The organism is Rhodococcus sp. NPDC056743 (assembly GCF_042790355.1).
Classification (GTDB): Bacteria; Actinomycetota; Actinomycetes; order Mycobacteriales; family Mycobacteriaceae; genus Rhodococcus_F.
Map to the genome: position 1 here is coordinate 227,574 of NZ_JBHTZI010000004.1, position 115,343 is coordinate 342,916.

The 115,343-nt window shown below is 61.4% G+C and carries 102 protein-coding genes and 1 pseudogene (2 of these 103 cut by a window edge); 46 read left to right on the top strand and 57 right to left on the bottom strand.

Going from position 1 to position 115,343, the window contains the following annotated elements; genetic code table 11:
- Positions 1-446, top strand: partial view of a VOC family protein gene (locus tag ACFRFQ_RS11085; RefSeq protein ID WP_378656826.1) — the 3' portion only. 43 nt of this gene lie to the left of the window's left edge; the window shows 446 of its 489 coding nt (coding positions 44-489); its start codon lies off the left edge, out of view; its stop codon occupies positions 444-446.
- Here the strand turns inward: ACFRFQ_RS11085 and ACFRFQ_RS11090 are convergent.
- The 4 genes from ACFRFQ_RS11090 to ACFRFQ_RS11105 all read right to left on the bottom strand — a co-directional run bounded on the left by ACFRFQ_RS11090 (position 436) and on the right by ACFRFQ_RS11105 (position 4,264).
- Complete coding sequence (locus ACFRFQ_RS11090) at positions 436-2,037, bottom strand: FAD-dependent monooxygenase (protein WP_378656829.1); 1,602 nt, start codon at positions 2,035-2,037, stop codon at positions 436-438. The two genes, ACFRFQ_RS11085 and ACFRFQ_RS11090, sit on opposite strands and share 11 nt — an antisense overlap.
- A 118-nt stretch (positions 2,038-2,155) precedes the next feature.
- A complete protein-coding gene (locus ACFRFQ_RS11095; protein ID WP_378656831.1) occupies positions 2,156-2,950 on the bottom strand; it encodes an SDR family NAD(P)-dependent oxidoreductase in 795 nt (264 codons plus the stop codon).
- Positions 2,951-2,976: 26 nt separating this feature from the next.
- Complete coding sequence (locus ACFRFQ_RS11100) at positions 2,977-3,819, bottom strand: mycofactocin-coupled SDR family oxidoreductase (protein WP_378656834.1); 843 nt, start codon at positions 3,817-3,819, stop codon at positions 2,977-2,979.
- 4 nt (positions 3,820-3,823) lie between these two features.
- Complete coding sequence (locus ACFRFQ_RS11105; RefSeq protein ID WP_378657422.1) at positions 3,824-4,264, bottom strand: nuclear transport factor 2 family protein; 441 nt, start codon at positions 4,262-4,264, stop codon at positions 3,824-3,826.
- A gap of 350 nt (positions 4,265-4,614) precedes the next feature.
- Between ACFRFQ_RS11105 and ACFRFQ_RS11110 the strand changes: the two genes are divergently transcribed.
- Positions 4,615-5,382 (top strand): SDR family NAD(P)-dependent oxidoreductase, encoded by a 768-nt coding sequence (locus ACFRFQ_RS11110; RefSeq protein WP_378656836.1) that lies wholly within the window; start codon positions 4,615-4,617, stop codon positions 5,380-5,382.
- Between the two features lie 61 nt (positions 5,383-5,443).
- Here the strand turns inward: ACFRFQ_RS11110 and ACFRFQ_RS11115 are convergent, their stop codons facing one another.
- From ACFRFQ_RS11115 to ACFRFQ_RS11165, 11 genes and pseudogenes are all read right to left on the bottom strand, one after another.
- The gene (locus ACFRFQ_RS11115; protein ID WP_378656839.1) at positions 5,444-6,226 is read right to left on the bottom strand and encodes an enoyl-CoA hydratase/isomerase family protein; all 783 of its coding nucleotides are present in this window, start codon (positions 6,224-6,226) and stop codon (positions 5,444-5,446) included.
- 103 nt (positions 6,227-6,329) lie between these two features.
- Positions 6,330-7,304, bottom strand: a complete 975-nt coding sequence (locus ACFRFQ_RS11120) for an NADPH:quinone oxidoreductase family protein (protein ID WP_378656842.1) — start codon at positions 7,302-7,304, stop codon at positions 6,330-6,332.
- 6 nt (positions 7,305-7,310) lie between these two features.
- On the bottom strand, positions 7,311-8,081 hold the full coding sequence (locus ACFRFQ_RS11125; protein WP_378656845.1) for an enoyl-CoA hydratase-related protein: 771 nt from the start codon (positions 8,079-8,081) through the stop codon (positions 7,311-7,313).
- Complete coding sequence (locus tag ACFRFQ_RS11130; protein ID WP_378656848.1) at positions 8,078-9,094, bottom strand: phosphotransferase family protein; 1,017 nt, start codon at positions 9,092-9,094, stop codon at positions 8,078-8,080. Before ACFRFQ_RS11130 ends, ACFRFQ_RS11125 begins: the two co-directional genes overlap by 4 nt.
- Positions 9,091-10,392 carry an acyl-CoA dehydrogenase family protein gene (locus tag ACFRFQ_RS11135; protein WP_378656850.1) on the bottom strand — a complete coding sequence of 434 codons (1,302 nt, stop codon included), beginning with the start codon at positions 10,390-10,392 and terminating at the stop codon, positions 9,091-9,093. Before ACFRFQ_RS11135 ends, ACFRFQ_RS11130 begins: the two co-directional genes overlap by 4 nt.
- Before the next feature lie 181 nt (positions 10,393-10,573).
- Positions 10,574-11,845 (bottom strand): amidohydrolase family protein, encoded by a 1,272-nt coding sequence (locus ACFRFQ_RS11140; protein ID WP_378656853.1) that lies wholly within the window; start codon positions 11,843-11,845, stop codon positions 10,574-10,576.
- 124 nt (positions 11,846-11,969) lie between these two features.
- Complete coding sequence (locus ACFRFQ_RS11145; protein WP_378656855.1) at positions 11,970-12,731, bottom strand: SDR family NAD(P)-dependent oxidoreductase; 762 nt, start codon at positions 12,729-12,731, stop codon at positions 11,970-11,972.
- Positions 12,732-12,751: 20 nt separating this feature from the next.
- Entirely contained in the window at positions 12,752-14,308 is a 1,557-nt protein-coding gene (locus ACFRFQ_RS11150; protein ID WP_378656858.1) for an acyl-CoA synthetase, read from the bottom strand.
- A 13-nt stretch (positions 14,309-14,321) separates the two neighbouring features.
- Positions 14,322-16,025 (bottom strand): zinc ribbon domain-containing protein, encoded by a 1,704-nt coding sequence (locus ACFRFQ_RS11155; protein WP_378656861.1) that lies wholly within the window; start codon positions 16,023-16,025, stop codon positions 14,322-14,324.
- Between the two features lie 14 nt (positions 16,026-16,039).
- Positions 16,040-17,386: a cytochrome P450 gene (locus tag ACFRFQ_RS11160; RefSeq protein ID WP_378656864.1), complete on the bottom strand. Its 1,347-nt coding sequence runs from the start codon at positions 17,384-17,386 to the stop codon at positions 16,040-16,042.
- A gap of 59 nt (positions 17,387-17,445) precedes the next feature.
- A pseudogene (locus ACFRFQ_RS11165) lies at positions 17,446-17,631 on the bottom strand (ferredoxin); the annotation flags it as partial.
- 451 nt (positions 17,632-18,082) lie between these two features.
- Between ACFRFQ_RS11165 and ACFRFQ_RS11170 the strand changes: the two are divergent.
- Together ACFRFQ_RS11170 and ACFRFQ_RS11175 are read left to right on the top strand one after the other, a co-directional pair.
- Positions 18,083-19,573: an aldehyde dehydrogenase family protein gene (locus ACFRFQ_RS11170; RefSeq protein ID WP_378656867.1), complete on the top strand. Its 1,491-nt coding sequence runs from the start codon at positions 18,083-18,085 to the stop codon at positions 19,571-19,573.
- Positions 19,570-20,775, top strand: coding sequence for a CaiB/BaiF CoA transferase family protein (locus ACFRFQ_RS11175; RefSeq protein ID WP_378656870.1), 1,206 nt, complete (start codon positions 19,570-19,572; stop codon positions 20,773-20,775). Before ACFRFQ_RS11170 ends, ACFRFQ_RS11175 begins: the two co-directional genes overlap by 4 nt.
- A gap of 76 nt (positions 20,776-20,851) precedes the next feature.
- Here ACFRFQ_RS11175 and ACFRFQ_RS11180 read toward each other — a convergent pair whose 3' ends face one another.
- Both ACFRFQ_RS11180 and ACFRFQ_RS11185 read right to left on the bottom strand, forming a co-directional pair.
- A complete protein-coding gene (locus ACFRFQ_RS11180; RefSeq protein ID WP_378656872.1) occupies positions 20,852-21,211 on the bottom strand; it encodes a hypothetical protein in 360 nt (119 codons plus the stop codon).
- A gap of 2 nt (positions 21,212-21,213) precedes the next feature.
- Positions 21,214-22,365 (bottom strand): Rieske 2Fe-2S domain-containing protein, encoded by a 1,152-nt coding sequence (locus ACFRFQ_RS11185; protein WP_378656875.1) that lies wholly within the window; start codon positions 22,363-22,365, stop codon positions 21,214-21,216.
- A 194-nt stretch (positions 22,366-22,559) separates the two neighbouring features.
- Between ACFRFQ_RS11185 and hsaA the strand changes: the two genes are divergently transcribed.
- From hsaA to hsaB, 4 genes are read left to right on the top strand one after another with little or no spacing between them, the layout of a single operon-like run.
- Positions 22,560-23,735, top strand: coding sequence for a 3-hydroxy-9,10-secoandrosta-1,3,5(10)-triene-9,17-dione monooxygenase oxygenase subunit (hsaA, locus tag ACFRFQ_RS11190; protein ID WP_033232672.1), 1,176 nt, complete (start codon positions 22,560-22,562; stop codon positions 23,733-23,735).
- An 11-nt stretch (positions 23,736-23,746) separates the two neighbouring features.
- Positions 23,747-24,625, top strand: coding sequence for a 4,5:9,10-diseco-3-hydroxy-5,9,17-trioxoandrosta-1(10),2-diene-4-oate hydrolase (gene hsaD / locus ACFRFQ_RS11195; RefSeq protein ID WP_219110738.1), 879 nt, complete (start codon positions 23,747-23,749; stop codon positions 24,623-24,625).
- Entirely contained in the window at positions 24,625-25,527 is a 903-nt protein-coding gene (gene hsaC, locus ACFRFQ_RS11200) for an iron-dependent extradiol dioxygenase HsaC (protein ID WP_378656879.1), read from the top strand. The genes hsaD and hsaC overlap by 1 nt, the downstream gene beginning before the upstream one ends.
- A complete protein-coding gene (gene hsaB / locus ACFRFQ_RS11205; protein ID WP_033232457.1) occupies positions 25,524-26,084 on the top strand; it encodes a 3-hydroxy-9,10-secoandrosta-1,3,5(10)-triene-9,17-dione monooxygenase reductase subunit in 561 nt (186 codons plus the stop codon). The genes hsaC and hsaB overlap by 4 nt, the downstream gene beginning before the upstream one ends.
- A gap of 4 nt (positions 26,085-26,088) precedes the next feature.
- On the opposite strand, the gene ACFRFQ_RS11210 is transcribed toward hsaB, so the two are convergent.
- Both ACFRFQ_RS11210 and ACFRFQ_RS11215 read right to left on the bottom strand, forming a co-directional pair.
- Positions 26,089-26,895: an Abi-alpha family protein gene (locus ACFRFQ_RS11210; RefSeq protein WP_378656883.1), complete on the bottom strand. Its 807-nt coding sequence runs from the start codon at positions 26,893-26,895 to the stop codon at positions 26,089-26,091.
- Between the two features lie 2 nt (positions 26,896-26,897).
- The gene (locus ACFRFQ_RS11215; RefSeq protein ID WP_378656886.1) at positions 26,898-28,172 is read right to left on the bottom strand and encodes a DUF445 domain-containing protein; all 1,275 of its coding nucleotides are present in this window, start codon (positions 28,170-28,172) and stop codon (positions 26,898-26,900) included.
- Between the two features lie 329 nt (positions 28,173-28,501).
- Here ACFRFQ_RS11215 and thrS point away from each other — a divergent pair, with 329 nt between their 5' ends.
- Positions 28,502-29,722, top strand: a complete 1,221-nt coding sequence (thrS, locus tag ACFRFQ_RS11220; protein ID WP_378656888.1) for a threonine--tRNA ligase — start codon at positions 28,502-28,504, stop codon at positions 29,720-29,722.
- Between the two features lie 20 nt (positions 29,723-29,742).
- On the opposite strand, the gene ACFRFQ_RS11225 is transcribed toward thrS, so the two are convergent.
- Positions 29,743-30,189: a MarR family winged helix-turn-helix transcriptional regulator gene (locus ACFRFQ_RS11225; protein ID WP_378656891.1), complete on the bottom strand. Its 447-nt coding sequence runs from the start codon at positions 30,187-30,189 to the stop codon at positions 29,743-29,745.
- Between the two features lie 143 nt (positions 30,190-30,332).
- Between ACFRFQ_RS11225 and ACFRFQ_RS11230 the strand changes: the two genes are divergently transcribed.
- Positions 30,333-31,529, top strand: coding sequence for an MFS transporter (locus ACFRFQ_RS11230; RefSeq protein ID WP_378656894.1), 1,197 nt, complete (start codon positions 30,333-30,335; stop codon positions 31,527-31,529).
- A gap of 117 nt (positions 31,530-31,646) precedes the next feature.
- Here the strand turns inward: ACFRFQ_RS11230 and ACFRFQ_RS11235 are convergent, their stop codons facing one another.
- The 4 genes from ACFRFQ_RS11235 to ACFRFQ_RS11250 form a co-directional block, all read right to left on the bottom strand.
- A complete protein-coding gene (locus ACFRFQ_RS11235; RefSeq protein ID WP_378656897.1) occupies positions 31,647-33,704 on the bottom strand; it encodes a neutral/alkaline ceramidase in 2,058 nt (685 codons plus the stop codon).
- 232 nt (positions 33,705-33,936) lie between these two features.
- Positions 33,937-34,983, bottom strand: a complete 1,047-nt coding sequence (locus ACFRFQ_RS11240; RefSeq protein ID WP_378656900.1) for a transglycosylase family protein — start codon at positions 34,981-34,983, stop codon at positions 33,937-33,939.
- Between the two features lie 1,010 nt (positions 34,984-35,993).
- Positions 35,994-36,722, bottom strand: coding sequence for an acetoacetate decarboxylase family protein (locus tag ACFRFQ_RS11245; protein ID WP_378656903.1), 729 nt, complete (start codon positions 36,720-36,722; stop codon positions 35,994-35,996).
- Positions 36,719-37,564 (bottom strand): SDR family oxidoreductase, encoded by an 846-nt coding sequence (locus ACFRFQ_RS11250; protein ID WP_378657426.1) that lies wholly within the window; start codon positions 37,562-37,564, stop codon positions 36,719-36,721. Before ACFRFQ_RS11250 ends, ACFRFQ_RS11245 begins: the two co-directional genes overlap by 4 nt.
- A 130-nt stretch (positions 37,565-37,694) precedes the next feature.
- Between ACFRFQ_RS11250 and ACFRFQ_RS11255 the strand changes: the two genes are divergently transcribed.
- Positions 37,695-38,900, top strand: a complete 1,206-nt coding sequence (locus ACFRFQ_RS11255; RefSeq protein ID WP_378656905.1) for a cytochrome P450 — start codon at positions 37,695-37,697, stop codon at positions 38,898-38,900.
- On the opposite strand, the gene ACFRFQ_RS11260 is transcribed toward ACFRFQ_RS11255, so the two are convergent.
- Positions 38,889-39,323 carry a cupin domain-containing protein gene (locus tag ACFRFQ_RS11260; RefSeq protein WP_378656908.1) on the bottom strand — a complete coding sequence of 145 codons (435 nt, stop codon included), beginning with the start codon at positions 39,321-39,323 and terminating at the stop codon, positions 38,889-38,891. The two genes, ACFRFQ_RS11255 and ACFRFQ_RS11260, sit on opposite strands and share 12 nt — an antisense overlap.
- A gap of 144 nt (positions 39,324-39,467) precedes the next feature.
- Between ACFRFQ_RS11260 and ACFRFQ_RS11265 the strand changes: the two genes are divergently transcribed.
- Positions 39,468-41,867 carry a sulfatase-like hydrolase/transferase gene (locus ACFRFQ_RS11265; protein ID WP_378656911.1) on the top strand — a complete coding sequence of 800 codons (2,400 nt, stop codon included), beginning with the start codon at positions 39,468-39,470 and terminating at the stop codon, positions 41,865-41,867.
- 9 nt (positions 41,868-41,876) lie between these two features.
- Here the strand turns inward: ACFRFQ_RS11265 and ACFRFQ_RS11270 are convergent, their stop codons facing one another.
- Positions 41,877-42,818, bottom strand: coding sequence for an ABC transporter substrate-binding protein (locus tag ACFRFQ_RS11270; protein ID WP_378656914.1), 942 nt, complete (start codon positions 42,816-42,818; stop codon positions 41,877-41,879).
- A 220-nt stretch (positions 42,819-43,038) separates the two neighbouring features.
- On the opposite strand from ACFRFQ_RS11270, the gene ACFRFQ_RS11275 reads away from it, so the two are divergent.
- Both ACFRFQ_RS11275 and ACFRFQ_RS11280 read left to right on the top strand, forming a co-directional pair.
- Entirely contained in the window at positions 43,039-43,746 is a 708-nt protein-coding gene (locus ACFRFQ_RS11275) for a siderophore-interacting protein (protein WP_378656917.1), read from the top strand.
- A 52-nt stretch (positions 43,747-43,798) separates the two neighbouring features.
- Positions 43,799-44,155 carry a hypothetical protein gene (locus ACFRFQ_RS11280; RefSeq protein WP_378656919.1) on the top strand — a complete coding sequence of 119 codons (357 nt, stop codon included), beginning with the start codon at positions 43,799-43,801 and terminating at the stop codon, positions 44,153-44,155.
- 2 nt (positions 44,156-44,157) lie between these two features.
- Here the strand turns inward: ACFRFQ_RS11280 and ACFRFQ_RS11285 are convergent, their stop codons facing one another.
- The 4 genes from ACFRFQ_RS11285 to ACFRFQ_RS11300 all read right to left on the bottom strand — a co-directional run bounded on the left by ACFRFQ_RS11285 (position 44,158) and on the right by ACFRFQ_RS11300 (position 47,773).
- A complete protein-coding gene (locus ACFRFQ_RS11285) occupies positions 44,158-45,240 on the bottom strand; it encodes an ABC transporter substrate-binding protein (RefSeq protein WP_378656922.1) in 1,083 nt (360 codons plus the stop codon).
- Between the two features lie 78 nt (positions 45,241-45,318).
- Positions 45,319-46,116: an ABC transporter permease gene (locus ACFRFQ_RS11290; protein WP_378656924.1), complete on the bottom strand. Its 798-nt coding sequence runs from the start codon at positions 46,114-46,116 to the stop codon at positions 45,319-45,321.
- On the bottom strand, positions 46,113-46,943 hold the full coding sequence (locus ACFRFQ_RS11295) for an ABC transporter permease (RefSeq protein ID WP_378656926.1): 831 nt from the start codon (positions 46,941-46,943) through the stop codon (positions 46,113-46,115). Before ACFRFQ_RS11295 ends, ACFRFQ_RS11290 begins: the two co-directional genes overlap by 4 nt.
- Complete coding sequence (locus ACFRFQ_RS11300; protein WP_378656929.1) at positions 46,940-47,773, bottom strand: ABC transporter ATP-binding protein; 834 nt, start codon at positions 47,771-47,773, stop codon at positions 46,940-46,942. Before ACFRFQ_RS11300 ends, ACFRFQ_RS11295 begins: the two co-directional genes overlap by 4 nt.
- A 122-nt stretch (positions 47,774-47,895) precedes the next feature.
- Here ACFRFQ_RS11300 and recC point away from each other — a divergent pair, with 122 nt between their 5' ends.
- From recC to ACFRFQ_RS11320, 4 genes are all read left to right on the top strand, one after another.
- A complete protein-coding gene (gene recC, locus ACFRFQ_RS11305; RefSeq protein WP_378657429.1) occupies positions 47,896-51,174 on the top strand; it encodes an exodeoxyribonuclease V subunit gamma in 3,279 nt (1,092 codons plus the stop codon).
- Positions 51,175-51,176: 2 nt separating this feature from the next.
- A complete protein-coding gene (locus ACFRFQ_RS11310) occupies positions 51,177-54,485 on the top strand; it encodes a UvrD-helicase domain-containing protein (RefSeq protein WP_378656932.1) in 3,309 nt (1,102 codons plus the stop codon).
- Entirely contained in the window at positions 54,482-56,347 is a 1,866-nt protein-coding gene (recD, locus tag ACFRFQ_RS11315; RefSeq protein WP_378656934.1) for an exodeoxyribonuclease V subunit alpha, read from the top strand. The genes ACFRFQ_RS11310 and recD overlap by 4 nt, the downstream gene beginning before the upstream one ends.
- Before the next feature lie 125 nt (positions 56,348-56,472).
- Positions 56,473-57,777 carry a hypothetical protein gene (locus ACFRFQ_RS11320; protein WP_378656937.1) on the top strand — a complete coding sequence of 435 codons (1,305 nt, stop codon included), beginning with the start codon at positions 56,473-56,475 and terminating at the stop codon, positions 57,775-57,777.
- Positions 57,778-57,839: 62 nt separating this feature from the next.
- On the opposite strand, the gene ACFRFQ_RS11325 is transcribed toward ACFRFQ_RS11320, so the two are convergent.
- On the bottom strand, positions 57,840-59,141 hold the full coding sequence (locus ACFRFQ_RS11325; RefSeq protein WP_378656940.1) for a TrpB-like pyridoxal phosphate-dependent enzyme: 1,302 nt from the start codon (positions 59,139-59,141) through the stop codon (positions 57,840-57,842).
- Between the two features lie 357 nt (positions 59,142-59,498).
- Between ACFRFQ_RS11325 and ACFRFQ_RS11330 the strand changes: the two genes are divergently transcribed.
- Entirely contained in the window at positions 59,499-60,077 is a 579-nt protein-coding gene (locus ACFRFQ_RS11330; RefSeq protein WP_378656942.1) for a TetR/AcrR family transcriptional regulator, read from the top strand.
- On the opposite strand, the gene ACFRFQ_RS11335 is transcribed toward ACFRFQ_RS11330, so the two are convergent.
- The 4 genes from ACFRFQ_RS11335 to ACFRFQ_RS11350 all read right to left on the bottom strand — a co-directional run bounded on the left by ACFRFQ_RS11335 (position 60,055) and on the right by ACFRFQ_RS11350 (position 63,401).
- Positions 60,055-60,930 carry an aldo/keto reductase gene (locus ACFRFQ_RS11335; RefSeq protein ID WP_378656945.1) on the bottom strand — a complete coding sequence of 292 codons (876 nt, stop codon included), beginning with the start codon at positions 60,928-60,930 and terminating at the stop codon, positions 60,055-60,057. The two genes, ACFRFQ_RS11330 and ACFRFQ_RS11335, sit on opposite strands and share 23 nt — an antisense overlap.
- 62 nt (positions 60,931-60,992) lie before the next feature.
- Positions 60,993-62,057 (bottom strand): maleylacetate reductase, encoded by a 1,065-nt coding sequence (locus ACFRFQ_RS11340; protein ID WP_378657432.1) that lies wholly within the window; start codon positions 62,055-62,057, stop codon positions 60,993-60,995.
- A 2-nt stretch (positions 62,058-62,059) separates the two neighbouring features.
- Complete coding sequence (locus ACFRFQ_RS11345) at positions 62,060-62,848, bottom strand: pirin family protein (protein WP_378656948.1); 789 nt, start codon at positions 62,846-62,848, stop codon at positions 62,060-62,062.
- 37 nt (positions 62,849-62,885) lie between these two features.
- The gene (locus tag ACFRFQ_RS11350) at positions 62,886-63,401 is read right to left on the bottom strand and encodes a VOC family protein (protein ID WP_378656951.1); all 516 of its coding nucleotides are present in this window, start codon (positions 63,399-63,401) and stop codon (positions 62,886-62,888) included.
- Between the two features lie 111 nt (positions 63,402-63,512).
- On the opposite strand from ACFRFQ_RS11350, the gene ACFRFQ_RS11355 reads away from it, so the two are divergent.
- Together ACFRFQ_RS11355 and ACFRFQ_RS11360 are read left to right on the top strand one after the other, a co-directional pair.
- Positions 63,513-63,983 carry a MarR family winged helix-turn-helix transcriptional regulator gene (locus ACFRFQ_RS11355; protein WP_378656954.1) on the top strand — a complete coding sequence of 157 codons (471 nt, stop codon included), beginning with the start codon at positions 63,513-63,515 and terminating at the stop codon, positions 63,981-63,983.
- Positions 63,984-64,045: 62 nt separating this feature from the next.
- Positions 64,046-64,864, top strand: a complete 819-nt coding sequence (locus ACFRFQ_RS11360; RefSeq protein ID WP_378656957.1) for an HAD family hydrolase — start codon at positions 64,046-64,048, stop codon at positions 64,862-64,864.
- A 1-nt stretch (position 64,865) separates the two neighbouring features.
- Here the strand turns inward: ACFRFQ_RS11360 and ACFRFQ_RS11365 are convergent, their stop codons facing one another.
- The 8 genes from ACFRFQ_RS11365 to ACFRFQ_RS11400 all read right to left on the bottom strand — a co-directional run bounded on the left by ACFRFQ_RS11365 (position 64,866) and on the right by ACFRFQ_RS11400 (position 73,491).
- Positions 64,866-65,753, bottom strand: a complete 888-nt coding sequence (locus ACFRFQ_RS11365) for an alpha/beta fold hydrolase (RefSeq protein ID WP_378656959.1) — start codon at positions 65,751-65,753, stop codon at positions 64,866-64,868.
- A gap of 216 nt (positions 65,754-65,969) precedes the next feature.
- Complete coding sequence (locus ACFRFQ_RS11370) at positions 65,970-66,635, bottom strand: hypothetical protein (protein WP_378656961.1); 666 nt, start codon at positions 66,633-66,635, stop codon at positions 65,970-65,972.
- A 122-nt stretch (positions 66,636-66,757) separates the two neighbouring features.
- The gene (locus ACFRFQ_RS11375; RefSeq protein ID WP_378656963.1) at positions 66,758-67,522 is read right to left on the bottom strand and encodes an SDR family NAD(P)-dependent oxidoreductase; all 765 of its coding nucleotides are present in this window, start codon (positions 67,520-67,522) and stop codon (positions 66,758-66,760) included.
- 384 nt (positions 67,523-67,906) lie between these two features.
- Positions 67,907-68,959, bottom strand: a complete 1,053-nt coding sequence (locus tag ACFRFQ_RS11380) for an acyl-CoA dehydrogenase family protein (protein WP_378656965.1) — start codon at positions 68,957-68,959, stop codon at positions 67,907-67,909.
- Entirely contained in the window at positions 68,956-69,924 is a 969-nt protein-coding gene (locus ACFRFQ_RS11385; protein ID WP_378656968.1) for an acyl-CoA dehydrogenase family protein, read from the bottom strand. Before ACFRFQ_RS11385 ends, ACFRFQ_RS11380 begins: the two co-directional genes overlap by 4 nt.
- A complete protein-coding gene (locus ACFRFQ_RS11390) occupies positions 69,921-71,081 on the bottom strand; it encodes an acyl-CoA dehydrogenase family protein (RefSeq protein WP_378656971.1) in 1,161 nt (386 codons plus the stop codon). The genes ACFRFQ_RS11385 and ACFRFQ_RS11390 overlap by 4 nt, the downstream gene beginning before the upstream one ends.
- Positions 71,081-71,953, bottom strand: a complete 873-nt coding sequence (locus tag ACFRFQ_RS11395; RefSeq protein WP_033232406.1) for an enoyl-CoA hydratase — start codon at positions 71,951-71,953, stop codon at positions 71,081-71,083. Before ACFRFQ_RS11395 ends, ACFRFQ_RS11390 begins: the two co-directional genes overlap by 1 nt.
- A complete protein-coding gene (locus tag ACFRFQ_RS11400; RefSeq protein WP_378656974.1) occupies positions 71,950-73,491 on the bottom strand; it encodes a FadD3 family acyl-CoA ligase in 1,542 nt (513 codons plus the stop codon). Before ACFRFQ_RS11400 ends, ACFRFQ_RS11395 begins: the two co-directional genes overlap by 4 nt.
- Positions 73,492-73,546: 55 nt before the next feature.
- On the opposite strand from ACFRFQ_RS11400, the gene ACFRFQ_RS11405 reads away from it, so the two are divergent.
- The 4 genes from ACFRFQ_RS11405 (at position 73,547) to ACFRFQ_RS11420 (ending at position 77,480) form a co-directional block, all read left to right on the top strand.
- A complete protein-coding gene (locus tag ACFRFQ_RS11405; RefSeq protein WP_138871871.1) occupies positions 73,547-74,776 on the top strand; it encodes an acyl-CoA dehydrogenase family protein in 1,230 nt (409 codons plus the stop codon).
- Entirely contained in the window at positions 74,777-75,589 is an 813-nt protein-coding gene (locus tag ACFRFQ_RS11410) for an SDR family oxidoreductase (protein ID WP_138871872.1), read from the top strand.
- Positions 75,590-75,663: 74 nt separating this feature from the next.
- Positions 75,664-76,320, top strand: coding sequence for a TetR/AcrR family transcriptional regulator (locus ACFRFQ_RS11415; protein WP_378656978.1), 657 nt, complete (start codon positions 75,664-75,666; stop codon positions 76,318-76,320).
- Between the two features lie 11 nt (positions 76,321-76,331).
- Positions 76,332-77,480: an acetyl-CoA C-acetyltransferase gene (locus tag ACFRFQ_RS11420; protein ID WP_138871874.1), complete on the top strand. Its 1,149-nt coding sequence runs from the start codon at positions 76,332-76,334 to the stop codon at positions 77,478-77,480.
- A 62-nt stretch (positions 77,481-77,542) separates the two neighbouring features.
- Here the strand turns inward: ACFRFQ_RS11420 and ACFRFQ_RS11425 are convergent, their stop codons facing one another.
- Positions 77,543-78,940 (bottom strand): cytochrome P450, encoded by a 1,398-nt coding sequence (locus ACFRFQ_RS11425; RefSeq protein WP_378656981.1) that lies wholly within the window; start codon positions 78,938-78,940, stop codon positions 77,543-77,545.
- A gap of 95 nt (positions 78,941-79,035) precedes the next feature.
- Here ACFRFQ_RS11425 and ACFRFQ_RS11430 point away from each other — a divergent pair, with 95 nt between their 5' ends.
- On the top strand, positions 79,036-79,635 hold the full coding sequence (locus tag ACFRFQ_RS11430; RefSeq protein WP_138871877.1) for a TetR/AcrR family transcriptional regulator: 600 nt from the start codon (positions 79,036-79,038) through the stop codon (positions 79,633-79,635).
- A 16-nt stretch (positions 79,636-79,651) separates the two neighbouring features.
- Here the strand turns inward: ACFRFQ_RS11430 and ACFRFQ_RS11435 are convergent, their stop codons facing one another.
- On the bottom strand, positions 79,652-80,530 hold the full coding sequence (locus ACFRFQ_RS11435) for a bile acid:sodium symporter family protein (RefSeq protein ID WP_378656984.1): 879 nt from the start codon (positions 80,528-80,530) through the stop codon (positions 79,652-79,654).
- Between the two features lie 128 nt (positions 80,531-80,658).
- Here ACFRFQ_RS11435 and ACFRFQ_RS11440 point away from each other — a divergent pair, with 128 nt between their 5' ends.
- From ACFRFQ_RS11440 to ACFRFQ_RS11465, 6 genes are all read left to right on the top strand, one after another.
- The gene (locus ACFRFQ_RS11440; RefSeq protein WP_033232393.1) at positions 80,659-80,931 is read left to right on the top strand and encodes a DUF2277 domain-containing protein; all 273 of its coding nucleotides are present in this window, start codon (positions 80,659-80,661) and stop codon (positions 80,929-80,931) included.
- A 5-nt stretch (positions 80,932-80,936) separates the two neighbouring features.
- Positions 80,937-82,358, top strand: a complete 1,422-nt coding sequence (locus tag ACFRFQ_RS11445; RefSeq protein ID WP_378656986.1) for an alpha/beta hydrolase — start codon at positions 80,937-80,939, stop codon at positions 82,356-82,358.
- Positions 82,359-82,425: 67 nt separating this feature from the next.
- The gene (locus ACFRFQ_RS11450) at positions 82,426-83,421 is read left to right on the top strand and encodes an aldo/keto reductase (protein WP_378656988.1); all 996 of its coding nucleotides are present in this window, start codon (positions 82,426-82,428) and stop codon (positions 83,419-83,421) included.
- A gap of 46 nt (positions 83,422-83,467) precedes the next feature.
- Positions 83,468-84,742, top strand: a complete 1,275-nt coding sequence (locus tag ACFRFQ_RS11455; protein WP_378656990.1) for a nitrate/nitrite transporter — start codon at positions 83,468-83,470, stop codon at positions 84,740-84,742.
- A gap of 53 nt (positions 84,743-84,795) precedes the next feature.
- Complete coding sequence (locus ACFRFQ_RS11460) at positions 84,796-85,221, top strand: DUF6325 family protein (protein WP_378656993.1); 426 nt, start codon at positions 84,796-84,798, stop codon at positions 85,219-85,221.
- A 19-nt stretch (positions 85,222-85,240) separates the two neighbouring features.
- Entirely contained in the window at positions 85,241-85,558 is a 318-nt protein-coding gene (locus ACFRFQ_RS11465; protein ID WP_378656995.1) for an SHOCT domain-containing protein, read from the top strand.
- 2 nt (positions 85,559-85,560) lie between these two features.
- Here ACFRFQ_RS11465 and ACFRFQ_RS11470 read toward each other — a convergent pair whose 3' ends face one another.
- The 3 genes from ACFRFQ_RS11470 to ACFRFQ_RS11480 are packed head-to-tail and all read right to left on the bottom strand — an operon-like array spanning position 85,561 to position 88,215.
- Positions 85,561-86,529 carry an endonuclease/exonuclease/phosphatase family protein gene (locus tag ACFRFQ_RS11470; RefSeq protein WP_378656998.1) on the bottom strand — a complete coding sequence of 323 codons (969 nt, stop codon included), beginning with the start codon at positions 86,527-86,529 and terminating at the stop codon, positions 85,561-85,563.
- Positions 86,530-86,581: 52 nt separating this feature from the next.
- Positions 86,582-86,737, bottom strand: a complete 156-nt coding sequence (locus ACFRFQ_RS11475) for a hypothetical protein (protein ID WP_378657001.1) — start codon at positions 86,735-86,737, stop codon at positions 86,582-86,584.
- Positions 86,738-86,790: 53 nt separating this feature from the next.
- Positions 86,791-88,215 (bottom strand): wax ester/triacylglycerol synthase family O-acyltransferase, encoded by a 1,425-nt coding sequence (locus tag ACFRFQ_RS11480; RefSeq protein ID WP_378657004.1) that lies wholly within the window; start codon positions 88,213-88,215, stop codon positions 86,791-86,793.
- A gap of 429 nt (positions 88,216-88,644) precedes the next feature.
- Between ACFRFQ_RS11480 and ACFRFQ_RS11485 the strand changes: the two genes are divergently transcribed.
- From ACFRFQ_RS11485 to ACFRFQ_RS11505, 5 genes are all read left to right on the top strand, one after another.
- Entirely contained in the window at positions 88,645-91,914 is a 3,270-nt protein-coding gene (locus ACFRFQ_RS11485) for a protein kinase (protein ID WP_378657007.1), read from the top strand.
- 123 nt (positions 91,915-92,037) lie between these two features.
- Positions 92,038-93,966 carry a molecular chaperone HtpG gene (gene htpG, locus ACFRFQ_RS11490; protein ID WP_378657010.1) on the top strand — a complete coding sequence of 643 codons (1,929 nt, stop codon included), beginning with the start codon at positions 92,038-92,040 and terminating at the stop codon, positions 93,964-93,966.
- A gap of 155 nt (positions 93,967-94,121) precedes the next feature.
- Entirely contained in the window at positions 94,122-94,661 is a 540-nt protein-coding gene (locus ACFRFQ_RS11495; RefSeq protein WP_378657013.1) for a DinB family protein, read from the top strand.
- Between the two features lie 49 nt (positions 94,662-94,710).
- Positions 94,711-96,324, top strand: a complete 1,614-nt coding sequence (locus ACFRFQ_RS11500) for an FAD-binding oxidoreductase (RefSeq protein WP_378657015.1) — start codon at positions 94,711-94,713, stop codon at positions 96,322-96,324.
- Positions 96,321-97,238: a diacylglycerol kinase gene (locus ACFRFQ_RS11505; RefSeq protein WP_378657018.1), complete on the top strand. Its 918-nt coding sequence runs from the start codon at positions 96,321-96,323 to the stop codon at positions 97,236-97,238. Before ACFRFQ_RS11500 ends, ACFRFQ_RS11505 begins: the two co-directional genes overlap by 4 nt.
- Before the next feature lie 18 nt (positions 97,239-97,256).
- Here the strand turns inward: ACFRFQ_RS11505 and ACFRFQ_RS11510 are convergent, their stop codons facing one another.
- The 5 genes from ACFRFQ_RS11510 to ACFRFQ_RS11530 all read right to left on the bottom strand — a co-directional run bounded on the left by ACFRFQ_RS11510 (position 97,257) and on the right by ACFRFQ_RS11530 (position 102,257).
- Positions 97,257-97,997, bottom strand: coding sequence for a hypothetical protein (locus tag ACFRFQ_RS11510; protein ID WP_378657021.1), 741 nt, complete (start codon positions 97,995-97,997; stop codon positions 97,257-97,259).
- Positions 97,994-98,812: an alpha/beta fold hydrolase gene (locus ACFRFQ_RS11515; protein WP_378657024.1), complete on the bottom strand. Its 819-nt coding sequence runs from the start codon at positions 98,810-98,812 to the stop codon at positions 97,994-97,996. The genes ACFRFQ_RS11510 and ACFRFQ_RS11515 overlap by 4 nt, the downstream gene beginning before the upstream one ends.
- Positions 98,813-98,865: 53 nt before the next feature.
- Positions 98,866-99,669 (bottom strand): alpha/beta fold hydrolase, encoded by an 804-nt coding sequence (locus tag ACFRFQ_RS11520; RefSeq protein ID WP_378657027.1) that lies wholly within the window; start codon positions 99,667-99,669, stop codon positions 98,866-98,868.
- Positions 99,670-99,671: 2 nt separating this feature from the next.
- Positions 99,672-101,003: an MFS transporter gene (locus tag ACFRFQ_RS11525; protein WP_378657030.1), complete on the bottom strand. Its 1,332-nt coding sequence runs from the start codon at positions 101,001-101,003 to the stop codon at positions 99,672-99,674.
- A 561-nt stretch (positions 101,004-101,564) separates the two neighbouring features.
- Positions 101,565-102,257: a TetR/AcrR family transcriptional regulator gene (locus ACFRFQ_RS11530; RefSeq protein ID WP_378657032.1), complete on the bottom strand. Its 693-nt coding sequence runs from the start codon at positions 102,255-102,257 to the stop codon at positions 101,565-101,567.
- Positions 102,258-102,410: 153 nt separating this feature from the next.
- Between ACFRFQ_RS11530 and ACFRFQ_RS11535 the strand changes: the two genes are divergently transcribed.
- The 8 genes from ACFRFQ_RS11535 (at position 102,411) to ACFRFQ_RS11570 (ending at position 110,491) form a co-directional block, all read left to right on the top strand.
- Entirely contained in the window at positions 102,411-103,355 is a 945-nt protein-coding gene (locus ACFRFQ_RS11535) for a PDR/VanB family oxidoreductase (RefSeq protein ID WP_378657035.1), read from the top strand.
- A gap of 67 nt (positions 103,356-103,422) precedes the next feature.
- Complete coding sequence (locus ACFRFQ_RS11540) at positions 103,423-104,673, top strand: Rieske 2Fe-2S domain-containing protein (RefSeq protein ID WP_378657037.1); 1,251 nt, start codon at positions 103,423-103,425, stop codon at positions 104,671-104,673.
- 67 nt (positions 104,674-104,740) lie between these two features.
- Positions 104,741-105,484: an alpha/beta fold hydrolase gene (locus ACFRFQ_RS11545; protein ID WP_378657435.1), complete on the top strand. Its 744-nt coding sequence runs from the start codon at positions 104,741-104,743 to the stop codon at positions 105,482-105,484.
- Between the two features lie 147 nt (positions 105,485-105,631).
- Positions 105,632-106,948, top strand: a complete 1,317-nt coding sequence (locus tag ACFRFQ_RS11550; RefSeq protein WP_378657040.1) for a M20 family metallopeptidase — start codon at positions 105,632-105,634, stop codon at positions 106,946-106,948.
- Positions 106,945-107,904, top strand: a complete 960-nt coding sequence (locus tag ACFRFQ_RS11555; protein ID WP_378657043.1) for a catechol 1,2-dioxygenase — start codon at positions 106,945-106,947, stop codon at positions 107,902-107,904. The genes ACFRFQ_RS11550 and ACFRFQ_RS11555 overlap by 4 nt, the downstream gene beginning before the upstream one ends.
- Positions 107,901-108,743 (top strand): alpha/beta fold hydrolase, encoded by an 843-nt coding sequence (locus ACFRFQ_RS11560; protein ID WP_378657046.1) that lies wholly within the window; start codon positions 107,901-107,903, stop codon positions 108,741-108,743. Before ACFRFQ_RS11555 ends, ACFRFQ_RS11560 begins: the two co-directional genes overlap by 4 nt.
- Positions 108,740-109,762 carry an LLM class flavin-dependent oxidoreductase gene (locus tag ACFRFQ_RS11565; RefSeq protein WP_378657049.1) on the top strand — a complete coding sequence of 341 codons (1,023 nt, stop codon included), beginning with the start codon at positions 108,740-108,742 and terminating at the stop codon, positions 109,760-109,762. Before ACFRFQ_RS11560 ends, ACFRFQ_RS11565 begins: the two co-directional genes overlap by 4 nt.
- A gap of 42 nt (positions 109,763-109,804) precedes the next feature.
- The gene (locus ACFRFQ_RS11570) at positions 109,805-110,491 is read left to right on the top strand and encodes a TetR family transcriptional regulator (protein ID WP_378657052.1); all 687 of its coding nucleotides are present in this window, start codon (positions 109,805-109,807) and stop codon (positions 110,489-110,491) included.
- An 8-nt stretch (positions 110,492-110,499) separates the two neighbouring features.
- Here the strand turns inward: ACFRFQ_RS11570 and ACFRFQ_RS11575 are convergent, their stop codons facing one another.
- A complete protein-coding gene (locus ACFRFQ_RS11575) occupies positions 110,500-111,684 on the bottom strand; it encodes a metallophosphoesterase (protein ID WP_378657054.1) in 1,185 nt (394 codons plus the stop codon).
- A 122-nt stretch (positions 111,685-111,806) separates the two neighbouring features.
- On the opposite strand from ACFRFQ_RS11575, the gene ACFRFQ_RS11580 reads away from it, so the two are divergent.
- Positions 111,807-112,424, top strand: a complete 618-nt coding sequence (locus ACFRFQ_RS11580; protein WP_378657057.1) for a GyrI-like domain-containing protein — start codon at positions 111,807-111,809, stop codon at positions 112,422-112,424.
- On the opposite strand, the gene ACFRFQ_RS11585 is transcribed toward ACFRFQ_RS11580, so the two are convergent.
- The 3 genes from ACFRFQ_RS11585 to ACFRFQ_RS11595 form a co-directional block, all read right to left on the bottom strand.
- The gene (locus tag ACFRFQ_RS11585; protein WP_378657059.1) at positions 112,403-113,347 is read right to left on the bottom strand and encodes an oxygenase MpaB family protein; all 945 of its coding nucleotides are present in this window, start codon (positions 113,345-113,347) and stop codon (positions 112,403-112,405) included. The genes ACFRFQ_RS11580 and ACFRFQ_RS11585 overlap by 22 nt on opposite strands.
- Before the next feature lie 65 nt (positions 113,348-113,412).
- Complete coding sequence (locus ACFRFQ_RS11590) at positions 113,413-113,802, bottom strand: RNA-binding S4 domain-containing protein (protein WP_378657062.1); 390 nt, start codon at positions 113,800-113,802, stop codon at positions 113,413-113,415.
- 59 nt (positions 113,803-113,861) lie between these two features.
- A protein-coding gene (locus ACFRFQ_RS11595; RefSeq protein WP_378657064.1) for an MFS transporter crosses the window boundary here: on the bottom strand, positions 113,862-115,343 show its 3' portion. Its footprint extends 114 nt past the window's final position; only the last 1,482 of its 1,596 coding nucleotides appear in the window; its start codon lies beyond the right edge, outside the window; it ends in the stop codon at positions 113,862-113,864.

Here is a 115,343-nt window from a genome sequence, read left to right on the forward strand (position 1 = left end):
TGGTAGCCGATATCACTGCAGCGGAACAGGAGTTCTCCGAGAAGTGGGGCGTACCGCGATGGCTGCGGATGCCCGATCTTCACTTCGGGCCGGAGACCACCAGCTATCGGGGCCAACCTGCCGATTACACAGCCCACATTTCCCTGGGCTATGCGGGAACTCAGCAAATCGAGCTGATCCAGCCGGTTTCGGGACTCAGTCTCTATTCGGAGTTCCTCGACACACACGGCGTTGGCGTTCATCATGTGGCTTTTGTTCCGGACGATTACGACGAAACCCTGTCGGAAGTAGGGCGTCGGGGAATGTCGGTGTTGCAACAAGGGCGCATCGCAGACGTGGGAATGGAATTTGCCTACGTTGACGGAGGCCCGATGGGTGGCTACGTGGAATTCATGAAACTCTCACCCGAGATCCGTCTGATGTTCGATTCGCTGATTACGCATTGAACGCAAAGACTTTCGAGAAGTAGTTGGAGATGCCGGTGTGGTCACCCCGGTATCCTAGGTATCCGTCCGGCCGGATTATCAACGCGCAGTTCCCTTCCACGCCGTAGGCCGTACACAGCTGCGAATCGGAGTCTCGAATGATAGGCAACGTCGAGTAGACGAAATCAGACGACGGTGGCGCGATTACGTACACATCCAGCTGTCCGTGTGACGCATGAATCGCAGCGGCTGAATGCTTTTCGCAATCGCTGATGCTGTCTTCGGATCCGTCCGAGCAGAGAAGGAGTGTGTGATTGGCACCGGACAGCAATTCGAACAATCGGATGGGGAACTGCACGCAGTCTCGAGTGAGTCCGCGTGCGTCGGGCGCCCGTTCGCCGGGTTGAACGGGCGAAGTACTGCTCTTCTCTCCAATATTGAGCGGGCTGTCAGGGTAGGCAACCAACAGTTGCGCCTGGCGTCGCATCGCCGTATCCATCGAGGTTTCCCCCGAGCCGATCCCTTCTCGCGCGTTGCGGACTGTCATGCCGACGACTTCTTCACCAATAGGACGTCTTTCGGTGTCGTAGGTATCGAGAAGACCCGGTGCTGCGACGTTGTCGACTGCTAGTGCCAGTTTCCAGGCGAGGTTGTGCGCGTCCTGGATTCCGGTGTTCATCCCTTGAGCACCGGTTGGTGGGTGAATATGGGCCGCATCACCGGCGATGAAGACTCTTCCGCGACTGTAGGCGTCGACGATGCGGTGGCTGATCCGAAAAACCGACGACCATCGCAGCGACGACGCCGTTGTGGGTTCGGGTGACAATCGATCAAGCACAGCCTGTATGTGGTGGAGTTCGGGAGTCTTGCCCGACGAAAAGCCGTGTGCAACACCGTCAGGCCCAGGGGGATCCGGGAGAAGATCGTCGGGAACCAGCATCGACATCCGATATCGCTTGTGTCCGGGGAGCGGGATACAGACCAGGAGATCGTCGGTAGTTCCCGCGCCGTCGACATGACTTGCGCGAATCGAGTATCCGCTGGGCATCGACCAGTCCACTTCGACGTCGCCGAGCATGTAACTTTCGGCAAAGGCTCCACCTTCGAAAGCCAACCCCAAGCCTTTACGGACAATGCTGTGCGCGCCGTCGCACCCCACCAAGTACTTGGCCCGCACAGTATTTCCATCGCTGAGGACACAGGTGACCCCGTCGTCGATGTCTTCGAAACCTGTAAGTGCGAGCCCGCGCTCGATCGAGGTTCCGAGTTCTGCCAGCCTGGCAGTCAGGATTCTTTCGGTCGCGTACTGGGGGAGTCCGCCAAAGGTGTACGGCACGTCGTCGGGCAGCGTGAGATCGATCCGCCCCACTTCGGAACCGTTGGTGTAAGTGATCTGCCCACGCATGACGGTGGCCGCATCGAGAATCTGTCGAAGTACGCCCATGTTCTCGAAGACTTCAAGAGTTCGTGGTTGGATGCCGACAGCTTTGGCGTACTGCGGAGGTTCGCTGAGCGGGTCGATGATCCGAACGTTCATCCCGCGGCGGCGTAGTTCGATGGCGGCGGTCAGTCCGATCGGGCCGGCGCCTGCGACGAGTACATCGATATCCATATGCACCTACAGGGGTAGGGGGAGCGTCCGTTCCAGTATGGCGAGCCGCTTTATGACGCGCAGGAAATTTCGCATATCCGGCATCTCACGCCGTTTGACCGCCCCGGACGCAAGAAACTCAGGAGATCGGCGTCGCCGCGTCCATACAGGCCCGAATGTTCTCCATTTTCTTCTCGACGTAGCCGAGATAATGCGGGTGCGTCACTATGTACGGGAGATTCTGCGCTATCCCTCTGACAACGTAGGCGCCTGCGGTTGCAGGTTCCATTCCGATGTTCCCGGTTCCTTTGATGTGGCTGACATCCTCGACCTGACCACCCAATTCGACGGTGTTGCGATCGAGATTCGACATGACCAATCCCGGGCAGAGCACGGAAACACCGACACCGTGCGGTGCCATTTCGGTGCGCAGTGCCTCGGACAGAGCGATGACTGCACTCTTTGCGGCACTGTATGCGCCCCGCCCGGGAGCGCCGGCTGTCAATCCCATGACGGAAGCGGTGTTGACTATATGTCCGTGCCCACGTGCTCGCATATCCTGGCCGAAGGTGGACACACCGTTGAACACGCCGGTCAGGTCGATTGCGACAAGATTGTCGAAGGTCTCCGGATCCATGTCGACCACGTCGCGTCCATTGAAACCGATCCCCGCGTTGTTGACGAGGATGTCTACCGGGCCGAAAGTACTTTCGGCCGTTTCTTTGGCCGCTACCCAGGCACTGCGATCACGGACGTCGAGTGGGACGGTACAAAACCCGGCCCCTCTGGAAGCGAACACCGTCTCCAGAGATTGCCTATTGATATCGGCGACCGTGACGGATAAACCGCGCTCGGCGAGCGCATCAGCGATGCCGAGGCCGATACCGCTCGCGCCGCCGGTAATGAATGCGTGCCGCGCCGAGGACAACTCCATGCTTTCCTCCAATGGATACTGCTCGATCAGAACTCGGTCACACCCGCGTCGGGTGCCAACTCGTGCGCGGTGATGTACTTCGATTCGTCGGACGCGAGGAACAGCACCGTGTCCGAGACATCTTCGGGTGCGATGATGTCGACCGGCAGCATGTTGATCATCATTGCCCCGATACGACGGTTGCCTTCAATCGCTTTGTCAAGCTGTCCACCGAGGCCACCGTCGTTGACCATGGGTGTGTTCACACCGGTGGGATGCACACTGTTCACCCGGATATTGTGCTGAGCGAGTTCCGCCGCAAACGCTTTTGCCATCCCGCGCACCGCCCACTTGCTCGTGGTGTACGGCATCGTGAACGGCTGAGCCTTCAATCCCGCTGCGGAACTGATCACGATGATCGATCCGCTACCGCGCTCGACGAGATGCGGCGCCGAGACCATGACCGTGTTCCAGACGCCGGTCACGTTGGTACCCATTGTGTCCTCGAAGGATTCGGGGGTTACCTCATGCCAGGGAGCGGCAGAGCAGATCGCCGCGTTCGCGATCACGACATCCAGGCGGCCGAGGCGGACGACGGCTTCGTCGACGACCTCGCGAAGCTTCTCGAGGTCTCGGACGTCGACAATCGCTGAAATTGCCTGCTGTCCACTCTTTTCCACCAGCCTGACGGTTTCCTGTAGATCCTCGGGAGTAGCCGACGCGTACGGGACGTTGCGGATGGGTGCGCACAGATCGACGACAATGACGTCTGCGCCCTCGTTGGCCAGTCGGACGGCGTGCGCTCGTCCTTGCCCGCGGGCTGCGCCGGTGATGAGGGCAACCTTGCCGGATACACGCCCGTTCGCGCGTCGATTTACGTTCTCGGTCATAGGTTTACCTTTCTGCTGCGAGCGTCTTGGTGGGGTGGTTCGAGAACCACAGGTTCTCCTCGGTTACCCGAGCGCTCTTCCAGCCTTCGGCAGTGCGAACGACCTCATGGTGGTAGTTGCCGCCGCAGTAGGTCATTTCCGCAGCACCCGGGAGCTGCATCGGGTTGTAGAACATTGCCCGAACGGTGGCGGTGTCACCGTCGAGTTCGATCTCGACGTTGGTGACAAAATGCTGAGTCATCGGCACCTGACCGAGGGCATGTGTGAGCAGGGTCAGCACCTGGTCCCGCAATCCGGCCGGGTAGCCGACGGCGCTGTAGTCGAGATGCGCATCCTCGGTGAACACCGTGGTCAGCAATTCCCAATTCTTGGTGTCCACGGCGCGGGCGTACCGATAGATCAGTTCGGTGATGGCAATCTTGTCCTGAACGGTCTGCAGATCCACGAGGTTCCTTTTGCTCACAGTGGGTTCCCGGCCCTGGTTGCTCGACGAACTCCCGGACGAGTCGACGAACTGAGAGAATATAATTCTCACAAATTAGAACACGAAGCAAGAAAAATCCATCCAGGGCGGCGGATGCGGTGGGATTGCGGAATTCGGCGGTTGTTGCCTCTCGCGCTTGTTGTGGGCAAGTATGCCGATTCGAGTGCTGAATTATGTTGATTTTCAGTACTCTACGCAGTCAAAATTTGAAAAAACTGTTCAGCGGGGGTGTTCTCACCTGCGCCCAGAAGGATATTCTTGACTTCAAGAACAGGGTTTCCAAGTACGGTCGAATCAGGCATGATTCACGTATGAGCACCTTGGAACATCTCCACGACCTGACCGGCAAAGTTGCGATAGTCACGGGTGGGTCCCGCGGCATCGGCCGAGCGATTGTCCAGATCCTTGCCGAAGCCGGGGCCGACATCGTGATCGCGTCTCGCAAACTCGACTCGTGTGAACGCGCGGCCGACGAGGTCATGGCGTCGACCGGGCGTAAGGTCCTTCCGGTTGCCTGCCACGTCGGACGTTGGGACGACTGTGAGCAGTTGGTCGATCGGACTCTCGAACACTTCGGTCGACTCGACGTACTGGTGAACAACGCGGGTATGTCACCTCCGTACAAGAACCTCGACGACATCACTGAGGACCTGTACGACAAAACTCTCGGCGTTAATCTCAAGGGACCCTTCCGGCTTGCGGTCCGTGCCGGAACCTACATGGCCGAGAACGACGGCGGCTCGATTATCAACGTCGGTACGGCGGGCTCGCTTGTCGCCAGCGTTCGAGAGTTGCCTTACGCGTGTGCCAAGGCAGGACTCAACGCCCTCACTGTCGGGCTGGCCGACGCATTTGCGCCGACAGTGCGCGTCAACGCGATTCTTCCCGGCCCCTTCCTGACGGACATCTCCAAGTCTTGGGCTCCGGCCGAAGGCGAAGATGCACCATTCGTACCGCTCCGTCGGATGGGCCGTCCCGAGGAGATCGGCCCGCTCGCACTCCATCTCGCAAGTGCGGCATCGAGTTACACCACCGGGGCGATCATCCGCGTGGATGGCGGCGTCACCCGTAAGGTGTGATTCTCGGAATGCGAGTCCGTCGTCGCAGTGCGACGACGGACTCGGGCGGTGCGGCGGGTCCTCAGTGAGGCAGATTTGCCGGGATCCAGTTGGGCTCACGCTTTTCCATGAAAGCGCGCATTCCCTCACGGGGCTCCGGTGACGTTTCGAGCGCGCCGAACATGGTCTCGTAATCGAAGAGTCCGTAACGTTCGTTGAGCATTCGTTTGACCTGGGCCCGGGCCAGAGGCGCGCTCTGCAGTACCTCTCGAGCGGCTTGGAGTGCAGCGGCTCGGAGATTCTCGTGTGGGACGACGCGGGATATCACTCCGAGCCGAAGTGCTTCTGCAGCATCGAATTTACGTGCGGAGAGCATCAGATCGCGCGCTGCAGCAACCCCGACGTGTGCGGGCAATACAGCAGCGTAGGTCGCGTCCGGGATTCCGCGGAGAAGTTCGGGCACACGGAACGTAGCCCGATCGCTCGCGACGGCGATGTCGGACATCATCGCAACAAGGAGGCCGCCGGCCTGGCAGATTCCGTTGACCGCGGAAATCACGGGTGCGCGACTGTCGCGAATGGTCATGAACGGGACGACATCGTTTCCCGAAAGTCCCTCCGGCATAGTGTCTCCCGGATCCGAGCGTCCGCCCAGATCGCCGCCGGGCGCAAATACGTCGTCGACTCCGGTGATGATCAGTGCTCCCAGATCAGGATCGGAGTTCACCAGGCGAACTGCGCGTTTCAGTCCGTAGTACATCGCCGGCGTGAATGCGTTTCTGGCCGCGGGGCGATCGATGGTGCACCACCCGATCGCACCTTCGCGCTCGAACCGTAAACCGTCTGCTCCCAAGTCGTCTCCCATGCGAAGAGCATACGTCATTCTCTGATGTAAGAATTGCAATCTCGTCAAATAGTAGGGCCCAGGAACACTGCTGTTCCCGGACCCCACTGATGACTTCTGCCTGTCAGGACGTCAGGTCGACGAGTACCTTTCCGACAGCCTGGCCGTCGGCGACCATCCGAAGAGCATCCGCTGCCTTGTCGAGTGGGAATTCGGCACCGATGTGGGGAACTGTGCGGCCGGCTACCAGTAGATCGGTGAGTTCGGCTTCATTTCGACGGTATTCTTCCGGCGGTATGTCCTTGAACTGGAATCCGTTGACCTGCAAACCCTTGACCAAGATCAGATTGAGCGGAATCTTGGGGATGGCACCGGACGCGTACCCGATGGTGATAAAGCGGCCACCCGGACGCAGAGCACGAAGTGCGGGTTCGGAGAGGTCGCCACCCACTGGATCGGCAACAACGTCTGCGCCTTGGGGGAGTGCCTTCTTCAGCGCCGTGCGCAGATCCTCGGTGCGATGGTTGACGAGGTGACCGGCGCCGTACGACGCCGCGACGTCAAGCTTGTTCATGCTCGACGCGACCGCAGTGACCGACGCCCCGAGCGCAACGCCGAGCTGAACGGCGGCAAGGCCGACGCCGCCACCGGCGCCGAGAACGATCAACTCGTCTCCGGGTTTGATGTGAGCCACGGATCGGAGCGTGTGGTACGCCGTGCGGTGAGCCACACCGAAAGCGGCGGCAATGCGTGTCTCGACACCGTCCGGGATGCGGCCCAGCGTGAGTTTGTCGGAAGCTATGACAATTTCTTCCGCAAACGCACCGACAAAACCGGTGCCGGTGACCCGGTCGCCAACGGAGACAGTTGTGACACCGTCGGCAATCTCGGACACAACGCCGGCGAACTCACTGCCGGGCGTAAATGGCGGCGGGACACTGACTTGGTACTTGTTCGCAATCAACAACACATCGGAGAAGTTGACGGCCGCGGATTCGATACGGATCCGAATCTGCCCGGCCTCGAGCGGAACCGAGGGGAGTGTTTCGACGGTGACGACCTCAGGAGGTCCGTAGGCCCCGCATACTGCAGCGCGCATCGCAGGCTACCTACCTTGCCAGATCGGGGTGCGCTTCTCGATGAACGCCGCAGCGCCCTCCTTGGCATCACCGCTGCTGAAAACGGTTGACTGCCACTGCCCGAGCTTCTGTGCAGCGCTGGGTGAATCGGTTACTGCGAGGCGTACGAGTTCCTTGCACGCGGCCAAGCCGAGCGGAGCGTTGGCGGCGATGCGATCGGCGTATCCCACCGCGGCCTCCAGGACTCGGTCCGGTTCCACGACGGCGTTGATCAGTCCGAGTTGGTAGCCCCGTTCAGCCGTGATGAGATCGCCGGTGAGCGTCAACTCCAGGGCGACGTGCATCGGGATTCGGGTTCCGATGTTGGTGCCACCGCCGCCGGGGAACAATCCTCGTTTCACCTCGGGGAAACCGAATTTCGCAGCCGACGATGCGATGATGATGTCGGAACCGAGGAGGAGTTCGAGTCCGCCGCCGATGGCGGTGCCGTTAGCGGCACCGATCACCGGGGTCGAGAGTTTGCCGGCAGCGAGTCGAGCGAAACCTTCGGAGGTGAAGGCTCCTTCGCCCTCCGTGGCAAATGCCTTCAGGTCCATGCCCGAGCAGAATGCGCGATCACCGGTAGCGGTGATGACAATTGCGCGGATGTCCGGATCGGTGTCGGCGGCTAGAACGGTATCGCCGAGATCGCGGTACAGACTGCCGGTGAGTGCGTTTCGTGCGTCCGGTCGATTGAGTCGCAGAATGAGGATCTGTCCGCGGCGTTCCCGGACAAGTTCGGGGGTGGTGTCGGTCATGACTTGTACTCCGTGGTCTCGGCGAGTTCGGCAGCAGCGATCATCGATTGGGCGACAATGGGTCCGAAGGCGAGCAGTTTCTCGTTGTCGCCGGCCCGTTGGAAACCCTGCTCGAGGATGATCGCGAGTTTCCACTTGGCGAGGATGCGGTAGTAGTCGAGATCGTCGACCTGGCGCCCCGAGATCTCGGAGTAGTGCCCGGCCAACTGTTCCATCGACGGCATGCCTTGCAGGTTGACGTAACTGCTCGTCGCTGCCTCTGGAGCGCTGGTGTCATCGGGCCACCCCTCGAGCATCCAGGCGAGGTCGAGTTTGGGGTCACCGACCGTACCCATCTCCCAATCGACGATGGCGGAAAGCCGGGCCGGTGCGCCGTTTTCGAACATCACGTTCGCGAACTGGTAGTCGCCGTGCATGATTCCGGGAATGAAGTCGAGCGGCTTGTGGTTCCGCAGCCACTCGGTAGCGACTTCGATACCTTCGAGTTCGCGGCCCTTGATCTTGTCGAACAGGCTTGTCCAGCGGTCGACCTGGCGCTCGTGGAAACCGTCGGGGCGACCAAGATCCTGGAGGCCCTTGGCTTTCCAATCGACCTTCGACAGAAGAGCGATGCCTTCGGCCAGTTGGTAGCCGAGTCCGGCCCGTGCCTCGAGGTCGTTCCTGAAGGGCTCCGGCCAATTCCGGTCGTCCATGGGGGACCAGCCGTCGACAAAGCCCATGAGGTAGAACGGCCGGCCGAGTACGGATGCGTCCTCGCACACGGCGATTGCCTCGGTGTGTGGCACGTCGGTGCCGTCGAGTGCCGAGATGATCTGCCACTCGCGGAGGATTCCCTTGTCGCGGTTTGCCGGAGCCTCTGGCGGTGGTATCCGGATAACGCAACGAAAGTCGTCACGGGTGAGTTCGTAGATTTCGTTCTGGGTACCGCCGGAGAGGTATCGGTGCTCGAGCGGCACGCCCTTGCCGAGACCCTCGCCGTCCATCCAGTCCGAAAGCCGTTGAAAGTCGATCACAGGTTCCCCACTTCCAGTTCGAGGTATTCGGAGTACTTGGCCTTCGCGGCTTCTTGCTTGCGCGGGATCCATTCCGTGGGCCAGAGATCGTCACTGGGGCTGTAATCCCGCAGTACCTGCTTGGCGACGGTTGTCTTGTGCACTTCGGTCGGGCCGTCGGCGAGACCCATCACCGCGGCACCGTGAATCATCTGGAAGAGCGGAAGCTCGTTCGTCACGCCGAGTGCGCCGTGTATTTGCATTGCCCGCCAGGCGATGTCGTGCAGCACGGTCGGCATGATGACCTTGGCGGCGGCGATGTCCTTGCGGACCTTCTTGTAGTCGTTGTACTTGTCGATCTTCCACGCCGTGTGCAACACGAAGAGCCGGAACTGAGCCAGTTGGGCGTAGGAGTCGGCGATGTAGCCCTGCACGAACTGCTTGTCGGCGAGCCTACTGCCGGCCGTTTCGCGGCTCAGTGCGCGTTCGCACATCATGTCGATTGCCTTCTGTGCGAGTCCGATCGTCCTCATGGCGTGGTGAATTCGTCCGCCGCCGAGTCGCGTCTGGGCTACGGCAAATGCCTGGCCTTCACCGCCGAGAAGTGCGTCCTCGTGTACCCGGACACCCTCGTAGTGGATGAGGGCGTGGGTACCGTCGTCGATAGGCTCACCGTACAGACCGACGTTGCGGACGATGTTGATTCCCGGTGTGTCCGACGGCACGAGGAACATCGACATGCCTTTGTACACACTGACATCGGAGTTCGTGACGGCCATGACGATCAGGAACGACGCGGTTCTCGCGTTGGAGGAGAAGTACTTCATTCCGTCGATGACCCAGTGGTCGCCGTCCTTGACTGCGCGGGTCGTGAACTGCGCGGGATCTGCACCCGCCTGCGGTTCGGTCATGGAGTAGGTCGAGAACATCTCGCCGTCGAGTAGCGGCTGCAGGTAGCGCCGCTTCTGCTCTTCGGTGCCGTAGTGGGCGATGATCTCGGCGTTGCCGGTATCCGGTGCCTGGCAGCCGAATACGATCGGCGCCCAGGATGATCGGCCGAGAATCTCGTTCAGCAGAGCCAGCTTGAGTGCGCCGTATCCCTGGCCGCCCATATCGGGGCCGAGATGTGTAGCCCAGAGACCTTGGGCCCGCACCTGCTCCTTGAGTGGGTCGATTGCCTTGCGCCTGGCTCCGTCCAACGGCACGAACTGCTCGTGCGGCCATACCAGGTCGAGTGGCTCGACCTCCTCGCGTACAAACTTGTCCGCCCAGTCCAGTTTTGCTTGGTACTCGGGGTCGGTCTCGAAATCCCATGCCATGTGTGCCTCCTCGGTTTATTGGAGAATAGCGTTCTTGGCAAAGAAAATGCAATTCTTTTTGGTGAAACCTGTTGAACTGGTACGGATTTGCAAGAACTGTCGTCAGTTCGCGGGTACGACAAATGCCGCCGACGCAGGCGTCGGCGGCATTCGTTCAGGCGTTGATGTTGCGAGGTTGAGGCTACGAGTTGGCGAGCTCGTAACGTCGACGGTATTCAGCTTTGGATGTCTCGCTGATGTCGACATCGGTTGCCCGCGCGCGCAGTGCGCCAACGGTGGCGTCCTCGCGCTTGATGTGCTTGAAGGGATCCCAGTCGAAGAACCGGGCAACGTTTCCGAAGGTGATCTTGTCGATCTCCTCGTCGGTGAGCTTCGCTTCGACGAGTTCTTCCATCAACATCTCCGGCGAGATCGGCCAGGTGGAATCGGAATGGGGATAGTCGCATTCCCAGGCGATGGTGTCGATGCCGAGGCGCTCACGGTTGTTCAGGCCGCTCGGCTCGGTGATGTAGCAGGCCAGGAAGTTCTTGCGCCACACGTCGGTTGCCGTCATTCCCTTGGGTAGGAAGCTGGATCCGGTCCAGGATTGGTTGACGATGTGGCGTTCCACGCGATCGAGCCACGGCGCCACCCAGCCGACGCCACCTTCGCTCATTGCGACCTTGAGGTCCGGGAACTTCTGGAAGGCCCCGCTGAGCATCATGTCGTTTGCCGCAATGGTCGAAATGAGTGGTGTCAGAACCATCATGTCGTCGATGTTGAAGCCCTCGGGACGCTTGACCAAGCTGAAGCCGCCGCCGATGTGCAGGCTCAGGACGATGTTGTGTTCGACGCAGGCCTTGAAGATCGGATCCCAGTAGCCGGACTTGAAGTCGGGGTAACCCTCGCCCACGCCGTACGGCGTCTCGGGGATGCTGATGGATCGGCAGCCCATCGCAGCGAGGCGATGGATTTCCTTGACGGATTCGTCCACGTCGAAGAACGGGATGATCCCGAGGGGGATGAAGCGCCCGGGGTGAGCATTCGGCACCTCGCCGACGACCCAGTCGTTGAAAGCTCGAGATGCCGCCAGGGACAACTTCTTGTCCGGCAGGCTGGCGAGGTGGGTTCCGGCGAATCCGGGGAAGGTGGCAAAAAGTGTTGCGGCCAAGGTGCCGTTGGCATCCATGTCGCGTACACGCAGGTCCATGTCGTAGACGCCGGGACGCATTTCGGCGTAGCCGGTGGGATCCATGCCCCACTCTTCCTTCGGCCAGGAGACAACGGCGTTCAACCCGGAGCTGCCGACCACTTTGTCCTGGAAGAGCCAGGCCTGCACGTTGGGGTTGCGGGGGTGGGCCGTCAGTTTGGGGGCCTGGTCCATGAGGCTTTTCGGGAAGTGCTTTTCGAAGATGTCAGCTGGTTCGACCACGTGGTCGTCGATGCTGACCATCACCATGTCGTCAATGTTCATTGAGAATCCTCTCCTGCGCTGCGCAGAGATGCCTGGCAGCGGCGCCTACTGCAATGAGAATATTGTTTTCGCTATTGAGAATCAATAGCTGAGCAAGTTGAGAATCGCATATTCGCATGTGTCGTCACCGCAACACCGTGCCGCCGTCGACATTGACGACCTGCCCGTTGATCCACTCGCCGTCTTCCGACATCAGGTAGGCGACCATGCTCGAGATATCGCTGGGACGGCCGGCGCGAGGGCTACGGGACCGAGCGATCAACGATTGCAGTACTTCGGCGGACGCGCCCTCCTCGATCTCTTTCGTGAGGATCAGGCCGGGTGTAACGGCGTTGGCGCGTATGCCCTCGCGGCCCCAGCGGGACGCGACGTGGCGGGCCAGGGAGTTGATTGCGGCTTTGGTTGCCGAGTATGCGGGACGCTGCGGATCGCCCGTGAACGACGCGATCGACGATGTGTAGACGATCGCGCCGCCGCCGCGCGCGAGGAGTTCGGGAATGGCGTGCCGAGTGACGAGCATGTGACCGCGCAGGTTGACAGCGATGGTGCGGTCCCAGACGGCGAGGTCGATATCGACGATGTCCGTGTCCTTGGGTACCGAACCCATGTCGCCGGCGTTGATGTGGACGGCGTCCAGACCTCCGAAGGTTCGGACGCTGAATGCGACCAGTTCTTTGACTGACGTGTCGTCGGAAATGTCGAATTGTGCTGCAGCGGATCGTCCTCCGGCTTCGTTTATTGCTGCCGCGGTCTTTTCGGCGCCTTCGAGGTTGAGATCACCGACAACGATCTGTGCGCCCTCGTTTGCCAGTCGCTGCGCGGAGGCAGCGCCGAGGCCGGTGGCGCCGCCCGCAATCAGAATGACCTTGTCTGTCAAACCCTGCACGAGGGTCTCCTGTTCTCTCGTCAAGCCATATCAGTGTTGTGGCCGGTCCGATAGCGGTCACGTAGCAGGCGTTTGTACAACTTGCCGTTGGGATCTCGGGGAAGTGCGTCGACAAAATCGACACTCCGGGGGCATTTGTACGAGGCCAGTGCCTTGTGGCAGTACTCGATGAGTTCTGCTTCGAGGTTGGGGTGGGCGGCGGCTGGATCGACCAGTTGCACAACAGCCTTCACCGATTCGCCCATCTCGTCGTCGGGTACTCCGACGACTGCGACATCGGCGACGGCAGGATGGCCGGCGAGTTCGTTTTCCGCCTCCTGTGGATAGATGTTCACTCCACCCGAGATGATCGTGTGCGCCTGGCGGTCGGTGAGATAGAGGTATCCGTCCTCGTCCAGTCGCCCGATATCCCCGAGTGTGCGCCACCCTCGGTCATTGGTGACGGACGCGGTCTTGTCCGGATCGTTGTGGTACTCGAACGGCCGGCCGCCGGAGAAGTACACCGAGCCGACTTGCCCGACAGGAAGTTCTGCGCCGTCTTCGCCCACGATGTGGCATTGCTGCAGCGGTCGCCCGACGGAACCGGGGTGAGTCAGCCACTCTTCGGGTGTGATGGTGGAAGCGCCGACATCTTCGGTGCCCGAATAGTATTCGTGGATAATTGGTCCCCACCAGTCGAGCATGTGCTGCTTCACCGAGATCGGGCACGGCGCCGCTCCATGTACTGCGTTGCGCAGGCTCGACAGGTCATATCGCGCTCGCTCCTGCGGCGACAGTCGGAGCATCCGTACGAACATGGTGGGGACGAACTGCGCGGTTGTCACTCGGTGTCGCTCGATCAGTTCCAGGCACTCGAGGGGGTCGAAGTTCTCCATCACCACAACCGTGGCGCCGAGGCGGTGCCACGACATCGAAAAGACCAGCGGCGACGCGTGATACAGCGGAGCCGGCGACAGGTACACCGCATCGGTGACGGTGTTGGACGCCAGGAGACCTCGGGCGATCAGGACTGGCGCGGCACTCGGATCCCCGAATGCTGTACCTGGCAACGGCTTACGGACACCTTTGGGGCGCCCAGTCGTCCCGGAGGAATACAGCATTTCGCGGCCCTCGCACTCGTCGTCGAGTGGTGTAGACACCTCGCCGGCCAGTACATCCTCGTACCGATCGAATCCGGGGAGGTCGCCGACTGCCGATACAAGGATGTGAATTTTCGAGACGTCGAGGCCGGCCACGACGTCGGCGAGCGCTTCGCTCGAGATCAAGGCACTGGCACCACAATCGTCGAGAACGTACTGCACCTCGTGTGGGCGGAGATGGCGGTTGATCGCGGTGTAGTGCAGGCCGGATCGCTGCGCTGCCCAGGCAATTTCGAGAAACGGGCGGTTGTTCTCCATGAGTATCGCGATGTGGTCGCCGACGCCCAGTCCGCGAGCTCGCAATGCCCGCGCACATCGCGTCGAGCGATCGTCGAGTTGAGCGTATGTCGTGACCTCACCGCTCGACGCCATCACGATGGCGGGGGCGCTTGGGCTCTGGCGGGCGTGGTAGCTCGGAGTCATCGTCGCGGTCGTCATGGACACACCTTCACTATCGATCCGTTCGGAGAAGCATTGCGCCGCCGGGGGACAGGCCACCCGTCGCCGCGACGGCAACCTTGGCTCCGACGACCTGACGGTCACCGGCTTCGCCGCGCAACTGCGTGACCGCTTCGTGAATCAGCCCCATGCCGTGGGTGCGACCGTGTGAGAGTTGTCCACCGTGTGTGTTGAGTGGGATCACTCCGTCGCGGGCGATGTTGTGGCCGCCGTCGAGGAAATCCTTTGCTTCGCCGATGCCGCAGAAGCCCAGCGCTTCGATCCAGGACAGGCAGTTGAACGAGAATCCGTCATAGAGCTGTGCGACGTCGACATCGCTGGGGCGCAGAGTCGTTCGTGTCCACAGGTGGGCAGCTGGGCCGAGAACCTGAGGCTCGTGCGTCAGTGTGCTCTGGTCCCATTCGATACGTTCGACGATCTGCGTGCCGACAGCTTCGACGAGTACCGGTGGTTTGGCAAGATCGTGTGCCGCGTCGATGGCGGACACGATCACCGCGACCGAAGCGTCGCACGGTACGTCGCAGTCGTAGAGGCCGAACGGTGTAGTGATGGTGCGGGCCGAGAGGTAGTCGTCCATCGTCATCGGGTCGCGATAGATCGCGCTCGGATTGAGTGCGGCATTTGCTCGCTGATTCAGCGCAATCCAACCCAGGGTTTCACGGGTTGTGCCGTACCTGTGGAAGTGCCGCTGCGCGTTCTGAGCGAGAGTGTGCGCCGCGGAGGTCGCTCCGAACGGGAACATCCAGCTCGGTGTGCGACTCGGTGCGGGTGGGCTGATCTCCCCCAGCCGCATCAGTTCGTTGTGAGTGGCTTCCCAGACAGTTCGGTAGCACAGCACATGGCGGGCAAGGCCGCTGGCGACGGCCATCATCGCCGCGATCACCGAGCCGCTGGGCCCGAAGGTTTCGATACCACCGTTATGCCAGGTAGGCCGGATCCCGAGAGCTGCCTCGACACCCGTCACGCCGCCACCCTCGCCGAACCCGCCCACCGGTCCGGCACCGGGATAGCTTGCGAGGCCGTCGATGTCGTCCATTGTGAGACCGGCGTCGGCAACAGCACGCTCGCACGCCTGCACCGTCAGCTCCATGGGGGAGAGCATCAAGCGTCGGCCGATCTCGGACATGCCGATGCCGGTGAGTGCCGCCTTGTCCTCGAACTTCACAGTGGTGGACATCGGCCGTACACGTCGCCGGATCTCCTCCGGATCGCTCTCGGCCTGCGGCAGCGGTGCGGGTTCAGGTTGCTCGGCCGTCGGCCGGAACAACGGGAGCCATACATCCCCGTCCTGATGGAAGACGACCTCCATCCGCATGCCCAGTACGAGTTCTGCCGGATCGAACTCGATCACATTGGTAGTCAATCGAACTCGCGGATCGTCTTCGAGTGCTACCTGGGCCACCACGTAGGGTGCCGGAAGCCCCGGCATGCTGAAGCGCTCGTTGACCGTGAATCCGATGAGTGTGGCGTAACCCGAGACCACGCGCACGCCCATCTGATGTGAACGGCAGTACCTGCAGACCGGCTGCGGCGGATGGATCAGAGCCGAACAGGACTCACACTCCTGTACCCGCAGCCGGCCATCCGCGCCGGACGTCCAGTAGAACCGGTTTTGGCGGGTCACAAGGGGAAGAGGACGCCCCGACTCGGCTACCGTGTTCTCGTTTACCGGATCGACTACCGCGGAATCAGTCACTTACTTCAGTTTCCTTACTTCTGGGCCGTGATCGGTGCGGCGAGTCCTTGCTCGTCGACGATCAGTTGGATTTTCTCCAGGGTCTCGTCGAGGCCGGCGCCGAGACGCGGGCCCGGCGTGAAGGTCGCGGGGAGATGACGCATGCCCTGGATGACACCGATGGAGTCGTAGTGCACAGTGCCTTCGGGATCGCAGGTGAAGTCCGGCATCCGGTCGAAGACTGCGACGAGCATGCGCTTGAACACCGTTCGGGCCAGGTTCGAGCCGATGCAACGGTGTACTCCCAGACCGAAACTGAAGTGACGGTTGGCTGTCCGCTCGAGGTCGACGGTGTTCGGATCGTCGAAGAGTTCGGGATCGCGGTTGGCCATTGCCCAGGAGAGCCACAATCGATCGCCCTCTTTGAACTCGACGCCGCCCAGTTCGCCGTCGGCGGAGAAGGTACGGCCGTCGCCCGGTGTCGGGCAGAAGAATCGGAGAAATTCTTCGGTTGCCGAGTCCAGCATCGTGTCGCGTTCCCGGCTGAGGATCTCACGCTGATCCGGGTTCTGTGACAGCCATTCGAGTGCGTGCGAGGTGAGTGCCGTTGTCGTATCGAACCCGCCGCCGATGAGCAGGCTCAGGACGCCGAGGAGTTCGAGATCGTCCGGCTTCTCGCCGTTGACGGTGGCGCGGGCAATCGCGTCGACCATGCCGGGGCGTGGGTTCTCGCGGATCTGATGGAGATTGGTGAGGAGGTCCAAGCCCATGGCGCGGTGGAGTTCACCGATTCGTGCGATATCGGGTGAGTCCGGTGGTGTGTACATGGCCGCGTGTACCGGCTCGCAGTAGACGGACCATTTGACGACGGGTATTCCCAGCATCGCCAGTGTGATGACGGCCGGGACGATGTTTGCCAGATCGTCGATGAAGTCGATCTTGCCGGACTCGATCTTCTCGTCGAGGCTGGCGCGGATCACCTCGTCGATGAGCGGAACCCACTTCTTGATGGCAGCGGGAGACAGGTAAGGGTTCAGAACCGCGCGAAATTCGCGATGTTCGGGGTCGTCCATTTCCAGGATGCCACCGCGGACGCCGGATGCACGCTCGGCCGTCGGGATCATGATTCCCTTGTAGCCGCGGCGAACTCCCTTCAGGTCGTGGTCATTCGAGATGTCAGCGGACCGAGCGAGAGCGAACACCTCGTCACCGCCTGCGGCAACCCAGTGCCCGCCGTGGGTATCGGACCAGGCCATCGGACACTTCGAGTGCATTTCCTGGGTGATGTCGAGGAAGTTGTCGCGATAGTTTGCTGCGTGCCGGTCGAACTGGAATACGGGCTTTTCGTGATTGTCCTGTGCTGACGCGTTGTCGATGCTCATGGAGCTGTCCTCTCGGGCGTCTTGACGTCGGAGTTCTCGGACGCGGGGTTGCTCGCGAAGATGGTGATGGCCTGCTCCGGGCAGGAATGGGCAGCTTCCCGCACCTTGTCCTCGAGGTCGGTGGGAACGTCACCTTCGATGGCCGTGGCGTGGCCGTCGATGTCGCTCAGTTCGAACACATCCGGTGCTGCCATCGCACACAGTGTGTGCCCTTGGCACAGTTCTGGGTCGACCTTCACCTTCACAATATTCCTCCTGTTTGCACGTGAATCATTTTGTTATTCAGGCTGTTTCGATGAGTTTGAACGGTGAACGGCCGGTAGTGCGATTGTCGATCGGGCGGAGGTCGACGACGATGGAAAATGGTCGCTCGACGTGTCGTGCCCCTTGCCCGGAATAGGTTTGGGAAAGGGAATGGGGTCTGAGTGCGTGCCTCGCCGACAACGGGGCTGCCGTTGTAACAGGCGACGGTTGGAGTGGATCATTCTGGTTCACAAGAATCTCCAATTCAATTTTGGAGAATCCTACTCTCGCTCCGGCGAGCCCGCAAGATCCCATGTCGAGACTGCTCAGGTGCGATGCAACCTTGCGGCGGGGGGGTATGCGTACGACTTCACAGTTGATACATTCACATCACCAGGATGCAATATTCTCGAATATGAGAACTCTATTTTCATACTTTAGTGAGGAGAACGGATGTCATCTCAGGAAACGGTATCGGCCGGCGAGGGCACCACCGTGCTGGATGTCGATCGGCGCCTGCTCATCGACGGAAAGCTCGTGACAACGGAGCAGACGTTTGCGTCGATCAATCCCGCTACCGGTGAGATCCTCGGTTACGCGCCGAACGCAGGCGTCGCGGAGGCAGAAGCCGCTATTGCAGCGGCGCGCAAGGCATTCGACACCACCAGTTGGGCAACCGATGTGGAATTCCGCATCAAGTGCCTCGACCAGCTGCACCAGGCAATGCTCGACAATCTCGAAGAGTTCCGCGCTCTGACGATCGCGGAGGTCGGTGCCACCTACCTCAATACGCAGGGCAACCAGCTCGAAGCACCCATCGGGATCATCCGCTACTACGCCGATCTGCTGCGCACCTACCCGCTGACCGAACAGCTCGGCGAAGTAGACATCAAGGGGCAGAAGCACAATCGTTGGATCGAGAAGGAAGCCGCCGGCGTAGTTTCCGCGATCATCGCGTACAACTACCCGAACCAACTTGCGTTCGCCAAACTGATTCCGTCGCTCGCCGCCGGTTGCACGATCGTCCTCAAGGGCGCTCCGGACACACCGCTCATCACGTTGGCTCTGGGCGAACTGATCGCCAACCACACCGATATTCCGGCCGGCGTGGTCAACGTGCTGTCGTCGGCCGACGTGGAGACCGGCAAGATTATGACGACCCATCCTGACGTGGACGTGGTCACCTTCACCGGTTCGACACCCGTCGGCGCGTCGATCATGGCCGCAGCAAGCGCGAGTCTCAAGAAGGTCTTCCTCGAGCTCGGTGGTAAGTCGGCACTGATCGTGCTCGAGGATGCAGACTTCGGCACAGTCGCACAGTTCGCGGCGTTCTCCATCTGCTCCAACACCGGTCAGGGCTGTGCGCTCACCACCCGGCTTCTTGTGCCGCGGGCACATCATGACGAGATCGTGGCCAAGGTGGCCGGCATGATGGCGCACGTCCCGTTCGGGGATCCGACCAACCCGAAGATCTACATGGGTCCGCTCATCAGCGAAAAGCAGCGCGACAAGGTGGACGGTTTGGTTCAGCGTGCCGTCGCGGCAGGAGCGACACTCGTGACCGGAGGAACGCGGGTCGATCCCGGCTACTTCTACACGCCGACCCTGCTGGCAAATGTGGACCCGGACAGCGAAATTGCGCAGGAGGAGGTCTTCGGACCAGTGCTCGCAGTCATCCCGTTCGATGACGACGATCATGCCGTGGAGATCGCCAACAACTCGAAGTACGGACTCTCCGGTGGCGTGCTGGGTGCCGACGACGAAAGGGCGATTGCCATCGGCCGTCGTATCCGCACCGGAACCTTCAGCGTCAACGGCGGCAACTACTTCACCCCCGATGTTCCGTTCGGTGGGTACAAGCAGTCGGGTATCGGCCGTGAGATGGGTACCGCCGGACTGGAGGAGTTCCTGCAGACCAAGGCTTTTGCGACGGTGGTCAAGTGAAGCCTCTCGAGGGAATCCGCGTTCTCGAGGTCGCGATGTACGGTTTTGTTCCGTCGGCGGGTGCAGTGCTCGCCGATTGGGGCGCCGAGGTCATCAAGGTGGAACACGCCGTCACCGGTGATCCGCAGCGAGGACTTCGCCAGGTCGGTGCGTTGAAGGTCGAGGGTGACCCGAACCCCAACGTCGAGCACGCCAACCGAGGCAAGCGCAGTATCGGCATCGACATGGGAACTGACGAGGGTAAAGAGGTGTTGGATGCGCTGATTCGCACAGCAGACGTATTCCTCACGAGTTTCCTGCCCCAGGCTCGGACCAAGTTCGGGATCGACGTCGACGACGTTCGTGCCGTGAACCCGAAGATCGTCTATGCCCGTGGCAGCGCGCTCGGACCCCGCGGTGTCGAGTCGGACAAGGGTGGGTACGACATGACGGCCTTCTGGGCCAGAGCCGGAATCGCCGCTACCCTCACGCCTCCCGGGGTGGACGGAATGATCACTCCACCAGGACCGGCTTTCGGTGACACGATCTCCGGCACGAACCTTGCCGGAGGTGTTGCGGCAGCACTGCTCAAGCGAGAACGTACTGGCGAGCCCTCAATCGTCGACGTCTCGCTCCTGGGGAGCGGTGTGTGGTCCATGGGACACGGAATCGCGTTGTCGGCGCATCTGAATCAAGCCATGGTGGCGCCGGTGCCGGGTGGTCATGGCGCACTGACCAATCCGCTGTCGGGGCTGTATCGCACGGCTGACGGACGCTTCCTCTCGTTCGTGATGCTTCAGCCTGGCAAGTACTGGGCCGATGTGTGCCGCCACATCGATCGCCTCGACCTCATAGACGACCCTCGTTTTGTCGACTCCAAACAGATTGCCGCCAATACCGAAGCGGCAGTAGATATTCTGCGTGACGTCCTGGGGAGCCGGACGCTCGCAGAATGGTCGGAGAAGTTTGCCACGCTGGCCGGTCCGTGGGCACCTGTACAAGACTCGTTGCAAGTGTCGAGCGACGCGCAGGTTCTGGCCAACGAATATCTACTCAAGGCCGGTGAACTCGAACTGGCCGCCAACCCGGTGCAGTTCGACGTCACCGCACCGGAACTCACTGCAGGACCGGAGTTCGCTGCTCACACGGACGAAATCCTGACCGAGTTGGGCTTCGACTGGGAACGTGTCATCGCATTCAAGATTGCGGGCGCAGTTACCTAGGCAGTGTTACCTCACCTGACAACTGAGGGCCGACCCATTTGGGGTCGGCCCTCAGTGCATTCTCGGTTCTCGGTGCTCAGCTGTTCTCGGCGTCGCGAACCGTAATTGTGCCGTCCATGACGGCGGCGGCGATGCTGTCATGGAGCATCGGGCAGCCGTCCTTGAGTGCCGATTTCTGCCCGGACGCGATGGCGTCCTTGAAGGTGTGGCACCGAAGTGCCGGGTCGGACGTCCACTGAATACTGGTGTGCTTGTACGTGTTCTTGCGAACCAGTACGCACGCGCCACACGCCTTGCAGTCGACTTCCTGCAACCCCGAGTCGAGATACTCGTGCTTGTCCTCGACGGTCTGGGCTTCGATGACGCCCCGCCGCTCCGGTTGGCCGGCAAAGTCCGGAGCCTTGGCCCAACGGAGGTCACGGATCGAGGCGCTCACGATTAAACCTCTGCTTCCTTCTTTGCAGCGGCTTCCTTCTCGGCCTTCTGGCGAGCGAGATTTTCCTCGACCTCGATGTGCCAGGCTTCGTTGGCCTTGGTGGTGTCCACTTCGAATTCGAAGCGCTGCGTCATCTTCTCGGTAACGTCTGCCTTGTCGACGTAGAACTGCTCGTACCAGCGCCGCAATTGGTAGACGGGGCCATCCTCCTCGCAGAGGAGCGGATTTTCGATCTTGGTCTTGTTCTTCCAGATCGCGACGTCCTGAAGGAAGCCCTCGCTGATGCCTTCGGTGAACTTGCCGGCCAACTTGTCGGCCATTTCATCGGAGACGCCCGTCGGCTTCTTGACTGTCACGCCCCACTGCAGCACGAATGAGTCCGGGCTGATCGGGTAGTGGCAGTTGATCAGGACGCTTTCGACCTCGTACCCGCTGTAGCTGTTCCACAGAGGATTGACCATGTACGACGGTCCGTAATACGCAGCCTCGGAGCGAAGCAGTGTGTCGCCGCCGTACTGAGAGGCCATTCCGATGTCGGGGCGTCCCGTGGTGTTGAGATACTGAGTGGCGATCTCACCTTCGAAGACGTTCTTGAAGTACGTCGGGAAGGCGTAGTGGATGTAGTAGAAGTGCGCCATGTCCACGACGTTGTCGATGATCTCGCGGCAGTTGGAACCCTCGATGACCATGGAGTTCCAGGTCCAATCGGTCCACTCGTCGCTGTACGCGCCCTCGATGCGCGGGATCACGATCTCCTCGGGCGGGGGATTGCCCTCGGGGTCGTTCCAGACGAAGAGTTGAGCGTTCTGCTCGAGTGTGTGCCAAGCCCGGGTACGGGCGAGTGGGGGCACGCGGCGTGCGTAGGGAATGCCGGTGCACTTTCCGTTTCCGCCCCAGCGCCAATCATGGAACGGGCATGCGACGGAATCGCCTTTGACCTCGCCTTGGGTGAGGTCACCGCCCATATGCCGGCAGTACCCGTCGAGAACTTTGATATCGCCCTTGCTGTCGGCGAACACCACGAGTTTGGTGCCGAAAGCCTCGATCGCGTGCGGTTTGCCGTCCTTGAAGGTCTTCAGAAGACCTAGGCAATGCCATCCACGCGCGAACCGTGTCTGCACCGTTCCCACGTCGATCTCGCGAATCTGCGCCATAGTGACCTCACATCCCTTCTACCTGTTAGTAGAACACGTTATAGAACGAACTCTGGTTTCGCTAGATTTCCGATGCACTTGTTACAGCATTGCGGCCGTCAACGATGCGATTCCCGACGTCTCGACAGAAAAGAGAACGTGTTCTAGTCTCAAGGTAAGTGAACTATCCGATCGAGACAGACGGGAGCGTCGAAGTGGGTAACCATGACAGCCACGAGGTGATGCAGAAGCTCGACGCATTGTTGCCGGCACTACGTGAGCGGGCGCAGGAGACCGAGGATCTTCGTCGTATCCCTGACGAGTCCGTCAAGGCATTGCAGGAGACCGGTTTCTTCCGTCTACTGCAGCCGAAGCAGTGGGGTGGATACGAAGCCGATCCGGTGCTGTTCTACTCGGCGGTCAAAAAGATCGCCAGCGCCTGCGGATCGACGGGGTGGGTCTCCTCGATCATCGGTGTTCACAACTGGCACTTGGCGCTCTTCTCGCAGCAGGCTCAGGAAGATGTGTGGGGCAAGGACTCTGACGTTCGTATCTCGTCCTCCTATGCGCCCATGGGAATGGGTGAGGTAGTCGAGGGTGGCTACAAGGTAAACGGGGCGTGGGCGTGGTCGTCCGGTTGCGACCATGCAACGTGGGCAGTTCTCGGCGGGCCGGTCTTCAAGGACGGTCGCGCAGTCGATTTCGTCAGCTATCTGATTCCCCGCGAGGACTACCAGATCGACGACGTCTGGAATGTGGTCGGCCTGCGCGGAACCGGCTCGAATACCGTTGTGGTCAAGGATGTCTTTGTTCCTTCGCACCGCGTGCTGAGCTTCCGCGCGATGAGCGAACTGACTGCTCCCGGTCTCGAGAACAACACCGCTCCGGTCTACCGGATGCCGTGGGGCACCATTCATCCCACCACGATTTCGGCCCCGATCGTCGGAATGGCTTACGGCGCTTACGAAGCGCACGTCGAACATCAGGGCAAGCGTGTACGCGCAGCCTTTGCCGGTGAGAAGTCCAAGGACGATCCGTTTGCGAAGGTACGTATCGCTGAGGCGTCCAGCGACATCGACGCAGCCTGGCGTCAGTTGTCCGGCAATGTCGCGGACGAGTACGCGTTGATCCTTGCGGGCGAAGAGGTTCCGATGGAACTGCGTCTGCGCGCTCGACGTGACCAGGTGCGTGCCACGGGTCGCGCAATCGCCTCGATCGACAAACTCTTCGAGAATTCCGGAGCGACCGCACTACAGAACGGCACGCCGATTCAGCGATTCTGGCGCGACGCTCACGCCGGACGCGTCCATGCAGCCAACGATCCCGAGCGCGCATACGTCATGTTCGGAACCGGCGAGTTCGGTCTTCCGATCACCGACACGATGGTCTAGGGGAGGCGTCCGTGACAACCACCGAAGAAGTCTTCACCTACGAATCCACGTCGCGGTTCGCGCAGGTGCGCCCCGACCTGAAATTGCATTTCCACGAAGCCGGCGTCGGCAACGACAAGACCATCGTGCTACTGCACGGCGGTGGTCCGGGTGCCTCGTCGTGGTCGAACTTCGCCCGCAACATTCCGGTGCTGGCAAAGAACTTTCACGTTATCGCGGTAGATCAGCCCGGCTACGGGCAGTCCGACAAGCCGACGGAGCACCCGCAGTATTTCGTGCACAGTGCGTCAGCGCTCAACGATCTCCTGGACACACTCGAGATCACCGGTCGCGTTGATCTGCTGGGTAATTCGCTCGGTGGTGGCGCTGCTGTTCGCTTTGCACTCGACTATCCGGATCGCGCCGGTCGCCTCGTTCTGATGGGCCCCGGCGGTTTGAGTGTCAACCTGTTTGCACCGGACCCCACCGAAGGTGTCAAGAACCTCGGAAAGTTCAGCTACCAGCCGACGCGTGAGAACCTCGAAGCGTTCCTGCGGATCATGGTCTTCGACCAGAAACTGATCACACCCGAACTGGTCGACGAACGCTTTGCCGCAGCCAGCACACCCGAATCGTTGGCGGCAGCCAAGGCAATGGGTAAGTCGTTCTCCAGCGGCGACTTCGAACTCGGCATGCTCTGGCGTGAGGCGTACAAACTGCGCCAGCGAGTGTTGTTGATCTGGGGCCGTGAAGATCGCGTCAACCCGCTCGACGGCGCACTGGTTGCGCTCAAGATGATTCCGCGGGCGCAACTCCATGTGTTCGGCGGTTGCGGACACTGGGCGCAACTCGAGAAGTTCGACGAATTCAACCGGCTCGCAACCGACTTCTTGCTCGACGGAGGTAAGTGATGGGTATTCGATCTCTGGCATACATGCGTATCGGGGCCACCGATATGGGCGCGTGGCGCGAGTACGGACTCAAGGTTCTCGGCATGAGCGAAGGCAAGGGCGTCGATCCCGATTCGTTGTACCTGCGGATGGACGATTTCCCGGCACGCCTGGTCATCGTTCCGAACGAGAAGGATCGTCTGCTCGTCTCCGGTTGGGAGACAGCGAATGCGGCTGAGCTGCAAGATATCCGCGACAGGTTGTCGGCGGCCGGTGTTCCCTTCAAAGAGGGCACGTCGGAGCAGTTGAAGGACCGACGTGTCGTCGAACTGATTGCGTTCGAGGACACGTCGGGGAACTCTCTCGAGGTGTTCCACGGTGTGGCGCTAGAACATCGACGCGTCGTGAGCCCGTACGGACACAAGTTCGTCACGGGAGAGCAGGGCCTCGGCCACGTCGTGCTCACCACTGACGACGACGACGCGTCGTTGCGCTTCTATCGCGACGTCCTCGGATTCAAACTGCGAGATTCGATGCGTCTGCCACCGCAGATGGTCGGCCGGCCAGCAGACGGCGACCCGGCGTGGCTGAGGTTCCTCGGTTGCAACCCGCGTCACCACAGCCTGGCATTCCTGCCGTTCCCCAACCCGACCGGCATCGTGCACCTGATGCTCGAGGTGGAGAACTCCGACGACGTCGGACTGTGCCTCGACCGTGCGCTGCGTAAGAAGGTCAAGATGTCGGCGACGCTCGGGCGCCACGTCAACGACGAAATGCTCTCGTTCTACATGAAGACTCCCGGCGGCTTCGACATCGAATTCGGTTGTGAGGGACGTGAGGTCGAAGACGAGAGTTGGATCGCGCGGGAAAGTACGGCAGTGAGTCTGTGGGGTCACGACTTCACGGTCGGAATGAAGCCGTGAGTGCCCCCGCGCTCGACCCGCGGCAGTTCCGCACGGTCCTGGGTCAGTTCTGTACCGGCGTCACGATCATCACGACGGTCGACGACGGTGTTCCGGTCGGTTTCGCGTGCCAGTCGTTTGCCGCGCTCTCCCTCGACCCACCCCTGGTGTTGTTCTGTCCCACCAAGGGTTCTCGGTCGTGGGCGGCAATCGAGAAGACCGGAAAGTTTGCCGTTAACGTGTTGGCGGAGGAACAGCAATCGGTGTGCGCGCGATTCGGTTCGCGTGAGCCGGACAAGTTTGCCGGTATCGACTGGACACCTTCGCCGTTGGGTTCACCGATCATCGACAAGTCGCTCGCGCACATCGACTGCACGGTGGAAACCGTCCACGACGGCGGCGATCACTTCGTCGTCTTCGGTCGCGTCTCGTCGATGAGTGAGGTCAAGACCGAGCGTCCGCTGCTGTTCTATCGTGGGCAGTACACCGGGATCGAACCGGACAAGACCGTCCCCGCACATTGGCGGGACGATCTCGAGGCGTTCCTGACCACCACGACGGAAGATACCTGGCTGTAGGGGCCTACAAGGAGAAACACGTCTGGCAGAAGTCCTCGCCGAACGGCGTGAGCAGGATGCTCCGACGCACGATCTTGTTGGACCGGCCCGCGCGGCGCACAGCGTCGATCACCGCGGGCTGGACTTCGATGACCTGATATCGCTCCGCTTCGACGGGTTCACGGGAGAACGACACCAGCCCGAGTCGGTGCAGGTTGTTGAGGTAGGCATTGGTGCGATCCAGGTGCCGACACCCGGCGAGATCGCCGATCATCGACAGGCCTTCGTCGATCATTTCCGACCCGACGCCAAAGGGTCGTGCTGTTCGGACGTCGACGCTCGGTTGCGCGCCCGACAACGCGAGTAGACGGAGGATGCGCGCTTCGTCCGGTGCGATCTCGTCGAGGATTCGGTCGTAGGCGGGGTGGAGATCGTCGCGATCGGTGACGTCCGCAGAACGGTCGAGCAGATTGTCGCCGCGCTGGCGCAGGGCTGCAAGCATGGCCTCGGTGCTCTGTTTGCGCGTGGGACGAGCGCGCATGGCCGATCGCAGGTTCTCGGATCGGGAGGGCCCCGCGCTTGCCGGCCGCTTTGTCGAAGGTTGGACGTTGGCTGCTTCGGCGGCTTCTGCTGCCGCGTCGGCTGCGGCCGCGACGATCTGCCGCGTCGCCTCCCGCGCTGTGCCCACTGCCCACCCCGTTATCTTCAGGGACGTGAGTGTGGTGGTGGCAGTCAATCCGACAAGGCTACGAATCAACCGCTTTTCGACGGATTCTTCGGTACCCGTGTCGATATCCCACTCGTACGTGGGTTCTTCGCGCTGCTCACTCATTCTCATACTCCGAAAATCGCGAGGTGCAGGAAACCGGCCAACGAGCCGAGTACCGCTCCGTGGACGAACAACAACCATTCATCTTGTTTGACGGCAGATCTCAGTAGTTCGCTGAAGTCTTCCGGTGACAGTTTGTTCATTTGCGCCGTGACGAATATTCGGATCTTCTCGGACTGGCTTTCGGCGAAAGCCGCGTCCTCGAATACTCGCGGAACGAGGTCGAGCACTTCGGTTGTCGCGAGGCTCGGCAAGCGTCGGTAGCTCTGTGAGCCGACGGTCATCTTCACGACGGATCGAGCCCATCCGACGGCGTCGTCGACGGATTCACGCAGTACTTGATCGAGCATTCGGCGGGTTCGGTCCGAGCGTGGACCTTCGAGAAGTTCGGTGCCGATGTTCTCGAGTGTTATGACGTGATCGGCGAGAGTTTTTGCGTAGCCCTCGATGATCTCAGTGCGTCGTTTGAGGAAAAGGCCTTGCCGCCACGGTACCCATCGGCTGGGCGCGATGGGCTCGAAGATCATCTTGATTCCGAGGTAGTTGACGATGTAGCCGATGATGACGCCGCCGATGGGAAGAATCCACCAGTACGGCAGGAAGTGCAGTACGGCCACGAGGACGAACCCCATCGGAAACCCGAAGTAGAAACCGAAGTTCTGCATGAATCGCAGTTCTTTGTTTCCCATGGTCCGGAAAATGTCGTTGAGCAGTTTCGGGTGCGACGACAGGTATCTGATCACCATAAGTTTGGCGTCGATGAATTCGTCGATGTCCTCTTCGATGCGGTCCGTGATGGTGCGGACGCTGGCCGGCAGATCTTCCTCGACTTTCCGGAAGACAGCTTCTTTCACCGGATTCGGAAGGTTGTGCCAGAGCTGAGGATTCTCGGCGGTCATGACTCTGGTGACCACACCGCGGACTTCGCTTCGCGAGATGGTGACCAGATGTTCGGCGATGCTGTCCGGATCGAGTTCACGGTAGAAGTCGGCGATACTGCCAACTTTCGCCAACGATTTGTCCACTGCGATCGACGCCATTTTCTCGGCGCGAGAGGGCACAATTCCTTGCCAACCGAACCGGCCGTCGCTGGTGATTGCCGGGATGACCTGGACTCGGCGCGGGAGTAGTGGAAAGAGGATCTTGAGGCCGGGAACTTTGATTCCGTGGAATTCGAGGGGGGCGAAGAGCATCAGAACGCCCGACCAATTGGTGATGTACCCGATGATTCCCGTGAACAAAGGAATGGTGATCAACTGTTCGAGCAAGTGGTCCGGCACCGTCGCCCATCCTCCTCATATCCGAGAACCTCACGTTCGGACATGATTGCCGAAACTTCGCTCTTCGTGGGTGTTTCGTTGGCTACTGCTGCGCCTTCCCAGTTGCGTCAGCATAGAGCCCCGACAATCCGGGCTGTCGGCGGGTCGGAAGTTAATGTAACCTGACGTACATGGTCAGTATTGCGCACAACACGACGACGCCGGTTTCCTTCCGGCGCATCGTTTAGCAACTGCTGACCGAACCCTTTCAGCCCCGGGAGTTATCGCCCCGGGGTTTTTCTGTTTCTTCGCTCCGCGTGCGACTCCCTTGAACGATGTGGAGATCACTCATGAGCGTTGACCACCGCGAACTCGGACGCGAACTGGAATTTTTCGCCACTACCCCGATCGTCGGGGCGGGCCTTCCACTCTGGCTGCCGGACGGTGCGATCATCAGATCGGAACTCGAGAAGTTCGCCGCCGAGCAAGCCGCACGATCCGGTTGCCGAGGCGTCTATACCCCGGTGATGGCGAAGAAGGAGTTATACGATAAATCGGGGCACTGGTCCAAGTTCTCGGCAGACATGTTCCCCGAAATGAAGATCGGTGGGGAATCTTTTCTCCTCCGTCCCGCTAACTGTCCTCATCACGCCCAGGTATTCGCCGCGCGTGGCCGTAGTTATCGTGAGCTACCGTTCCGCGTTCGTGAACTCGGCTCGATGTTCCGAAGCGAACTCTCCGGTGTTCTCAGCGGATTGAACCGCGTCAGGCAGATCAATCTCGACGACGCGCATGTCTTCTGCAGTACCGAACAGGTGCGAGCGGAAGTGATCGTCGCACTCGACGCGATCGAGGGTTGCTACTCGACTCTGGGGATTACCGAACGGGAATACCGACTCTCGATCAGAGGAGCAGCGGGGCAATACCTCGGTACCGACGAGCAGTGGGCCGATGCCGAGGACCAACTGCGCGGAGCACTGAATGCACGCTCGATCGAATATGTGGAAGCGAAGGGCGAGGCAGCGTTCTACGGGCCCAAGATCGACGTCCAAGTGCGAGACGCGCACGGCCGGGAGGAAACACTCTCGACCGTTCAGCTCGACTTCAATCAACCGGAGCGGTTCGAACTCGAGTACACCACGGAAGACGGATCCAAGGCTCGTCCCGTCATGATCCACCGCGGCTTGCTCGGGTCGATGGAACGGATGACCGCGCTCTTGATCGAAAGACACGAGGGGCGGATGCCGCCGTGGCTGGCGCCCAACCAGGTGTCGGTTCTGCCAGTCGGCGACCGGCATCAGGAAGCGGCCGAGCGCGTGCGGGCCGATCTCGAGGCTCGCGATGTTCGAGTGGCGATTGCGCCTGACGGATCGTTGGGACGCCGCATCCGCGAGGCTCGCACTCACCGGGATTCGTACATCGCCGTGATCGGGGACAACGAAGTGCAAGCCGGAACGGTCGACGTGCTGGTCCCAGCGCGGGATGAGCGGGTTGTCGTCGACGCGAAAGTGTTTGTCGATCAGGTGGTCGCGAATATCGACGAGCGTGCCCTGCTTCCGGCGGAGTTCTAGGCGGAGTTCTAGCCGGAGTTCTAGCCGACGGGGAGTTCGTGGAGCGCCCGCACGAGCGGTGCGAGTTCGGGTGTCTTGCATGCCTCGTCGAGGGCGGTCTCGAGGGTGGCGTCGTGCGTCGGGCGTGCGCTTTCGAGAAGTTCGCGTCCGGCAGGCGTCAACTCGGTGTAGATGCCGCGACGGTCGTCGGCGCACAGGATTCGGGTAAGTAATCCACGGTCTTCGAGACGGTTGACCAATCGCGTCGTGGCACTGCTGCTCAGTGCGGCAGCGCGGGCAAGTTGTGCCATGCGCATGTGCCAGCCGTCCTGACGGCTCAGTGCATCGAGGACCGTGTATTCGACGACGGACAGTTTGTGCTCACGCTGGAGAGCGCGCTCCAGTTCGGTATCGAGGGCACCGTGCAGTGCCGCGAGCGTGCGCCACCCTTGCGAACGGATTTCGACGGCGTCGTCGGCGATCCCCATGTGATTCTCCTTGTCCGTTTCCTGCTGCTCCAGGTTACCAGCTTGCGCATGTAGCGCGCGCGTGCAACTATTTATAGCGCGCCTGCAACTACTGCACACGCCCGCTAACGGCTTGCGCGTAAATCTGTGAAAGGAACACCGAGATGCCATTGGGTCTCATTGCCCTCGCTATGGGCGGGTTCGGGATCGGCCTCACCGAATTTGTCATCATGGGTCTGCTGCCCGAGGTCTCCGCCGATTTCGAGGTCACCGAAGCCGTCGCCGGTTACCTGATCTCCGGCTACGCACTCTCCGTCGCGATCGGCGCAATTCTGGTGACGGCGGCAGTCATCCGCTTCGAGCGCAAGAAAGTCCTACTCTCGCTGATGGTTCTGTTCATCATCGGCAACCTGATGTCGGCGCTGGCCCCCACGTACGAGGTGATGATGGGTGGACGCATCGTTGCGGCGCTGTGCCACGGCGCGTTCTTCGGCATCGGATCGGTGGTGGCCGCCGGAATGGTTGCGCCGGACAAGCGTGCAGGCGCTATCGCAATGATGTTCTCCGGATTGACCATTGCCAACGTTCTGGGAGTTCCGTTCGGTACGATGCTCGGCCAACAGTTCGGATGGCGCTCGACCTTCTGGGCGATCACCGCAATCGGCATTGTTGCACTGATCGGGATCGCGGCTCTGGTTCCTACGACGTCGGCCCCAACCGACGGCGGCGGCCTGCGCGGAGAACTCGAGGCCTTCCGCAACAAACAGGTGTGGTTCTCGATCGCCATCACGATTCTCGGGTACGGCGGCATGTTCGGTGCGTTCACCTACATCGCATTCACCCTCACCGAGGTGAGTGGCTTTGCGGCGTCAAGTGTTCCGTGGTTGCTGATCCTTTTTGGTTCCGGTCTGTTTGTCGGCAACGTCGTCGGTGGGAAGGCTGCCGACCGCTCGCTGACCAAATCCTTGGTGTGGATCCTGGCAATTCTGACAGTGGTGCTGATCGTGTTTGCCGCGAGCGCCGAGAGCAAGATCATGACAGTGATCTCCCTGTTCTTCATGGGCGCCTTCGGTTTTGCGACGGTACCCGGACTGCAGATGCGGATCATGAACTACGCGTCGGAGGCACCCACCATGGCGTCGGGTGCCAACATTGCCGCGTTCAATGTCGGAAATGCACTGGGCGCGTGGCTCGGTGGCCTCACCATTGCTGCCGGACTCGGCTTCACCTCGCCGATCTGGATGGGAGCGGTTGTTACCGTTATCGGTTTGGTGGTCCTGGTCGTCGCCGCCAAGATGGACCGCCCGGCGCCGTCAGAGCAGCCGGCACCGACCACCTCGCTGCACCCGACCACCGTGTGAACCCTGCCATCGCGTGAACCACCCCCATCGCGTGAACCCTGCCCTCGCGTGAACCCTGCCATGGCGTGAACGTATCGCTCCCCTTGTCTGAAAAGGGGAGCGATACGTTCACGCGGGTCAGGTGAGGCGGAATTCGGCGCTCACCCCGGAAAACGGCGTGATCGCGCCGCTACCCCGAGCCTTCGACGCGCCGAAGTGTTGGACTCGATACGTACCCGCCGGAGAGTCTGCCGGAACATCCCACGTGATGCGCACGACGGAACCGTTGCTCCCGACCCGGCGCCAGTGCAGTTTGGTGGACCAGTCGTTGTCGTCGGCCACGCGCGTCCAGGATCCGCCGGTATCGCGCTGGATCTCGTAGAAGGTCCCGTTTCGGTGAGTGTCGTTCTTGGGGTGGCCGGTGACGAACTCGACGGCAACCTGCCCGCCTGGTGAGCTGTCGCCAGGCTGGACGGTCGCATCGCCGAATTGTGTTCCAGGCAAAGGTTCGTCGAAGTCGACGCCAGGTCCGAAGCTGGGTTGGAACCCGGACAGGTCGGCCGGCGCGGGGCCGCGAGGAGGTTCGGTGCCATCGCGCATCGCGGCTGCGAGGGCGGCATACCCCTGCTGATAGGCCGGCAGTGTGTAACGGCCGAACATCGTCGAACCGCCCTCGTACTGCTGCGAATCGTATTCCTGTGGCGTGGTGCAGTAGCTCGAGTACGAGTTCGCGTATCCCTGGAAGATGACGTTCTCGAGGGGAACCCCAAGCTCCTCGGCGACGGTTCGACGCACTCGTAGGCCGGAGACGATGGTGAATTCCGCAGGGCCGCCGACGATGTAGAACTGTCCGATCCGCAGGATCTGGATCTTCAGCACGTTCGGCACCCATCCGCTCGGTGGCAACAGGCCGACCGGAACGACTACGAGCTTGGGGGCCTGCGCATCCTGAAGCCATTGAGGCACAGGAGCATCCATGCCGCCCAAGGCGTCGATCATGGGGTTTCGGGTGCCCTCGGGGAAGATGGGAATCGCCGGTCCGTCCTCGACGCTTCCGGCGCTCATCGCCGCACCGATCGCGGCCGGAGCGGTGCGGTGCTCGCGCCCGTCCGGGGTGAATCTTCCGCTCACCACCTGATTTGCCATGTCCAGATACATGATCCGGCTGTCCACGCCGCCGGTGATGGTCTCGGCGGCGGAGACAAAGGCGGTTTGAGCTGCCGCCACTTGGCGGAGCCCGATGATGCGCGCATTCTCGAATTCGTCGTCGGTCGGTCCGCGGCCGGGCTCGAGGAAGAGGTTGGGTGACATGTCGCCGCTGTTGGTCTGTGGAAAAGCGGCGATGAAACTGGTGTCGCCGTCGAGGTAACGCACACCCTGGTCGTCGTGCTCCCAGAAGTACGCGGCGGCGCCCTTGTTGTCCCCGGAGATGAGATGGTTCTCGTTAGTGAGCGAGGCGCAATGGGTGGCGAACCAGTTGATCGCTCCGATGTCCTTGCTGCCCCGACTGATCCGCATGACACGCATGTGGTGATCGTTGCCGCCGGGGTAGTAGGCCTTGTCATCTTCGGGATTGAGGTCGAACGCCACTCGCGACCGGTTGACGCTGGCATCGGTGAGATCGGACCGCCCGAAACGGACCGTGCCCGGCGCCAGGTTTGCGTGGGCAGCGCTGATCGCCTCGACCATACCGTTGACCTCGGCTTCGAACACCTGCAGCTCGAATCCGAGAACTGCGAGGTTGTACGCGTAGTTATGCGACGCCCCACCGCACGCCGCGTGTGAATGGACAGCGGTCAGCATGACGTTGCGTTCGGTGTAGGTGTCACCGAATTTCCCGGCCAATCGGCGCAGGACCTCGTCGTGAACGGACTGGAAGATCATGCAGTTGTCGACGCAGACGTAGACGACCCGCGATCCGCCGGACTCGAAGATGAAGGCGCGTGCGCGCATTCGCTGGTGCAGCCCCTCGGCGCGTTGGTCGAAGCTCGAGTAGCCCATCATGCCGACCTCGGCGACCGGCCCGGTCACATCGGAAATTCCGACGCCCACCTGCAGCGAGGACGACGACTTGTCGGTGCGTGCGGGTGAAACGGTGCGTGCCGGCGAAGCTGCGACGGCTTGGCTCGTCGACAGAGCGGCGAGCGCAGGGGCGGCGGCAGCGCCTGCCAATACGGTGCGTCGGGTGATCTGCACGAATGTCCTTTCGGGCGGTCTGACGCGAATTGGTCAACCGTCCAGGAGTGTAGCCCGAGTCACACGCGACCGAAAGGGGTGTGTCGGCGGACACTCGGATCGATGCGGCCTCCCCGAGCGTCATGGCGAGGTCCATCGCGCTCCAACCCCATCGAGCGAACGTACCTTTCGGCGCATCCAAGGCGACGAAAGGTACGTTCGCTCGTTCGGGCAGGGAGCCCCGCCTTCCTGTTTAGAACGTGATCACATCGCCCACGAAAATCCGGTCAGGATCAGTGATCCACGCGTTCATTGCCCAAACCTCTTGCCAGCTCTTTCCTCTCGCTGAAGCAAGGTCGAACAATGTGTCGCCCTCGGATACGGTCACCGTGTCGCCGACCGCCGATTCAACTGGCTGTGGTGCCGGAGCAGCCGACGCGGGTGCAAAGATCGGTGCGGGAGCGACACTCGCCCCGGTGTCGCATGCCCCGGCCGACTTCAGGAATGCGACGGGATCGACGGCACCACCGCTGTGAATGCGGAGATGCAGGTGCGGGCCGGTTGAGCTGCCGGTATTGCCCGTGGCACCGATTTTGTCGCCGACCTCGACGTGGGTGCCTTCACTCACCCATGTTTCGGAAAGGTGGCCCATCTGAATCTGCTCGCCGGTATCGGCTTCGAGCTGGATATAGGTTCCGTATCCGCCAGGATCAAATGGTCCGGCAACCGAGATCGTGCCAGACGTCGGGGCATGGAGAACCGTTCCGACGTTGACTGCGAAGTCCGCTCCATCATGTCCGGCATGGAATCCCTGCGAGATCGCCCCATCGACCGGCCACTCCCAGTTGCATCTGCTGCCACTATGAAGTGCTGCAGGGGCCACTTGGACGGTTTCTCCGGCAGACGGCAGGGTCGATACGTCGCCTGAACCGGGAGTGACACCACTCCAGCCGAGGTGTGCGCCACACACCGGCCACGCACCGATACCCTGAGCGTCGAGGGTTGCCTCCGCTGCCGCGACTTGATCCGCGATCGATGCCAGGTCAGCACGGGCGGGTGCACCGACAGGTTTGTAGGCGTCCCACGTCGACTGTGTGAACTGTAGTCCGCCGTAGAATCCGTTGCCCGTGTTGATGCTCCAGTTTCCGGAACTCTCGCACATGGCTACTTGTGACCAGTCGTGTGCGCTGGCCACACCCGTGTTTGCGAAGGTGCCGATGGCTGTAAGAGCTCCTGCTCCTGCAGCTAGTGCGACAAATCTTCTGGCGCGAGGTCGATGTTGTTTCCTGTGTTTTCCCATGATTTTTCCTTGATTGGGGTCGGCAATCTCGCCGCACGCGTCGGTGAACGGCTGTTGGGCGGCGTTGTTTGCGAGATCGCCTATGCTGGAGAGCGATTCAGGTGAGTTGGCAGCACATGTGTCAACAGCTCTCGCTGTCCGTGGATAATTATGTGGCTGGTGACTGAACCGATCAGGTCAATATCCCTGTTGCAGTGCGAATCTCGTGAAGAGGATGCGTGTCGGGAAATCTGCTGCGTGTCCATTCACTGTCGAGGACGCCGATAGTTCCTTCCGGTCTGGGACCTGAGTGATTCGCGTCCCGTCGGGAGACGCAACTTACCCGGAGCGCCGGGGAGAATCGGTGAGGTGTGGGCAAGTCTCATGGTCACGATTTGTGAGTCACGACAAGGTTGTTGCCTCACGCAGATGGCAACAACGGCCCAATTACCCGGTGGCATACCTATTTTGCGGATCATCGACAAGCTGCAGCGGACCGAACCAAGCCGACCGGTATCACGTATTGATGAGGCAACTGGTCGATGAATTCCACCTGACCGGATTGGTGGCGTTGTCGACGGCAGCAGGTATTCCACTGTGCCAGAAGCTTTCTGAGTGGCAATTTTCGGAGGTTTACGACAACGGCACGCGTCAAACTGTTTGATTGGACCTTCTCAGTCGGCGCCGGCGGCCGTGGTGACGCTCGACGGCCCGAAAACAGGTACTCGAATGGGTCATTCGACCCGTGTGACGAATAGCGGCGGATGCCATGGTGGATCAACACCGAAACGGCCTCGTCCGAAGCCGTTTTCCAGCACCGAATTTTTCCAACACCGAAGTTTTCCAATACTGAAAGCATGCGACACGCCGTGCGCTCCTAGTGATCGATTGGCGCCCCCTTGTGAGGGATCTGTGTCGCTCCCTCAGGGTCGCAGTCTCTGCGCCCGGGGATGAGCCCTCCTGCGGAGCCTCGGCAACATGGCACCGCAGGAGGGCATTCAAAACATGTTCGCTCGATGGGGCGGACGCCGTCAGATCGCGGTCGACTCCCCGAACGTCATGGCGAGGTTGGCGATAGTGGTGGTCATCAAGGCCCGTTTCGGCAGGCCGAGGCGTCGTAGTTCGGCTGCCATCGGGTGGGTGCCGAGCTGGAGTTCCGCACCACCCGGGCGAGATTTGACGCCGGTGGGTGCCATCTCCCACGACGTGCAGCGGGTAACGCCGTCGAGATGCGAGTAGGCGGCAAGTGACATGTTCGCGCCCGAGCCGGGAACGCTCACTCCTGATTTGACGCTCAACTGCGCGATGAGTTTGCCGTCGTGAGATACCGAACCGCGCTTGACGGATCCGACGTGTTCGGTGTCGAACTCCGCCAGCACCTTCGGGAATCCCCAGATCTCACGGCCGGCGGCCTTGGTGAACTCGCCGTCTACGGGCAGTTGATGGATGAGTGCTCCCGCTGTACCCGATGTGAGCGCACGAAGATCTCCCAGCACCGAAATCTCCGATGGAGCGGTATGACTTCGCACCATGTAGGTCACACCGAATTCGTTGTACGGTCCCAGATCTCCGTCGACGTAGTCGACGAATACCAGCCCGCACAGTGCGCGTCCCGGACGGAATTGCAGAACGGTCAGGCCGGTGTGGTTGATGATCGACTGGGCAGTGACGCTGGGAACGGAGAACATGGCCATGAATGCGGAAGCGGTACGAACTTCGACGGGCATCTCGACGGTCTTGCCCAGGATGGTGTAGCTCATGCGACCACTCCACGGAGACCGTCGGCGCCGTACACGGATTCGAGCATCGAGCGGAAATCCGGTCCGCGCCGGAGCATTTGGCCACCGTCGACGTTGATGATCTGCCCGGTGATCCATGTCGAGTCGGGCCCGAGGAGGAACGTCGCAAGTGATGCGATGTCGTCCACTTCGCCGACGCGGGCGAGGGGAGTGTTGGCCATGTAGTCGTCGAGAATCGGCCCACCGTCGGTGATGAGCGCGACCAGATCGGTCCGAGTGAGGCCGGGGCGAATCGCATTGACCCGAATATTGCTGGCACCCAGTTCATCTGCCGCCAGTTGCACGAGATGATCGACGCCGGATTTCGACACGCCGTATGCTCCGAACCATCGATGTGTGTTGCTGCTCGCGATCGACGAGATCGCCACGATGGAACCACCGCCTCCGGAAACGAGGGCGCGTGCGCCGTGCTTGATCGTCAGCATCGTGCCGGTGACGTTGAGATCGACCGTACGGCGCCAGGCGTCGACATCGAGTTGGGTCACCGGGGCGATGGTTTCGTTGCCACCGGCGCAGGCGACAACGCCGTCGAGTGTTCCCGTGGCTTCGACTGCTGATGCGACCGCAGAGACAACTTCGGCTTCGACGGTTATGTCGGTGGGTACGGCAATGACGGAACCTGATCCGTTCCTGGCACGAATCGACTGGGCCGCAGCATCGAGTTTGTCCTTGTTGCGTCCGCAGATCGTGACGTGGGCACCGGCGCCGGCGAGCGCACCGGCGATGCCGAACCCGATGCCGCTTCCGCCGCCGGTAACCAGTACCGATCTGCCTGCAAAGGCGGTGTTGTCGCCCATGTCCATCTCCCGGTTGTCGTGTGCGCGGTGATCCACGGTTCGAGGTGTGCCGCCGAACTTCGGCAATACCGCCCCGAGCTCTATAGGAACAGGTTCTACTTGTTGAGGCAAGGGTTTCTCGAGAGAGGACGGCGAGATGGTGGACCGACCGAGCTTCGACCTGATCGACGGGCGCTTCTATTCCGGTGACCTCGGCGATGTACGCGACGCTTACGCGTGGATGCGTGAGCACGAACCCGTATATCGAGACAGTGCGAACGGCATTCCTGCGGCTGCGAGTTACGCCGCCGTCATCGCGGCAGAGCGAGACCCGGAGTTGTTCTCCAATGCCGGTGGCATCAGACCGGAAACCGGACCGCTTCCGCAGATGATCGACATGGATGATCCGGAGCACCTCACGCGTCGACGCCTGGTCAATGCCGGTTTCACTCGCAGGAAGGTCGAAGCGAAACGCGATCGGATTCGGCAGATATGTGACCAGTTGATCGATGCTGTGTGTGAGAGCGGGGAAGCGGACTTCGTGGCCGATCTTGCAGCGCCTCTGCCGATGGCGGTCATCGGCGACATGCTTGGGGTGCGTCCGGAGGAACGTGAGGTATTCCTGCGGTGGTCGGACGATTTGGTGACAGCCCTGGGTAGCAACGCTTCCCCGGAACAACTCGAGGCGATGATGGCGGCATACGTCGATTTCACCGAGTACATGACCCGGACGATCCGGGAGCGTCGGATGGCCTCGGCGGACGACTTGATCAGCACGTTGATCCACAGCGAGGTCGACGGGGAGGCGCTGTCGGATCAGGAAATTGTCAACGAATCGTTGTTGATTCTGATCGGTGGCGACGAAACGACGCGTCATGTTCTCAGCGGAGGGATGGAACAACTACTACGCCACCCCGATCAGTACCGAATGCTGGCCGACGACCAGGACACGATTCCGTTGGCGATGGAAGAGATGCTGCGATGGTCGTCGCCGATCAAGAACATGGCGCGCACACTTACCCGCGACACGGATTTCTTCGGCGCGCATCTGAAAGCGGGAGAGAAGATGCTGCTGCTCTTCGAGTCTGCGAACTTCGACGACGCCGTGTTCGTGGACGCGGCACAGTTCGATATCGGCCGGACACCGAACCCTCACGTCGCGTTCGGGTTCGGCACGCATTTCTGTTTGGGTAATCAGTTGGCGAGGCTGGAGGGAACGATCATGTTCGAGCAGCTTTTCCAGCGCTTGCCGGGGATGGAACTGGCGACGGGCGCGCCACTGCCGCGTCGCGCCGCAAACTTCGTGTCCGGAATCGAATCGATGCCGATACGATTCCCCGTCGCCGCTCCGCTACCCGGGTAACTGGCAGTTGGGTGCCGCAGCATCCTCGGATAACGGACTGCCCGTGGGATTGACGTAGACAACGAGGAGGACAAGGGGAGTGGTCTGCGAATTGTTGCCGATGTGAACGTGATCGGATCCGCTCGGTTCGATAAGGGTGTTGCCGGTCTGATAGATGCCGTCGACCGAGCAATCGGATCGGTAATGGCTCAAGGTACCCGCAGCAACGGCGGCGTAGAGAACGCCGTCATGGAAATGCCAACCGGTGGATCCACCGGGGTCGACGGTGATCTGGCGCAAGACGTAGTCCTTGTCACCGAACGTCACCTGCCCGAGGATTTCGCCGTGCACTCCGGTGCTCGGGGTGGCAGACGCCGCGATCGGTGTCAGCGACAACCCGATCGCGGCAGACAAGGCAAGCAGAATCTGGTGACGTTTACGCATGACGAGCCTCTCGGACGGATGTGCTGGTCAGTTTCCTCCTTTGCGCCTGAATTATCCGAGTTTCCGCAGACTGTTCATCTCCGTCAGGCCGCTGACTTTCTCTTCACCCGTTACGGATGACGAATCGCCCGAGTTGATGCTGCGATGCTGGAAGGAGGGGGTAGGGAGGGAGAAACAGTGACGGATCCGACGAGTCGACGACGCGAGGTGCTGCCGGTCCCGGATCGCCAACATCTGGGCCTGGTGACGTACGACGCCAAAGATCCGGATACGACCTTCCCTCCCATCACGCCGCGATTGCCGCCCGATGGCGCCCCGAACGTACTGGTGATCCTGCTCGACGACGTGGGTTTCGGTGCAAGTAGTGCTTTTGGTGGACCGGCAGACACGCCGACTGCTGAGCGTTTGCAGCGTGGTGGTCTGACGTACAACCGTTTCCACACCACGGCACTGTGCGCACCGACGCGCGCTGCTCTGCTGAGCGGCCGCAACCATCACTCGGTCGGGATGGGTTCGATCACGGAGACTGCGACGTCGGCCCCTGGGCTCTCGGGGATGCGCCCCAATACCAAAGCTGCGCTGCCGATGACGTTGAAACTCAACGGATACTCGACGGCACAGTTCGGCAAGTGTCATGAAGTGCCGCCCTGGCAAACGTCTCCAGTCGGGCCGTTCACCGCGTGGCCCACGGGTGAGGGTGGATTCGAGCACTTCTACGGTTTCATCGGAGGGGAGAACAATCAGTACTATCCGGCGCTGTACGAGGGAGTGTCTCCCGTGGAACCGGAGAAGACGCCGGAGGAGGGGTATCACCTCACCGAAGACCTCGCGGATCATGCGATCGACTGGGTGCGGACACAGAAATCACTGGCACCGGACAAGCCTTTCTTCATGTACTTCGCTCCGGGTGCAACCCATGCGCCGCATCATGTTCCACAAGAGTGGGCAGACAAGTACATCGGTCGATTCGCCAGTGGCTGGGATGCGCAACGAGAGTCGATTCTCGCGAGGCAGAAGGAACTGGGTGTTGTTCCGGCCGATGCGGTGTTGACCGCCCGACCCGACATGATCCCGTCCTGGGACGAGATGAGTGACGAGCTGAAACCTGTACTCGAGCGCCAGATGGAGGTCTACGCAGGCTTTCTCGAACATACCGACTACCACATCGGTCGTGTTGTCGATGCGATCGAGGAGATCGGAGCACTCGAAAACACGTTGGTGTACTACATCATCGGTGACAACGGAGCGTCTGCAGAAGGGACGATCAACGGGGCATTCAACGAGATGGCCAACTTCAACGGGCTCGCGGCAATCGAGACCGAAGAATTCATGGTGCACATCAAAGATCAACTCGGTACGAAGGATTCGTACAACCATTACTCGGTCGGTTGGGCCTGGGCAACGTGCTCGCCGTTCCAATGGACCAAGCAGGTTGCTTCCCATTGGGGTGGAACACGCAACGGAACGATCGTGCACTGGCCGGACGGCATCAGGAGCAAAGGTGAGACGCGCTCACAGTTCACGCACGTCATCGACGTAGCGCCGACGGTACTCGAGGCCGCGCGGTTACCGGAGCCCACATTCGTGAACGGAGTGCAGCAATCGCCCGTCGAGGGAACGAGCATGATGTACACCTTCGAAGATGCGTCGGCGCCCGAACGGCACGATCTGCAGTATTTCGAGATGCTCGGAAACCGCGGAATCTATTACAAGGGGTGGAGTGCCGTCACCCGGCACAGCACTCCGTGGATATTCAACGAAACGCTTCCCGCCCTCGACGATGACGTCTGGGAGCTGTACGACGGGACGAAGGATTGGACGCAGGCACACGACTTGGCCAAGGAGATGCCGGATCGCCTTGCGTCACTGCAACGGCTGTGGCTGATCGAGGCGGTGAAGTACAACGTGCTTCCCATCGACGATCGCAGAGCCGAGAGATTCAGTGCGAAGCTCGCCGGTCGTCCACAATTGGTGTCGGGGAACAGGCAGGTGCTCTTCCCCGGGATGAAACGCCTCAGCGAGCACAGTGTTCTGAACGTCAAGAACAGGTCGTTCAGTGTGACTGCTGCCGTCGATATCCCGGCCGGCGTGTCGGCACACGGCGTAGTGATCGCTCAGGGCGGTCGATTCGGCGGCTGGACGCTCTACGTGAAGGACGGCCGCCTGCGGTTCGTGTACAACCTCCTCGGTATGACGGAGTTCGCCACCGAATCCGCTGTAGACCTCCCGCCGGGTAAGCATCAGATTCGGGTCGAATTCGCTTACGACGGGGGAGGTCTCGCCCGCGGCGGTGATGTGACGCTCTTTCACGACGGGATCCCGGTGGGTACCGGTCGGGTCGAGCAGACACAACCCCTGATCTTCTCGGCTGAGGAGACTACCGACATCGGTGACGACTACGGGATGCCGGTCAGCGCGGATTACGGCGCGACCAGCAAATTCAACGGCCGTATCGACGTCGTGCAGATCGAAATCGGGGACGACGATCATACTCATCTCATCGATCCGGAAGAGGTAGCGCGGGTTGCGATCTCGCGGCAGTGAGAAAAACGGTCAGGTGAGGGCTTCGGTGACCTGATCGAGGATGATGTTTGCGCCGACGACACCGATGCCGACCATCCAGGTTTCGTCTTCGACCTCGAATGTCTTGCCGCTCTGGACAGCAGTTTGCGAGCTCCAGAGCCCGGTCACGGTATTCATTGTGGTTGCGTTCGGATCGCCGCCGGGGTTCGTGTAGAAAACGATCTCGCCGTCGATCTGCCCGTAGTGTTCGGGGCTGAGTTCGAGCATGGAGTATTCGTTCCAGCCGCGCTCGCCAAGGTTGAAACCGACCTGGGTCAGAATTGAACCCGAGAAAGTATTCGGGCCGTACAGACGGAAATTGGTCGGCCGGAATCGCACCATGGATACGGTTTTTCCTTGCGCACCCACGTCCTTGCCAACCGAGACGGCACGCGCGGAAAGCCCCGACAGGAGTTCATCCATCTCGTCGCTCTTGTTCACAGCGTCGGCCGTGATCTGCGCTTGCTCTTGCCAATCGGTACCGGAGTTCACCGAGAAGACGGTGGGTGCGATGGCCGAAAGCTGGTCGTACATCTTCTCGTGGCGAACCTTCGAACCGATGATGAGATCGGGCGCGAGAGCCACGATGGCCTCGATGTCGGGTTCGGCCGTGGCGCCGACGCTCTTCGTGCCGCCGAGGCTGTCGGAGAGATAGGTCGGGAAGCCTGATCCTGCAGCGGATTCCGTGGCACCGACGGGTGTGATGCCGAGGGCGACGAGTGCGTCGAGGTGCGGTGAATCGATGACAACGACGCGCTCGGGTGTGCCAGGGAGAGTCGTTTCGCCCATAGCCTGCTGAACGGTGTAAGCCTCGTCGGCTCGGGCGGCGTCATCGGAGGATGCCGTGCCCCCACAGGCGGTCAGGAAAAGTGCTGAAACTGTGACGGCAACACCGAGAACGACGTGGGCCGAGCGTCTGTTGAATCTGGACATGACGTCACATTAAACACTGTAATTAGGTTAGGCAAATCTAATCATCAGCATTATTGTGGGGGTGTGCCCGGCAAAGCCGCTAGTCTTCGTCAACCGTGGTGCCCGCGATATCTTTCCGGTGAAAATCGCTGTGGCTGAGCGCGACCGTCGAGCGATCTCTCGATTCCGTTCCGAGACAAGGTATCCGACGTCGGTTCGAATGTTGCAGGTCAGGCAGTCTGTGCTCATCGCGCCGCGGCTTGTGCGCCTTGTTCTTTCGGGTGCGCAACTCGATGTATTCGACGACGACGCCGGTCGGCATCCAGCGGTCGCTAGCACCGGGTTTGACGACGTTGTGCTCCTCTTCTTCCCACAACCGGGAAGCGAGCGAATTGCGCTGCCGAAGGTATCGGCGGACGGCGGCTTTGAGCGCCCACTCGATACTGACGTGATCTTTCGCGAGTACACCGTGCGGCGTCTGGACGCGACCGGACTTGTTGTCGACATAGTTCTTCATGATGTGGGCGTCGCGAGTGACTGGGCGCGCCGCGCGGAATCAGGTATGTTCGTCGGCGCCGTGGGACCGAGGGTAAGTCGCGCGCTGCCCTGCACGCCAAAGATTCTCGCGATCGGCGACAGCGCAGCACTCCCGGCACTGTCCAGGTTGGGTGAGTCCCTTCCTCGTGACGCTGAGGGAGATATCGTCTTGATCGACGGTGGGCCGGGCCTCGAGATTCCTCTCGCTGCTCCAACGCGGGTGAACGTGGTTCGAGTACGCGAGGCCGTCGACGCACGTCGGGTGCTGCCCGGTCTAGACATTGATGCAAATCGCACCTATGCGTGGCTCGCCGGCGAGTCCGGACTTGTGACGTCGCTCCGCTCGTATCTCCGAAACGAGTGTGGCTTCGCCAGGGATCGCATCCAATTCACCGGGTACTGGCGGACTTGATGACTGTGAGACGATATGACTCACGTGGGTTGGATGTCAGTAAGATCGCTCCATGCACCAAGTTGCGAGTCGACGCCGAAGTCAGCCGCCGCCCGCGCGGTTCTTGTTCGAAGCTCTGATCGATCCGCATCGGGAGCCGATCAGGCATTGGCTCGATCTGCGAGACAACGAGATTGAACCAACGATCATCGAGTCCGTTGAACCGGAGTTGGTGATCTGGTCCTCGATCTGGCCGGACCGCCCCGATGCGATTATTCGTTTCGACATCGAGGCGGTCGGCTACGAGACGACACTGTGTTGGACGTTGTTCGTAGATGATCCGGTGCCGACGGAGTCCGATGTGGTCCGCATGCGCAAACGAATCAACACGCTGATCAATGCCAACCTTCGGTTCACGTTCGGTCAGTAGCGTCAGATGAGATCCGGGTTCTCGGCGTACACCTCCTCGAGGATCGACAGGTCGAACAGTTGATCTGCTGAAATCTCCAGTCCTGCTTTTGCCAATGCTGCGATGTTCTGCTCGATCAATGCCGGGGTCATGGTGAACAATCCGTTTGCCTTGGTGTCGGCCGACACCACGAGGTCGTTCTGGGCGGTCGCTTCCTTGGTCTGCTCTTCGAGTTCCAGGTTCTGGTCCTTGCCGTACACCTCGACTGCGAGTCGGGCGGATTCCGCGGGATCGGCGACGGCGTCACGCCAGCCCTGAATTTCAGCCTTCAGGAAGGCCTTGAGCTTGTCTCGTTCGTTGTCGATGGTCGATTGAAGGACGGTGAACGATTCGGCTACCAGTGGCAGGTTGTAGTCCGCGAACAGGAAGTGGGCGTTGGGGAAACCTTTGGCGGCCAGAGTGATCGGCTCGTTGGTGACGTAGGAGACCCAACCGTCGACCTCGCCGTTGGCCAGTGGGCTGGGGTCGAATTGAGCGGGCACGATGCTCATCTGACTTTCGGTCAGCCCGTTCGCGGCCAGGAGAGCGCCGAAGACCAGCTGATTGGAATCCTGGACACCGATCTTCTTGCCGATCATGTCCTGTGGCGAATTAATGGGTGCTGCAGCGGAACTGACTATCGCAAACGGGTTCTTCTGGAAGGTTGCGCCGACGATCTTGGCCTCGAGTCCGTCGAGAACGGCGGGAGCGGTGAGCTGCGGGGCCGACATGCCGATCCACACCTTGCCGGTGTCCAACCCGGCTTCGACGCCGGTGCCGGCGGCGCCGCCTGCAACCAGTTCGACGTTCCCGAATCCGGCGTCCTTGTAGTAGCCCTTGTCGAGGGCGAAGTATTCGCCGGCGAACTCGATGTTCTTGATCCAGGACAATTGCACTGCAACAGTTCCGAATTCGGATCCGTCATCGGAGGTGCCACCGCTCGATGCTGTGGAATCGCTGCTGCAGGCGAGCAATGACGCGCTGCCTGCCACAGCGATGCCGGTCAGTGCGGAGTAACGGAAGAAAGCTCGGCGGTCCACCTGGCGGACGGGCTTGAAAGGCATCATGAACCGGAACACTAGGGGCTGTCGATTTCATCGAGTTTGCTTGGCGGACACTATTTGTTGAGGTTGTGTTAACAGTTCTCACGCTTTGCCGGCGGAAGGACCGAAATGGGACAAAGCGAAGTTCTCGAAGATCCCGACCACGGCGTAGAGGATAATCGACACGACTGTGATCACCACGATGGATGCCCACAACTCGTTGTACTGATAGCGGGGAATCGCCTTGATCATGCTCGATCCCAGACCTTGACCGCTACCGAGCCATTCGCCGATCAGTGCTCCGATCAGTGCTCCCGGGACGGAGACACGCGCTGCGGCAAACACTGCGGGAAGGGCCGAGGGGACAGACACCATTCGCAATGCAGTCCAACGACTCCCGCCGTAGGCGGTAATGAGGTCCCGGGCTTGGGTCGGTGCTGCCCGCAAACCGACCATGATCATGACCAGCGCGGGGAAGAACACGACGATGGCGACCATGACTGTGACGCCGACGATTCCGCGTCCGAAGATCAACACGATGATCGGGGTCATTGCGACGAGTGGCACGGACCGCAGCAGCATCGCGACCGGCATGAACGTCTGTTCCACGGTGCGCGAGACGACAAATATCGACGCTACGACAAGTGCAGCCGTCATTCCGACGGCAAAGCCGACACCCGCATCGCGCAAGGTGATGAGCAGGTTGTCGAGGATTCCGGACCGCGCGTCGGCGGATTTCGGTCCGGTGAACAGATACTCCCACACATCGGCGGGCGTTTTCCCCACGCGTGGGCCGACTTGGGGAAAGGCGTTGAGAAAGACGACCCAGATGACGAGCAACAGTGCGGATGCAATGGCGATCGGAGCGAGGAATCTGAATGTTCCTCGTACCGCGGTCATTTCTGGGCTCCGGGAGCCGAGGTCCACGGTGTCACGATCTTCGCGACCGCGGCAACGAGGGCGTATCCCAACCCGGCGAGCAGAGCCGCGGCGATTGCCATTCCCCACGTCCGGGGGACGTTGTACGACGATTGCGCCGCCGTCAGGGCAACTCCGATTCCGCTGTCCACTCCGCCGAGGTATTCACCGAGGATGGCGCCGAGAACAGCCGACGGTGCCGCAATCTTGAGAGCGGCAAAAGTGCTCGGAAGTGCGCTCACCAGTTGTACTTTGGTGAACTTCTGCCAGCGCCCACCGCCGTAGGCGGCAACCAGGTCGAGGCTCGCTTTGTCGGCGGATCGCAGGCCGGCGAGAGTTCCGACCATGGTGGTGAAGAAGCAGTACATCGCAGCAAGGAAGATGGTCGGGGTCCGTCCTCCGAAGACCACCAGGATGATCGGGCCGAGTGCGAGCAGTGGTGTGCAGTAGCTGAGGATCGCAAGTTGAGTGGCGAGACCCTCGATCGGTGGGATGAGAACAACCAGGACTGCCAGGGCGATTGCCAGCAAGTTTCCCCACAGGAAGCCCTGCAAGGCACCGGAAGCGGTGACAGTGAAGTTGGGGCCGTAGAGCGCCCAACCGTCGTCGAACATCGTCGAGATCACTACCCACGGTGTGGGGATCGTCCCTCCAGCGACTCCGGCGGCTGCAAGAATCCACCAAATTGCTGTCAGCCCACAGATTCCGATTGCGCCGCCAAGCCAGGTGGGGCGTTTGAGCACCCGCCGCCTCGTCGGAATGGGTTCTGCTGCTGCGGTGGCAACATTTTCGATATCGGTAATTGTCATGCAACGCCTGCTTTTCCGAACAGGAGACCCGACAGGTAGTCGTGGATCGCGTGGAATTCGGGCGTGCGCATCATCTCGGGTGTGCGTGGCCGCGGGAGATCGATGGGAACAACTTCCAGGACGCGTCCGGGTCGCGGGCTCATGACTGCAACAACATCCGACAGGAACACCGCCTCCGAGATGCCGTGAGTGACCATCAACGTCGTAGCCGGTTTCTCGGTCCAGATTCGAAGTAGTTCCATGTTGAGACGTTGGCGGGTCATGTCGTCGAGGGCGCCGAACGGCTCGTCGAGGAGAAGGACACTCGGCTTGACCACAAGCGACCGCGCGATCGAGACACGCTGACGCATGCCACCCGAGAGTTGGGCAGGTTTTGCCTTCTCGAATCCTTCGAGCCCGACAAGAGCGATCAGGTCGGCTATGAAATCCGGATCCGGATCGATCCCGGCGACCTGGAGTGGGAGCTTGATGTTGGAGGTCACTGTCCGCCAGGGAAGGAGAGCGGAATCTTGAAAGGCGATTCCGAGTTCCCGGCGTTTTGTCAGCTCGGCTGGTGTTTGCCCGTTGACCAGCGTAGTACCTGCGCTCGGAGTGTCGAGTCCGGCGAGAATGCGCAGAACTGTGGATTTGCCGCAGCCGGACGGCCCGAGCAGGGACAAGAAGGTACCCTCGCTCGTCTGCAATGAGACGTCGGTCAACGCGGTCACCGACCGCCGTCCCATCGTGAAGGTCTTACCGAGGCCCGATATATCGAGACCTGTTCCAAGAGGACGAGGTGTGGTGATGGGACTGGTCATTTCCGCACAGTACGAAGGTTCGATTGCAGACATGTTGCCTGCTCGTCACTGCTGTGTGAGGGGGTTTCGGTTGCAGGTGCGAGTTCGTGTCGCACTCGCGTGGTGAGATGGACGTATCCGGGTTCAGGACATCGCGGGTTCGAGAGGGGCGAGGATTGCTGAAGTTGTATCGTGCCGAGCGTGCCGACACGCTGGTCTCGGCCCTGTCCACCCTCCTCCGTTCGCCGTTGTCGGATCCGTTTGCCCGTGAGATAGTCGCCGTTCCCGCAAAAGGCGTGGAGCGTTGGCTCAACCAGCAGCTTTCGTCCCGATTGGGCACTGCGACGGAGTCCTCGCAGGACGGCATCGCCGCCAACATCAGTTTCCCATCGCCGATTCGACTGGTCGACGACGTCCTCGCCGTGGTCAGCGGCGTCGGCGCGGACAATGATCCATGGGCGCCGACGCGCTTGGTGTGGACGGTTCTGGGTGCCATCGACGATTCCATCGATGAGCCATGGTGCGGCGTGCTTGCCAAGCATCATCGTGGGCTCGGGGTGGGGCGGCGCTTTGCGTCGGCATCGCATATTACCGATCTGTTCTCCAGCTACGCGGCGCAGCGTCCCCAGATGCTGATCGAGTGGGCTGCCGGTCGGTTCACCGACGGCCACGGACTACCGCTTGCCGAGGACTTCGAGTGGCAGGCCAAGTTGTGGACGGTAGTCGCGGAGAGAATCGACGTGCCTGGTCCGGCAACGCGGCTCATGTCGGTGTGCAGCCGACTGAAGGATGATGCCACTGTTATTGCTCTACCGGAACGAATTTCGGTGTTCGGTCCCACCCGACTGCCGGTTGATCAGCGAATGATTCTCGATGCGGTGGCGACCCGTCGCGACGTCCACGTCTGGCTGCCACATCCAAGCCCGGCGCTGTGGGAGGAGATGAACACCCAGTTGTCGTCTGGGGTGATCGCCACTCGCCGTTCGGATGACAACTCTGCGTTGATCTCGCCGAACCCGCTGTTGTCCAGCCTTGCCCGTGATGTTCGCGAAATGCAATCGAGTCTGGCAAGCATCGATCTCGTCTCGGACTATCTGCCGGCCAAGTCAGAGACACAGACACTTTTGGCGGCACTACAGGCCGATATCGTGGCCGATCGTGCCCCGTCAGGTGGAGTGAAACCCGATGGGAGCGTTCAGGTCCACGCGTGTCACGGCGCGGCGCGGCAGGTTGAGGTACTGCGCGAGTGCCTGTTGCGGTTGTTCGAGGACGACCCGACGCTCGAACCCCGTGATGTTCTGGTGATGTGCCCCGATGTCGAAACATATGCGCCGTTGGTGCGCGGAGCGTTCGGTCAGGGTATTCAGGGACACCCCGGTCATCGTCTTCGCGTCCGCCTCGCTGATCGTGGTCTGCGCCAGACCAATCCGATGTTGGCCGTGCTGGGCACTTTGCTCGAACTGGCAGACGGACGTGCCACGGCCAGCCAGGTTCTCGATCTCGCCACCGGTGTTCCGGTACGTACCCGATTCGCGTTCTCCGACGACGAGTTGGAGCGTCTGCGAGAGTGGGCCGGTGCTGCCGGGGCGCGATGGGGAATCGACATCAGGCAGCGGGCAACGTTCGGTCTGGCCGGTTTCAAGCAGAACACCTTCAACACCGCCGTCGACCGCATTCTGCTGGGCGCCAGTGCAGACGAGTCGGAAAACGCGTGGCTGGACCTCGCATTGCCCCTCGACGATGTCGAAAGCACAGACATCGACCTCAGTGGCCGCTTTGCCGAGTACATCGACAGGCTCGCGGTTTCGCTGCGTGATCTGGCGGGACCCCATTCACCGTCGGAGTGGCTTCGGGTGTTGCTCCGAGCGTTGGACCTTCTCACGGATGCGGCGCCGGACGACGCTTGGCAGGGTGCGTCGGCGCAACGGATTCTTGCGAGCGCGGTGGAGTTCGGTTCCGACACCACACTTCAACTCTCCGACATCCGTGCACTCCTCTCGAAGAGCCTTGCTGGACGGCCCACTCGCGCCAATTTCCGAACGGGCGAATTGACAGTCTGCACCATGGTGCCGATGCGATCGGTCCCGCACCGGGTTGTTGTGCTGCTCGGACTCGACGACGAGGTGTTTCCGCGCTCCGGCGGCGTCGACGGAGACGATATTTTGGCTCGCGATCCTGTTGTCGGGGAACGGGATCTGCGTAGCGAAGACAGGCAACTGCTGCTCGAGGCCGTGATGTCGGCCGGTGAACACCTTCTGCTCCTCTACACCGGTGCAGATCCCGTGACCGGCGCAATCCGCCCACCTGCGATTCCGCTCAGCGGGTTACTCGATGTTCTGAAGTCGGCTGTGGGGTCGAATGCCTTGGATCGGGTTGTGACCCGGCATCCGTTGCAGTCATTCGACAAGCGGAACTTCGAGGTGGACAAACCGTTCAGCTTCGACGTCGCAGCGCTGGCAGGCGCCCGTGCCATCACCGCGGTGCCGGTCCCGCCGCCGTCGATCCGCTCGGTCTTGCTGCCGTCCGTGCCGCCAGGAGACGTCAACCTTGCGGACCTGGCATCGTTCCTCACTCACCCGGCCCGCGGATTCCTGCGTCAGCGACTCGGTGTGCGGGTGCCGGAACTCGGTGACGACATTGCCGATTCACTCGACGCGGAACTCGACGGGCTCGCGACCTGGGAGTTGGGAGATCGAATGCTCCTCTCTCGCTTGACCGGACGCAGTTCCGCAGACTTCCGGGCCGCCGAATGGCGGCGAGGTACGTTACCGCCCTACAAACTGGGCAGTGCCGTGTTGGGCAACATCGAGTGGGTGGTGGACCAGTTGGCGGCACTCGCATTGCCACACATGGCCGGAGATGCTGCCTCCGTCGACGTTGCAGTTGATCTTGGCGGGGGTAGACGCCTGAGCGGGACCGTGACCGGAGTGTACGGAAATTCGATTGTGCGGGCGCAGTATTCGTCGTTGGCCCCCAAACATCGCGTGAACGCGTGGGTCAATTTGTTGGCACTCGCCGCGGCCGGCGATCATGGTCTGGTCAATGCGATCACGGTAGGACGGGGTGGGAATCAACGCGCGGCAACACGTTCCGTCCTGGCCGCTCCGGAGAACCCGCTCGAAATTCTGCTTCAACTGGTCGATCTACTCGATCGTGGTTTGCGCGGTCCGATTCCGATGTGGGTCAATACCACCGCCGAATACGCGAAGCGGCGGTTTGCCGGACAATCGATCGACAACGCCATGAGCAGCGCCGAGGTCACGTGGGGGCGGCAATTCAGTGACGGCGACGATCCGAGCAATGTCTACGTCTTCGGTGAATCCAGTTCCTTTGCCGACCTCGCCGCTACGGCGCCACTCGATGACGAATGTGTCTGGGCCGAGGAGCCGACGCGGTTCGGTGTCCTGGCCAACCGGTTGTGGTTGCCCGTGTTGCTCAACGAAAGTGCGGAGTAGTCATGGACTTCGACCTACTTGGCCCCCTTCCTTCCGGGACCACGGTATTGGAAGCCAGCGCGGGGACGGGTAAGACCTACGCCATTGTGGGTCTGGCAACTCGGTGTGTCGCCGAAGGCGTAGCGGATATTTCGCAGGTACTGCTGGTGACGTTCAGTAGGGCTGCAACACAGGAGCTTCGGGAACGGACGCGTGAGCGGTTCGCCGGAGTATCGGCTGCACTGGCAGACGCGGACGGTGCTCGTTCTTCGGAGGATGTGTTGGTTCGTCATCTGGCGTCTGCACCCGGCAACGAGGTGGCACTTCGTCGCCGACGGCTTCTGCAAGCGCTCGCCGAGTTCGATTCCGGCACCATGACCACGACGCACAGCTTCTGTCAGCGGATGCTGGACGGTCTGGGTATCGCGGGTGAACGGGAACCGGATGCGACGTTTGTGGAATCGGTCGACGATTTGATCGACGAAGTTGTGTCCGATCTCTACCTGGTCCGCTACAGCGCCCTCGATACGTCCCCACCGTTTTCGGTCAAGGACGCGCTGGTTATCGCGCGGAGTGCGGTTGCCGACGGGCAAGCGGTACTCGAACCCGATGCCGATGAGGACACCATCCCGGGACAGCGGGTGTTGTTCGCGGCGGCAGCTCGAGGCGAAGTCGAACGACGCAAACGTGCCAGGGGGATTCGCGACTTCAACGACCTTCTGACCTTGTTGCACGGAGTGCTCGCCGATCCCGACTACGGACAGGAAGCCTGTCGCCGCGTGCGCGAGAAGTTTCGTGTCGTCCTGATCGACGAATTCCAGGACACCGACCCTCTGCAATGGGATATCTTGCGCCTCGCGTTTCACGGGCACACCACGCTGGTACTTGTCGGTGACCCCAAACAGGCAATCTACGCGTTCCGTGGAGCAGAGGTGCTGAGCTACCTCGACGCGGTTCAGCAGGCCGATTCACATCAGGAACTCACTACCAACTGGCGCAGCGATCCGGGTCTGCTTGCTGCGCTCGAGCATCTGTACGGTGGCGCTGCGCTGGGCAACGACAGCATCGTAGCCCACCCGGTTGCGGCGTCGCACAAGGTTTCCCGGCTTTCTTCTCAGCCGTCGATGCGTTTGCGCTATCTGCCGCGTACCGGCGCAGGCCCGCTCAATCGGTCGCAGTTTCCCGCAGTCGGCAGATTGCGGAGCCGAATCGCCGACGACCTTGCCTCCGATGTGGTGCGGGTGCTCTCGAGTGGTTCCGAGCTGAGTCTCGGCGGTGATCCACGGCGGGTTGTACCCGGCGACATCGCAGTCCTGGTGCGTAATCACAAGCAGGCCGAGATGATTCGTGCCGCGTTGGAACTTGTCGGTGTTCCGTCGGTGTTGACCGGCGGCTCCAGCGTCTTCGCGACGGCGAGCGCACGACATTGGCTGTGGCTGTTGCAGGCCGTCGAACAGCCTCACCGCGCAGATCGGGTCCGGCTGGCGGCCCTGTCGCCGATTCTGGGACATACGCCGGAGGCAATGGATGCCGACGGCGACACAATTGTGGCTGCCGTGTCGGGGCAGTTGCGCGTGTTTGCCGAGTTGTTCCAACGCATCGGGTTTGCCGCGGTGTTCGAAAGGATCTCCGGTGAAACAGGTTTGGAGAGAAGGGTCCTGTCATCGTCGTCCGGCGAACGTGAATTCACCGACCTGCGTCACGTGGCGCAATTGCTCGGCCGAGTTGCGGCCGAAGAATCGTTCGGGTTGAGCGCACTGGTGCGATGGTTGGGGGATCGCATCAAGGACCCGGCGTCGGGAAGCGTGAGTGATCGCAGCCGGCGTCTGGACAGTGACTCAGCGGCCGTGCAGATTGCCACAGTTCACGCCAGCAAGGGCCTCGAGTTTCCGATTGTGTACGTGCCCTTCGGTTGGGACAGCGTCGGCGGATTCGCCGGCGCCACCCAGATGCTCCACGATGGCGACGGACGCCGGATTCTCGACGTCGGTGGGGCGGAAGGGCCGGGATACAACGCCCGGAAGTTGACTGCGGAAACGGAGGGAGCCGGCGAAGAGTTACGTCTGCTGTACGTGGCACTCACCCGGGCGCAGTGTCAGCTTGTTCTCTGGTGGGCACCGTCATTCGGCACATCACGGTCTGCGCTGCACAGGTTGCTGCTCGGGCGTACCCCCGGAATCGTGGAGCCCGCCCGAGTGGTGAAAGTCCTCGACGACGGCGCCATTGCCGCACGATTGGAATCGTGGCCTGCAGACCGCTCCGATGTGATTTCCGTCGAGTCGGTCGGTCCGCACCCGCCGCCGGTCGATCGGTGGTCTGAATCCGTTTCGCAGAACTACGAATTGGAGGCAGCCCACTTCGATCGCGACCTGGACACACTGTGGCGCCGGACGTCGTACTCGGCATTGACGGCGGGCGCTCATCATGCCCCGCTCAGCGGCAGTGAGGTCGAGGATCCGGGGAAGGACGACGAACCGGAGGACTTCGTGGACGTCGGCACTGTAGAAGCCTCACCGCTGGAGGAGTTCCCGTCGCCGATGAACGGGCTCCCCGCCGGCGCTGCGTTCGGCACGCTGGTTCACGAAATTCTCGAAGTTGTCGATACCTCCGCTGCGGATCTACGTAGCGAACTCGAGACGCGATGTGTACAGGCGGTCGCCGCGCGTGCTGCGGACCTCGATCCGCACGCGCTGGCGGACGCCCTGCTTGCTGTCATGCACACGCCGTTGGGCTTCGGGACCTTGGCGACGATCGATCCTTCGGATCGACTGCCGGAACTGGACTTCGAGTTGCCGCTGGCCGGTGGCGACGATCCGGTATCGATGATGGTCACGTTGCGCCAGGTAGCCGAGCTACTCCGAAAGCATCTGCCGCACGACGACATTCTGGTGGGCTATACCGATCACCTGGGCCGCGTCGACGCCGTGCCGATGCGGGGATTCCTGACGGGCAGTATCGACGCGGTACTGCGCATTCCGGGGCCGTCGTTCGTTATCGTCGACTACAAGACCAACAGGCTGGGGCGCGGAGATCTCACAGCTGCGCATTACACCCGTGACCTGATGGCGGCTGAGATGATTCGCTCGCACTACCCGCTTCAAGCTCTGCTGTACTCGGTTGCACTGCATCGGTATCTGCGGTGGCGACTCGCGGATTACGATCCGGGGCGGCATCTGGGCGGAGCGCAGTATCAGTTTGTTCGCGGGATGCTCGGACCGGACAGTCCGCCGGAATGCGGTGTATTCGAGTGGAAACCGCCGGCCGCACTTATCGTCGAGTTGTCGGATCTGCTCGCGGGCCGATCTTCGTCCGGCGCATTGGAGTTCTCATGACCGAAGCGCAGTTGGCTCAGCGAGCCCGGGGGATCGTGCGGACGTTCAACGAGGCCGGGGTTCTTCTGGCCGCTGACGTCCATGTTGCTGTCAGATTGTGCACGCTGGGTGGGGAACCGTCGCTTGACGTGATGCTGGTGGCAGCATTGGCGGTTCGTGCAGTGCGCTCGGGATCGGTGTGCCTGGATCTACGACGCATGCGCGAAGTCAGCGTCGACGGGGCTACCGAAGCCGAACTTGCCGCGTTGCCCTGGCCGGAACCCGAAGCGGTGATCACCGCGCTGCGGTCGAGTCCCTTGGTGATCGGTGGAACGGCCGGGCCGCTGCGACCGCTGCGGCTTGTCGACACCGACGACGGGGAGTTGCTGTACCTCGACCGGTACTTCTTGCAGGAGCAGACAATTCGTCGGGTGCTCGACGAACGAGCCGAGACACATCCGGTGGTCGACACCGAACAGACGCGCATTCGATTGCAGACAACTTTCCAGGGGGATTCAGGTTCCGCGAGTGGCCCCGACCGGCAGCGGATCGCGGCGGCCCTGTCGCTCACACACTGGACAACGGTTATCGCCGGTGGCCCGGGGACCGGGAAGACCCATACGGTTGCACGTATTCTTGCGCTACTTATCGACGAGCACGGCAGCGGTTTACGAATCGGACTGGCTGCGCCCACCGGCAAAGCGGCTGCGCGTTTGCAGGAGTCGGTACGGGAGCAGGCGCAGCAGTTGAAACTTCCCGCAGATCTGACGGCGATGACGCTGCACCGTTTGTTGGGCTGGCAACGGGGCAGTTCCAGCCGATTCAAGTACAACGCGTCCAACCGTCTGCCGTTCGATGTGATCGTGGTGGACGAGACATCGATGGTGTCGTTGACATTGATGGCTCGACTACTCGAGGCTGTGCGTCCCGACGCGCGACTGCTGTTGGTCGGCGATCCCGATCAGTTGACATCGGTGGATGCCGGGGCGGTCCTCGCGGATCTTGTTGCACGACCGTCGAAGGCCGAGGGCAACAAGGCGCTGGCAGACATTGTCGGCGAGGACTTCGAACGTGGAGATACTGCCGAATCACTCACCGCGCAAGATCGTGAACGTCTGCGCGGCGGCATCGTTCAACTTTCCCGCGGCCGACGATTCGACGGAACGATTGCGCAGTTGGCGAGCGCGGTTCGGGAGGGCAAGGCAGAGGAAGTCATCAGTATCCTTCGTAGCGGTGATTCCAACGTGTCGTTTCACGCGCCCGAGGATCTGGACCCGCTGCGCAGCGATATCGTCGCGAGCTCTGAGTCCGCGACCCGATCCGCGAAACACGGTGACGCGGCGAGCGCGCTGAAAGCGATGGAAGCGCACCGCCTGCTGTGCGCACACCGCGACGGTCCGTACGGCGTCAGTCGGTGGGCAAAACAGGCAATGGACTGGGTGGGTGCCGCCTCCGGAGAGTTTCTGAATCCCGAACAGTGGTATCCCGGTCAGCCTCTGTTGGTCACAGCCAACGATTACGAGGTCGGTATCTACAACGGAGATACCGGGGTGATCGTCGAAGACGGCGACGGAGTGCTCATGGCAGCCTTTCAGCGCGGAGACAACACCTTCCAGTTGCACCCGAGTTCATTGTCTTCAGTGCAAACGGTCTATGCAATGACGATCCATCGAAGCCAGGGCAGTCAATACGACACTGTCTCCGTCATGTTGCCGGCGGAGGCGTCGTCGCTGCTGACTCGGGAGTTGTTGTATACCGCGATCACCCGCGCGCGAACTCATGTTCGGGTGATCGGAACAGAGGAGTCCGTGCGCGCCGGCGTCGAACGCCAAGTGCTTCGGGCCAGCGGCTTGCGTCGTGACATTCGTCCGTATTCCGGCTGAAATGGCTGCGTAGAGGCCGCTGGAAGCTCTCGACCTACCGGCGAGATTGAGCGTGTTCATATCTGGGTACGTACCTCTGTGCATGCTCCGCTGTCGATGCTTCATCGAGAGATACGAGACACTAGATGGACTCCGCTGATGCCGAACCGCTCAGTAGGTCGGAACGCGCCGAACTCGAGAAATTGCGTGCCGAATTTGCGGCCAGACAGCCGAGAGAGAGGCAACGAGGCGAGCATTCGGGTCTTCGCTGGATCGGCGTCTGGATCTTGCTCATCTTGATCCTGTTGCTGTCGTTCGCCGGTGTTCTCGCCCGTTATGCACGCAGTGAACTGCTCGATTCCGCACGTTATGTGCAGACGGTAGCGCCGCTGGGGTCGAACCCCGTCATCCAGGGTGAGATCACCGATCGGATTACCGATGAGATCGATTCCCAGTTGGACATCGAGAAGGTGACAGCGGACGCTCTGGCGACGCTCACCGAGAATGCGGAACGGGTGCCGCAAGTGGTGGTCGGACTTGCGCCGGTCATTGCTGATCAAGCGAAATCGTTCATTCACCAGACAGTTGGGTCGGTGGTGTCCTCGGACGCGTTCGAGAACCTGTGGGTAGAGGCGAATCGTGAAGCCCACCAGTCATTGACGGCGGTATTGACCGGCGACACCCGGGAAGCAGTCAACATCAGTGACAAGGGTGAGGTCAGTATCTCGTTGGCTCCGATGATCGAGAAGGCGCGTAGCGCACTCGTCGACCGGGGGTTCGCTTTTGCCGACAAAATTCCCGATGTCGACAAGTCGTTCGTGATCTTCGAATCCCCGAAGTTGGTCAAGGCGCAGCGTCTGGTGTCCGCGTTGGACAAAGCGTCCGCGGTGCTGCCGTGGGTAATCCTGATCCTTGCCGCCGGGGCGATCTGGTGCGCACCCAAGGGATCACGTCTGCGGACTTTGTCTCTGGTCGGAATCACCGTTGCCGTAGCGATGGCACTGCTGGCGGTCTCACTCAGCATCGGGCGCGCGGTGTATTTGGACGACATTCCCTCAGATGTTCTGTCGCAGCAATCTGCGGGGGTCATCGTCGATACGCTGCTCCTGCCGCTCAAGACCAGTTTGCGTGCCGTATTCGTTCTCGGAGTTGTGGTCGCGATCGTCGGCTATCTCACCGGTGGTTCGTCGTCGGCGCTGGCCGTCCGCCGCGGATTCAGCAAGGCAGTTGACTCGGTCAGATCGCCGAGTACGGATCGTGAACCACGAGCCATCGAGACGGTGTGCGCAAAATATATTGTGGCGCTTCGGGTTTTGATTGTCGTGATCGCTGTCGCCGTACTGGTTTTCTGGCGCTATCCGTCGGGAGTTGTCGTAGCGGTGACGGTGCTCGTGACAGTGGTCGCGTTGGTTGCGCTCGAGGTAATTGCGCGGCCGGCTCGGGTGCATTAGGGCCGTCATGCGCCTTTCTGGTGGTGAGCGACACCAGAAAGGCGCACCGGGTCCGAGGGGGCTTAGACGTACGGCGAGTACGCGGGCAGATCCAACTGTCCGTTGCCGGACAGACCGATCACGATCACCTCGGGTTCGGTGACGGAACGCGCGTGAGCGATCGCACCAGCAACTGCGTGGGTGGATTCCGGAGCCGGGATGATGCCCTCAGCGCGAGCGAAGATCAGGCCGGCGTTCAGTGCGTCGTCCTGATCGATGGCAATGGCATCCATCAGTCCCAGGTTGACGGCATGGGAGACCATCGGCGACATGCCGTGGTATCGAAGTCCACCCGCATGGATGGCCGGCGGGACGAAGTCTTTGCCCAGGGTGTGCATCTTGAGCAACGGGGTCAGGCCGGCAACGTCACCGAAGTCGTAGCGGTACTCGCCCTCGGTGAGCGACGGGCAGGCCGACGGCTCGCAGGCAACAAGACGAGTCTTGGTGCCCTCGCGCAGATTCCGGCCCAAGAACGGGAAGGTCAAGCCTGCCAGGTTGGAACCGCCGCCGGCGCAACCGAATACGGTATCCGGGACGGCGTCGCCGGCTTCTTCGAGCTGCACCATGGCTTCCTGGCCGATGACGGTTTGGTGCAGCATGACGTGGTTCAGGACGCTGCCGAGTGAGTAGTGCGTGTTCGGGTCCTGCGCGGCAACCTCGACTGCTTCGCTGATCGCCATGCCCAGCGAGCCGGTGGTGTCGGGATGCGACTCCAGCAGTGCGCGTCCGGCTTCCGTCAGATCCGACGGCGACGGGTGACAGATTCCGCCGTAGGCCTCCATCTGGATGCGGCGGTACGGCTTGGAGTCGAAGGACGAGCGAACCTGCCATACCTCGACGTCGAGTCCGAGCAGAGCGCCGGCGAAGGACAGCGACGCACCCCACTGACCGGCACCGGTTTCGGTGGTGAGCTTGGTAGTGCCCTCGATGGCGTTGTAGTACGCCTGAGCCACAGCGGTATTCGGCTTGTGTGAACCGACAGGGCTCACGCCTTCGTACTTGTAGTAAATGCGGGCAGGGGTTCCCAGCGCGCGCTCGAGGCGGTGTGCGCGGAAGAGAGGGGAAGGCCTCCACATGCCGTAGATCTCGCGGACGGTCTCGGGGATCTCGATGTACCGTTCCGTCGACACTTCCTGCGCGATGAGGTTCATCGGAAACAGCGGTGCCAGGTCCTCGGGGCCGAGTGGCTCGCGGGTACCCGGGTGCAGGTGCGGGGGAACAGGTTCGGGGAGGTCAGCCGCCAGGTTGTACCAGTGCGTCGGAACCTTCGACGGGATGGAAACGCCCAATGGTTCGAGCGAACGGTTGAATGGGGTGGTGGTCAACTAACTCTCCTTCGTGGATTTCGGTACCTGGTTCGCGGTATCGGGTGATCCAATGCTGGAGTGTTGCGGACCACCCGATCTCGTCTGGGCAGCACACAGGTGCGGCTGACCGTCAGCGGTCAGGCCACCAGCTGTGTGGAGCGGGGAAGGTCACGAGCCGATGGTACATCGCGTGCTTACCTGGTTGCTGAGCTGTCTCGGTCTGTGGACTGGGCGTGGATCGAGTGAACATGGTTTGTCTCGAGTGATCAGAGACTTCAGCTGGCAGGAAACCGTGCTCACTGTGCAGAAAGGGTGCTGGCGCCGGCACGTAGCATTGCGGGAAAGGCAGAGAAAGAAGAACGGAGGCGCTGTGCGATGGCAGACCTGAGCTCGCGTGAGCGAATGATCCGCAGCGCCGTCGAGTTGATCAGCCGCAACGGCGTCGACGCGACCTCGTTCAACGACGTGATCAAGCACAGCAGCGCGCCTCGTGGGTCCATCTACCACCACTTTCCGGGCGGTAAGACCCAGCTGATGGTCGAGGCGGTGCAAGCTGCGGGTGCCGTCATCACGCGTCGGATCAGTGCGGCATCGGCCACGGGATCGCCGGCCGACGTCATCGATGCCGTCGGCGATATCTGGCGACGCAACCTCGCGAACTCCGATTTTGCGATCGGCTGCCCGATCATTGCCGGCGGGCTCGCTCGGACGAGTGAACCCGAAGTTGCCGAGGCTGCTGCCGAGGTTCTGGCGGGTTGGCAGACACTCGTCGAGGCCGCGCTGGGCGAGGCAGGCTCACCGCCGGATCAGGCGCGGTCGATGGCAAATCTGACCATCGCCTCGATCGAGGGGGCCGTTGCGCTCTGTCAGACGACGCGCAGCATCGAGCCCCTCGAACGAGTAATGGAAACTCTGCAAGACCTGTCGAAAATTACTGTGGCGCACCGATATTAAGTTCGTCCGGATGTGCGCCGACGCGGGTGCCGTCGTCGAGCGTGGCGATTTCGCTGAGGTCCAGTTCGGTCAGTTCGAAGTCGAAGACGTCGATGTTCTCCGCGATACGGGCATCGTGTACGGACTTGGGAATGACGATGAGGCCGTTCTGCAGGTGCCAGCGGATCAGTATCTGCGCGGCTGACTTGCTGTGCCGATCACCGATTCGGGTGATGATCGGGTCCGTCAGGAGTGTGTTCGGCTTGGAGGCCGGACCCCATCCCGCGTTGCTGGTTCCGCCGAGTGGGCTCCACGATTCGACCGCGATTGCGTGCTCGGCCGCCTTCTCACGAATCGCGTGCTGAGGGAGATGGGGATGCAGTTCCACCTGGTCCACCGCGGGGAGCAGTCCACCTCGGTCAACCAGAAGTTGCAGGTGGTGGGGCTCGAAGTTGCAGACGCCGACAGCCTTCGCGCGGCCTGATTCGGCGATCTTCTCCATCGCGTCCCAAGTGCGGAGCAGTCGTTCCTTGTCCTGGAGCGGCCAGTGGACGAGGTACAGATCGACGTAGTCGACGCCCAGTTTCTCGATGCTGGTGTCGAATGCCGTCAACGCCGGCTCGTAGCCCTGATCGGAGTTCCACAGCTTTGTGGTCAGGAAGACGTCCTCACGGGCAACGGATGACGCGGCGATCCCGCGCCCGACGCCCTCTTCGTTGCCATAGGCGGCAGCGGTGTCGATGTGGCGGTAACCGGCGTCGTCGAGCGCAAAGCGCACAGCATGTTCGGTTTCGTCGTTGGTCGCCTGCCAGACTCCGAGGCCGAGTTGCGGGATGGTGATTCCGGAATTCAGCGTGATGTCAGGAATGCTCATGGATCAAGGCTAGCGATTTCGGTCGATCCGCGCCGGGTATGTCCGCGACGCGGTATTCGTTCTCACCGGACTTCCGGTCGCCGACCGGACCAGGCGTTCTCGAGGAGTTCGCCCAGGCCGGCAGCGGTGATCTCGCGCGGGTTCGGGTACGCGGCGGAAGTCGCGAGTTTCACGGCAGGGCCGATCTGATCGCGGCTCATTCCTAGTTCTCGCAGAGATGTCGGTCCACCGCAGGAAGCGACGAGATCAAAAACTCCGGTGGCAGCATCGGCTACACCCAGCACTGTTGCTATTCGCGCCATGACGTCCGGGACGGCGGGTGCGTTGTATGCCATCGCGTGGGGGAGGACAACGGTGTGGGTGGGGGCATGCGGCAAACCGAAGCTGCCCCCGAGGGTGTGACACAACTTGTGATGGAGCCCCATGCCGACTGTGCCCAAACAGGTTCCGGCCAACCAAGCCGATTTCAGCAGCTCGGCCCTTCCTTCCAGATTTCTCGGATCGCCGGCAACTGTGGGCAAAGCGCGCGCGATCCCGGAGATAGCCTCGATGGCCATCGAGTCGGTGATCGGATTGGAGTCGGTCGAATACAACGCTTCAACCGCGTGCGCCAGCGCGTTGACGGCACTGGTGACGGTAGTTTCCAGTGGCAGATCGAGGGTGAGATCGACGTCGTACACGACAGTTTCGGGTCTGATGTGCGGTGATGATCGAGTTACCTTGCGCCCGTTGGCTGTTTCACCCAGAACCGGAGTGACTTCTGATCCCGCGTACGTCGTCGGAACGATGATCTGATCGAATCCCGCCCGCAGTGCCAAGGCCTTGGACAGCCCGGTCGCCGAACCGCCGCCGATCGCGACGACGGCATCGACGTGATGCAGTTCGGCCAGAGCAAGCGCCGTGTCGGTGATGTCCACCGGAGTGTGCATTACGGCGCCGTCGAAGCGGACGGCCGCCCTGTCGCCGAGAGATTCGGTGACGGCGGCGGCAACCGCGTCCAGTCGACGGCTTGCCAGCACCATCACTCGGCTACGACCGAGTTGCCGCACTTCGTCGGCGATCGTGTCGATCGTCCCTTGGCCGAAGACGATTCGAGCAGGTGAAGCGGTGTACGAGAACGGCTTCACCGTCATCCCTGAGATACCGTGGCATGCATTTCCCAGACGATGACCTCGGCACCGGTGTCGGAGCTGACCTGCTGGCCTCCGCCGCCGGATACGCGCACGGCGTCACCTTCTTCGAGCACCCCGACGCCTTCCATGGCGGCTTGACCGTCGGCGACGAAGACGTGGAGGAACGGGGCATCCGGCAGTGTTACCGGCGCTCCGGGTTGAAGACGAGCGACGTGCATCGCGGCGTACTTGTTCTTGATCCGGATCGCCGAGTGATCGGCGTACGCATCCATGCCCGAGGCGACGGGAACCAGTCCACCGGCGAGTAGTTCGGCATCGATCTCCAACTGCTCGTAACCGGGCGTGATTCCGGCTTCGTCGGGGACGACCCACATCTGGATGAAGTGAACCGGGTCGCTGTGCTTGTCGGAATGCGCTCCGGCCACGTCACCGAGTCGCCACGAGTCGTTCTTCTCGGAGTGCAGGATGCCGGTTCCCGCGCTCATCCGCTGGGCGAGTCCGGGGTAGATGACGCCTGAATGACCCATCGAATCCTGATGTACGAGAGACCCTCTCAGTACCCAGGTGACGATCTCCATGTCCTGGTGCGGGTGGGTGTCGAATCCCATTCCGGGCGTGACGATGTCGTCGTTGTTGACCAGGAGGAGACCGTGGTGAGTGTTCTTCGGGTCGTAGTGATTGCTGAACGAGAACGAGTGCTTCGAGTCCAGCCAGCCGGCATTGGACTTGAAACGATCACCCGATCGGCGGATGTCGAAGGTCGGTTGCGACAAGGTGGAGGTCATGGGGTGCCTTCCGAACGGTGTGGGGGAGAGCAAGTTTTCAGAGGACGTGATTGCCGTACATCTCGCCGAGCGGGTCGGCGATCAACTCGAGTCGAGCGCCGTCGGGATCGCGGAAGTACAACGAAACCTCGCTGTGCTCGATCAGATCGATGCCGGCTTCGGTCAGCTTGGTGCGCAACGTCGCCCACTTGGCTGGTTCGACGCTGATCGCGATGTGGTGGAGGCCGCCGAGAACTTCTTGGTACGGGCCGACATCGAGACCGGGGAAGTCGAAGAAGGCCAGGAGATTGCCGTTGCCGATGTCGAAGAAGAAGTGCGAAGACCCGGGGTAGTCACGGTTCTCGATCAATTCGGTCAGGGGGAAGCCGAGGATGTCCTGGTAGAACGTCACGGTCCGCTCGACGTCACTGCTGATCAGGGCGGTGTGGTGCAGGCCGCGCGCCATCGACGCCGGTCGTTTGTCGGCGGGGATCAGATGCCGATCCCTGATTTCGGCACGGCGATCCTCGAACTGCACTGCATTATCGACTTGCACTGTGTTGTCGTCGCTCATGGCGCCCGCCTTTCGGTTGAAACTTCGTTCCGAACAAGTAGTTGACTGATCAACTAGATGAAGAATAGCTCATTTGATTTCGTTGTCAACTACTTCGGATATGCTGATGTCATGGAATCGACACAATGGTTGACCGACTCGGAGCAAACGGCTTGGCGGGCTTACCTGGACTCGACCCGCCTGCTTCAGCGCGTCCTCGATCAACAGTTGGTGCACGACTCCGATATTTCCTTCACGGATTTCGAACTGCTGGTCGCTCTCGCTGAGGCGCCCGGCCGACAACTGCGCATGAGTGAACTCGCCGACGCCGTGATGGCAACCCGTAGTGGCGTGACCAGGGCGGTCAATCGGCTGGTCAGTGTTGGTTGGGTTCGCCGGGTCGAGTGCGTCGACGACAAGCGTGGCGCCAATGCGGAGCTGACCGACCAGGGCGCCGAGAAATTGGCGTCGGCAAGCCCGGCCCACGTCGCCGCAGTGCGAAAGAACATGTTCGATCTGCTGAGCCCGCGAGACGTCGAGCGTCTCGGTGTGGTGTTCGGTGAGATGCGCCGCCACCTTCTGGGTGGCCAGTCAGGTAATTGACAGAGCAACGGTTCGGGTCATGTAGTTGGTGAGGGCCGCGAACGGACTGCCATCATTGTGTGGTGACCCGCATTCGAATGTTCGCAACCGACCTCGATGGCACACTGCTGCGCTCCGATCGAACGATTTCGGTGCGCACCGCGCAAGCTATGGAGAACGCGCGGCTGGCGGGGATCGAAGTTGTGTGGGCGACGGCCCGCGCTCGACATTCGGTACACACGTTGGCGAGTTCGTGCGGATTTCGCGGCAAGGCTGTGTGTGCCAATGGTGCTGTCATACTCGACCTCGCCGACGGGACTCCGCGGATCGTCGACACAGTCTCGATCGAAACATCCTTGGCGGCAACGGCTATGGAGCAAGTTCGCGCCCTGGTTCCGGGCGTTGTGTTCGCGAACGTCGGACCCACGCAGTTCTTTGCCGAGCCCGAATACGCTGCGCTGTGCGAGTTTGCGGACCATCACCGGCACTTGCACGAGATGGTGCTGGCCGACGCCTTGCCTCTCGATGTGGAACCGATGGTGAAGATTGTCGCCCGGCACGCGGAAGTTCCCAGCGCAGACCTGTACCGAACCGCGGTCGCTGCTGGCATCGAAGGTGTGGAGTTAACCCACTCGGGGGCCCCGTACATGGAGATGGCTGCAGCGGGCGTCTCGAAGGCAAGCGCCCTCGCGCAGTTGTGCGCGATCGATGGCATCGACGCGTCGGAAGTTGCGGCAGCGGGTGACGCGTTCAATGACGTTGCCATGCTGACCTGGGCCGGAACAGCATTGGCGCCGGCCAACGCCCGAGCTGAGGTCATCGAGCTCGCCGACCGAATTCTGCCCACGAACGACGAGGACGGAGTGGCAAGCTACCTCGAAGAGCTGGTCTCGGGTCGCTAGTTCAGCTACTGACGGCCTTGGGGCCGGTGCCTATGCCGACACCGCAGTCCGTCATGAATTCCGCGAATACCCGGTCGAAGCGGTCCGGGTAGTCCAGGTGCGGGAAGTGTCCGGCGCGGGGGAAGATTTCGACACGACCTCGGGGGAGTTCGGCGCGGGCGTTTTCGGTGTGCGCGTTGGGGATGATGGTGTCTTCGGCGCCCCAAACCAAGAGTGCCTGCAGATCCTGGAAGCTTGCGAAATGTGGTGTTGCTGCGACTGTTTGGCCTTGGTAATTGATCACCGAACGGGCCGTCGCAAGGAAAGCCTGCCGGGTTGCGGCGTCGGATACCGTCGCAAGGCTCTTGCGTGCCTCACTTGCGCTGGCACCCAATTTGAACAGTCCGACCTTGTTGAACAGTTCGATGACCTTGTCAGTGACGTCGGTGAGCGTCTTGGATGCGAGGACAGGTAGAACCAGTTCACTGCCAGGCAAGGTTGCAGCCCGCAGGAGTGGGCTGACTTCGGGGCCGAGGCCGCCGCTGGCTACCAGACACAGGCGCTCGACGCGGTCGGGGAACAAGTACATCGCTTGCATGGCGACGCCGCCGCCGAGGGAGTGACCGACCCACGTAGCGGAGGGGATGTCGAGTGCTTGCAGGAGGTCGCGGACCGTCGCGGCATGGGCGCTGAGGGAGTAGTCGCCGGCGGGCTTGTCGGAGGCGCCGTGCCCGAACAGATCGGGTGCGACGACGCGGTAGCGCCGCGACAGCGTCTCGATCTGCGGTTCCCAATTGGTATGTGCGCCGAGAAGGCCATGAATCAAGACGACAACGGGACCGTCGCCTTGATCGACGTATTTCAGCTGGTCACCGTGCAGTACAACGGTCTGCAATTGATCGGTTGCCATGGTTGAGCCTTTCGGAGCGGCCGGTCGGTCCAGTCGCTCGCGTGGAGTGAGGGCCGCATCTCCGCCCCGACGCGGATTCACGGTATTTGTGACCGGGAGTTACCCCAGTTCCCTCAGTATGCCCATCGCAGGTCGTCCTGTCGTGGTCATACCAGGTGTTGTGACGAATCGCGATAGTCGCGGCGAGGGGAGACGTAGAACTCAATTGAGTGCGGATCAGGCAAAGTCCTCGAGTCTTCCGAAGGTCAGAGCAACATCCCAAGGGTGGACGTTCCAGGTCTGGATGGCTGTCGTGGCGAAGATGCCTGCGGCTTCGATGGTCTCCTGCGACGCAGGCGCTGCGACAGAAACTCCCGGTTGATCGCTGGGGACTTCAGGCCAGACGCCGGTGTCGGTGGGCGCGGGTGCTGCTTCCATGACGGCATTGGCTGCGCCGTCCTCGCTGATCACGGCAAACAGACAATGGGGCTGGGCGGGAGCGTCCCAACCGCCCTGTTCCACCAGCCAGAACTCACTGCGTCCGGCAGCGGCGAGAGCAACGTGTGCGAGTGCCAGTTCGAGTTCTTCCCACGGATCTCCGTCGACGGGGATGGGATCGCCGAGTTGGAACGATCCAGCGACTTCGGCGTTGTCGGAAGAAGCGAAGCGCGGTTGCACCGACAGGGTGCCTGACTTCGCGTCCAGGAAGGCGATCTCCCGAGATCTGTTGTCCGGCATCATGGTACGGGCGATACGTCCGCGACCGGTTAGCTCGGCAAGGCCTTCGGGATTGTCGATACTCCACAGGCGGGTTTCGTCCTCGGACCACGTCCGGATCATTCCACTGACGACGGGACTGATCAGTACAGGTTCGAGATTCGTAGTATCTGTCGCTTCACTCATCGCGCGCTCCCACCGAAGTTCGTACCGCCGGACCGGTTCCAGGGGACTGTGGACAAGTATGCCGCCTTGTGCTGTGCGCGTTTGTCAACCGCGGGCGGTTAACAAACGCGCACAGTAGGCGATCACATATGCGTGCCACCATCGATGCGGATTTCGGTTCCGGTCACGAAGGAGCCGTCGTCGGATGCGAGCATCGCGATCACGCCGGCCACCGCGGACGGCGGAGCAAAACCGTCACCGATAGCCGGGAGTAGTTTGCCGAGCAGGGTGTAGTCGACGTCGGCGGGGAATCCGGGGTCGGAGGTCATTCCCGACGCGATGCTTCCCGGCGCGACGGCAACGGCCCGCAATCCTTGCTTGCTGTATTCGAGAGCGAGTGCATGCGTGAAGGATTGGATTCCGCCCTTGGACGCCGCATAGGCCGCCATGTACGGGTGGGCAAACGTCGCGGAGGTGGAACTGAAGTTGACGACAACACCGTTGCCGCTGTCCAGCAGAGCCGGAAGCGCTTCACGCGTCATGAGGAACGTGCCGGTGAGGTTGACGCCGATGACGGTGTTCCAGAAGTCGAGTGTCATATCGAGGGTGCGTTCGGAGCGCAGAATCCCGGCGGCATTGACCAGGACGTCCAGACCACCGAGCGTTGCAATCGCAGAACCGATCTGTTGCCGAACGGAGTCCTCTTTCGAGATGTCGACGGTGACGACGGTGAGGCGGTCAACGTGACCTGCGGCAGCTGCCGCGGCTTGGGTGAGTTCCAGCCCTGCTTCGGAAATATCCGCGGCAACGACGGTTCCGCCCTCGTCCAGGATTCGAGCCACAGTGGCTTGCCCGATGCCGGACCCGGCACCGCTGATGAGGACGCGCTTGTTGTCGAATCGGTTCATGAAAACTCTCCGGTCTGTGGAAGAAACGATGCTGCTACTTCCGATTCTCCGGGGAAAAAAGCCCGAAACCAGGGGTTCTCCCATTGAGCGAACATGTGACAGCTAGGCCGGAATTGCGTACAGCACAAAGCTGTACGTAGCGCGGCGCTGGTCGGGTCACCGCGAGATGAAAGGAGGAATCCTGCTCACCGACCATGCATTCTCCAACCGCCATGAGCTACGGGTGGAGTGAGTTTGACGCCAAAGCAATTTCGACCGTATTCCCACTGCGAGGTTTTAGGCGAGCGTTCGGGTGAAAGATGCACATTTGTAACTCGATTGTGCTGAACACGCGGAAGCCCCCTCAGTCCGTTTCCAGACTGAGGGGGCTTCGACTGCGGTTTGTTACAGCCCTGCGGCAGTTGCCAACTCAGGCAGGTAGGCACTCGGCTGACCGAACAACTGTGCGCTACTGTGCGCACGCTTGAAGTACAGCTGAGCGTCGTGCTCCCAGGTGATGGCGATTCCGCCGTGCAACTGAACTGCTTCGGACGTGATCTGCTGGAAGGCCTCCGAGCAGTACACCTTGGCGACAGCTGCGTCACCGGCGGACTGCGTCGCTACGGCGGCGTAGGTCATCGACCGCGCGGTCTCGACCAACGTGTACATGTCGGCCATCCGGTGCTTGAGGGCCTGGAAGGACCCGATTGCGCGACCGAACTGCTTGCGGGACTTGGTGTATTCCACGGTCTGTTCGACGATGGCCGCGGCTGCACCCACCTGCTCGGCGGACAGTGCGATCAGCGCAACCGTTCGGATGCGATCGACCAAGTCCGCAGACCATGCGAGAGGGCGCCCGCGAACACCGGAGAACGTGACCTCCGAAAGCGTGCGCGTCGGGTCCATGGTGGGGACGCGTCGGCGGGATACACCCTCGGCTTGGGGATCGACTTCGTAGAAACCGTCGGCCGTCAGCACGAGCAACGTGTCGGCGACGTGTCCGTCGAGGACGTAGGCAGCGGTGCCGTTCAATGCATCCTCGGTTGCCTCGACGCCAAAGGTGTTCCAACCGCCCGTGCCCGCCCAGCACAGTGCAAGAGTGCTTTCGCCGGCCGCGACGCCGGGGAGCAGACGTGAGCAGGCGTCGGTATCACCCGAGAGCAACAGAGCCTGTGCAGCGAGAATCGCGGAACCCAGCATCGGCGACGGTGTCAACGTGCGTCCCAGTTCTTCCTGGACCACATGAACTTCGGCCAGGCTCGCGCCGACGCCGTCGAATTCTTCGGGAATCGCCAGTGCAGCGACGCCGATCTGCTCACACAGCTTGCTCCACAGTGCGGCGTCGTAGCCGTTGTCCGTGGTGATGGCGGCGCGGACGGCAGCGGAGTCGGAATGCTTGCTCAGGAGGTCGCGTACCGACGCGCGTAGTGCTGCCTGGTCCTCGGTGTCGATGCTCATGACGCCGAGACCAGTGAATCGACGACGCGGGAGCGGTGCATTGCCGGAGTGCCCCACGCGGTGAGCAGTGCTCGTACCTTGGTGAGCCACAGCGAGAGATCGTGTTCCATCGTGTATCCGATGGCGCCGTGAACCTGGAGTCCGACGCGTGCGGCCTTGTACGCGGCGTCACCGCAGGCAACCTTGGCTGCGGAGATGTCACGCGAAGCGTCTGCGGACTGATCGCGCACCGACAGCGCGGCACCGTGCAGGAGCGGGCGAGCCATCTCGAGGGCAACCGCAACCTCGGCGAGGTGATGCTTCATGGCCTGGAACTGTCCGATGACCTTGCCGAACTGCTTGCGCTGCTTCGCGTATTCGGTCGTGACCTCGAGCAATGTCTGGCCGAGGCCCTGAAGCTGAGCAGCGGTGGCGAGGGCACCCATGTCGAAGGCTGCCGAGAAGCCGGCGGAGCCGAGCGACTCGCCGGCGGAAACCTCGAAGAGCTTGCGCGAGAGATCCACCGATGCCTTGGCTTCGCCGGGAAGGCCGAGGCTGACTGCGCCGTCCTGTGCAAGCAGAACCAGGTCAACCGAGTTGGCGTCAACCGCAAACGGCGTGTGCGGGGGAGCGGCGACGGTTGCCAGTGAACCCTCGGCGAGAGCGGAGAGGCGTTCCGGTGCAACGGAAGCCAGCAGTGTCGGTGCTACCGCGATGGTCTCGGCGACCGGGCCAGGAACCGCATGGCGGCCGAGCTGCTCGAGGGCAACAACCAGATCGACGGCGTCGGCGCCCAGGCCGTCGTGCTCTTCGGCGATGACAAGTCCGTTGACACCGGTCTCGGCGAGCCGTTGCCACAGCTTCTTGCCTGGAGCGGTGTCACCGTCGTTCCAGGAGCGGATGACGGCGGGCATGTCGGACTTGGTGAGCAACGCATCGATGCTCGCAGCGAAGTCCTGGTGGGAGGAGTCGAGCGCGAATCTCATCGGTCCGCCTTAGGTAGGCCGAGCAGACGCTCAGCGATGACATTTTTCTGAATCTCGTTGGTGCCTGCGTAGATCGGGCCGGACAGGGAGAACAGGTATCCGTCCATCCAGTTGTCGGCCAGTTCGGCTTCGGGGCCTTGCAGTTCGAGGGCGGTCTCGTGGGTAGCGATGTCCCACTCGGACCAGAAGACCTTGTTGATCGAGGACTCGGCACCGAGTTGGCCGCCATCGGCGAGACGGGTGACGGTGCCGAACGTGTTGAGCTGGTAGGCGCGAGCGCCGATCCAGGCGTCGGCGACCTGGTTGCGCAGTGCGCTGTCGTCCGTGTGTCCGCTGGCCTTGTACAGCTCGAGGAGGCGGTCGACGGTGGCGAGGAAACGGCCGGGACTACGAAGGGACAGGCCACGCTCGTTGCTGGCGGTGCTCATCGCGACCCGCCAGCCTTCGTTGACGCTGCCGATCACGCCGGATTCACCCGGGTTGGCCGGGTCGTCGGGAACAAAGACGTCCTCGAGGAAGATCTCGGCGAAGCCGGGCTCACCGTCGAGCTGATCGATCGGACGCACGGTAACGCCCTTCGATCGGAGGTCGAACATGAAGTAGGTAATGCCCTTGTGGCGCTGCGCATCCGGATCGGAGCGGAACAGGCCGAAGCCCCAGTCGGCGTAGCTGGCCCGTGAGCTCCACGTCTTCTGGCCGTTGAGCAGCCAGCCGCCGTCGACCTTCTTGGCGCTCGAACGCAGGCTGGCGAGGTCGGAACCGGACTCGGGCTCTGACCAGGCCTGTGCCCAGATGTCGTCGGCGCGGGCCATGCGCGGCATGATGCGTGCCAACTGCTCGGGATTGGCGTGCTCGAAAAGCGTGGGAGCGAGCAGGAAGATGCCGTTCTGGCTGACGCGTCCGGGTGCGCCCGAGCGGTAGTACTCCTCCTCGAAGATGACCCACTCGAGCAGCGACGCGTCGCGTCCGCCGAGTTCCTTGGGCCACGAGACAACGGCGTAGCCGGCGTCGGCGAGAGTGTGCTCCCACTGGCGATGTTCTTCGAAGCCCTCGGCGGTGTCCATCGACTTCAGGGGAGTGGCGGGCACATTCGCCTCCAGGAACGAGCGGACCTCGTCACGGAATGCGGTTGTGGCGTCGTCGAATACGAGATCCACTAGTTTGTTCCTTCCTGCGGTGTGCGAGCACTGGCAGCCATAGCTTTGGCGTCGAGACCACCAAGCGAGTCCTTGCCTACCTCGGCGTTGTGAGCGTGAGCGAAGTGATGCAGACCGAAGACGGAATCGATGCCGTTGCGCATCCCCATCTGATCCTCACACTGGTTGACGGCCTTCTTGGTAAGTGCCAGTCCGAAGCGCGGCATCTCGGAGATACGTTCGGCAAGTGCAAACGTCTCCTTCTCGAGATCGTCGCGGGAAACAACACGATTGACCATGCCGATTTCGTAGGCACGCTGCGCGGTGAACCGGTCGCCGGTGAAGAGCATTTCCTTGGCGAATCTCGAGCCCACCATCCACGGATGCGCAAAGTACTCCACGCCGGGGATGCCCATGCGGACAACGGGATCGGAGAAGAACGCGTCGTCGGCGGCGACGATCATGTCGCAGACCCACGCAAGCATGAGACCGCCGGCGATGCAGGCACCCTGCACCATGGCGATGGTGGGCTTGGGGATCTCCCGCCAACGGCGGCACATTCCCAGGTACACCTCCATCTCGCGAGCGAAACGTTGGTCACCACCGGGCTTGTCGACGTGATCCCACCACATGGCGGCTTTGTTCTCGTACTCGACGTGATGGTCGCGGCCCGGTGTTCCCAAGTCGTGTCCAGCACTGAAATGAGGTCCGTTGCCCGCCAGGACAATGACTTTGACGTCGTCGTCGTCGACGGCGCGCTGGAAAGCAGCGTCGAGTGCGTACGTCACCACCGAGTTCTGAGCATTGCGGTAATCGGGACGGTTGAGCGTAACGACGGCCACGGTGCCACGGACCTCGTAGGTCACGACATCGGCTTCGAAAGGAACGGTCATGACTTTTCCTCACGCAGAACAGTTTTGAGAATCTTGCCCGAAGGGTTGCGGGGGAGGTGATCGACGAAGTGAACTTCGCGCGGCACCTTGAATCCGGCGATCTTTGCCTTGAGGAAAGCGATGACGGATTCTTCGGTCAGTCCGGCACCGTCGAGCTGAGCGATGTAGACGCGGCCGACCTCGCCCATCCGGTGATCGGGAATGCCGATTACAGCCGCTTCGTGGACGCCGGGCAGACGAGCCAGCATTCCTTCGATCTCGGCGGGGTAGACGTTGAATCCGCCGCTGACGTACATGTCCTTGAGGCGGTCGGTGATGTCGAGATATCCACGCTCGTCGAGGGTTCCGACGTCACCGGTGTGCAGCCAACCGTCGGCGTCGATGGCCTTGGCGGTGGACTCGGGATCGTCGAGGTATCCGAGCATGACATTCGGTCCGCGTAGCAGGATCTCGCCCTGATCGCCGATCTTGACCTCGAAATCAGCTGTCGCGCGGCCCGAACTCGTGGACACCGTGACCGGGTCGTCGTCGGTGCGGCACATGGTGGCCACCACGGCCTCGGTCAGGCCGTAGGCGGTGAGAACCGCGTCGAACAGTTCGCTTTGCATACGCTCGACCAACGCGACGGGGACCGGAGCGGCGCCCGTGATGGCGATGCGCAGCGACGACAGGTCGTACTCACCGCGGCGGGGATGATCGAGGATCGTCTGGTAGATCGTCGGAGCGCCAGGAAGGATGCTGATCTTCTCACGGTTGATCAGCGACAGGGTCTCGTCGATGTTGAAGACGGACACCGGCACGATGGTCGCACCGTTCAGAAGGCAGACCAGGATTCCGGCCTTGTACCCGAAGGTGTGGAAGAAGGGGCTGATGATCAGGAAGTTGTCATCCGCAGTGACCTCGGCATTATCTCCCCAGGACTGGGCGACGCCGATCGACTGACGGTGGGCGCTGATCGCGCCCTTGCTGCGTCCCGTCGTGCCCGAGGTGAAGAGGATGTCGCTGACATCGTCGGGCGTCACTGCTTCTGCCCTGGCGTCGGCTTCGGCGCGGGTGGCGTCGGTCGCGAGGGCGAGGAAGTCCTCGAACTCGATGACGCCCTCGCGTGCGTCGTCGCCGTCTGCAGGCACGCGGATCACGGTCGGAATCGACAGGTCGGGATTTGCGTCGAGTAGCTGCTGGTATCGATCGGCCTTGAGGAACTTGCCGACGATTACCAGAGCGGCCGCGTCGACGCGCTCGACGATGTCGAGTGCCTCGGTGCCCGTATATCTGGTGTTGATCGGGATGATCGCTGCTCCGGCGTACTGCGCGCCGAGGAGTGCGATCACCCAGTGGTGGGTGTTGGGTGCCCAGATGACAACACGGTCGCCTGCCTTCACTCCACGCGCGATCAGTGCGCCCGCAAAATCGCGTACACGCTGGTGCAACTGTGCAAAGGTCAGTCGGGTGTCGCCATCGGCAATTGCCGCGAGCTCACCGAACTCCTCGGCGGCCCGGATGAGGGCTGATGGGATGGTTCTCGGTTGATCGGTCACTGGACTCCTACCTGACACGCTACCTAGCAAGTGCTTGGTAGGTTATCTTACATATGTGGACCAGAGCGAGAGCCCGGACGGGCAGATGACGGACGACGAGTTTGCGGCAGAAGTTTCGCAGTGGCTGGCAGAGAACCTGACCGGCAAGTTTGCCCAGCTCAAGGGTAAGGGCGGACCGGGCAGCGAGCATGAGTTCTTCGAGCAACGCCTCGAATGGGACAAGCATCTCGCAGCCTCCGGCTGGACCTGCCTGGGATGGCCCAAGGAGTTCGGTGGCCGCGGAGCCACCATCTCCCAGCAAGTTGTCTTTCATCAGGAATACGCGAAGTCGGGTGCCCCCGCACGCGTCAGCCACATCGGCGAAGAACTTCTCGGTCCGACCCTGATCGCCTACGGAACGGACGAGCAGAAGCGTCGCTTCCTGCCGGGCATCAACACGGTCAGTGAACTGTGGGCGCAGGGATACTCCGAGCCCGGTGCCGGCTCCGACCTGGCAAACGTCTCGACGACGGCCCGTCTCGAAGACGGCAAGTGGATCATCAACGGCCAGAAAGTGTGGACGTCGCTCGCGCACGTCGCACAGTGGTGCTTTGTCGTGTGCCGCACCGAGGTCGGATCCAAGCGTCACCAGGGCCTGAGCTTCCTCCTGGTACCCCTGGACCAGCCCGGTGTGACCGTGCGTCCCATCCAGCAGCTCACCGGCACCTCCGAATTCAACGAGGTCTTCTTCGACGACGCTGTCACCGACGCGGACCTCGTGGTCGGCGAACCGGGTGAAGGCTGGAAGATCGCCATGGGCCTGCTCACCTTCGAGCGTGGTGTGTCCACACTCGGTCAGCAGATCGGGTTCGCCCGCGAACTGCAAGGCGTCGTCAACCTGGCGAAGGCCAACGGCAGCGACCAGGATCCGCACATCCGCGAGAAGATCGCGCGGGCCTGGGTGGGCCTACGCGTCATGCGTGCCCACGCCATGCGTACCCTCGACGCGGTCGACGCCGGAACAGGTGGCGGCGAAGCATCCGTCGCAAAACTGTTGTGGGCCAACTGGCACCGTGACCTCGGCCAGCTCGCGATGGACGTGCAAGGTGCGTCGTCGCTGGTTGCACCTTGGGAGAATTCCGAAGGCCAGCCCTCGGACATCACCGATCCCGAGCACCTCGAACTGGACGAGTGGCAGCGACTGTTCCTCTTCACTCGCGCCGACACGATCTACGGCGGCTCCAACGAAATTCAGCGCAACATCATTTCCGAGCGCGTGCTCGGTCTTCCCCGAGAGGCTCGTTAAATGTCTGACTCCACAGTGGTTTCGCCCTTGTCCGTCGCACCGGAGGAAACTCCGGGCCACGGATTACTGAAGGGCAAGAAGGCCATCGTCACTGCAGCCGCCGGTACGGGCATCGGTTTCTCGACCGCGCGTCGTGTCCTGATGGAAGGCGGCGACGTCCTCGTCTCCGACTTCCACGAGCGTCGTCTCGGCGAGACCGTCGAGAAGCTGAAGGCCGAATTCCCCGGCCAGCAGGTCGAATCGATCATCTGCGACGTCTCCAGCACGGCGCAGGTCGACGCACTCTTCGACGGCGGCGCCGAGAAGCTGGGCCGCATCGACATCGTGGTCAACAACGCGGGCCTCGGCGGCGAAACTCCCGTCGTCGACATGACGGACGATCAGTGGGATCGCGTCATCGACATCACCCTCAACAGCACCTTCCGCGCGACGCGCGCAGCACTGCGGTACTTCAAGAGCGTCGAACACGGCGGCGTTCTCGTCAACAACGCGTCGGTCCTCGGCTGGCGCGCACAGCACTCGCAGGCGCACTACGCAGCGGCCAAGGCCGGCGTGATGGCACTGACGCGCTGCAGCGCGATCGAGGCCGCCGAGTACGGCGTCCGCATCAACGCCGTCTCCCCGTCCATCGCCCGCCATGCCTTCCTGGCAAAGGTCACCAGCGAAGAACTGCTCGACCAGCTGGCGTCCGGTGAGGCCTACGGCCGCGCAGCCGAGGTGTGGGAAATCGCTTCGGTCATCGCGATGCTGGCGAGCGACTACACGACGTACATGACCGGCGAGATTGTTTCTGTTTCTTCGCAGAGGGCGTAGGCCTACTGTGCGCCTTTGTTAACCGCGGGCGGTTAACAAAGGCGCACAGTGAAGCCCTGGATAGGATTGAAATCATGACGCCATCCCGAAATTCCGACGACACTGCAGGAAAATCCGGTCGCCGCGACGAACTTCTCGCGATCGCAGCCGGCCTGTTTGCCGACCGCGGAGTACGGGCGACGACGGTTCGCGACATCGCCGATGCGGCCGGGATACTGTCCGGCAGTCTCTACCACCATTTCGATTCCAAGGAGTCGATGGTCGACGAGATCCTTCACCAGTTCCTCGACGACCTGTTCGGCAAATACCGCGAGATCGTGGCTGCAGGTCTTGGCAGCCGGGCAACGCTCGAAGCGCTGATCGTCACTTCGTACGAAGCGATCGACGCGTCGCATTCGGCCGTCGCCATCTACCAGGACGAGGTAAAGCACCTGGTCGCGAACGAGCGATTCTCGTACTTGGTCGAACGCAACACCGAGTTCCGGGATCTGTGGGTGAGTGTGCTCGAGGCTGGGGTCGCCGACGGAAGTTTCCGTTCCGACCTCAATATCGAACTGGTTTTCCGCTTCATGCGCGACACCGTCTGGGTTGCCGTGCGCTGGTACCGGCCGGGTGGCACGTTGACCGCGCACACCGTCGCAGCTCAGTACCTCGCAATTGTTCTCGACGGACTCTCTGATCCGTCTGCGGCAGCTGCCGCACCCAAAACTACTGCTGCACTATCGAACTAGGAGTAAAGATCATGTCCGAGGTTTACATCGTCGATGCCATCCGCACCCCGATCGGTAAGCGCGGCGGCGCACTGTCGGGTGTGCACCCCATCGACTTGGGCGCGCACGTCATCAAGGCCGTTGTCGAGCGCACCGGTATCGATGCCGGCGAGGTCGACGACGTCATCTTCGGTTGCGTCGACGCCATCGGTGGCCAGGCCGGCAACATTGCCCGCATGTCCTGGCTCGCAGCAGGATTCCCCCAGCACGTTCCCGGCGTGACAGTGGACCGTCAGTGTGGTTCCAGCCAGCAGGCAGTGCACTTCGGTGCGCAGGCAATCCTGTCCGGCACCGCGGATCTGATCATCGCCGGTGGCGTGCAGAACATGAGCCAGATTCCGATCTCGGCAGCCATGATCGTCGGCCAGCAGTACGGATTCGACACTCCCACTTCCGGTTCCGTCGGCTGGGCCGAGCGTTACGGTGATCAGGAAGTGTCGCAGTTCAAGGGCGCGGAAATGATCGCCGAAAAGTGGGACGTCAGCCGCGAAGAGCTCGAGAAGTGGGCTCTGCAGAGCCATGAGCGCGCCAAGGCTGCAATCGCCGCCGGCCGTTTCGACAACGAGATCGTCACCATGGGCGACGCGACCGTCGACGAAGGCCCCCGTGAGACCAGTCTCGAGAAGATGGCTTCGCTCAACGTCCTCGTCGAAGACGGCCGGATGACAGCTGCTGTCGCAAGCCAGATCTCGGACGGTGCGAGCGCACTGCTCCTGGCGTCGGAAGAAGCGGTCAAGAAGCACGGCCTCAAGCCCCGCGCCCGGATTCATCACCTCAGCGCCCGCGGCGACGACCCCATCTTCATGCTCAGCGCACCCATCCCGGCAACACAGTACGCGCTGGAGAAGACGGGCCTGACCATCGAGGACATCGACATCGTCGAAATCAATGAGGCATTTGCTCCCGTTGTTCTCGCGTGGATCAAGGAAATCGGTGCGGATCCGGCCAAGGTCAACGTCAACGGTGGCGCAATCGCTCTCGGTCACCCGCTCGGCGCTACCGGCACCAAGCTGATGGCAACGCTTCTCAACGAACTCGAGCGCACCGGCGGACGCTACGGCCTGCTGACCATCTGCGAGGGTGGCGGAACCGCAAACGTGACGATTATCGAGCGTCTCTGACAAATCTGCTGTGCGCCTTTGTTAACCGCCCGCGGTTGACAAAGGCGCACAGCACGTCGAGGTCAGCGTCGTCGAACCGACAGTGTGAACCCCTCCGGCATCAGGGTCAGACGCTCGACAACTTTCAGCCGATAGGCCGGATCGGGTTCGACGGTGTACTTCTGCAGGATTGTTCCCAGAACGAGAACTGCCTCGTGGATGGCGAATTGCCGTCCGATGCAAGCGCGTTCGCCGGTCCCGAAGGGCTTGTAGGTGTGAGCGGGACGGGCCTTGACATTCGCCGGCAAGAATCTGTCCGGATCGAAGGCTTCTGGATTGTTGCCCCACACCGGATCTCGATGCAGCGACGGGATGAGGACAAGCATCCAGTCGCCCTTCTTCATCGGGTATTTGCCGATCAATGCGGTGTCCTGCCGGGCGGCGCGGGCGTAGGCAGGGGCGGTCGGCCACAGCCGCAACGATTCGTCGAGGACACGTCGGACGTACCGGAGTTTTGCTATCTTCTCGAACGGCGGCTCTTCGCTGCCCCAGACGGCATCAACTTCTGCCTGTGCCTTGGCCAAGACCTCCGGATTCTGTGACAGATAGTAGAGCGCGAACGACAAAGCGCCGGAAGTTGTTTCATGTCCGGCAACCAGGAATGTGACTACCTGGTGCCGGATGTTCAGCTCGTCGATCCGGTTCGGATCGTTCTCCTTCGCGGCGCGCAGCATCAGTTCCAGAAGATCTTCGTGTGCGCCGCCGGGGTTCTCGCGCCGAGTGCGGATTACCTCGTCGACAACGTCGGCCATGTATGCCTTGCGAATCTCGTCGCGTGCGTCCGAGCGTCGCGCGAGAAAGCGCCCGACTGCGGTCGACTTGATGAACGTGGTCCGCTGCGAATGAGACAGAGTGCCGATCATGGCCTTGACAAACGGATGCTGTTCTTCGCGTTCGAACGAGTCGAAGGAGTAACTGAATCCCGTTCGGCCGATTGTCTCGAGGGTCAATTTAGTCATGTCGGCCGAGACGTCGATGGGGGAGTCGGTGCCATGACGGTCCCAGTGTGCAACCAGTTCACCGGCCACGTCGAGCATCGTGCGGTGGTACGAGCGCATGGCCGTCTGGCTGAACGCCGGAGCGAGGAGATTGTGGGCCTTGGCCCAATTGGGTTCGCTGTTGTAGGCGGTGAACAATCCGTCACCACCAATTCCTCGTAGTGCTTTGACGCCTGGTGCCAGGTGTTTTGCAAAGCGGGACTCATCGGAAAGGTCGGCAACCATGTCTGCGCCGGATACGAAGACGAAGCGATTTCCGAGAACGTTGCGTTCGAAGATCGGGCCGAGTTCGCGGCCGATGCTGACGGAGTTCTGCAGTGGTGTCCGGACATTGACGCCCAGAATGTCGCCGAGGACGGGGAGGCGGTGGGCCGGATGCGGAATGGCAGGCGCGCCTGCGTTCGGCGTTGCGTCGACGCTCATCGTTGTCCCCCGAGAAGAGTTCGCTTACTGAATTGGTGTCTAGTACGCAAAGTACGCCTTACTGAATCGGTGTCAAGTAGTAATCTGGGTTCGCCATGGTCACCCCACGTAAGCGTCTCGATCGCGAGCAGCGACGCACGCAACTCCTCGACATCGGTGCGCAACTCTTTGCCGACCGGTCGTACGAGGATGTCTGGATCGAAGAAGTCGCTGAGATAGCGGGCGTCTCGCGCGGGCTGATGTACCACTACTTTCCGACCAAACGGGACTTCTTTGCGGCGATAGTCGAACGAGAGTCCCAGCATCTACTCGAAGTAACGGCGCCGGATTCGACGTTGCCCATCCAGGAACAGATCGCGGCTGGGCTCGATGCCTACTTTGCGTACGTGAAGTCGCACAGTAAGGGAGTGCGCGCAATCAACGTCGGGACGTTGTCGGCCGAAGCCGGTATCCGGGCGATAGTCGAACGCGAGTTGGAACAGCAGCAGATCCGAATCCTCGACGCTCTCGGATTCGACGACGAGCGCAGGCAGATTGCCGCCGTCGCGGTGCGTGGGTGGATTGCCTTCGTTCGTGCAGTGTGTCTGAACTGGCTCGATCAACCGTCGATACCGCAGGAAGAATTGCGCGTGATCTGTCTGCGCACTCTTGCCGGGGCGCTCGGAACGGATCTAGGCAGTACGCAAGACGATTAGCGAAAAAGAGCTGATCTCAGTCGATCTCGGCCATGTTGCGAGATTTTCGCGTGATGACGGCACCGAATGCCGCTGCCAACGGGAACATGACGACGCCGTAGACCGCAGCTGGAACGGCCAACCGTACGTTGTCCATCAAGCTGACAGCGATGGTGATCGCCAAAGTGCTGTTATGGATCCCGATTTCCATCGAACTGGCGATGGCTTGACGGTCCTCGATGCCGAAGACCTTGGGAACGACGTATCCGATCGACAGGCTCAGCAGACAGAACAATGCGGCGACAACTCCGATGTCGACCAGGTAGTCCGCAATGTTCTCGCGCTCCGATACGACGGTGCCGACAATGACCAGCGCCAGCACGACGGCCGATCCGATGCGCACCGGCTTGTCCATTCGCTGGGCAAAAGCGCTACTGCGCAGGCGAACCCACATCCCGATTGCCACAGGAATCAGGACGACGGCAAAAACTTGCACAACCTTCGTGAACTGGAGGCCGAGGGTGCCGTCGGCGTCAGTAGGTTCGAAATAGCCGAGGGCGAAGTTGGTGATCAACGGCAGGGTAACCACGGCGATCACCGAATTTACCGCTGTGAGTGTCACATTGAGCGCAACGTCGCCGCGAAAGAGGTGACTGAACAAGTTGGCTGTGGTGCCGCCCGGCGATGCGGCCAGGAGCATCATGCCGACAGCAAGGAGGGGATCGAGATTGAAGGCGGTAACCAGCCCGAACGCAACGGCCGGTAGCAGTATCAACTGGCAGACGAGGGCGATCGAGACTGCTTTGGGCGCTTTTGCGACGCGGGCAAAGTCCTCGACGGTCAGTGAGAGTCCGAGTCCGAACATGATGATCGCGAGTGCAATCGGCAGACCGACCGATGTGAGAGCTGAGTCCATGTGGCCACTTCCAGTCACTTGGGGAGAATTTTACTGAAACTACCGTGATGCTTGGGTTTGCGTGGCCATTTGGATGCATTCGTGTATCGGTCCGTGACGAGGTGACTGAGCGCGGTTATCGTCGAACTATGTGCCGAAACATCACCGAACTCCGTGGACTCGAACCAGCCGCAACAGCGGAGGAGATCGAGGCAGCCTCTCGCCAATACATACGTAAGGTGAGTGGAATTGCCAAGGTGTCCGATGCCAACCGTGACGCCTTTGAACAGGCAGTTCGGGAGGTCACCGAAACTACGACGCGTTTGCTCAGCGCGCTGCCGCCGCGCAAACAGCCTCCTCAAACTGTCCCGCCGTTGCGCCGACCCGAAGTTCAGGCCCGAATCGCCGCTCGTTCGTCCTGACCCGAGTGGACCTCACCGACATCGACGCGTGGGACGTCGAACCACTCGAACAACTTGCCGGAGGACTCGAGGGCGTGCTGGTTGCGCACCGCGTCCGGGACATGCGCCGACGCCTGGACGTGTTGCGCAGGGAGGCGGCCTCCGACGAACTGCAGATCCGTGAAGACGGTTCGGTGTCAGCGGTCGCTCCCATCGCTGAAGGGCATCCCCTTCACGTGCATGCCGAACTGCTCTCGGCTGCCGCGCGTGAGCTGATCGGGGAAGCTCTGCTGGTATCCGCGGATCTGCACCATGCGCTGTCCGTCCGCTCGCAGGTGGGTACGGATCTGCGGGACAAGGCTTTTCGTGTCAACGAGGAGTGGCGTGGTTTCAGTCCGGCGCGCCGACGAGAGATAGTGCAGCGTGCTCCGGATCTGATCGCGAATCTCGACGGTATCCCGACAAGTGTGCGCAGTCCGGTGAATCTGCGACGCGTACAGGCTGAACGAGCACGGCTACAGGATGATTCGGTGCGCATCTCGCAAGAAATCCATCGCGAGTACTTCGGCGGACGATTGAGCAATACCGGTGCGGGACTCTGGTACGCGCAGCGAAAACTCGAAGATCTGAATTCGCTGGACGAGCTCCTTCATGAACAACCCGACCGCAAGTTGATCCTGATGGATATGCGCTCCGGTGAGCGCGGGTTTGCCGCAATAGCAATCGGTGATCCGGATACGGCAGATCATATCGCCGTGACCGTCCCTGGTCTCAACACCAACGTCAAGGACTCGTTGCGCGGAATGGTCGGGGAGGCAACACGATTGCGCGACGAGGCGCTGCGCCAGCTCCGCAGCGCCGGACGTGAGGAAACCGTGGCCACCATCGCCTGGATCGGATACGACGCCCCTCAAGTCATCGGCCCGGGAAAATTCGACCTCGGTCGGGCCAGCTTCGATGTGAGCCGTTCCGCCAAAGCGGGTATCGCGGCCGATGCGCTGGGGAGCTTCTTTCACGGCCTACGAGCGGCAGCTGCGAAGCCGGACGTACACATCACCGCACTCGGCCATTCCTACGGATCCCTTGCGACTTCGCTTGCACTGCAACGGGGTGCAAGTGCGTCGGTCGACGATGTGGTGTTCTACGGGTCTCCTGGCGTCCGGGCAAAAGTGGAGGCGGATCTCGGGATCGCGGATCGGCACGTCTACGTCATGAAAGCCGAAGGAGACAGCATCGCGGGCTTCGGACGTTTCGGTGGAGACCCGACGCGAACGGAGTTCCAGCGGTTGTCCACAGCGGAGGGGATTACGCCGGACGGCGTGAAACACGAACGGGCCTTCGGTCATGCCGAGTACGCGAGAACCGGAGACAACGGTGAACTGAGGATGACAGGTTACAACCTCGCCGTGGTGGTGGCGGGATTACCGGAGCTTGCTGTGCTCGCCTGAATGCGCAGCCGGCAGTTTCGGTACACACTGTGAGGGTTGTTCCTTTATCTGATCTCGAGGAGTGTTCATGCCTGTTTCCACCGTCACCCTGGCCGAAGGTCTCACCGTCAGCGCACAGGGCTACGGCGCTATGTCGGTAGCCCCCGTGTACGGGCCGGTGGATCCGGCAGAAGCACTCGCGACGCTGCATCATGCGGTGGATATCGGGATCACCTTCATCGACACCGCAAACATCTACGGCGACGGTGCGAGCGAGCTGGCCGTGGGTAAATTGCTCGAAGGTCGGCGCGACGAGGTTCAGTTGGCCACCAAATTCGGACTGGTGGGTGGCTTGTCAGCTGGTCAGCGAGGAATCAACGGCGACCCGGCATACGTGGCGAAAGCACTCGACGAATCGCTCGGGCGTCTCGGCGTCGACCATGTCGACCTGTACTACCTCCATCGTGTCGACCCGACCGTTCCGATCGAGGACACGGTGGGCGCGATGGCAGAGCAGGTAAAGGCCGGCAAGATCCGGCACATCGGACTCTCGGAAGCAACGGGAGACGAACTGCGTCGCGCGTATGCGGTCCACCCCATCTCGGCGATCCAGTCCGAGTGGAACATCTCGAGTCGCGACGTGGAGAACAAAGTGGTGCCCGCCGCCGCTGAACTCGGCGTGGGATTTGTGCCGTTCTCTCCGGTGGGACGAGGGTTCCTCGCGGGCTCGTTCGATCCCAACGAGTGGGGCGAGAACGATCTGCGTCGACGCTTCCCGCGTTTCACGGACGCAGCGCTCGTGACCAACCAGAAGGTGCTCGACGTCGTGCGCGAAGTGGGCGCCGAATCAGGAGCGACTCCGGCGCAGGTGTCACTGGCGTGGCTCGACGCGAAGGGACGGCATTACGGTCTGCCGTCGGTGTCCATTCCGGGCACCCGTTTTGCGGCGCGGGTGAGCGAGAATGCCGGCGCGTTGGACATCGTGCTGACCGACGATCAGGTCGCCCGACTCGACGCGCTTGCGGCCATCACCGAGGGGGAGCGCTCGGCAGATCTGAACTGGATCTCGCAAGGACGCGAGTAGTCACGTCGTGAGCCTGGCGAACTACTAGGAGTAACATAACTGCGCGATGAAAAAAGTGTGGCTGGTCTGGGGCGTCGGTGTATTTGCGTATGTGATCGCCGTGCTTCACCGCACTTCATTTGGTGTCTCGGGTCTGGCTGCAGCAGAACGTTTTTCGATTACCCCCAGTGTGCTGTCGAGTTTCGTGGTCCTGCAGATCGTGGTGTACGCGGGCATGCAAATCCCGGCGGGTGTGCTGCTCGACCGATACGGCTCGCGCATCATGATCGGTGTCGGCGCGTTCATCCTGACGTGCGCGCAGTTGACGTTGGCGTTCACGGAATCGCTGCCCGTCGCGATTGGCGCACGCATCGCCGTGGGAGCCGGCGACGCACTCACCTTTATTTCCGTGCTGCGACTGGTTCCGCAGTGGTTCCCGCCGAGACAGGTGCCACTCGTGTCGCAGTTCACGGGCATTCTCGGTCAACTGGGACAAGTGCTTTCGGCTTTGCCGTTCATGTTGTTGCTGACCGGGACCGGTTGGACACTCGCCTACGGCAGCGCCGCCGGCTTGGGCCTCCTCGCTTTTGTATTGGCACTCAGCCTGATTCGCGATTCCCCACCGGGCGCCGAAATAGTGGCGGTTCCCGCCGGGGCAAAGGAGATCGGCCGCCAGATCAAGACGGTCTGGATGCGTCCGGGTACACGCCTCGGGTTCTTCAGCCACATGGGTACGCAGTTCTCGATCACGACATTTGCGTTGTTGTGGGGAGTTCCGTACCTGTCGTCGGCGCAAGGACTCGACGCCGCAACGGTCGGTTCGCTGCTCACACTGTCGGTGATCTCTGCCATCGTCGCGGGCCCCGTACTCGGCATCCTCACCGGTCGGTATCCGATGCGCCGATCCTGGCTCGTTCTTTCCATCATGGTGAGCAGTGCGGTGATGTGGACGATCGTGTTGGTCCGCAGCGAACCGTCACCGCTGTGGTTGCTGACGATATTGATCATCGTGATTTCAATCGGCGGTCCGGGTTCGGTGATCGGCTTCGACTATGCCCGCACATTCAACCCGAGCTCGGCGATGGGCACAGCTCAGGGAATGGTCAACATCGGTGGATTCCTGGCCTCGTTGATCGTGATCCAGGTGATGGGTGTGATTCTCGGCCACATGGGCGGCTATACCTTCGACGGCTTCCGGGTGGCCTGGTTGGTTCAGTACCCGGTGTGGATTCTCGGCATCATCGGTGTGCTCGTCACCCGGGGCAAAGCGCGACGCCAACTTGCGGAAGATGGAGTTCGCGTACGCCCGGTGCGCGAGGTACTGCGAGGTCGTAGGCAGTAAATCATCCGCGACGGGTGAGGCGAGCGCACCGGCGTTCGTACCACGCTTGATGGATGAGCGATCCATTGAATATCGGCCCGGTCGAATTGGTGGTGCTGGGGTTCCCAGGTGCGAGAGTTGACCCGGATACCGTCGCCGCGTTGCAGAACATCGTCGAGCGTGGGTTCGTGACCCTGCTCGATCTCGTGTACATCGCCAAAGATCTCGACGGCAACATCAGGCAGGTCGACGTCGACGAAGACCTCACCGACATCGGCCTGGCAATCCTGTCGATCGAGGCAAAAGCATTGATCAGCGACGAGGACCTCGACGTGGTTCGCGAGTCTCTGGAACCAGGTACCTCCGCGGCAGTCATCGTCTACGAGCAGACCTGGGCGCGGGACTTCACCACCAAGGCCCGAGCGGGCGGTGGCGAGGTAGTTCTCCACGTTCAGATCCCACACGACGTCGTAGTGGCCGCAGTCGCTGCGGCGCTTTGATCAGCTAAAGGAGATCAGCATGGTTTTTCGAGGTGGACGCAGAGGGCGGCCAGGATTGCTCGGCACCGTCGCGCGCACAGCGGTTGTGGCCGGAACAGCAAAGGCGACGTCCAACGCCATGGATCGACGCAGCCAACGGAAGGCGAGCGAGCAGCAGGCGCAGTACGAGCAGTACGAGCAGCAACAGGCGCCGCCGCAGCAGCAACAGGCCGCCCCGGCAGCACCGCCGGCCGGTGACGACCTGGTCTCGAAGCTTCAGGAATTAGGACGGTTGCATCAATCGGGAGTGCTGTCCGACGAAGAATTTGCGGCGGCAAAAGCTCGGTTGCTCAGCTAACTTCACGCCATCGTGATGTCGGCAATCAGACCGTGATGGTCGGATCCTCTGACGTCGATACGTTCGAGTGACGTCGCCACCGCGCCTCTGGTGAGGATGTGGTCGATACCGACAATCGCGGGGTACGGCTTGTCGGTCGGGTAGGTCGGGATCAGGCCCGCACCGACCTGATCGGCGGCGCTGGCGTACCCGTCCGTGAGGAGATCGCGAAACTCCTTGTGTGAGTAAGTTGCATTGAAATCTCCACTCGCAATCACGTTATCGAGACCGTCGACATCGGCGAGGTAGTCACCTAGCCTCCGTTGTTCCGCTGCCCACACCGAGGCGGGTGAGATATACGGCGGTGCCGTGTGGACGGCAAACAGCGTGACCGGTTGCGGCAGGCCGACGTTCAACTCGGCCGCCAAGGTTTCGGGGGAGAAACCGTCCAAACTTCGTGTGTCAGTCAGGGGGAACCGGCTGTAGATTCCTGCTCCACCACCACCGCCGCCATAGGGAACCACGAACTGATGGGGCAGAATAGCCTCGAGTCCAGCGGTTTTCAACGCGTCGGCGGCACCCGACGTCAACTCCTGCACTGTCAGCACATCCACGTCTCGATCGCGGACGGTCGCGACAAGTGATTCGGGGTCTGCTTCCCCGACCATGAGGTTGGCCTGCATGAGACGGATCGACGGACCGTGCGCGGTGCCGGTCGGACCACCCACGTACAGCGGACCCACCGACCACACGAACAGGCCCAGGACTAGCGCCGATCCGGCGCACAGGATCCAGCGTCGGCCGAAGCCGCAGATCACCCCACCGACCAGGGGAGCAATCATCGTCATCGGTGCGAAGGACGCCAGAACGATCACCACATTGCGCTCCACGGTAAGCCGCGTTGCGATCAAGGCAACAAGCCCGACGACGATTCCCGCCACCCCGATAACCGTCGTGAGTCGACGCAGAGCTAGTCGTCGGGTTGTTGTCATCGCTGTCTGCATGTTCTCTATAGAAGCAGAACAGCACTATTCAGAGACCGTGTCAGACGGTATTTCTTGCCACGCTGCCTCGATCACGGTCGTCGAACATGGCCTCGATCCGAGCTTTGATCTCTGCGGTACTGATTGCTCCACTGCGTGGGGCGGCGTAGGTGGCGGCTACCGGGGATGTCGGGGATTGCGGAATCTGGATGCCCATGGTGAAGTCCCTGTCCTGGTTGCGGATGTGACGATCGTTGCAGGAGCGATGGATTACAGGCCGGCGCCGGCTTCCAGGAGTTCGAGTTCGGTGCCGAGGTGATCGAGCAGGGGACTGAGGTCCGGGACGGCCCGCCGGCAGCTGGTAAGCCCGAACGAGATCTGATCGTCGCTGCTGGTGCAGGTGATGTTGAGTGCTTGTCCGGTTGTCGGAATCGACAGTGGGTGGAGGGTGTCGAGCCGGAATCCGTTCCAGTACAACGGTGTACGTGGTCCGGCAATGTTGGAGATGATGATGTTGAACGGTGGCCGCTGCGGTCCGCGCTGCCCGACAAGCATTTCCATCCCGAGGGGAGCGATACCGAGGGCGCTCATTGCGAGTACCTGAGCGGGAGTCATCGCGCGCAGTGCGTCTTTTCCTTCATTCATGCAATGACGTATCACTTCGAGTCGGTACGTGGGGTCGTCGAGGTGAGTTGCCAAGTTGCACATGAGCAGTCCCACCCGGTTGCCGCCCGGGGTGCGATCGTCGGCGTTGTCGTTGGCGCGCAATGACACCGGGACCATGGCAACCAGCGGGGCGGATGGAAGTGCATCCCGCTCGTACAGGTAGTGGCGTAGGGTCCCGGCGGACATTGCCAGGATGACGTCGTTGATGGTGGCATCGGAGTGCTTGGCCAGCAATCGGATCCGTTCAACGGGGAAGGAACGGGCGGCGATGTGGCGGCTTCCACCGATCGGGACGTTGAACAACGTGTGCGGCGCGGTCACCGAGACGGCACTGCCTTTGCCGCGTACGGCCCGGTCCATGGTGCGGACCGTCGTCGGTATCAATCCGGCCACCTCGCTGACCGCGGCGCGAGATACTCCCCATAAAGTGCGGGGCAGGGACGTTCGATCGGATTCCTGCGCGCTGGACTGTGCCGCGACGGGTGTCGGTACCGACCTCAGTGAGTGCGGAACTTGCCAGGGAGCGGACATGTTTCGACGATGGGGATCTTCACTCATGCTCTCGCGGAGCAGTCTCATCGCGCTGGCTCCGTCGGCGAGGGCGTGGTGAATCTTGGTGTACACGGCGTAACGGCCGTCGGCGAGGCCTTCGATCAGGTGCATTTCCCAGAGTGGGCGGCTGCGGTCGAGCAGAGTGCCGTGCAACCTCGACACCAATGCGGTGAGTTCGGTCATGCCGCCCGGGGTAGGAAGTGCGTCGCGGCGCACATGGTGTTCGATGTCGATCTCGTTGTCGGCGAGGGTTTCCCATCCCCACTGGCCGAGCGAGGTGAGGGATCGCCGCGCCCGTTTCCGGAAGACCTCGGCGACTTTGCCGCCGGTGAGGGCGATATCGAACATCGCGCGCATATCGGTTGCGGACGCTCCGTCTGGTGGGGTGAAGATCGCCAGGCCACCGACGTGCATCGGATTCTCGCGGGACTCGCCGAGCAGAAACAGTGAATCGGTGGGTGCCATCGGTAACAGCATGCATGTCCTTCACTCATGAAGTCGGGGTTGGTGCGTGTGGTTCTTCCCGAGAACTGGTGTTCGAGTGGGTGTTATCGATCGGTCGTAACGTTCGGGGTGGTCGAAGTCACATGGAAGCATCTCGCTATCGGTTTTACAGCCAGGGAACGGTCGACGCTATTCGATGTGTCAGGGCACTGACCTGGACGTTTGGATAGGTGGCAGGTGGGACATTGTGGACTGAAATTAATCGTCAAAATGAAGTGATATGTATCACATTTTGAGTGTTGTGAGTACCTGTGTCAGTTTCGGAGTGCACGTCGTAATTCCGGAGCGTCTGTGCGCGGGCCGAGGACGTGCGCTGCGTTGACGGCCATACCCGAGTGGGAACATTATCGAGAGGTAACGCGACGGTGCATCATCGATGATGCCGCGGAATCGAAGTAGACGATGACCGAGAACGATCCACTCCAGACGCGCCGTGACATGCTTCCGTTCATAGCGGATGAGTTGCGAGCGGCGGGATTCGACGATGCCCGCGAGATCGGACGCGGAGGCTTCGGTGTGGTGTACCGCTGCACCCAGATCGGACTGGATCGCACGGTTGCGGTGAAAGTCCTCACCGCCCACCTCGACGAGGAGAATCGGGCTCGCTTCTTTCGGGAACAGCGGGCTATGGGGCGCCTGACCGGACACCCGAATATCGTGGGCATCCTGCAGGTCGGAACCACCGACACCGGTCGCCCCTACCTGGTGATGCCCTACCACCGCCAGGGGTCCGTCGACACCAGGATTCGCGAGAACGGGCCGCTCGATCTGGAGGAAGTCCTGCGGCTCGGAGTGAAGATGGCAGGCGCGCTCGAGACCGCACATCGGCTCGGCATCCTGCATCGCGACGTCAAACCGGCCAATATTCTGCTCACCGACTACGGTGAACCGGCCCTGGCAGACTTCGGGATCGCACACATCGCAGACGGGTTCAAGACCGCGACCGGCACTGTCACAGGTTCGCCCGCCTTTACCGCTCCGGAGGTGCTCGGCGGTGAACCGCCCAGTCCCGCATCCGACGTGTACGGGCTCGGGGCCACGCTGTTCAGCGCGCTCACCGGTCACGCGGCTTTCGAGCGCCGCAGCGGCGAGCAGGTTGTTGCTCAGTTCCTGCGGATCACCGCGCAACCGCTGCCGGACATGCGCGAGCACGGCTTCCCTGACGACGTGTGTGGCGTCATAGAGAAGGCAATGTCCCGCGATCCGCTCGACCGTCCTTCCACGTCGGTACTGGGCGACGAACTGCGGGAGTTGCAGGTCCGCCACGGATTGGTGGCCGACAGCATGGCGCTACGCGCCGAACAGGGGACCGACCCGCGAGATCCGCAGCCGAGCGGATGGCGTCCACCCGCATCGCCCGTGGTTCGGCGGGCCGACAAACATCTGCCGCTGGAGCTGACCAGCTTTGTCGGTCGACGCACCGAGCTGGCGGAGGTGAAAAATCTGTTATCGGTGTCGCGTCTGGTGACGTTGACGGGAATCGGCGGTGTGGGTAAGACGCGTCTCGCGTTACGCGTCGCCGCGAATGTCCAGAAGGACTTCGTCGACGGTGTGTGGTTGGTCGAGTTGGGCGAGTTGCACGACGAGTCGTTGGTGGTCGGCGCGGTGGCTGCCGCCCTCGGCGTACGTGACCAGTCGCCTCGGCCGCTGCAGGATATTCTGGTGGAGTTCCTGGCTACTCGGACTTTGCTGCTGGTTCTCGACAATTGCGAGCAGGTGATCGACGCGGTGGCAGGGTTGGTCGAAGTATTGCTGCGCGCGTGCCCGGAGTTGCGGATCCTGACCACCTCGCGCGAACCCCTCGGTATCGGTGGGGAATCGGTACTGCGCGTGTCTCCGCTCGCAGTCCCCGACCCGGATCGGGAGCCGTCACTGCGGGGACTTCCCCGATATGACGCGTTGACGTTGTTCGCCGAACGGGCAGCCGCTGCGGTCCGTGGTTTCGAAATCACGGAGGAGAACAAGGCAACTGTGGCCCGGATCTGCCAGCGCCTGGAAGGTCTGCCGCTGGCAATCGAGTTGGCGGCTGCCAGGCTTCGGGCGATGGCGCCCGAGCAGATCCTGGCGCGGTTGGACGATCGCTACGCGCTCCTGACCCGCGGCAGCCGGGGCGCTCCGACACGGCAGCAAACCTTGAGGTGGAGTATCGACTGGAGCTACGACCTGTGCACTCCCCGAGAGCAGTTGCTGTGGGGCAGGCTGTCGGTCTTTGCCGGAAATTTCGAACTCGATGCGGCTGAGGCGATATGCGGTGGTGATCTGTCGTCGGAGGAACTACTCGACACGCTGGGGTCGCTGGTGGACAAGTCGATCCTGATCCGCGAGGAATCGGACACAGTGGTCCACTTCCGGCTGCTCGAGACACTTCTGGACTACGGCCGCGAGAAGATCCAGGAGGCTGGCGACTACGAGGCACTGCGCCGCCGGCTCCGAGACTGGTATCAGCAGTTGACGCTCGACGCGGAGACGGAATGGATCAGTCCTCGGCAACTCGAGTGGATCGATCGACTCGATCGGGAGCGGCCGAACATACGGGAAGCGCTGGAGTACGGTCTGTCCGACGACGAGGGTGTCGCCGCCGGACTACGCATGGCTACCGCGCTGTACCAGTTCTCGCTGACCCGCGGTCTGTACGGTGAATCTCGGCATTGGCTCGACCATTTTCTCGCCCGCGACGCCGGAAAGCCTACGGCGGAACGTATTCGGGCGATATACGCGGACAGCTTACTAGCGGCGGTGCAGGGCGATCTGCTGGCGGCGACTGCGCTGATAGAAGAGGGGCGCGCCCTTGCCGAGCAGTTCACCGATCCCCTTATTCACGCTCTTCTCGACAATGCAGACGGGATGCTTGCGCTGTACCGCGATGATCTTCCCCGTGCCGCCGCACGCCTCGAAGATGCACTCGAAGTGTTCGACGTACACGGCGACCTCGTTCTGGAAGTCGGTGTGCTGCAGACACTCGGGTTGGTGTACGAGATGCTCGACGAATCGAGGCGGTCGATCGGCTGTTACGAAAAAGCGCTCACAATCACCGAATCTCACGGCGAATCGGTGTATCGCTCATACACGTTGTGGGCCATGGGGGTCGCGGTGTGGAGGCAAGGTGACCAAGATCGAGCGGTGGTGTTTCTCGGGCAGGCACTGCAGCTCACCGAACAGGTGAACTCTCCACTCACCTGTGCAGCCTGTCTGGAGGTGTTGGCCTGGATTGCCGCCGAAGAACCGAATCCTCGACGCGCTGCCGTGCTGATGGGAGCTGCAGAGGAATTGGGTCACTCGGTAGGCAGTGTCACGATCGTGTTCCCCACCTTGCAGCCCTACCACGAGGAATGCGAGACGGCGACGCGACGTGCATTGGGGGAGAAGGCATTCAAGGCTGCAGTCCGGCAGGGCCGACTCATGACCATGGAGGGAGCAGTCGCATTTGCGCTCGGCCGGCAGCCTCTGGACGCGACGCAAACGGGGCCGTCGGTGGTGCTGACCAAGCGTGAGCGTGAGGTCGCCGACCTGGTCGCCCAGGGACTCACGAACAAACAAATCGCTGCCAAATTGGTGATCTCGCTCCGCACCGCGCAGGGCCATGTGGAGCACATACTCACCAAGCTCGGATTCACCTCGCGCACGCAGATCGCAGCCTGGGTGGTCGAGAAGTCCAGCAACGGGGAGGCGTGATTCTGCTGTGCGCCTTTGTTAACCGCGGGCGGTTGACAAAGGCGCACTGCAAGCGCCCGGATCCCCGTATCCGAGGTCGAGTAAAATCCCTGTGACCAGTAACGAGAAGAGAAGGGGATCGAAGTGACCGCGCATACCGAGCAGCTCGAGTTCCAAGCAGAAACACGTCAGCTGCTGGATTTGATGGTTCATTCAATCTATTCGAACAAGGACAGTTTCCTTCGCGAGTTGATCTCCAACGCTTCGGACGCGCTGGACAAGCTCCGTCTCGAGGCATACCAGGACAAAGACCTCAATGTCGACGTCTCCGATCTTCACATCGAGATCGACATCGACAAGGACGCGCGCACGCTCACGATCCGCGACAACGGCATTGGTATGTCGCGTGACGAGGTCATCGACCTGATCGGCACGCTCGCCAAGTCCGGCACCGCCGAGGTGCGTCGCAAGCTCAAGGAAGCTAAGGACGCTGCGGCTTCCGAGGAGCTGATCGGTCAGTTCGGCATCGGTTTCTACTCCACGTTCATGGTCGCGGACAAGGTCACGTTGCTGACCCGCCGCGCCGGTGAAGATCATGCGACGCGCTGGGAGTCCACCGGCGCGGGTACGTACACGCTCGAGCATGTGAACGAGGCGCCGCAGGGCAGCTCCGTGACACTGCACCTGATGCCCGAAGATTCCGAGAACGGCCTGCACGACTACACGTCGGAATGGAAGATCAAGGAACTGGTCAAGAAGTACTCCGACTTCATCGCGTGGCCCATCCGCATGGATGTCGCTCGCACGTCGACGCCGGCCGAGGGTGACGAGCCCGAGGTCACGATCGAAACCGAGACGATCAACTCGATGAAGGCGTTGTGGACTCGCTCCAAGGACGAAGTGTCCGAGGAGGAGTACAAGGAGTTCTACAAGCATGTGAGCCACGCCTGGGACGAGCCGCTCGAGGTTATCCCGATGAAGGCCGAGGGTACTTTCGAATACCAAGCGCTGCTGTTCATTCCGTCGACGGCACCGTTCGATCTCTTCATGCGTGAGCGCAAGGCCGGCATCCACCTGTACGTCAAGCGCGTCTTCATCATGGACGACTGCGAAGAGTTGGTGCCCGATTACCTGCGTTTCGTCAAGGGTGTAGTTGACGCACAAGACCTCTCGCTCAATGTCTCCCGTGAAATTCTGCAGCAGGATCGTCAGATTTCGGCGATCCGTCGTCGACTGACCAAGAAGGTCCTCTCGACCATCAAGGACATGAAGGCAAACGAGCCCGAAAAGTACTCGACCTTCTGGACCGAGTTCGGCCGCGCGCTCAAGGAAGGCCTGATGGCCGATGCCGACAACCGTAAGACGTTGCTCGACATCTCGTCCTTCGCCTCGACCAACAGTGAAGATGGCGTGACCACGCTCGCCGAGTACGTCGAGCGCATGAAGGACGCTCAGGAACAGATCTACTTCATGACCGGCGAATCTCGCCACCTCATCGAAAGCTCCCCGCACATGGAGGCTTTCAAGGCCAAGGGCCTCGAGGTTCTGATTCTCACCGATCCTGTCGACGAGATGTGGGTCGACGCGGTTTCGGACTTCGACGGCAAGACCTTCCAGTCGATCGCGAAGGGTGAGGTCGACCTCGACACCGAGGACGAGAAGAAGGCTGCCGAAGCCGAGCGTGAAGAGAAGGAAAAGGAATTCGGTGCGCTCTTGACGTGGCTGACCGAAACCCTGTCGGACGATATCAAGGAGACGCGACTCTCGACGCGACTCACCACGTCGGCTGCTTGCATTGTCGGCGACGCATTCAGCATGTCGCCGACCCTCGAGAAGATGTATCGGGCATCGGGTCAGCCGGTTCCGCACAGCAAGCGGATCCTCGAACTCAACCCGTCGCATCCGCTCGTGACGGGTCTGCGCGATGCGCAGGCGGCCGACGGCGATGCTGAAAACCTCACGGAGACAGCACAGTTGTTGTACGGGATGGCGTTGCTCGCCGAGGGTGGCGAGTTGAGCGATCCGGCGCACTTCACGCGCCTGCTGGCTGACCGTTTGGCTCGTACCGTCTGATCTTCGTTCCAGTTCGGTTGACACTCCCGGCATCCACCAACCAGGTGGATGCCGGGAGTTTTTTGTGGCGAAGTTTTTAATGAGGACCGTTTCTGTCCGCAATGGGTTCTAACGTAGTTCTCACAGAGCTTGAACCCACTACCGAAGGAAACATCATGAACGCACCGACTCTCACCGTCACCGGCGAACGTGCAGATCTCCTCCAGAGCCTGCGTCAGCATCGTGAATTCCTGCTCTTCACCGTCAAGAACCTCACCGACGAACAGGCGGCATCAAGGCCGACCGCGAGCGAACTGTGCCTCGGTGGATTGATCAAGCACGTGGGTCGGGCAGAGCGGGGCTGGGTCGACTTCATCCTGGAGGGGCCGTCCGGTCTGGGCGGAGATTTCGATCCCACCCAGTGGTCGGAAGAGATGCAACAGGAGCGCGCGAAGGAGTTCGCGATGGTGGCGGGCGAAACATTGGCCGGCATTGTGGCTGAATATGAGCAGATTACTGCCAGGACGGATGAGGTGGTGGCATCCTTGGACAGCCTCGACCTCTCGCATCCGTTGCCGTCGGCGCCGTGGTTCGAGCCTGGTGCACGCTGGTCGGCGCGTCGTGCGTTGCTGCACATCATCGCCGAGACGGCCCAGCATGCGGGCCACGCGGACATGCTTCGTGAAGCGATCGATGGTTCCAAGACAATGGGATGATCGACCCACCTATGTTTACACATTGCGTCAATGTGTAACACTGGTAGCTATGAGTACCGAGAAATCTGCCTTGCAACCGCCGATGCAATGGGACGCGTGGGGCGATCCGGCAAAGAAGCGTGAGCTGTCGGACGCGGTCATAGCGCTGTTGACCGGATTTCTTGGTGTGTCGGCCCCGAAGCAACCCCGACAAGCCATTGAGGACGTGCGAGTGACGCCGTCCGCTCTTTCCCCGGCGCACGTCGAAGCGCTGGCTGACGTGGTCGGTGCGGAGTACGTGACAACAGAAGATTCGGATCGGATTCTTCGGGCCGGAGGCAAGAGCACCCCGGATCTGCTGCGTCGTCGCAGCACTGACCCGCAGGACGCGCCGGATGCCGTTGTCACACCAGGAACAGACGCGGAGGTCGAGCAAGTTCTGCGGTACTGCTCGACCAACAGGATTGCGGTAGTCCCGTTTGGCGGCGGCACGAGCGTCGTCGGCGGACTGGATCCCATCAAGAACGGGTTCGACGCGGTTCTTTCTCTCGATCTTCGACGTTTCGATCAGCTCGTCTCGCTCGACGAGGAATCAGGCATCGCGACCTTCGGTGGTGGAACTACCGGACCCCGCGCCGAGGAGCTACTGCACGAGCACGGATTCTCCGTCGGACACTTCCCGCAGAGCTTTCTCTTTGCCACACTCGGTGGGTTCGCGGCGACGCGTTCCTCGGGCCAGGCGTCGGCCGGTTACGGACGTTTCGAAGATATGGTCCAGGGCCTCACCGTCGTCACCCCGAGCGGAACGCTCGAGACGGGGCGGGCACCGGCGTCTGCGGCCGGTCCGGATCTCGGCGAGCTGTTCGTCGGTTCCGAGGGGACCTTCGGTGTCATCACACACGTCCGTGTGCGTGTCCACCGACTGCCCGAGACGACAGTGCGGGAGGGATGGAGTTTCCCCGACTTCGCGACCGGCGCAGCAGCATTGCGTGAGCTTGTCCAGGAAGGTTCGGCTCCGACCGTACTGAGGTTGTCCGACGAAGCGGAAAGCGGCGTGAACCTGGCGACCACCGACAAAATCGGCGAAAACGCTTTCACCGGAGGCTGCCTTGGTATCACCACCTACGAAGGAACGGCTTCGCACACCGCAGGGCGGATGGCAGAAGCCCGCGCAATTCTCACGGCGCACGGCGGAACGTCGCTCGGCGAGGATCCGGGAAACAGTTGGGAACACGGACGATTCGACGCGCCATATCTGCGCGACGCTCTGCTCGACGTCGGCGCTCTGTGTGAAACCCTCGAGACAGCAACAACGTGGGGCAACCTTGCGAACCTGCGCTCCTCGGTCACGGAGGCGTTGACCAAGGCATTGGTCGAGCAGGGTACTCAGCCGCTTGTGATGTGCCACATTTCGCACACCTACAAGACGGGTGCGTCTCTGTACTTCACCGTCGTGTGCGCGCAGACCGGAGATCCGATCGCTCAGTGGCACAAGGCGAAGACCGCTGCCGGTGACGCCATCATCGCTGCCGGTGGCACGATTACCCACCATCACGCGGTCGGTGCGGACCATCGGCCGTGGATGAAAGACGAAATCGGCGAATTGGGCGCTGATATTCTTCGCGCAGTAAAGAATGCAGTGGACCCCGCCGGCATCCTCAATCCTGGAAAGCTGATTCCTTGAGCCAAACCCGCAGTCAGATCGAGAAGGTAACCGTCCTGATCAATCCGATGGCGGGACATGGGCATGCGCCCACTGCCGGCCGCAAAGGTGTTGCGCGACTGCGCGAACGTGGAGTTGCGGTAACCGAGATCATCGGCACCGACGCGGACGACGCCAAGAAATTGGCACGCCGGGCAATCGCAGACGGTACCGACGCTCTCGTGGTGGTCGGCGGGGACGGTGCCATCAGTATCGGACTGCAAGCTGCAGCGCTGACAGACACGCCGATCGGACTCATTCCGGCGGGCACGGGAAATGATCACGCCCGCGAATTCGGTATTCCCACAGGTGATCCCGAAGCTGCTGCCGACGTGATCGCAAACGGCATCGTGCAGCAGTCCGATCTCGCGAAGATCACGATGGACGACGGGTCCGTGGTGTGGTCGGGCACGATCATCGCCAGCGGATTCGACTCGTTGGTCAGTGAGCGGGCGAACAAGATGTCCTGGCCGAAAGGGCGGATGCGCTACAACCTGGCGATGCTCGCCGAGTTGGCAAAGATGCGGCCGCTGCCGTACCGGATCGAACTCGACGACGAGGTGATCGTCATGGACGCGACGCTTGTCGCGGTGGGTAACGGGCGCTCGTACGGTGGCGGCATGCTCATTACCCCAGGGGCGTCGAAGACGGACGGTCTGCTGGATCTGACTGTCGTCGGGCATGGTTCACGCTTTCGTCTGGTGCGACTCTTTCCGCGGGTCTACAAAGGAACGCACATCCATTTGGATGCAGTGCAGACGTACCGATCCAAGAAGGTCCGGCTTATTTCCGAGGGCATCATCGCGTACGCCGACGGCGACCGAGTGGGGCCGTTGCCGATCACCATCGAAGCGGTGCCGAAGGCGTTGAATATTCTGAGCGCTGAACCTGTGTAGTCCGAGTGCGCAGCGTGATTAATGCACACGCGCTTGCCGGGTTTCAGGGTGTAGTCCTGCGAGTAGAGAGCCGTATCCGCGAGGACGTTCAGGAATGCGGAGAGTCTCGAGCAAGTGCCACAGCAGAGCCTGGTTGCTGGTAATCACGGGCAGATCGAGTTGGCGCTCGATGGACTCGATTTCGTCGGCGATTCGAACGCCTGCACAGCTCACGAGTAGGCCGTCGATCTTGGTTCGGTCCAGTGTGGCGGCTAGGTCGCGCCATTGCCCGGGCTCGATCATCGCCTGCTCTACCGGTGTCAGACGCGGCATGCCGAGGTGGGTGACTACCTCGATACCTTCAGATCGAAGGAAACATACTTCTGCTTCGACAACGTCCTCCGGGTAGGGGGTCAGCAGGGCGGGGTGACGGACGCCGGTTGTTGCAAGTGCAGCCATCACTGCCTCGATCGTGGTCACAGCCTCGATTCCCGTTGCATCGTAGATCCGCTTTTTCAGTCGCTCAGGGCCGACGAGCATGGTAGCCGCCGTGCAGTTGAGTGCAATGATGTCGACCTGGGCGTCGGCGAGCAACCCGACGTACGATTCGAGCCATTTGACGAGCAGACGGTCCCCTTCGATATCGGTGGTCGCAAATGGCAGTCGAGTCGTGATGAACTGCACGCCATCGGGGGCCATCAGCTGTAATTCGTAGTCGCACAAGCCTCCTGACGGGTAGAGATGGCCGATCCTGGTGATATGTCCGAATCCGAGACTCATGACGTGGGTATGACTGCGTCGAGGTGGTCGACCACAAGCCGAAGGAATTCGGCCGGATGATCGACCATGGGTGAATGACCAGCACCTGCAATCTCGATCGACCGAGCTGTGGGGATCCCGGCAGCGAGCGCAGCGGAGTGTTCGGCGGTACGCGCGCAGTCCTCGCTTCCTCGTATTATCAATGTGGGCGCGGAGATCCTGTGCAGTTGCGGGGTGAGGTCGAGTTCTCGTGCTGCGAGCAGGACAGCGGTGATGTACGTCGGATCTGTCTCCCTTACCGCTTGGATGTACGAATCCCACGTCGCGTTGTCTGGTCGCGAGGTGACGAGCATACGCACGGTGTCCTCGACCGTATCGTGCGAGGGGACGTCGCCGCTTCGGGCAATTTTCGTCCATCGATCAACGGCAGCAGCGAAACCAGGTAATGCGCCAGTTGTGTTCGCTCCTGTTCCGACCAGGATCAACCGACGTATCCGTTCTGGCGCAATGGCAGCGATGATCTGTGCGACGATGCCGCCGACGGAGTTACCGATAAGGTCCACCTGGTCGAGGTTTTCCGAGTCGAGCATGGAGATGACGGTGTCGGCTAGGTCCGTGGGACTGGCTACGGTGGACCAGTCACCGGTGGCCGGTGAGTAGAAGTCGACGGCATAGCACGGACGATCGGGGAGGCTGGTCATGACTGACTTCCAGAACTGCCAGCATCCGAACCAGGGGTGCAATAGCACGATCGGTGTGCCCGCAGAGTTCGGCTGCGACACGTGATATGACATCGACGTTTCACTAAGAGGTATTGTGCGGCTTGATATTTCCATGTCGAAGTCTCCATTGGATGATGCGCAAAGTGCAGGTTGTGTGGGTGTCGTTGTCACGACAGACTCGAAACGAAGTCGCGGACGGCCGCCGCGAATTGTGCGGGTTTGTGATCGACAGCTGGGACGCCCGTTCCAGGCAGTACGGCGGCACGTGCTCCGGGTATCGCAGCGGCGACCTTGGATTGATCGGGAAGTGAGAATATGTCCTCTTCGCCACAGAGGACCAATGTTGGAGACGTGATCAGGCCGATCCGCTTTTCCATGTGATAACGGTTCACCGCGACATGTCCTTCTTCGACGCGGTCCAGGACGCCGACGGCATCGTGAACCAGACGGTCGAGCAGATCTGGACGGTCCGCAGGATAGTACGGAGCGCGATTGTCCCAGAGTTGTTGCAGGTGCGACCCATCCGGCTGAGGAACAACGTGGTCGATAGGAGGTCGTCGGGCGACAGCTTCGCGGCGTTCGGCATCCACGAACGGCATGCCCGACAGGACGAGGGCTCCGATTCTCGAAGGTGCTGATGCGGCTACCTCGACTGCGACCACTGCTCCGGTATGGTGGCCGACCAGGATTACCTGTTCGAGGCCTAAGTAGTCGCACAGATCGATGACGCCGGCGGCGAACATTTCCACGGACCATGGATCGGCTGGGCGTGCAGAGATTCCGAATCCCAAGGTGTCCATTGCAATTGGCCTGAATTCGTTTCCGAGAAGTGGTAGGACCTCGCGGAATTCGTCCCAGCTGCGCGGGGATTGATGGAGCAAGATCACGGGGCGTCCGTTGCCGTGCTCGACGTAGTGGACCTGTCCGTATCGAGTGTCGGCAAAACCGTGGCGTAGCTCAGTTGTGGGCATGGTCAACTCACAATGGTTTCGGCGGTGTGGGGTGACACCGAGTCGGTCTGGTTGACAGTGGTGGTGGGTAATTTCAGGAAGATTCCTGCGACGATTGAAATCAGAGCGGTGCCAGACATATATAGCGCGATCAGCATCCAGCCTCCCGTCGCATCGAGTATCAGCGATGATATGGAAGGTGCGATTGCATTTCCGGCGATGAGTCCAATCGTGAGGCCGACCGACATGCCGGTGAATCTCACTGCGGGAGGGAAGACTTGGGAGAAGTACACGGGAACCACCGCGTAGTTCGCGGAGTATCCGACGAACAGCAAGGCGAAACCGAGCAGCATCGCGCCGTAGTTGCGGGTGTCGAGGAGTGTGAACCAGCAGAACGGCAGAAAGATCAATGACACCGCACCACTCAGGAAGACCTTTCGGATGCCGACACGATCTGCCAGTTTTCCGAACAGCGGTAGGCATACCAGGATGACCACAGTGGACGGGAGCAGGACCGCGAGCATAGTGCTGCTGCTGAGTCCAAGAGCATTCTTACCGTAGCTCAAGGAGAACACCGTGGTCATGGTGAACGCGGTTCCTGCTGCAATGATGCCTAATGCCACCAGAAGAACCGTTCTGAGGTGGTTGCGCATGACGTCGACTATTGGTCGTTGCTCCACCGCACCGTCTTGTTTTACTTCGGCGAATGCAGGCGTCTCCTCGAGTGCAATTCGAGCCGCGAGCCCCACGATCACCAGAATGCCACTGAGTAGGAACGGAATTCGCCATCCCCATGACATCAATTGCTCGTCGGGGAGTTGGAAGACCAGAAGAAAAGCGAGGTTGGCAAGGAGTAGACCGGCGGTGGCGCCGGTGTTGATCAGAGAACCGAGGAATCCGCGGTTGCGCCCACTGGAGTGTTCTACGGTCATCAAGACCGCACCGCCGTATTCGCCTCCGACGGAAAAACCCTGTAACAGTCGGGCTATGACCAGTAGGGCTGGAGCCGCCACTCCAATTTGGGAGTAGGTCGGCAGGATTCCGATTGCGAAGGTCGACGCCCCCATGAGGATGAGTGTGACGATCAGCGTCGTCTTTCGACCTATGCGATCACCAAAGTGCCCGAAGACAACTGCGCCAATGGGCCTTGCGATGTAGCCAACCGCGAATGTGGACAAGGACAGCAGCGTTGCGATGGCTGGATCTGTTCCGGCAAAAAACAGCGTCGGAAAAATCAACGATGCTGCGAGTCCGTATCCGGAAAAGTCGTAGTATTCGATCGTCGTGCCGATCCAGCTGGCAAAGACGGCTTTTCTTGCTCGTTTGTGGGTGGCGGGCTGGGTCGAGAGGGACATGGTGCGTCCTCCGAGAGACGGGCCGATGCTCGGCCAAGCGAACAGGGATGTCGTGCCTGACCTGTCGAGGTCCTCAACTCTGAGCAATTATGTTCTGTCTGAACATAATTCGACTATGTGCGATCGACAGGGCGTGGGTGGATCACGAGTACTGGTTGAGACCGTGCGACCCCGGCAACTGGCCGTACATTGATTGGTACTATGTACGGGCTACGTCCGGCTGTCAAGAGATATGGCGGGATTGGTGGGTAGATACGGTGTGGTCGACCCTCGTGACTGCGCGCGGAAACGCAGAATATTTGCAGCGCCTGGCGCATGGTGTTCATGCTGGAAGTTGCGCGAATTGGAGTTGAATTCGACAGTCGCACAGGTTAAGTGGGGTGCTCACGTACCGTTTCCTTGCCCCGGTTCCGGGGACCTTCAGGCTGCCGCCGATGGCGGCACATTCAGCGCCGGCACATTTAACTCTGTCGAAACATCAACGGTGGGGAAAGCTGCGGAAGTCCCGTGCCGTATTCGAGTGGGGATGTATCCAGGCTTCGGCAATCAGTCGACGAACGTTCAGGATCTCGGCGCAAGGGTGCGGACTGTGGCATCGATGTACGCTTCGAGTCCTGCATCGAATGTCGAGTCGTAGGGTAGTTCCGCGACTTCGTCCGCGAGGTTGACTACCTGCGGGAATTCCTCGATCGGTAGCCCGGCATAGAAATGACTTCGCTGCCTGAGTTGTTCCGTACCTTCGTCGTTGGTGAGCCGGCCCCATGGTCGTGGTGTCTGATAGCTGGCGAAACCGATCGCGTAGGTGATGAGAAAGCCGTAGCATTGGACGGCCTGTGGCCCGGGAATGCCGGAATCCACCAATCGCTGAAGTACTGCTTCCATTGCACCTCGTAGTGCAGTGCGACTGTCGGTGATGCGACTCGCGAACAGTCGGACAACGCTAGGGTGATCTCGCATTATCGACAGGAATGCGTGCCCGACGGTTCGCAATGCCTCTGCCGGGCCGGAATCGGGCTCGGACGGCAATTGCATCCGTCCGAGTACGTGGTCTGCCATTCCGTCGAGGATGTCCTCTTTGCTGCGGAAGTAGCTGTAGAGCGTCATTGTGCCGACATTCAATTCGGCAGCTAGTCGCCGTACGGTCAGCCGTTCCAGATTGGGGTCTGCGTCGGAGATCTGCAGGGCAGCCGTGATGATTCGCTCGGTGGTGAGCGACGTGTCGCGACGCTGAGTTCGCTTCTGCGGCGGGGTCATGGGGCTCCTTGCATATCTGTCGGTACAGCGTATCGGACGGCATTTCCGCTTGGAGTTCGATGTCTGGCTGCGTCGCTGGGAGCTTGCGAAATTAAGTGTTGCGCCCTTCTGGCGTATTGAGTACCGTACGTTGTACGAAACTTGGAGGTGAACATGATTGACGGTGGCACAGACGTTTTGGAGCTCCAAGTTGTAGCTCTGCGTCAGGAATCGGATTGTGTGATCAGCGTGGAACTTGCTGATGTCGATGGTCGACTCCTGCCCGCATGGGAGCCCGGTGCGCATATCGACCTTGGGCTTCCGGACCACATTCGGCAGTACTCCTTGATGGGAGATCCACAGAAGCGTCACAGCTACCGGATCGCTGTGCTCCGCGAACGGGCTTCGTCGGGAGGGTCTCGCTATGTCCACACGGTGCTGCGGCCGGGAGATCTGGTCGAGGTCGGTGGTCCACGTAACAACTTCCCACTTGCCGAGGCGGACAGCTATCTCATGATCGCGGGCGGGATCGGCATCACACCGCTACTGCCGATGATCCGGCGACTCCACGAAGAAGGCGGCGATTGGCGGTTACTGTACGGAGGGAGGTCTCGTGCTTCGATGGCTTTCCTCGCGGAACTGGCGGGTTACGGTGATCGCGTAGAGGTCCGGCCTTTCGACGAGAACGGTCACCTCGACCTCGACAGCGCATTCGCTTCGCCGATCGAGGGTCGGGCCGTGTACTGCTGCGGGCCTGAAGCGCTCATCGCTGCAGTGGAAAAGCGTTGCACCACTTGGCCGTCGGGAACTCTCCAGGTCGAGCGATTTGCTGCCGGACCACGTGACGGCGAGGCTGATCTACAGGCTTTCGAGTTGGTGTTGGCGAGATCGGGTCAGCGGCTCATGGTGCCGGCCGACAGTTCCGCCCTTGATGTGCTCGATGCTGCCGGAGTTGCTCTTCCGAACGCGTGTCGGGACGGGGTCTGCGGAAGCTGTGAAACCCGCGTGCTTGCGGGCCGGCCGTTGCATCGGGACGCGTTGACCGACTCGGACCGCACCGACATCGTTTTTCCTTGCGTATCACGCGCACACGGCGCGGAGCTCGTGCTCGACCTGTGACGACTGTGTCTGCGGGCGAGCGTTGTTGAACTACCCACGTACCTAAAGCATCCCCATGGAGGAATTTGTGACCGCACCGAGCTCTCCCACCCCCGATGTCGCGCCCACCCCCGATGTCGCGCCGCGAAGGCCGGCGCGCTCCCGTAACGGAGTCCGTGCCGCAACGCCCCCCGAACCCGGCCCGCCGGTGCAAGACGGGGCAGATTGGTCGGCATGGCCGACCTATGACTCTGCTGCGCAGGGCTTTCGGGACTACTGGTATCCGACTATGTGGGCACATGAGGTCGGCGAAAAACCCGTTCCCATTACACTTGCGGGTGAACGCATCGTTCTGATCCGCGACGGTGACGTTGTGCGCGGACTTCACGATCGGTGTCCTCACCGGGGCGTTCCGCTAGCCAACGGGCGACGGGAGTTTCCCGGAACCATCAGCTGTGCCTACCACGGTTGGACATTCGGTCTGGACGACGGGAAACTCAAAGCAGTCATCACCGATGGCCCGGACAGTCCGATCTGCGGAAAAATGGCGGTTGCGACGTATCCGGTCGAAGAACGCTTGGGGCTTCTCTGGGTATATATCGGAGAGGTTCCGTCGGGAACACAACCCCCACCTGTCGAGCGGGACATCCCGACGGAACTGACCGAGAATGCTTTGGTGCTCGGTGGCCGAAATGACGTCCGGAAGGGCAACTGGCGGTTCGCAACTGAGAACGGGTTCGATGAAGGACACGCAAAGTACCTCCACAACACCGCGCTGTGGCGATTGTTCAAGGTCATGCCCACATGGAACAAGACACGCATCGTCGAACGTGACGGGTGGCTGGTCCGCGTGCAGGACGAGCTGCACTGGGAGGCGGAGTTCCCAGGCCTCGGAACTTTCACCAACAAGAGGTGGTGGAAGCGAATTCCGTTACCGGACCACCCGGGCAAGAACGGAGATGCGAACCCGGTCATTGCGGCGCTGGACATCCCAGGATTTGTGTCGGTTCGGATGCCAGGTCTTCTTCGTGTGGCATACCCGAAGTTCATCCATTACGAATGGTATGTCCCGGTCGACGCCGATCACGTGCGCTACGTGCAGCTGATGGTGCGATTCGAAACGGGAGCCACAGCATTGGCCTTCAAGGCGAAGTATCTGGCTGCGTTCAGGTGGCTGTTCCACGGTCAGTTCACTCGTCAGGATGCCTGGATGGTGAACGTGACGGACGCACCGCCGGAGAGGCTGTATCGGCCGGATCTGTCCATCACTGCGTGGCGCCGACACGTCGAACAGGTTGCTCCTGTTGTCCAGCCGACAGAACGACGCATTGGTCACTGATTCCAGCCGCGTGATTCCACAGTTGGCGCATGGGTGGGCCGGATGTGCAACCGGCCCTGTCACTGTGGTGCTCCATGGTGGCGGTCCGGGATGTCATGCCGCGTCGGATTTTTCGGCGGTGATGTCACGAAGGCCAGACCGTCGATGGTTGTGGGTCGACCTGCCGGGCTACGGAGGTTCCGAACCCGTCGTAGCAGCTTCAACTCCTCGGCTGATTGCAGCGGCCCAAGCTCTCGACGGGTTGTTGGAGCGGCTTGAACTCGAGGACGTCGACGTCCTGGCACAGTCGCTGGGTGGGACGGTGGCGTTGCGACTGGCGGCGCTGCGACCCGAACGGCTGCGGCGAATAGTTGTTATCGGCAGTCAGCCGGTGCCTGCTCCCGTGGATGCGGTTGGCTTGCACATTGATCCGGGACTCGGGGTGCGAGCGCGTATCAAGTACTACGGAGGCATCGGCCCCACGCAGGACAAGATGCGAGCGTTGATTTCCGAATTAGAGTGGTACAAAGCTAATTCGGTCCCTGAATCAACTGTGCGAGCACGATATCTGGCCAGCATCTCGCCTATTGCACTGGTGAAACCGACGGTGTCGTCAGCCGTCGAAGAACCCAGTGTCGACTTAGGTGCAGTGTCAGCTCCGACTCTGGTTGTGTGGGGTCGTCACGACCCCTTTGCCGACCCCCGATATGCGGCGGTACTCGCCGACGCACTACCCCGCGGCGATCTTGCAGTCCTCGGGCGAACTGCCCACCATCCTCAGGCTGAGCGTCCCGAAGCTGTCGCGGCACTCACCGAAGCATTTTTTCACTGACAGGAGCTGATTTCTTGTGTCCCGTGCGACCCTCCTAATAACTGTGTCTTTCACGATCGGCACGGCAATTGCCGTAGCCACACGCCCGCGCGCTCTTGCCCGTCTGGGGCGGGCTACCACCGTCCGTTCCGTCCGGCCAGGCGCCCGGTGAGCACTCTGAGTGCAGAGCAGCACGCCTGGTACGAGGCTGCTTGTGCACTTGTGGATCGTGATCGCCTCACCGAACTTGTTGTCGGGATGGTCGACATCCCCAGCCCGACCGGCGAGGAGGCTGAGCTTGCCCGGTGGTTGACCGCAACTCTCGACGCCGCCGGCTTCGATTCTCATTATCAAGCAATCGACGATCGGCAGGCTAACGCCGTTGCACGGCTACGTGGTGACGGTACTGGCGAAGACCTGCTGCTCTATGCACCCATCGACACTCTCACCGTGGGCGACCCGGTCGAGGACGTGCCGTGGATCGGGCCCGAACTCCGAGCTGACATGCGTCCACGTGCCGAAGTGCACGGAGATCACGTTGTCGGACTCGGCGCCAGCAACCCCAAAGGCCATGGAGCGGCCGTCATCGCGGCAGCAGAGGCGATTGCCAAGGCCGGAGTCCCGCTGCGCGGCGACTTGATCGTGGGGTTCGGTGCCGGCGGCATGCCCACCAATGGTCGGACCGCCCGCGGGTTGAGTCGCCGCAATGCTGGACACGGTGTCGGCTGCTCCTTCTTGCTCGAACAGGGATGGTGGGCAGACCATGCACTGATCGCCAAACCTGGATGGTCGGTTGCTTGGGAAGAAGTGGGGCTGTGCTGGTTCGAGGTTCGTGTACGTGGCACATACACGTATGTAGGCAGTCGGCACCGGATGCCCTACCGAAACGCGATCGATGACGCTGCGACAGTCATTGCTGCGTTGGAACATTGGTTCCCCGAGTACGCGGCCAGACATACCGACGGCCTTGTTGCTCCCCAAGGCATCGTGGCGGCGATAGAAGGTGGTTGGCCTCGCATGGCTGCGGTGTCACCTGCGTTGTGTCGCTTCATGATCGACCTTCGGACCAGCCCCCGCTCGACCCCTGCCGACGTGCGACGCGAATTCGCCGACGCACTCGATGCGATCTTGACCGAACATCCCGGAATCGAACTGGATTGGGACATGGTTCTGTCGATCCCGGGTACCCGAACGTCTCCGGACGCTCCAGTGATCGTCGCCACGACGGCCGCCTGGGAAGAGGAGAGCGGCCGCCCACACGAACCGATTGTTGCCAACAGTGGGGCCACTGATGCCAACATCCTGCGCGCGCGAGGTCTCCCGACTGCCCGTATCGGTATGGACCGGATAGGGGGCGAAGCTCCACTGCCACTTGACTTCTCGTCGGGTATGAATGTTGTCGACATCCGGGAAGCTGTCCGTCTGACCCGAACCATCGTGCACACCACCATCGCGCTGTGTACTCGAGAGCGGAGCATCCCGTGAGTGAACTGGTCTTGGGAATCGGTGCCTCGCACAGCACCTTGATGAACACACATTGGGAGGAGGTGGAGGGGCTCGCCGCGGCGCACCGGTTCCGCGACGGGCTCGGTCAAGCACAGGCGAGACTCGCCGCCGCGCGTCCTGATGCTGTGGTGGTGATCGGCTCCAATCACTTCCGCGGCATGTTCCTAGACCTCATGCCCACATTTACCATTGGGGTGGCCGAGGTCAACGGTGCCGGTGAAGCGGGCACGCCCGCTGGGCCGCTTCCGGTGGACACAGTCCTGGCACGACACATTGTGGACGGTCTCGTCCGTGATGGCTTCGACCCGGCGTTTTCGCTGCGGATGACCGTTGACCACGGAATCACGCATTCTCTGCAGCATCTGGTGCCGGAGCTCGACGTACCTGTTGTCCCGATCGTTATCAATATGTTTGCACCCCCACTCCCGTCGCTGCAGCGATGCCACGACCTGGGTACGGCGATCGGCTCCGCGATATCAGCAGACGGCGAGACCAAGCGGGTGGCGGTGATCGCGTCCGGTGGACTGTCGCATCGATTGCCGTGGCCGAAATGGTTTGCTGCACTGTCGGATGACGACAGATTTCTGGTCCAGGCCTGGCTCAACGGCCGTGCGTCGTGGAGCGAGTACGAGGCCCGGCGCCGGCAGATCATCCGAGCTGCAGAACCAGACATCAACGAGGCGTTCGACGAATGGTTTCTCGCACTGCTCGAGGCCGGTGACCTCGGGCCGTTGATGGCGAAGACCGATGCGCAGATCGAGGGCGAGGCAGGCAATGGAGCACATGAGCTGCGTTCCTGGATCGCGATGTTTGCAGCGCTGGCGACTGCCGGCACGACAACGGGGTGCACGCTCGCCTACGGGGCCGTTCCGAATTGGTTGACAGGAATGGGAGTCAGCCTGCTCACACCCACTAACGAGGAGAAACCCACATGACCATCTGGACTGACCTGACCGGCACAGCATTCGAAATGTCCTACGCACCTGTGAACGGCGCGCGGACCCGCGTCTTACGCGCGGGGCAGGGAGGAGAAGCCGTGGTGATGTTGCACGGCACTAGCGGCCATCTCGAAGCTTTCATTCGTAATGTGCCAGCATTCTCGAAGCACTTCGCAGTACATGCACTGGATATGTTGGGCCACGGTTACACCGACAATCCTGTCGGCGACCTGCGAATCCCTCGATACGTGGAACATGTACTCGCTTATCTCGACAGTCGAGGTATCGAGCGCGCGCACTTCATCGGGGAATCTCTCGGAGGCTGGGTGGCGGGACGGCTTGCCGCCGATCACCCTGACCGGGTCGGACGATTGGTGCTTGTTGCGCCTGGGGGAACGGTGGCCAATCCGGAAGTGATGGACCGCATTCGTACCAGCACGAAAGCAGCAGTGACCGGTGACGACCGTGATCTGACTCGGGAGCGACTTCACCTACTCATGCACGACCCAGTGAACGTATCCGACGAGTTGGTTGACGTTCGCCATGCCATCTATCACCGGCCCGAATTCGTCTCCGGCATAGACCAATTGCTGTGCCTGCAGAATATCGAGAACCGTACCGAGGACCTACTGACCGCTGAACAGATGGCCCGAATCAGCGCTCCCACCCTGATCGTCTGGGGCGCGGAGAATCCGTTCGGCGACATACCGGAGGCAGAGCGGATGCGACAGTCGATCACGGGTTCGTTGCTGGAGGTCTTTCCTGAATGCGGTCACTGGCCTCAACATGAGCATTCCGATCGTTTCAACGAACTCGCAGTGAAATTCCTGCTGTGAAGATCGGGCTGCGGATCCCGCCGTGCGCGCCGGTGGGGCAGATCGCCGACCTCGCGAGCGAAGCTGAGCGCGCAGGCTTCGACGAAGTGTGGTTTCCGGACTCACAGCTGCTGTGGCGCGACGTATTTGCTGTTGCGGCAGCAGCTGCTGCGGCAACGACGGAGATCGGTCTCGGTACTGCTGTCACCAACATTGTGGCCCGGCACCCCAGCGTGGTCGCTTCGGCGGCGCGCACCGTCGCGGAACTTGCTCCGAATCGGTTCGTTCTCGGTATCGGTGTTGGCGACAGTGCGGTAGGTCCGGTTGGATTGCGACAGTCGACCGGGGCAGAGCTACGAGCCGGACTCGCCGTCATACAGGAGTTACTCGCCGGCCGAACAGTGGACTTCGGCGGAACACATTCGCGCTTGTGCGACCCGACGCCCGTGCCGATCTACCTCGCGGCAAGCGGTCCACGCAACCTTCGTCTGGCCGGGGAACTGACGGATGGTGCCATCCTGCTGTCCGGGGTGGCGCCTGCGCCACTGGCTGCGGCGGCAGGCAGGGTGCGAGAAGGAGCAGCCTCTGCAGGCAAGACCGGAGTGCGGATGACAGTGTCGGCATTTTGCCGGGTAACGGATGACGTGCCACGGTTCGCGCGCGAGCTCAAACCAATCTGCGCGCGGATAGCCCAGAATGGGGGTGCCCCGTTCCTTGCTCTCGCTGGTGTGGATATCGATGTGCCGCAGCATCTGCCCGGCGTGTACCCCGATCTTGTTCACGCGGTGGACTGGGACGCAGCTGTACGTGCGTGCGACCCGTACGTCAGTGACGAGGCCGTCATCGCGTTCGCCCGTGAATTCTGCCTCTACGGCACCGCCGCCGAGATCGTGGGCAAGCTCGCTGCGGTGAGTGAGGCAGGCGGCGACGCGGTCTACTTACAACATGTAGGTTCCTACGATCTACCGGACGCACTCTTGGCAGATGTGGCAGAACAGGTCCTGCCGTTGCTGCGCAATCAAGCGCGTGGGGGTAGATAGCGACAACGATGCAACAGACTGGTGGTCTGATATTCTGTCCGGATGGTGGCGACTCACGGATTTCAGCGCGCGCGCAGACCGGAGCAGATCGAGGCGCGGCGATGCGCCATTCTCGATACCGCCCGCGCTTTGCTCGGATCCAGGCCTGTTGCCGACATCAGTCTGCGGGAACTCAGTGAAACCGTTGGACTGGCAAAGTCGAATGTGCTGCGGTACTTCGACAGTCGTGAGGCCATCTTTCTCGAAGTTCTGGACGAGAACTGGGTGGCGTGGCTCGACGGGTTGGAAGCGTCACTGATCCCCACTGACGAGGACTCGCCGTTTGCCGCCGAAATCCATGTGGCCTCGACAATTGCGGAATCGCTTGTCACTCAGCGGTTGTTGTGTGAATTGTTGAGTGTCATGGGGAGTGTTCTCGAGAAGAACATTTCGGAAGATTTTGCGCGTGACTTCAAGAAGCGTGCAACGGTCAACATGACTCGCCTTGCATCCCTGGTGCATTCGCAACTGCCTGACCTCGGGGACAGCGACGTGGCACATTTTGCCAAGGCGACCGTGGTAATCGTCGCCGGGATGTGGCCGTACGCGGAACCCTCGAAATCCGTCGCTGTTGTTCTCGATGAGATGCAGACACCGCCTGCCGCTGCAATGTTTGCCGAAGGACTCCGGGAGGGTCTGGTCAATCAGCTCGTCGGGTTGTCGGCACTAGCGGCGACCCGAACGAGCTGACGGACATTTCAGGAGCTGTGCAAGGTCAGTACGGTGATCTCGCTCGGCGCGAAGACCCGGAACGGTGGGCCCCAGAATCCTGTGCCTCGGCTTGTGTACAGCTGCGTGCGTTCGCCATGACGGCTGAGCCCGGACACTGACGGTTGATCGAGTTTGACCAGTAAGTTGAAAGGCCAGATCTGACCGCCGTGCGTGTGCCCGGCCAGCTGCAGATCCACTCCAGCAGCAGCAGATTGGGGAACCTGTTTGGGCTGATGGGCGAGCATCAGGATGGGGAGGTCGGGATCGGCTCCGGTCAAAGCCTCCTCGAAGTTTGCGCCATGCCCTTCCAGTCGTGAACCCAACGCGGTGGCGTCGTCGACACCGGCGATCACGAGGCGGTCGCCGCCCTTGGTGACAACGATGTGTCGGTTGTGGAGCGAGTCCCAGCCGATCGACGTCATGTAGTCGAGCCATTCCTGTGCCTCGTGGAAGTACTCGTGATTTCCGGTCACGTAGACGCGGGCGAGCGAGGCGTCTACCGCAGCGAGTGGAGACGATTGGTTGCGTCGCTGCTCGACTGTTCCGTCGGCAATGTCTCCGACATGGGCCACGATGTCGGCGTCGAGCCCGTTGACGGCGGCAACAACGTTCGCGGACCACTTCGCCCGGTTGATCGGACCGAAATGGGTGTCGGTGATTGCGACGACGCGAAGCTTGTCCATCCCTGCGCCGAGGCGGGGAATCGTGACGTCCACGTGCTTGATCCGCGGCAATCGCATCGCTTCTTGATAACCCCAGATCAGTAGAACTACCGAGATGATCAGTGCTGCAACGGCAACAACGCGTGCGCGAAGTGGGTTCTCCACACCGCCGGCAAGTAGGCCGAGGCGTAAGACCTCGCCGAGCAATGTCCAGACGAACACCACCCAGATGATGCCGAGGAGTGCATCGCCGACCAGTCGAAGTCGATCACGATCGGTGTGTCCATTGCTGAGCACCATGGTCGCGGGCAGGGCGATCAGGAGGGCGGCAAACACAACGGTGCCGTTGATCGTCACGGCGGTCGGCCAGTCCGGCCGAATGACCAAACTCCACCAGGGGTAGCCGAACAGCAATGCCAAGATCGACGCAACGGTCGCGCTGATGGCGACGATTCGCAGTGGCTTGCGGCGCTGAACGTGGGCGACGTCGGTCGCCGGTGGTGTAGTCACCCCGTCCAGAGTAAAGGTCCACTGGTCTATTAACAAGGGGACAGCGGTCCGCTATTTGGACGTCGGTACCTTCGGATAGGTTTCGAGATGTTGGGGCTTGATCAGAGACCAGGTGGTTGCACATGGAAAAGTTCGACGTCAAAAAGGCGTACAAGGAACTGTATGCGCCCAGCCGACGCGATTATTCGCTGGTGACGGTGCCGCGTTTCGGCTACTTTGCCGTCGACGGTCACGGTGATCCCAATACCGTCGCCGAGTATTCCGAGGCGCTCGAAGCCCTGTATGCGCTGTCCTATGCGACCAAATTCGCGAGCAAGAAGGAATTGGACCGTGACTTCGTGGTGGGACCGCTCGAGGGTTTGTGGCGGGCCGACGATCCCGAGGTGTTTGTGACGCGAGACAAGGCATCGTGGGACTGGACGATGATGATCACGCAACCCGAGTGGATCACGTCAGCTGAACTGTCGGCTTCGATTGCATCGGTGGGTGCAAAGAAGAACCTCGCAGCCCTCGACAAGGTGCGATTCCTCGAACTGGAGGAGGGTTTGTCGGTCCAGATCCTGCATATCGGGTCGTACGACGACGAAGCTCCGACGTTGGATCGCCTGCACAACACATTCATCCCGGCGAACGGCCTGAGTTTCAACGGAGATCATCACGAGATCTACCTCAGTGATGCGCGTCGGACGCAGCCCGAGAAACTCAAGACGGTTCTGCGTCAGCCTGTTTCGAGGCCGTGATGGCGGATCCCGGCATACGCGCGTGGTGCATATCGTGCGCGTAGTGGCAGAAGATGCCAGAAACGATCCGACACCGTCAGAAGGCGTGCGAACCAGACGTAGAGGCGCTCATCTCGCGCAGTCCATTCCCATTCGAGTGTCGTGCGCGCCTTGTCGGGCATCAGTGCCTTGGATATCCAGTTCGAGGCAGCGACCGTCGGGCGCGAGATGATCGTCCACACCCAACGTGGCACCTTGGGTGGTGGTGCGATTCGGTGTTCGGCGACGCCTGTCGACCACTTGGTGGTGTGGGTATTGATCAAGTGATTATCGAGCATGTCTTCCCAGTAGTCGCGGAAGCTCGCGTAGTTGTCGAAAGCCGGCCGGTCGGTGAGGCCGTAACAGCGCCACCACGTTACGGCTTCGCGGACGAGCTGGTCCTTTTGTTCTTCGGTGAACTTCTTGTACGCAAACCGTTCGTTGAAATCGAGAATTACCTCGAAGAACGTGACGTGTGTCCACCAGAAAGTGTCCGGAGCCAGTGCGTGATATCGCCGGCCGTTCTCATCGGTTCCCTTGAGTTCGGTGTGAAAGTTGCGGACCAGCGTCCCTGTGCCGTGATCGTTGCGGTCGTACACAACGCCGTAAATAGGGGGAAGTGAGCGGAACAGCCGATCGAGGGGATCGTTGAAGAAGTTCGAATGATCTTGCAGCGCACCGCTGACCGCTGGATGCATGTTCTGCAGGGTTCCCGCGCGCGCGAGGTACAGCAAGCCGCGATTGTCGCCGAAGTGACGCCACGTCAAGGAGCCTGGGCCGATGGGAGCAGCGCGAAGGGTGCGCGGCTCAGGATTGCCGACCGACTTCTCGGAAACCGTATCTGCATCGTTGGTCATTGCGGTGACCTCTGCCTCTCGCACGGATATGACAACGCGTGTTGTCATATTCCGACTTTCGCGTCACCGGGCAAAAATGTCAATGGGTATGCGGAAATTGGCGCCCTCGGAGTTCAGAGATCGATTCCCCGTAGTTTCTCGAGATCGCGTCGTTCGCGCTTGGTGGGGCGGCCCGCTCCGCGATCGCGCATCGGTATCGACGCCAACAATTCCGGCGGTGGCGGTGGCGGCGAAATATCCTTCAAGCAGTCGTCGACAAGGACTGCGCCAACCCGTTTGGTGATGGGTTTGACCACGACAACGATGCGCTCGACACCTGAAACCCGTACCCGAACTTCGTCGCCGACTTTGACTTGCTGAGCAGCTTTTGCCGATGTCCCGTTCACCCGCACATGGCCGGATCGGCACGATGCCGCAGCCTGGGACCGGGTCTTGAACAGGCGGACAGCCCACGTCCAACTGTCCACGCGGACACTGATCGCGTCGGGAGGTAGTTGGGCCATGGCCACGACGATACCGGCCGCATGACTGCTGATGCGTCACGCGTCTTATGTCGATGCGACTAAGGAACCTTGACGGCGGGCGATGCGTCCGCCGGCTCTTCGTGCTCGATGTCGGCCAGTTGCTCGATACCGGTTTTGGTGCCGAGAACGGCATTCGGGAGAAAGATGACGCAGATCAGGGCGATGACGGCAAACGGAATCGAAATGAGGAATACCTCCCCAACGCCCTGTCCGTATGCCGATTCGACGACGTTTCGTACCGGATCTGACAACGTGTCGATGTTCGGGAGTGAACCCTCCGTCAGGCCACTTGCGGATCGGGGGATGCCGGATTCTTGTAGACCGTTCTCGATTTCGGTATCGACTCGTGTAGAGAGGGCCGCTCCGAGCATGGTCACGCCCAGGACGCCGCCCAGGCTGCGGAAGAATGCGGCGGCGGAGCTGGCCGCGCCGATCTCGCGAACGTCCGTGGCATTTTGTACGACAAGGACAAGGTTTTGCAGCAGCATGCCGAGGCTGAGACCGACGAGCGGAAGGGCAAGAAAGAGCACGGCGATACTGGTGTCGACTCGCAAGGTCGAGAGCAGGGTACTGGCGACGGTGAGCAGCGAGGCTCCCGTGATCAGCCACGGCTTCCAGTGTCCGGTGCGAGAGATGAGCCCACCCACGACGGTGGATGCGATGAGGTTTCCGGCGACCTGCGGCAGTGTGATCAGACCGGCGCCGGTGGCCGATGCGCCGCGGCTGAGCTGCATGTACTGGCTGATGAAAATGGAGACGCTGTAGAGGACCACGCCGACGCACACGCTGGCCACGATCGAGAGCGTGAAGGTCCTTCCTCGGAACATGTGCAGGGGAAGGACCGGGGCCTTCACCTTGCTCTCGACAACGAGCGTCACGGCGATCAGCACCGCTGCGCCGATGCCCATGCACCAGGATGCCGCAGAGTTCCAGGCGAAGACCTTGCCTCCGAGCGAGAGCCAGATGAGAAGTGTCGAGATCGCGGCGGTGAGGAGGACGGACCCGATGTAGTCGATTTTTCCGGTGCCTTTTCGCTTAGGCAGGATGAGCTTCAACTGGATGACGATCATCGCGACTACTGCAAAAGGAATGACAATGTAGAAGTTCCAACGCCAGCCGATGGTGTCGGTGACGAGTCCACCCACAAGCGGTCCGCCCGCAGTGCCGGCCACGACGACGGCCCCGAGGACGCCCATGTACTTGCCACGCTCGCGAGGACTGATGATGTCCGAGATGGCTATTTGGGACAGGGTGATGAGCCCGCCGGTTCCGATTCCCTGAATCAACCGCGCTGCGATCATCAATGTCGGCTCGCTGGCGAAACCGGCTGCGAGAGAGCCGATCATGAAGGTCAGGAGTGCGATGTGCAGAAGAAGCCGTCGGCTGAAGAGGTCGGCCAGCTTGCCCCAGATCGGTGTGCAGACGGTGACTGCGAGCAGTGACCCGGTGACAACCCAGGTGAGCGTTGTCTGGTCGCCGTGGAGGTCGGTGACGATGCGTGGGAGGGATGTGTTGATCAC

What these genes read in the sequence shown, in the direction of transcription:
- ACFRFQ_RS11090 (WP_378656829.1), bottom strand. Translation starts at nt 2,037, where the DNA reads ATGGATATCGATGTACTCGTCGCAGGCGCCGGCCCGATCGGACTGACC.
- ACFRFQ_RS11095 (WP_378656831.1), bottom strand. Translation starts at nt 2,950, where the DNA reads ATGGAGTTGTCCTCGGCGCGGCACGCATTCATTACCGGCGGCGCGAGC.
- ACFRFQ_RS11100 (WP_378656834.1), bottom strand. Translation starts at nt 3,819, where the DNA reads ATGACCGAGAACGTAAATCGACGCGCGAACGGGCGTGTATCCGGCAAG.
- ACFRFQ_RS11110 (WP_378656836.1), top strand. Translation starts at nt 4,615, where the DNA reads ATGAGCACCTTGGAACATCTCCACGACCTGACCGGCAAAGTTGCGATA.
- ACFRFQ_RS11115 (WP_378656839.1), bottom strand. Translation starts at nt 6,226, where the DNA reads ATGGGAGACGACTTGGGAGCAGACGGTTTACGGTTCGAGCGCGAAGGT.
- ACFRFQ_RS11120 (WP_378656842.1), bottom strand. Translation starts at nt 7,304, where the DNA reads ATGCGCGCTGCAGTATGCGGGGCCTACGGACCTCCTGAGGTCGTCACC.
- ACFRFQ_RS11125 (WP_378656845.1), bottom strand. Translation starts at nt 8,081, where the DNA reads ATGACCGACACCACCCCCGAACTTGTCCGGGAACGCCGCGGACAGATC.
- ACFRFQ_RS11135 (WP_378656850.1), bottom strand. Translation starts at nt 10,392, where the DNA reads ATGGCATGGGATTTCGAGACCGACCCCGAGTACCAAGCAAAACTGGAC.
- ACFRFQ_RS11140 (WP_378656853.1), bottom strand. Translation starts at nt 11,845, where the DNA reads ATGAACATTGACGACATGGTGATGGTCAGCATCGACGACCACGTGGTC.
- ACFRFQ_RS11150 (WP_378656858.1), bottom strand. Translation starts at nt 14,308, where the DNA reads ATGACGACCGCGACGATGACTCCGAGCTACCACGCCCGCCAGAGCCCA.
- ACFRFQ_RS11160 (WP_378656864.1), bottom strand. Translation starts at nt 17,386, where the DNA reads ATGAGCATCGACAACGCGTCAGCACAGGACAATCACGAAAAGCCCGTA.
- ACFRFQ_RS11170 (WP_378656867.1), top strand. Translation starts at nt 18,083, where the DNA reads ATGTCATCTCAGGAAACGGTATCGGCCGGCGAGGGCACCACCGTGCTG.
- ACFRFQ_RS11185 (WP_378656875.1), bottom strand. Translation starts at nt 22,365, where the DNA reads ATGGCGCAGATTCGCGAGATCGACGTGGGAACGGTGCAGACACGGTTC.
- hsaC (WP_378656879.1), top strand. Translation starts at nt 24,625, where the DNA reads ATGGGTATTCGATCTCTGGCATACATGCGTATCGGGGCCACCGATATG.
- ACFRFQ_RS11210 (WP_378656883.1), bottom strand. Translation starts at nt 26,895, where the DNA reads ATGAGTGAGCAGCGCGAAGAACCCACGTACGAGTGGGATATCGACACG.
- thrS (WP_378656888.1), top strand. Translation starts at nt 28,502, where the DNA reads ATGAGCGTTGACCACCGCGAACTCGGACGCGAACTGGAATTTTTCGCC.
- ACFRFQ_RS11225 (WP_378656891.1), bottom strand. Translation starts at nt 30,189, where the DNA reads ATGGGGATCGCCGACGACGCCGTCGAAATCCGTTCGCAAGGGTGGCGC.
- ACFRFQ_RS11230 (WP_378656894.1), top strand. Translation starts at nt 30,333, where the DNA reads ATGCCATTGGGTCTCATTGCCCTCGCTATGGGCGGGTTCGGGATCGGC.
- ACFRFQ_RS11240 (WP_378656900.1), bottom strand. Translation starts at nt 34,983, where the DNA reads ATGGGAAAACACAGGAAACAACATCGACCTCGCGCCAGAAGATTTGTC.
- ACFRFQ_RS11245 (WP_378656903.1), bottom strand. Translation starts at nt 36,722, where the DNA reads ATGAGCTACACCATCCTGGGCAAGACCGTCGAGATGCCCGTCGAAGTT.
- ACFRFQ_RS11250 (WP_378657426.1), bottom strand. Translation starts at nt 37,564, where the DNA reads ATGGACATGGGCGACAACACCGCCTTTGCAGGCAGATCGGTACTGGTT.
- ACFRFQ_RS11255 (WP_378656905.1), top strand. Translation starts at nt 37,695, where the DNA reads ATGGTGGACCGACCGAGCTTCGACCTGATCGACGGGCGCTTCTATTCC.
- ACFRFQ_RS11260 (WP_378656908.1), bottom strand. Translation starts at nt 39,323, where the DNA reads ATGCGTAAACGTCACCAGATTCTGCTTGCCTTGTCTGCCGCGATCGGG.
- ACFRFQ_RS11265 (WP_378656911.1), top strand. Translation starts at nt 39,468, where the DNA reads ATGCTGGAAGGAGGGGGTAGGGAGGGAGAAACAGTGACGGATCCGACG.
- ACFRFQ_RS11270 (WP_378656914.1), bottom strand. Translation starts at nt 42,818, where the DNA reads ATGTCCAGATTCAACAGACGCTCGGCCCACGTCGTTCTCGGTGTTGCC.
- ACFRFQ_RS11280 (WP_378656919.1), top strand. Translation starts at nt 43,799, where the DNA reads ATGCACCAAGTTGCGAGTCGACGCCGAAGTCAGCCGCCGCCCGCGCGG.
- ACFRFQ_RS11285 (WP_378656922.1), bottom strand. Translation starts at nt 45,240, where the DNA reads ATGATGCCTTTCAAGCCCGTCCGCCAGGTGGACCGCCGAGCTTTCTTC.
- ACFRFQ_RS11290 (WP_378656924.1), bottom strand. Translation starts at nt 46,116, where the DNA reads ATGACCGCGGTACGAGGAACATTCAGATTCCTCGCTCCGATCGCCATT.
- ACFRFQ_RS11295 (WP_378656926.1), bottom strand. Translation starts at nt 46,943, where the DNA reads ATGACAATTACCGATATCGAAAATGTTGCCACCGCAGCAGCAGAACCC.
- ACFRFQ_RS11300 (WP_378656929.1), bottom strand. Translation starts at nt 47,773, where the DNA reads ATGTCTGCAATCGAACCTTCGTACTGTGCGGAAATGACCAGTCCCATC.
- ACFRFQ_RS11310 (WP_378656932.1), top strand. Translation starts at nt 51,177, where the DNA reads ATGGACTTCGACCTACTTGGCCCCCTTCCTTCCGGGACCACGGTATTG.
- recD (WP_378656934.1), top strand. Translation starts at nt 54,482, where the DNA reads ATGACCGAAGCGCAGTTGGCTCAGCGAGCCCGGGGGATCGTGCGGACG.
- ACFRFQ_RS11320 (WP_378656937.1), top strand. Translation starts at nt 56,473, where the DNA reads ATGGACTCCGCTGATGCCGAACCGCTCAGTAGGTCGGAACGCGCCGAA.
- ACFRFQ_RS11330 (WP_378656942.1), top strand. Translation starts at nt 59,499, where the DNA reads ATGGCAGACCTGAGCTCGCGTGAGCGAATGATCCGCAGCGCCGTCGAG.
- ACFRFQ_RS11335 (WP_378656945.1), bottom strand. Translation starts at nt 60,930, where the DNA reads ATGAGCATTCCTGACATCACGCTGAATTCCGGAATCACCATCCCGCAA.
- ACFRFQ_RS11345 (WP_378656948.1), bottom strand. Translation starts at nt 62,848, where the DNA reads ATGACCTCCACCTTGTCGCAACCGACCTTCGACATCCGCCGATCGGGT.
- ACFRFQ_RS11350 (WP_378656951.1), bottom strand. Translation starts at nt 63,401, where the DNA reads ATGAGCGACGACAACACAGTGCAAGTCGATAATGCAGTGCAGTTCGAG.
- ACFRFQ_RS11355 (WP_378656954.1), top strand. Translation starts at nt 63,513, where the DNA reads ATGGAATCGACACAATGGTTGACCGACTCGGAGCAAACGGCTTGGCGG.
- ACFRFQ_RS11365 (WP_378656959.1), bottom strand. Translation starts at nt 65,753, where the DNA reads ATGGCAACCGATCAATTGCAGACCGTTGTACTGCACGGTGACCAGCTG.
- ACFRFQ_RS11370 (WP_378656961.1), bottom strand. Translation starts at nt 66,635, where the DNA reads ATGAGTGAAGCGACAGATACTACGAATCTCGAACCTGTACTGATCAGT.
- ACFRFQ_RS11375 (WP_378656963.1), bottom strand. Translation starts at nt 67,522, where the DNA reads ATGAACCGATTCGACAACAAGCGCGTCCTCATCAGCGGTGCCGGGTCC.
- ACFRFQ_RS11380 (WP_378656965.1), bottom strand. Translation starts at nt 68,959, where the DNA reads ATGAGCATCGACACCGAGGACCAGGCAGCACTACGCGCGTCGGTACGC.
- ACFRFQ_RS11385 (WP_378656968.1), bottom strand. Translation starts at nt 69,924, where the DNA reads ATGAGATTCGCGCTCGACTCCTCCCACCAGGACTTCGCTGCGAGCATC.
- ACFRFQ_RS11395 (WP_033232406.1), bottom strand. Translation starts at nt 71,953, where the DNA reads ATGACCGTTCCTTTCGAAGCCGATGTCGTGACCTACGAGGTCCGTGGC.
- ACFRFQ_RS11410 (WP_138871872.1), top strand. Translation starts at nt 74,777, where the DNA reads ATGTCTGACTCCACAGTGGTTTCGCCCTTGTCCGTCGCACCGGAGGAA.
- ACFRFQ_RS11415 (WP_378656978.1), top strand. Translation starts at nt 75,664, where the DNA reads ATGACGCCATCCCGAAATTCCGACGACACTGCAGGAAAATCCGGTCGC.
- ACFRFQ_RS11420 (WP_138871874.1), top strand. Translation starts at nt 76,332, where the DNA reads ATGTCCGAGGTTTACATCGTCGATGCCATCCGCACCCCGATCGGTAAG.
- ACFRFQ_RS11425 (WP_378656981.1), bottom strand. Translation starts at nt 78,940, where the DNA reads ATGAGCGTCGACGCAACGCCGAACGCAGGCGCGCCTGCCATTCCGCAT.
- ACFRFQ_RS11430 (WP_138871877.1), top strand. Translation starts at nt 79,036, where the DNA reads ATGGTCACCCCACGTAAGCGTCTCGATCGCGAGCAGCGACGCACGCAA.
- ACFRFQ_RS11435 (WP_378656984.1), bottom strand. Translation starts at nt 80,530, where the DNA reads ATGGACTCAGCTCTCACATCGGTCGGTCTGCCGATTGCACTCGCGATC.
- ACFRFQ_RS11440 (WP_033232393.1), top strand. Translation starts at nt 80,659, where the DNA reads ATGTGCCGAAACATCACCGAACTCCGTGGACTCGAACCAGCCGCAACA.
- ACFRFQ_RS11450 (WP_378656988.1), top strand. Translation starts at nt 82,426, where the DNA reads ATGCCTGTTTCCACCGTCACCCTGGCCGAAGGTCTCACCGTCAGCGCA.
- ACFRFQ_RS11455 (WP_378656990.1), top strand. Translation starts at nt 83,468, where the DNA reads ATGAAAAAAGTGTGGCTGGTCTGGGGCGTCGGTGTATTTGCGTATGTG.
- ACFRFQ_RS11460 (WP_378656993.1), top strand. Translation starts at nt 84,796, where the DNA reads ATGAGCGATCCATTGAATATCGGCCCGGTCGAATTGGTGGTGCTGGGG.
- ACFRFQ_RS11465 (WP_378656995.1), top strand. Translation starts at nt 85,241, where the DNA reads ATGGTTTTTCGAGGTGGACGCAGAGGGCGGCCAGGATTGCTCGGCACC.
- ACFRFQ_RS11470 (WP_378656998.1), bottom strand. Translation starts at nt 86,529, where the DNA reads ATGACAACAACCCGACGACTAGCTCTGCGTCGACTCACGACGGTTATC.
- ACFRFQ_RS11475 (WP_378657001.1), bottom strand. Translation starts at nt 86,737, where the DNA reads ATGGGCATCCAGATTCCGCAATCCCCGACATCCCCGGTAGCCGCCACC.
- ACFRFQ_RS11480 (WP_378657004.1), bottom strand. Translation starts at nt 88,215, where the DNA reads ATGCTGTTACCGATGGCACCCACCGATTCACTGTTTCTGCTCGGCGAG.
- ACFRFQ_RS11485 (WP_378657007.1), top strand. Translation starts at nt 88,645, where the DNA reads ATGACCGAGAACGATCCACTCCAGACGCGCCGTGACATGCTTCCGTTC.
- ACFRFQ_RS11495 (WP_378657013.1), top strand. Translation starts at nt 94,122, where the DNA reads ATGAACGCACCGACTCTCACCGTCACCGGCGAACGTGCAGATCTCCTC.
- ACFRFQ_RS11500 (WP_378657015.1), top strand. Translation starts at nt 94,711, where the DNA reads ATGAGTACCGAGAAATCTGCCTTGCAACCGCCGATGCAATGGGACGCG.
- ACFRFQ_RS11510 (WP_378657021.1), bottom strand. Translation starts at nt 97,997, where the DNA reads ATGAGTCTCGGATTCGGACATATCACCAGGATCGGCCATCTCTACCCG.
- ACFRFQ_RS11515 (WP_378657024.1), bottom strand. Translation starts at nt 98,812, where the DNA reads ATGGAAATATCAAGCCGCACAATACCTCTTAGTGAAACGTCGATGTCA.
- ACFRFQ_RS11520 (WP_378657027.1), bottom strand. Translation starts at nt 99,669, where the DNA reads ATGCCCACAACTGAGCTACGCCACGGTTTTGCCGACACTCGATACGGA.
- ACFRFQ_RS11525 (WP_378657030.1), bottom strand. Translation starts at nt 101,003, where the DNA reads ATGTCCCTCTCGACCCAGCCCGCCACCCACAAACGAGCAAGAAAAGCC.
- ACFRFQ_RS11530 (WP_378657032.1), bottom strand. Translation starts at nt 102,257, where the DNA reads ATGACCCCGCCGCAGAAGCGAACTCAGCGTCGCGACACGTCGCTCACC.
- ACFRFQ_RS11535 (WP_378657035.1), top strand. Translation starts at nt 102,411, where the DNA reads ATGATTGACGGTGGCACAGACGTTTTGGAGCTCCAAGTTGTAGCTCTG.
- ACFRFQ_RS11560 (WP_378657046.1), top strand. Translation starts at nt 107,901, where the DNA reads ATGACCATCTGGACTGACCTGACCGGCACAGCATTCGAAATGTCCTAC.
- ACFRFQ_RS11570 (WP_378657052.1), top strand. Translation starts at nt 109,805, where the DNA reads ATGGTGGCGACTCACGGATTTCAGCGCGCGCGCAGACCGGAGCAGATC.
- ACFRFQ_RS11580 (WP_378657057.1), top strand. Translation starts at nt 111,807, where the DNA reads ATGGAAAAGTTCGACGTCAAAAAGGCGTACAAGGAACTGTATGCGCCC.
- ACFRFQ_RS11585 (WP_378657059.1), bottom strand. Translation starts at nt 113,347, where the DNA reads ATGACAACACGCGTTGTCATATCCGTGCGAGAGGCAGAGGTCACCGCA.
- ACFRFQ_RS11590 (WP_378657062.1), bottom strand. Translation starts at nt 113,802, where the DNA reads ATGGCCCAACTACCTCCCGACGCGATCAGTGTCCGCGTGGACAGTTGG.